Source organism: Arthrobacter sp. NPDC089319, from assembly GCF_040684925.1.
In the GTDB taxonomy this organism is placed as follows: Bacteria; Actinomycetota; Actinomycetes; order Actinomycetales; family Micrococcaceae; genus Crystallibacter.
The window spans coordinates 1-113,295 of record NZ_JBFBGZ010000011.1 but is presented as its reverse complement, the minus strand read 5'-3'; the positions used below and the strand labels follow the sequence as shown (position 1 = coordinate 113,295).

Annotated in this window: 110 protein-coding genes and 3 tRNA genes (1 of these 113 only partly in view); 65 read left to right on the top strand and 48 right to left on the bottom strand. The window is 66.2% G+C overall.

What is annotated here, in order from left to right; translation table 11 throughout:
* The 8 genes from AB0N75_RS15870 to rpmH form a co-directional block, all read right to left on the bottom strand.
* Positions 1–246, bottom strand: the beginning of a protein-coding gene (locus AB0N75_RS15870; RefSeq protein ID WP_364651839.1) for a ParB/RepB/Spo0J family partition protein. It extends 1,041 nt beyond the left edge of the window; only the first 246 of its 1,287 coding nucleotides appear in the window; it begins with the start codon at positions 244–246; its stop codon lies off the left edge, out of view.
* Between the two features lie 80 nt (positions 247–326).
* Positions 327–1,409, bottom strand: coding sequence for a ParA family protein (locus tag AB0N75_RS15865; protein ID WP_364651837.1), 1,083 nt, complete (start codon positions 1,407–1,409; stop codon positions 327–329).
* Positions 1,410–1,515: 106 nt separating this feature from the next.
* Positions 1,516–2,151, bottom strand: coding sequence for a 16S rRNA (guanine(527)-N(7))-methyltransferase RsmG (gene rsmG, locus AB0N75_RS15860; protein ID WP_364651849.1), 636 nt, complete (start codon positions 2,149–2,151; stop codon positions 1,516–1,518).
* Between the two features lie 40 nt (positions 2,152–2,191).
* Positions 2,192–2,758, bottom strand: a complete 567-nt coding sequence (locus AB0N75_RS15855; protein WP_364651835.1) for a R3H domain-containing nucleic acid-binding protein — start codon at positions 2,756–2,758, stop codon at positions 2,192–2,194.
* Positions 2,755–3,729 carry a membrane protein insertase YidC gene (gene yidC / locus AB0N75_RS15850; protein ID WP_364651833.1) on the bottom strand — a complete coding sequence of 325 codons (975 nt, stop codon included), beginning with the start codon at positions 3,727–3,729 and terminating at the stop codon, positions 2,755–2,757. Before yidC ends, AB0N75_RS15855 begins: the two co-directional genes overlap by 4 nt.
* A gap of 14 nt (positions 3,730–3,743) precedes the next feature.
* The gene (yidD, locus tag AB0N75_RS15845) at positions 3,744–4,133 is read right to left on the bottom strand and encodes a membrane protein insertion efficiency factor YidD (protein WP_364651847.1); all 390 of its coding nucleotides are present in this window, start codon (positions 4,131–4,133) and stop codon (positions 3,744–3,746) included.
* A 5-nt stretch (positions 4,134–4,138) separates the two neighbouring features.
* Positions 4,139–4,534 (bottom strand): ribonuclease P protein component, encoded by a 396-nt coding sequence (gene rnpA / locus AB0N75_RS15840; RefSeq protein WP_364651831.1) that lies wholly within the window; start codon positions 4,532–4,534, stop codon positions 4,139–4,141.
* A 72-nt stretch (positions 4,535–4,606) separates the two neighbouring features.
* A complete protein-coding gene (gene rpmH / locus AB0N75_RS15835) occupies positions 4,607–4,744 on the bottom strand; it encodes a 50S ribosomal protein L34 (RefSeq protein WP_127513203.1) in 138 nt (45 codons plus the stop codon).
* A 426-nt stretch (positions 4,745–5,170) separates the two neighbouring features.
* On the opposite strand from rpmH, the gene dnaA reads away from it, so the two are divergent.
* The 12 genes from dnaA (at position 5,171) to AB0N75_RS15775 (ending at position 18,087) form a co-directional block, all read left to right on the top strand.
* Positions 5,171–6,586 (top strand): chromosomal replication initiator protein DnaA, encoded by a 1,416-nt coding sequence (dnaA, locus tag AB0N75_RS15830; RefSeq protein ID WP_364651829.1) that lies wholly within the window; start codon positions 5,171–5,173, stop codon positions 6,584–6,586.
* 510 nt (positions 6,587–7,096) lie between these two features.
* Positions 7,097–8,221, top strand: coding sequence for a DNA polymerase III subunit beta (gene dnaN / locus AB0N75_RS15825; protein ID WP_364651827.1), 1,125 nt, complete (start codon positions 7,097–7,099; stop codon positions 8,219–8,221).
* A gap of 44 nt (positions 8,222–8,265) precedes the next feature.
* Positions 8,266–9,177: a phosphogluconate dehydrogenase (NAD(+)-dependent, decarboxylating) gene (gene gnd, locus AB0N75_RS15820; RefSeq protein ID WP_364651825.1), complete on the top strand. Its 912-nt coding sequence runs from the start codon at positions 8,266–8,268 to the stop codon at positions 9,175–9,177.
* 10 nt (positions 9,178–9,187) lie between these two features.
* Positions 9,188–10,384, top strand: a complete 1,197-nt coding sequence (recF, locus tag AB0N75_RS15815; protein WP_364651823.1) for a DNA replication/repair protein RecF — start codon at positions 9,188–9,190, stop codon at positions 10,382–10,384.
* Positions 10,385–10,511: 127 nt separating this feature from the next.
* Positions 10,512–11,000 (top strand): DciA family protein, encoded by a 489-nt coding sequence (locus AB0N75_RS15810; protein ID WP_364651845.1) that lies wholly within the window; start codon positions 10,512–10,514, stop codon positions 10,998–11,000.
* A gap of 289 nt (positions 11,001–11,289) precedes the next feature.
* A complete protein-coding gene (gyrB, locus tag AB0N75_RS15805) occupies positions 11,290–13,338 on the top strand; it encodes a DNA topoisomerase (ATP-hydrolyzing) subunit B (RefSeq protein ID WP_364651843.1) in 2,049 nt (682 codons plus the stop codon).
* Positions 13,339–13,418: 80 nt separating this feature from the next.
* Entirely contained in the window at positions 13,419–16,115 is a 2,697-nt protein-coding gene (gene gyrA, locus AB0N75_RS15800) for a DNA gyrase subunit A (RefSeq protein ID WP_364651821.1), read from the top strand.
* Complete coding sequence (locus tag AB0N75_RS15795) at positions 16,112–16,675, top strand: DUF3566 domain-containing protein (RefSeq protein ID WP_127513197.1); 564 nt, start codon at positions 16,112–16,114, stop codon at positions 16,673–16,675. The genes gyrA and AB0N75_RS15795 overlap by 4 nt, the downstream gene beginning before the upstream one ends.
* Positions 16,676–16,735: 60 nt before the next feature.
* A tRNA-Ile gene (locus AB0N75_RS15790) sits at positions 16,736–16,809 on the top strand.
* Between the two features lie 36 nt (positions 16,810–16,845).
* Positions 16,846–16,962, top strand: a complete 117-nt coding sequence (locus AB0N75_RS15785; protein ID WP_353915299.1) for a DLW-39 family protein — start codon at positions 16,846–16,848, stop codon at positions 16,960–16,962.
* A gap of 38 nt (positions 16,963–17,000) precedes the next feature.
* Positions 17,001–17,073: transfer RNA gene (locus AB0N75_RS15780), tRNA-Ala, on the top strand.
* Between the two features lie 108 nt (positions 17,074–17,181).
* Complete coding sequence (locus AB0N75_RS15775; RefSeq protein WP_364651819.1) at positions 17,182–18,087, top strand: DMT family transporter; 906 nt, start codon at positions 17,182–17,184, stop codon at positions 18,085–18,087.
* 4 nt (positions 18,088–18,091) lie between these two features.
* Here AB0N75_RS15775 and AB0N75_RS15770 read toward each other — a convergent pair whose 3' ends face one another.
* Together AB0N75_RS15770 and AB0N75_RS15765 are read right to left on the bottom strand one after the other, a co-directional pair.
* Positions 18,092–18,931 (bottom strand): glycosyltransferase family 2 protein, encoded by an 840-nt coding sequence (locus AB0N75_RS15770; protein WP_364651817.1) that lies wholly within the window; start codon positions 18,929–18,931, stop codon positions 18,092–18,094.
* 127 nt (positions 18,932–19,058) lie between these two features.
* Entirely contained in the window at positions 19,059–20,069 is a 1,011-nt protein-coding gene (locus AB0N75_RS15765; RefSeq protein ID WP_364651815.1) for a hypothetical protein, read from the bottom strand.
* Positions 20,070–20,188: 119 nt separating this feature from the next.
* Here AB0N75_RS15765 and AB0N75_RS15760 point away from each other — a divergent pair, with 119 nt between their 5' ends.
* The 3 genes from AB0N75_RS15760 (at position 20,189) to AB0N75_RS15750 (ending at position 23,431) form a co-directional block, all read left to right on the top strand.
* Positions 20,189–20,731 (top strand): peptidylprolyl isomerase, encoded by a 543-nt coding sequence (locus AB0N75_RS15760; protein WP_127513194.1) that lies wholly within the window; start codon positions 20,189–20,191, stop codon positions 20,729–20,731.
* A 63-nt stretch (positions 20,732–20,794) separates the two neighbouring features.
* Positions 20,795–21,652: a rhomboid family intramembrane serine protease gene (locus AB0N75_RS15755; RefSeq protein ID WP_364651813.1), complete on the top strand. Its 858-nt coding sequence runs from the start codon at positions 20,795–20,797 to the stop codon at positions 21,650–21,652.
* Positions 21,653–22,255: 603 nt separating this feature from the next.
* Positions 22,256–23,431 carry an NADP-dependent malic enzyme gene (locus AB0N75_RS15750; RefSeq protein ID WP_364651811.1) on the top strand — a complete coding sequence of 392 codons (1,176 nt, stop codon included), beginning with the start codon at positions 22,256–22,258 and terminating at the stop codon, positions 23,429–23,431.
* 98 nt (positions 23,432–23,529) lie between these two features.
* Here AB0N75_RS15750 and AB0N75_RS15745 read toward each other — a convergent pair whose 3' ends face one another.
* Both AB0N75_RS15745 and AB0N75_RS15740 read right to left on the bottom strand, forming a co-directional pair.
* Positions 23,530–24,525, bottom strand: a complete 996-nt coding sequence (locus AB0N75_RS15745) for a magnesium and cobalt transport protein CorA (RefSeq protein WP_364651809.1) — start codon at positions 24,523–24,525, stop codon at positions 23,530–23,532.
* A 3-nt stretch (positions 24,526–24,528) separates the two neighbouring features.
* A complete protein-coding gene (locus AB0N75_RS15740) occupies positions 24,529–24,780 on the bottom strand; it encodes a cell division protein CrgA (RefSeq protein ID WP_127513190.1) in 252 nt (83 codons plus the stop codon).
* Positions 24,781–25,046: 266 nt separating this feature from the next.
* Between AB0N75_RS15740 and AB0N75_RS15735 the strand changes: the two genes are divergently transcribed.
* Positions 25,047–25,691 carry an aminodeoxychorismate/anthranilate synthase component II gene (locus AB0N75_RS15735; protein WP_364651807.1) on the top strand — a complete coding sequence of 215 codons (645 nt, stop codon included), beginning with the start codon at positions 25,047–25,049 and terminating at the stop codon, positions 25,689–25,691.
* A gap of 47 nt (positions 25,692–25,738) precedes the next feature.
* Here the strand turns inward: AB0N75_RS15735 and pknB are convergent, their stop codons facing one another.
* The 7 genes from pknB to AB0N75_RS15700 are packed head-to-tail and all read right to left on the bottom strand — an operon-like array spanning position 25,739 to position 35,095.
* Positions 25,739–27,655 (bottom strand): Stk1 family PASTA domain-containing Ser/Thr kinase, encoded by a 1,917-nt coding sequence (gene pknB / locus AB0N75_RS15730; RefSeq protein WP_364651805.1) that lies wholly within the window; start codon positions 27,653–27,655, stop codon positions 25,739–25,741.
* A gap of 37 nt (positions 27,656–27,692) precedes the next feature.
* The gene (locus AB0N75_RS15725) at positions 27,693–29,465 is read right to left on the bottom strand and encodes a protein kinase (RefSeq protein WP_364651803.1); all 1,773 of its coding nucleotides are present in this window, start codon (positions 29,463–29,465) and stop codon (positions 27,693–27,695) included.
* Positions 29,462–30,910, bottom strand: coding sequence for a penicillin-binding protein 2 (locus tag AB0N75_RS15720; protein WP_364651802.1), 1,449 nt, complete (start codon positions 30,908–30,910; stop codon positions 29,462–29,464). The genes AB0N75_RS15725 and AB0N75_RS15720 overlap by 4 nt, the downstream gene beginning before the upstream one ends.
* Complete coding sequence (locus AB0N75_RS15715; protein WP_364651800.1) at positions 30,907–32,325, bottom strand: FtsW/RodA/SpoVE family cell cycle protein; 1,419 nt, start codon at positions 32,323–32,325, stop codon at positions 30,907–30,909. Before AB0N75_RS15715 ends, AB0N75_RS15720 begins: the two co-directional genes overlap by 4 nt.
* Positions 32,326–32,328: 3 nt before the next feature.
* A complete protein-coding gene (locus AB0N75_RS15710) occupies positions 32,329–33,876 on the bottom strand; it encodes a protein phosphatase 2C domain-containing protein (protein ID WP_364651798.1) in 1,548 nt (515 codons plus the stop codon).
* Between the two features lie 2 nt (positions 33,877–33,878).
* Positions 33,879–34,358, bottom strand: coding sequence for an FHA domain-containing protein (locus AB0N75_RS15705; RefSeq protein WP_127513184.1), 480 nt, complete (start codon positions 34,356–34,358; stop codon positions 33,879–33,881).
* On the bottom strand, positions 34,358–35,095 hold the full coding sequence (locus tag AB0N75_RS15700) for a DUF3662 and FHA domain-containing protein (protein ID WP_364651796.1): 738 nt from the start codon (positions 35,093–35,095) through the stop codon (positions 34,358–34,360). The genes AB0N75_RS15705 and AB0N75_RS15700 overlap by 1 nt, the downstream gene beginning before the upstream one ends.
* A gap of 359 nt (positions 35,096–35,454) precedes the next feature.
* Here AB0N75_RS15700 and AB0N75_RS15695 point away from each other — a divergent pair.
* Positions 35,455–35,537, top strand: a tRNA-Leu gene (locus AB0N75_RS15695).
* 153 nt (positions 35,538–35,690) lie between these two features.
* On the opposite strand, the gene AB0N75_RS15690 is transcribed toward AB0N75_RS15695, so the two are convergent.
* The 3 genes from AB0N75_RS15690 to AB0N75_RS15680 form a co-directional block, all read right to left on the bottom strand.
* A complete protein-coding gene (locus tag AB0N75_RS15690) occupies positions 35,691–36,335 on the bottom strand; it encodes a response regulator transcription factor (RefSeq protein WP_364651794.1) in 645 nt (214 codons plus the stop codon).
* On the bottom strand, positions 36,332–37,714 hold the full coding sequence (locus tag AB0N75_RS15685; protein ID WP_364651792.1) for a sensor domain-containing protein: 1,383 nt from the start codon (positions 37,712–37,714) through the stop codon (positions 36,332–36,334). Before AB0N75_RS15685 ends, AB0N75_RS15690 begins: the two co-directional genes overlap by 4 nt.
* Positions 37,715–37,827: 113 nt before the next feature.
* Entirely contained in the window at positions 37,828–38,202 is a 375-nt protein-coding gene (locus AB0N75_RS15680; protein WP_364651791.1) for a DUF5997 family protein, read from the bottom strand.
* Positions 38,203–38,238: 36 nt separating this feature from the next.
* Here AB0N75_RS15680 and AB0N75_RS15675 point away from each other — a divergent pair, with 36 nt between their 5' ends.
* From AB0N75_RS15675 to AB0N75_RS15665, 3 genes are read left to right on the top strand one after another with little or no spacing between them, the layout of a single operon-like run.
* Positions 38,239–39,042 (top strand): LysR substrate-binding domain-containing protein, encoded by an 804-nt coding sequence (locus AB0N75_RS15675; RefSeq protein ID WP_364651789.1) that lies wholly within the window; start codon positions 38,239–38,241, stop codon positions 39,040–39,042.
* A 51-nt stretch (positions 39,043–39,093) separates the two neighbouring features.
* Positions 39,094–39,873 carry an inositol monophosphatase family protein gene (locus AB0N75_RS15670; protein ID WP_364651787.1) on the top strand — a complete coding sequence of 260 codons (780 nt, stop codon included), beginning with the start codon at positions 39,094–39,096 and terminating at the stop codon, positions 39,871–39,873.
* Positions 39,874–39,916: 43 nt separating this feature from the next.
* Positions 39,917–40,714, top strand: coding sequence for an enoyl-CoA hydratase-related protein (locus AB0N75_RS15665; RefSeq protein WP_364651785.1), 798 nt, complete (start codon positions 39,917–39,919; stop codon positions 40,712–40,714).
* A gap of 48 nt (positions 40,715–40,762) precedes the next feature.
* On the opposite strand, the gene AB0N75_RS15660 is transcribed toward AB0N75_RS15665, so the two are convergent.
* Both AB0N75_RS15660 and AB0N75_RS15655 read right to left on the bottom strand, forming a co-directional pair.
* Positions 40,763–41,188 carry a hypothetical protein gene (locus AB0N75_RS15660; protein ID WP_364651783.1) on the bottom strand — a complete coding sequence of 142 codons (426 nt, stop codon included), beginning with the start codon at positions 41,186–41,188 and terminating at the stop codon, positions 40,763–40,765.
* A gap of 92 nt (positions 41,189–41,280) precedes the next feature.
* On the bottom strand, positions 41,281–42,954 hold the full coding sequence (locus AB0N75_RS15655) for an NERD domain-containing protein (protein ID WP_364651781.1): 1,674 nt from the start codon (positions 42,952–42,954) through the stop codon (positions 41,281–41,283).
* A 226-nt stretch (positions 42,955–43,180) separates the two neighbouring features.
* Here AB0N75_RS15655 and AB0N75_RS15650 point away from each other — a divergent pair, with 226 nt between their 5' ends.
* Positions 43,181–43,885, top strand: coding sequence for an SRPBCC family protein (locus AB0N75_RS15650; protein ID WP_364651779.1), 705 nt, complete (start codon positions 43,181–43,183; stop codon positions 43,883–43,885).
* A 37-nt stretch (positions 43,886–43,922) separates the two neighbouring features.
* Here the strand turns inward: AB0N75_RS15650 and pstS (AB0N75_RS15645) are convergent, their stop codons facing one another.
* Positions 43,923–45,038 carry a phosphate ABC transporter substrate-binding protein PstS gene (gene pstS / locus AB0N75_RS15645; protein ID WP_364651778.1) on the bottom strand — a complete coding sequence of 372 codons (1,116 nt, stop codon included), beginning with the start codon at positions 45,036–45,038 and terminating at the stop codon, positions 43,923–43,925.
* Between the two features lie 176 nt (positions 45,039–45,214).
* Between pstS (AB0N75_RS15645) and AB0N75_RS15640 the strand changes: the two genes are divergently transcribed.
* Positions 45,215–45,781: an isochorismatase family cysteine hydrolase gene (locus AB0N75_RS15640; protein ID WP_364651776.1), complete on the top strand. Its 567-nt coding sequence runs from the start codon at positions 45,215–45,217 to the stop codon at positions 45,779–45,781.
* Positions 45,782–45,832: 51 nt separating this feature from the next.
* On the opposite strand, the gene AB0N75_RS15635 is transcribed toward AB0N75_RS15640, so the two are convergent.
* Positions 45,833–46,423: a TetR/AcrR family transcriptional regulator gene (locus AB0N75_RS15635; protein ID WP_364651774.1), complete on the bottom strand. Its 591-nt coding sequence runs from the start codon at positions 46,421–46,423 to the stop codon at positions 45,833–45,835.
* A 291-nt stretch (positions 46,424–46,714) separates the two neighbouring features.
* Here AB0N75_RS15635 and AB0N75_RS15630 point away from each other — a divergent pair, with 291 nt between their 5' ends.
* A complete protein-coding gene (locus AB0N75_RS15630; protein ID WP_364651772.1) occupies positions 46,715–48,328 on the top strand; it encodes an MFS transporter in 1,614 nt (537 codons plus the stop codon).
* 98 nt (positions 48,329–48,426) lie between these two features.
* Here the strand turns inward: AB0N75_RS15630 and AB0N75_RS15625 are convergent, their stop codons facing one another.
* The 3 genes from AB0N75_RS15625 to AB0N75_RS15615 form a co-directional block, all read right to left on the bottom strand.
* A complete protein-coding gene (locus tag AB0N75_RS15625) occupies positions 48,427–48,726 on the bottom strand; it encodes a hypothetical protein (RefSeq protein WP_364651770.1) in 300 nt (99 codons plus the stop codon).
* A 49-nt stretch (positions 48,727–48,775) separates the two neighbouring features.
* A complete protein-coding gene (locus AB0N75_RS15620) occupies positions 48,776–49,795 on the bottom strand; it encodes an MFS transporter (RefSeq protein ID WP_364651768.1) in 1,020 nt (339 codons plus the stop codon).
* Positions 49,796–49,895: 100 nt separating this feature from the next.
* Positions 49,896–50,369 carry a MarR family winged helix-turn-helix transcriptional regulator gene (locus AB0N75_RS15615; RefSeq protein ID WP_364651766.1) on the bottom strand — a complete coding sequence of 158 codons (474 nt, stop codon included), beginning with the start codon at positions 50,367–50,369 and terminating at the stop codon, positions 49,896–49,898.
* A 138-nt stretch (positions 50,370–50,507) separates the two neighbouring features.
* Here AB0N75_RS15615 and AB0N75_RS15610 point away from each other — a divergent pair, with 138 nt between their 5' ends.
* On the top strand, positions 50,508–50,750 hold the full coding sequence (locus tag AB0N75_RS15610; protein ID WP_364651764.1) for a DUF2630 family protein: 243 nt from the start codon (positions 50,508–50,510) through the stop codon (positions 50,748–50,750).
* A 134-nt stretch (positions 50,751–50,884) separates the two neighbouring features.
* Here the strand turns inward: AB0N75_RS15610 and AB0N75_RS15605 are convergent, their stop codons facing one another.
* Complete coding sequence (locus tag AB0N75_RS15605; protein ID WP_364651762.1) at positions 50,885–51,742, bottom strand: Ku protein; 858 nt, start codon at positions 51,740–51,742, stop codon at positions 50,885–50,887.
* Positions 51,743–51,824: 82 nt separating this feature from the next.
* Here AB0N75_RS15605 and AB0N75_RS15600 point away from each other — a divergent pair, with 82 nt between their 5' ends.
* The 5 genes from AB0N75_RS15600 to AB0N75_RS15580 all read left to right on the top strand — a co-directional run bounded on the left by AB0N75_RS15600 (position 51,825) and on the right by AB0N75_RS15580 (position 58,300).
* Positions 51,825–54,386 (top strand): ATP-dependent DNA ligase, encoded by a 2,562-nt coding sequence (locus AB0N75_RS15600; protein ID WP_364651760.1) that lies wholly within the window; start codon positions 51,825–51,827, stop codon positions 54,384–54,386.
* A 135-nt stretch (positions 54,387–54,521) separates the two neighbouring features.
* Positions 54,522–55,601: a LacI family DNA-binding transcriptional regulator gene (locus tag AB0N75_RS15595; RefSeq protein WP_364651758.1), complete on the top strand. Its 1,080-nt coding sequence runs from the start codon at positions 54,522–54,524 to the stop codon at positions 55,599–55,601.
* Between the two features lie 24 nt (positions 55,602–55,625).
* The gene (locus tag AB0N75_RS15590) at positions 55,626–56,468 is read left to right on the top strand and encodes an alpha/beta hydrolase (RefSeq protein WP_364651756.1); all 843 of its coding nucleotides are present in this window, start codon (positions 55,626–55,628) and stop codon (positions 56,466–56,468) included.
* 41 nt (positions 56,469–56,509) lie between these two features.
* Complete coding sequence (locus AB0N75_RS15585; RefSeq protein WP_364651754.1) at positions 56,510–57,424, top strand: carbohydrate kinase; 915 nt, start codon at positions 56,510–56,512, stop codon at positions 57,422–57,424.
* Positions 57,425–57,463: 39 nt separating this feature from the next.
* On the top strand, positions 57,464–58,300 hold the full coding sequence (locus tag AB0N75_RS15580; RefSeq protein ID WP_364651753.1) for an HAD family hydrolase: 837 nt from the start codon (positions 57,464–57,466) through the stop codon (positions 58,298–58,300).
* 9 nt (positions 58,301–58,309) lie between these two features.
* Here AB0N75_RS15580 and AB0N75_RS15575 read toward each other — a convergent pair whose 3' ends face one another.
* Positions 58,310–58,972: a hypothetical protein gene (locus AB0N75_RS15575; RefSeq protein WP_364651751.1), complete on the bottom strand. Its 663-nt coding sequence runs from the start codon at positions 58,970–58,972 to the stop codon at positions 58,310–58,312.
* 48 nt (positions 58,973–59,020) lie between these two features.
* Between AB0N75_RS15575 and AB0N75_RS15570 the strand changes: the two genes are divergently transcribed.
* From AB0N75_RS15570 to AB0N75_RS15560, 3 genes are read left to right on the top strand one after another with little or no spacing between them, the layout of a single operon-like run.
* Positions 59,021–59,824 carry a glycerophosphodiester phosphodiesterase gene (locus AB0N75_RS15570; RefSeq protein WP_364651749.1) on the top strand — a complete coding sequence of 268 codons (804 nt, stop codon included), beginning with the start codon at positions 59,021–59,023 and terminating at the stop codon, positions 59,822–59,824.
* Positions 59,821–60,942 (top strand): glycerate kinase, encoded by a 1,122-nt coding sequence (locus AB0N75_RS15565; protein WP_364651747.1) that lies wholly within the window; start codon positions 59,821–59,823, stop codon positions 60,940–60,942. The genes AB0N75_RS15570 and AB0N75_RS15565 overlap by 4 nt, the downstream gene beginning before the upstream one ends.
* Before the next feature lie 27 nt (positions 60,943–60,969).
* Positions 60,970–61,479 (top strand): hypothetical protein, encoded by a 510-nt coding sequence (locus tag AB0N75_RS15560; RefSeq protein ID WP_364651745.1) that lies wholly within the window; start codon positions 60,970–60,972, stop codon positions 61,477–61,479.
* A gap of 29 nt (positions 61,480–61,508) precedes the next feature.
* Here the strand turns inward: AB0N75_RS15560 and AB0N75_RS15555 are convergent, their stop codons facing one another.
* From AB0N75_RS15555 to AB0N75_RS15540, 4 genes are all read right to left on the bottom strand, one after another.
* On the bottom strand, positions 61,509–63,155 hold the full coding sequence (locus AB0N75_RS15555) for a SulP family inorganic anion transporter (RefSeq protein ID WP_364651743.1): 1,647 nt from the start codon (positions 63,153–63,155) through the stop codon (positions 61,509–61,511).
* Positions 63,152–63,553: a metalloregulator ArsR/SmtB family transcription factor gene (locus AB0N75_RS15550; RefSeq protein WP_364651741.1), complete on the bottom strand. Its 402-nt coding sequence runs from the start codon at positions 63,551–63,553 to the stop codon at positions 63,152–63,154. The genes AB0N75_RS15555 and AB0N75_RS15550 overlap by 4 nt, the downstream gene beginning before the upstream one ends.
* A gap of 131 nt (positions 63,554–63,684) precedes the next feature.
* The gene (locus AB0N75_RS15545; protein ID WP_127513153.1) at positions 63,685–63,894 is read right to left on the bottom strand and encodes a dodecin; all 210 of its coding nucleotides are present in this window, start codon (positions 63,892–63,894) and stop codon (positions 63,685–63,687) included.
* A gap of 138 nt (positions 63,895–64,032) precedes the next feature.
* Entirely contained in the window at positions 64,033–65,346 is a 1,314-nt protein-coding gene (locus AB0N75_RS15540; RefSeq protein ID WP_364651739.1) for a solute carrier family 23 protein, read from the bottom strand.
* Between the two features lie 135 nt (positions 65,347–65,481).
* On the opposite strand from AB0N75_RS15540, the gene AB0N75_RS15535 reads away from it, so the two are divergent.
* Both AB0N75_RS15535 and AB0N75_RS15530 read left to right on the top strand, forming a co-directional pair.
* Positions 65,482–66,384, top strand: coding sequence for an SDR family NAD(P)-dependent oxidoreductase (locus AB0N75_RS15535; RefSeq protein ID WP_364651737.1), 903 nt, complete (start codon positions 65,482–65,484; stop codon positions 66,382–66,384).
* Positions 66,381–67,769, top strand: a complete 1,389-nt coding sequence (locus tag AB0N75_RS15530; protein WP_364651735.1) for an aldehyde dehydrogenase family protein — start codon at positions 66,381–66,383, stop codon at positions 67,767–67,769. Before AB0N75_RS15535 ends, AB0N75_RS15530 begins: the two co-directional genes overlap by 4 nt.
* A 51-nt stretch (positions 67,770–67,820) precedes the next feature.
* Here AB0N75_RS15530 and pgm read toward each other — a convergent pair whose 3' ends face one another.
* Positions 67,821–69,467, bottom strand: coding sequence for a phosphoglucomutase (alpha-D-glucose-1,6-bisphosphate-dependent) (gene pgm / locus AB0N75_RS15525; protein WP_364651733.1), 1,647 nt, complete (start codon positions 69,465–69,467; stop codon positions 67,821–67,823).
* A gap of 151 nt (positions 69,468–69,618) precedes the next feature.
* On the opposite strand from pgm, the gene AB0N75_RS15520 reads away from it, so the two are divergent.
* A complete protein-coding gene (locus AB0N75_RS15520; protein ID WP_364651731.1) occupies positions 69,619–70,062 on the top strand; it encodes a DUF4190 domain-containing protein in 444 nt (147 codons plus the stop codon).
* A 168-nt stretch (positions 70,063–70,230) separates the two neighbouring features.
* Here the strand turns inward: AB0N75_RS15520 and AB0N75_RS15515 are convergent, their stop codons facing one another.
* The 3 genes from AB0N75_RS15515 to AB0N75_RS15505 form a co-directional block, all read right to left on the bottom strand.
* Entirely contained in the window at positions 70,231–71,712 is a 1,482-nt protein-coding gene (locus tag AB0N75_RS15515; protein ID WP_364651841.1) for a peptide MFS transporter, read from the bottom strand.
* 117 nt (positions 71,713–71,829) lie between these two features.
* A complete protein-coding gene (locus AB0N75_RS15510; RefSeq protein ID WP_364651729.1) occupies positions 71,830–73,212 on the bottom strand; it encodes an amidase in 1,383 nt (460 codons plus the stop codon).
* 73 nt (positions 73,213–73,285) lie between these two features.
* Positions 73,286–74,029, bottom strand: coding sequence for a peptidase E (locus tag AB0N75_RS15505; RefSeq protein WP_364651727.1), 744 nt, complete (start codon positions 74,027–74,029; stop codon positions 73,286–73,288).
* Positions 74,030–74,159: 130 nt separating this feature from the next.
* Here AB0N75_RS15505 and AB0N75_RS15500 point away from each other — a divergent pair, with 130 nt between their 5' ends.
* The 3 genes from AB0N75_RS15500 (at position 74,160) to AB0N75_RS15490 (ending at position 75,825) form a co-directional block, all read left to right on the top strand.
* The gene (locus tag AB0N75_RS15500; protein ID WP_364651725.1) at positions 74,160–74,486 is read left to right on the top strand and encodes a rhodanese-like domain-containing protein; all 327 of its coding nucleotides are present in this window, start codon (positions 74,160–74,162) and stop codon (positions 74,484–74,486) included.
* Entirely contained in the window at positions 74,486–75,412 is a 927-nt protein-coding gene (gene pheA, locus AB0N75_RS15495; protein WP_364651723.1) for a prephenate dehydratase, read from the top strand. The genes AB0N75_RS15500 and pheA overlap by 1 nt, the downstream gene beginning before the upstream one ends.
* A gap of 83 nt (positions 75,413–75,495) precedes the next feature.
* Complete coding sequence (locus tag AB0N75_RS15490) at positions 75,496–75,825, top strand: hypothetical protein (protein ID WP_364651721.1); 330 nt, start codon at positions 75,496–75,498, stop codon at positions 75,823–75,825.
* Between the two features lie 45 nt (positions 75,826–75,870).
* On the opposite strand, the gene AB0N75_RS15485 is transcribed toward AB0N75_RS15490, so the two are convergent.
* On the bottom strand, positions 75,871–76,965 hold the full coding sequence (locus AB0N75_RS15485) for a diacylglycerol kinase family protein (protein ID WP_364651719.1): 1,095 nt from the start codon (positions 76,963–76,965) through the stop codon (positions 75,871–75,873).
* Positions 76,966–77,064: 99 nt separating this feature from the next.
* Between AB0N75_RS15485 and serS the strand changes: the two genes are divergently transcribed.
* Entirely contained in the window at positions 77,065–78,354 is a 1,290-nt protein-coding gene (gene serS / locus AB0N75_RS15480) for a serine--tRNA ligase (RefSeq protein ID WP_364651717.1), read from the top strand.
* A gap of 128 nt (positions 78,355–78,482) precedes the next feature.
* Complete coding sequence (locus AB0N75_RS15475; RefSeq protein WP_364651715.1) at positions 78,483–79,388, top strand: HAD family hydrolase; 906 nt, start codon at positions 78,483–78,485, stop codon at positions 79,386–79,388.
* Between the two features lie 123 nt (positions 79,389–79,511).
* Here the strand turns inward: AB0N75_RS15475 and AB0N75_RS15470 are convergent, their stop codons facing one another.
* From AB0N75_RS15470 to AB0N75_RS15455, 4 genes are all read right to left on the bottom strand, one after another.
* Entirely contained in the window at positions 79,512–79,985 is a 474-nt protein-coding gene (locus AB0N75_RS15470) for a hypothetical protein (protein ID WP_364651713.1), read from the bottom strand.
* A 159-nt stretch (positions 79,986–80,144) separates the two neighbouring features.
* On the bottom strand, positions 80,145–80,570 hold the full coding sequence (locus AB0N75_RS15465; RefSeq protein WP_364651711.1) for a DUF1761 domain-containing protein: 426 nt from the start codon (positions 80,568–80,570) through the stop codon (positions 80,145–80,147).
* Positions 80,571–80,665: 95 nt separating this feature from the next.
* Positions 80,666–81,292, bottom strand: a complete 627-nt coding sequence (locus AB0N75_RS15460; protein ID WP_364651709.1) for a hypothetical protein — start codon at positions 81,290–81,292, stop codon at positions 80,666–80,668.
* Positions 81,293–81,434: 142 nt separating this feature from the next.
* Entirely contained in the window at positions 81,435–81,959 is a 525-nt protein-coding gene (locus AB0N75_RS15455; protein WP_364651707.1) for an inorganic diphosphatase, read from the bottom strand.
* Between the two features lie 163 nt (positions 81,960–82,122).
* Here AB0N75_RS15455 and dacB point away from each other — a divergent pair, with 163 nt between their 5' ends.
* From dacB to AB0N75_RS15355, 20 genes are all read left to right on the top strand, one after another.
* Complete coding sequence (dacB, locus tag AB0N75_RS15450; RefSeq protein ID WP_364651705.1) at positions 82,123–83,535, top strand: D-alanyl-D-alanine carboxypeptidase/D-alanyl-D-alanine-endopeptidase; 1,413 nt, start codon at positions 82,123–82,125, stop codon at positions 83,533–83,535.
* Positions 83,536–83,601: 66 nt separating this feature from the next.
* Positions 83,602–84,765 carry a zinc-dependent metalloprotease gene (locus AB0N75_RS15445; protein ID WP_364651703.1) on the top strand — a complete coding sequence of 388 codons (1,164 nt, stop codon included), beginning with the start codon at positions 83,602–83,604 and terminating at the stop codon, positions 84,763–84,765.
* A complete protein-coding gene (tilS, locus tag AB0N75_RS15440; RefSeq protein ID WP_364651701.1) occupies positions 84,762–85,874 on the top strand; it encodes a tRNA lysidine(34) synthetase TilS in 1,113 nt (370 codons plus the stop codon). Before AB0N75_RS15445 ends, tilS begins: the two co-directional genes overlap by 4 nt.
* Positions 85,875–85,889: 15 nt before the next feature.
* Positions 85,890–86,441, top strand: coding sequence for a hypoxanthine phosphoribosyltransferase (gene hpt / locus AB0N75_RS15435; protein ID WP_353916673.1), 552 nt, complete (start codon positions 85,890–85,892; stop codon positions 86,439–86,441).
* Positions 86,442–86,599: 158 nt separating this feature from the next.
* A complete protein-coding gene (ftsH, locus tag AB0N75_RS15430; protein ID WP_364651698.1) occupies positions 86,600–88,639 on the top strand; it encodes an ATP-dependent zinc metalloprotease FtsH in 2,040 nt (679 codons plus the stop codon).
* 10 nt (positions 88,640–88,649) lie between these two features.
* Positions 88,650–89,258 (top strand): GTP cyclohydrolase I FolE, encoded by a 609-nt coding sequence (folE, locus tag AB0N75_RS15425; protein WP_364651696.1) that lies wholly within the window; start codon positions 88,650–88,652, stop codon positions 89,256–89,258.
* 26 nt (positions 89,259–89,284) lie between these two features.
* On the top strand, positions 89,285–90,190 hold the full coding sequence (gene folP / locus AB0N75_RS15420) for a dihydropteroate synthase (protein ID WP_364651694.1): 906 nt from the start codon (positions 89,285–89,287) through the stop codon (positions 90,188–90,190).
* Between the two features lie 8 nt (positions 90,191–90,198).
* Positions 90,199–90,582, top strand: a complete 384-nt coding sequence (gene folB / locus AB0N75_RS15415; protein WP_364651692.1) for a dihydroneopterin aldolase — start codon at positions 90,199–90,201, stop codon at positions 90,580–90,582.
* Positions 90,579–91,088 carry a 2-amino-4-hydroxy-6-hydroxymethyldihydropteridine diphosphokinase gene (gene folK / locus AB0N75_RS15410; RefSeq protein WP_364651690.1) on the top strand — a complete coding sequence of 170 codons (510 nt, stop codon included), beginning with the start codon at positions 90,579–90,581 and terminating at the stop codon, positions 91,086–91,088. Before folB ends, folK begins: the two co-directional genes overlap by 4 nt.
* A 22-nt stretch (positions 91,089–91,110) precedes the next feature.
* Positions 91,111–91,608, top strand: a complete 498-nt coding sequence (locus tag AB0N75_RS15405; protein WP_364651689.1) for a DUF3180 domain-containing protein — start codon at positions 91,111–91,113, stop codon at positions 91,606–91,608.
* Positions 91,601–92,113 carry a PH domain-containing protein gene (locus AB0N75_RS15400; protein ID WP_364651687.1) on the top strand — a complete coding sequence of 171 codons (513 nt, stop codon included), beginning with the start codon at positions 91,601–91,603 and terminating at the stop codon, positions 92,111–92,113. Before AB0N75_RS15405 ends, AB0N75_RS15400 begins: the two co-directional genes overlap by 8 nt.
* Positions 92,110–93,768, top strand: a complete 1,659-nt coding sequence (locus AB0N75_RS15395) for a PH domain-containing protein (protein WP_364651685.1) — start codon at positions 92,110–92,112, stop codon at positions 93,766–93,768. The genes AB0N75_RS15400 and AB0N75_RS15395 overlap by 4 nt, the downstream gene beginning before the upstream one ends.
* Positions 93,752–94,669, top strand: a complete 918-nt coding sequence (locus tag AB0N75_RS15390) for a DUF2520 domain-containing protein (RefSeq protein WP_364651683.1) — start codon at positions 93,752–93,754, stop codon at positions 94,667–94,669. Before AB0N75_RS15395 ends, AB0N75_RS15390 begins: the two co-directional genes overlap by 17 nt.
* A complete protein-coding gene (gene panC, locus AB0N75_RS15385; protein ID WP_364651681.1) occupies positions 94,666–95,562 on the top strand; it encodes a pantoate--beta-alanine ligase in 897 nt (298 codons plus the stop codon). The genes AB0N75_RS15390 and panC overlap by 4 nt, the downstream gene beginning before the upstream one ends.
* Positions 95,563–95,640: 78 nt before the next feature.
* Complete coding sequence (lysS, locus tag AB0N75_RS15380) at positions 95,641–97,158, top strand: lysine--tRNA ligase (RefSeq protein ID WP_364651679.1); 1,518 nt, start codon at positions 95,641–95,643, stop codon at positions 97,156–97,158.
* Positions 97,159–97,160: 2 nt separating this feature from the next.
* Complete coding sequence (locus AB0N75_RS15375) at positions 97,161–97,319, top strand: hypothetical protein (protein WP_364651677.1); 159 nt, start codon at positions 97,161–97,163, stop codon at positions 97,317–97,319.
* 216 nt (positions 97,320–97,535) lie between these two features.
* Positions 97,536–97,868, top strand: coding sequence for an Lsr2 family protein (locus tag AB0N75_RS15370; protein ID WP_364651675.1), 333 nt, complete (start codon positions 97,536–97,538; stop codon positions 97,866–97,868).
* Positions 97,869–98,034: 166 nt separating this feature from the next.
* On the top strand, positions 98,035–100,533 hold the full coding sequence (locus AB0N75_RS15365; protein WP_364651673.1) for an ATP-dependent Clp protease ATP-binding subunit: 2,499 nt from the start codon (positions 98,035–98,037) through the stop codon (positions 100,531–100,533).
* A 130-nt stretch (positions 100,534–100,663) separates the two neighbouring features.
* A complete protein-coding gene (locus AB0N75_RS15360) occupies positions 100,664–102,784 on the top strand; it encodes a prolyl oligopeptidase family serine peptidase (protein WP_364651671.1) in 2,121 nt (706 codons plus the stop codon).
* A 9-nt stretch (positions 102,785–102,793) separates the two neighbouring features.
* On the top strand, positions 102,794–103,303 hold the full coding sequence (locus AB0N75_RS15355; RefSeq protein ID WP_364651669.1) for an amino-acid N-acetyltransferase: 510 nt from the start codon (positions 102,794–102,796) through the stop codon (positions 103,301–103,303).
* Positions 103,304–103,340: 37 nt separating this feature from the next.
* On the opposite strand, the gene AB0N75_RS15350 is transcribed toward AB0N75_RS15355, so the two are convergent.
* The gene (locus tag AB0N75_RS15350) at positions 103,341–104,309 is read right to left on the bottom strand and encodes an A/G-specific adenine glycosylase (protein ID WP_364651667.1); all 969 of its coding nucleotides are present in this window, start codon (positions 104,307–104,309) and stop codon (positions 103,341–103,343) included.
* Positions 104,310–104,396: 87 nt separating this feature from the next.
* Here AB0N75_RS15350 and AB0N75_RS15345 point away from each other — a divergent pair, with 87 nt between their 5' ends.
* Positions 104,397–105,026, top strand: coding sequence for a hypothetical protein (locus AB0N75_RS15345; protein WP_364651665.1), 630 nt, complete (start codon positions 104,397–104,399; stop codon positions 105,024–105,026).
* 18 nt (positions 105,027–105,044) lie between these two features.
* Here the strand turns inward: AB0N75_RS15345 and disA are convergent, their stop codons facing one another.
* The 3 genes from disA to AB0N75_RS15330 all read right to left on the bottom strand — a co-directional run bounded on the left by disA (position 105,045) and on the right by AB0N75_RS15330 (position 108,748).
* On the bottom strand, positions 105,045–106,118 hold the full coding sequence (gene disA, locus AB0N75_RS15340) for a DNA integrity scanning diadenylate cyclase DisA (RefSeq protein ID WP_364651663.1): 1,074 nt from the start codon (positions 106,116–106,118) through the stop codon (positions 105,045–105,047).
* Between the two features lie 105 nt (positions 106,119–106,223).
* Positions 106,224–107,591, bottom strand: a complete 1,368-nt coding sequence (gene radA, locus AB0N75_RS15335) for a DNA repair protein RadA (RefSeq protein ID WP_364651661.1) — start codon at positions 107,589–107,591, stop codon at positions 106,224–106,226.
* A 29-nt stretch (positions 107,592–107,620) separates the two neighbouring features.
* Positions 107,621–108,748: an FUSC family protein gene (locus AB0N75_RS15330; protein WP_364651659.1), complete on the bottom strand. Its 1,128-nt coding sequence runs from the start codon at positions 108,746–108,748 to the stop codon at positions 107,621–107,623.
* A gap of 275 nt (positions 108,749–109,023) precedes the next feature.
* On the opposite strand from AB0N75_RS15330, the gene pstS (AB0N75_RS15325) reads away from it, so the two are divergent.
* The 4 genes from pstS (AB0N75_RS15325) to pstB all read left to right on the top strand — a co-directional run bounded on the left by pstS (AB0N75_RS15325) (position 109,024) and on the right by pstB (position 113,137).
* Positions 109,024–110,136, top strand: a complete 1,113-nt coding sequence (pstS, locus tag AB0N75_RS15325; RefSeq protein WP_364651657.1) for a phosphate ABC transporter substrate-binding protein PstS — start codon at positions 109,024–109,026, stop codon at positions 110,134–110,136.
* A gap of 153 nt (positions 110,137–110,289) precedes the next feature.
* Entirely contained in the window at positions 110,290–111,216 is a 927-nt protein-coding gene (gene pstC, locus AB0N75_RS15320) for a phosphate ABC transporter permease subunit PstC (RefSeq protein ID WP_364651655.1), read from the top strand.
* Positions 111,216–112,331 carry a phosphate ABC transporter permease PstA gene (gene pstA / locus AB0N75_RS15315; RefSeq protein WP_364651653.1) on the top strand — a complete coding sequence of 372 codons (1,116 nt, stop codon included), beginning with the start codon at positions 111,216–111,218 and terminating at the stop codon, positions 112,329–112,331. The genes pstC and pstA overlap by 1 nt, the downstream gene beginning before the upstream one ends.
* Positions 112,332–112,357: 26 nt before the next feature.
* Entirely contained in the window at positions 112,358–113,137 is a 780-nt protein-coding gene (gene pstB / locus AB0N75_RS15310) for a phosphate ABC transporter ATP-binding protein PstB (protein WP_127513112.1), read from the top strand.
* The last annotated feature ends 158 nt before the right edge of the window (positions 113,138–113,295 follow it).

Below are 113,295 nucleotides of genomic sequence, written 5' to 3'. Positions count from 1 at the left end.
CCGCAAGACCTCGGCCACCTGGGCAGCGCTCGAGCCGGAAACTGTCTCCGAATCAGTAGTGGTGAGGATCGCCGCGTCGGCGTCCTCCCGCCTTGAGGACGCTGGGAAGAAAACGTCTACAGGTCGCTGGGTTCGTTTCTTGGCTTGGGACCCTTGCCCCTCGGCTGATTCCGGAATTTCGCTCACGGGGGTGCTGGGAATCAGTGCGCCCAAGCCTCGCCCTAAGCCACGGCGTTTTTCACTCATTTGGACCCTCTTCCGTCATGCGCCGAGCTGTCGCGCACTACCTCGTTTAAGGCGTAATTCTACCGTTACAGATCGAATTCTCAGTTACTGCCGCGCTCAGCGATTTCAGCTGCTGCCTCTTGATACGACAGGGCTCCACTGGAGGATGGGTCATATGTGATAACCGTCTGCTGATAGCTCGGGGCTTCGGAGATGCGGACGGATCGGGGAACGACTGCGCTGAGAACCTCGTTGGGGAAATGTTCCCTGACCTCGGCTGCTACCTGGGCGGCAAGGTTCGTCCGGCCGTCGTACATGGTCAGCAGGATGGTGGATACGACCAAGCCAGCATTGAGATGTTTCTGAATCATCTCAATGTTCTTCAGAAGCTGACTCAACCCTTCCAGTGCGTAGTACTCACATTGAATGGGGATGAGGACCTCTTGGGCCGCAACAAACGCGTTGACGGTCAGGAGCCCAAGGCTGGGTGGGCAGTCGATAAAAACGTAGTCCAGCCGGGGCAATCCGGCTGACTCTCGCTCCTGTGCGTAGACTTCGATGGCACGTCGTAGGCGCTGTTCTCGCGCCACCAGCGAAACGAGTTCGATCTCCGCGCCGGCCAGGTGGATGGTCGCGGGTGCAACAATCAAGTGGTTGATATCCGGGCATTGAGCAATCACTTCGCCCAACGGCATGTCGTTGATGAGGACGTCGTAGATGCTGTCGACTTCCGCATGATGCTCGACACCGAGAGCCGTCGACGCGTTCCCTTGGGGGTCGATGTCGATGACAAGAACGTTCAGCCCAGCGATAGCCAGAGCAGCCGCGATATTGACCGTTGTAGTGGTCTTACCTACGCCGCCCTTCTGATTACTTACCGTCAAGACCCTGGTCTGAGTCGGACGAGGAAGTTCTTTGGACTTCAATCGTTCACGCCTGCGGTTTTCGCTCGCCAATTCGTGAGCGAGAGGTGTGCTTTCGTCGATCGAATCCATAACGTTTGGAACCGTAGCCTCTATCTTGACGTCGGAATTGGCCAGTTCGGCCTCATAAGCGCGGGTGGTTTCACGTGAAACAAGAGCGGTTACCGAACCCGTGACAACCAGATCAGGTTGATGGTGCACGTCAGGAGAAGCTGACCCATCGGCATTGGCCCCGGTCACTCCCGAAACCATATCGCTCATCGCCATTTTCGATTTGCCCGCTTTCACTTTCCCGGCACCGACCCCTCCTAGCCTATCGTTGCGCGGCCGGAATCAAGGGCGATCCGGGGGCGTGTGGACCAACAGGTTACGGGGCAACGAGGATTCTGACGACCGTCGTCGGCTCTTCCAAGAGTCCATCACCGACGGTCAGGATCTCTGTTTCGCGACCGCCCAACTTACGGATGACTTTCTTGGCCTTTTCTACTTCTTCGGCGGCGCTGCGCCCCTTGATGGCGAGCATCTCACCACTACCGTGGAGCAGTGGGATGGACAGCCGAGCCAGCTTGTCCAAAGCAGATACTGCCCGGGAAGTCACAACGTCCGCCGTGACTTCGTCCGCCGCGAGCTCTGCCCGTGTACGTACTACGGTGACGTTGTCGAGCCCCAGGTCGTCGACAACTTCATTGAGCCAGACTACCCGCCGCTCCAACGGCTCGATCAGCGTCAAGTGTAGGTCCGGTCGGGCCAGCGCCAAGGTCAGGCCCGGCAGGCCGGCACCGCTACCGACATCGGCGACCGCGGCGTCGGGGCCTATCAGGTTCGCTACAACGGCGCAGTTCAGCACATGCCGGTTCCACAACCGCGGGACCTCACGTGGTCCCAGCAGTCCCCGTTCGATGCCTGACGTGGCCAAATGAGCGACATACCGCTCGGCCAGATCCATTCGTTCGCCAAAAACAGCTTGAGCAGCCTTCGACTCGGCCACCGTCATCTCAACTATGGACATACCTATGCCCTACCAAACCCGCCAGTAAACAAGGTCAGGACTCCACCGAAACCACAATGTGGCGGTTGGAACCCTCGCCCTCCGATTCGCTGACCAGCCCGAGGTCGGCAATGGCGTCGTGGACGATTTTGCGCTCGTACGCGCTCATCGGCTCCAGCGCCACATCGTGCCCGGTCTCCTTGGCCTCGGCGACCGCATCCTCTGCGATCTTGAGCAGTTCCTTGCTGCGGCCTTCACGGTAGCCGGTAATGTCCAGCACCAACCGCGAGCGGCTGCCCGTTGAGGTCAGAACCGACAACCGGGCCAGTTCCTGCAAGGCTTCGAGCACTTCCCCGTCGGTCCCTACGAGCGACTTGAGGGCGTCATTGTCCTCGTCTTCGGACACGATGGAAATGTACGTGCGACCGTTGCGTACCTCAATATCGATGTCTCCATCGATATCAGCGATGTCGAGAAGTTCCTCAAGGTAGTCCGCAGCTACATCTCCCTCTTCATCCAGGCGCTTGGCAGAGTTCGAAACGGCTACTTCCTCCTGCTCGTCTGCCGCAGCTGCTTCGCCGGAAAGTTCTTCAGTCACTTCGGATACGCTTTCGCTGCTCATTTTCTCTTCCTGTTCTTACGCTGTGGCTGATTGCGCTGGCCCTTCGGTTCCCCGGGGGCCTCGACAGCAGGCTCCTCTGTCTTACGCTCGCCCAGCAGGGGAACCATCGGCAAGCCCTTCTTGGCGCGCCGATCTGCCAGTTCGCGGGCGGCCTGCGAACCAGGTGTGGGCATGCGCCGGATGACAAAGAACTGCTGAGCCATGGTCCAGATGTTGGTAGTGGTCCAGTAGATCAGCACGCCGATGGGGAAGTTGATGCCGCCGATACCGAAGACGAGCGGCAGGATGTACAGCATCATCTGCTGCTGCTTCATGAACGGGGACTGCATGGCTTCGGCAGACATGTTCTTGGCCATGATCTGCTTTTGCGTGATGAACTGCGATGCCGTCATCGCCAGGATCATGATGATCGACAGGACGACGACCGAGACCTGGCTGGTGCCCGGGGCATCAGCCCCGCCGTGCAGAAGCGACGCCGATAGCGGGGCGCCGAGAATCGAAGATGCATCGAACTGCCGGATGAGTTCGGGAGAAAGCGCACCAATACCTTCGTTGTTCGCGCTGGCGTGGGAGGCGGTGCTGAGCACCCGGAACAGTGCGAAGAAAAATGGCATTTGGACCAGCATGGGCAAGCACGCGGAGAACGGGTTGGTCCCGTGCTTTTTGTACAGAGCCATCTGCTCCTGCGTCATCGCCTGCCGCGAAAGCTGATCGGTCTTTCCCTTGTACTTCTGCTGCAGCTTGCGCAGGTCAGGCTGCAGGGCCTGCATTCCGCGCTGGGCCTTGATCTGCTTCACGAAGACCGGAATAAGGGCGGCCCGGATCACCAGTACGAGCCCAATGATCGAAAAGGTCCATGTCCAGCCGTTGGCCGGATCCAACCCCAACCAGGACAGGCCGGCGTGGAATGCCCACAGGATCCACGACACTACCCAAGTGAAAGGCAGCAGGATCGTGCTCAGGAAGTCCATTGTCTATTTACTCCTCAAGCCGCTTCGCGGCCTTCATCGTCGGCCGGAATGACTGGGTGATTGAGTTCGATTATCCGGGGGATTCTCGCAGGGTTTTCCTGCAGCCACAGGTCAAAGGCGGGAGACGCCGGAACATGGTCTACGCCACCGGGATTCCAGGGATGGCATCGGCATAACCGTCGCGCGGCCAGCCAGCTGCCCTTGGCGGCACCATGAACGGTCACAGCCTCAAGGGCATAAGCAGAACAGGACGGGAAAAAGCGGCACACTTGGCCGTACAGCGGCGAAATGGTCTTGCGGTAGACCGCCAGAGCGCCAATCAATCCGGCCTGCGGGATCGTCTGGATCCTCTTCGCGGCGATGGGGCGGGAGGGAGCCTGTAGGCGCTGGGCAGTGGAACTCATGCCGCTCATCCCTTCTCCTCGGGCGCAACGCGCGCGGGCGCGGTGTGCGTTGCAGTCAACTTGATCACGGCTGTTTTGAACGCCTTCCGGTAATCATGTTCCAACGCGTCGAAGTCCGCACTGGGCGCTGCCGGAAGAGCGCGCACGACAACTGCGAGTCCTTGGGCGTACTGGCTGTCCCTTAGACTAGCCGCTGCGAGTTCCCGCAGTCTCCTCTTAACGCGGTTGCGGATGACGGCGTTCCCCACAGCCTTCGAGACAATGAAGCCGAAAGCTGTCGGTTGGTCCGGATTAACCGCTGCCGCATATAACACCAAGTTCCGGCGCCCTGATCGGACGCCGGAACGTACAGTTGTTGAGAAGTCCGCCGATGCGCGAATCCTGTGCTGGCTGGAAAGCATGGCGCTACGCAGCCGGCCGAAACGCGTTGCTGCGGGAACGGACCCTCACAGCCGAATCGACAAACTGGCTATTTAGGCCGACAGTTCGGTACGGCCCTTGCTGCGGCGTGCAGCCAGGATGGCGCGGCCGGCGCGAGTGCGCATGCGAAGGCGGAAGCCGTGCTTCTTGGCACGACGGCGGTTATTCGGCTGAAAAGTCCGCTTGCTCACGGTGGTTACTCCAAGACGATCGACAGATGCGGTTGGACCCGTTGCAACAGGGGGAAGAACAGGTCGACGCTCTAATATAGGGGCCCACTCCGGATCCAAGACGCTGGGCGTGCAGGGATACCAAAGTAGACATGAAGGACTAGTCAACGTTAGGCGATGGCAGTAAGAACCGTCAAACCCGCGGCGCCGACGCCCGGGCGTTTCCGTGGATAACACCTGTGGACAACTCTAGCTCGAACGCGGTTCGCACCGTTCCAAGGACTGGGGGCAAGGCATCCACAGCCCCCTGCATCCCGGCTGTTATCAAGCAGAATCATGCTCTACGCTTGCAGGAGCCCCTTATCCACTGTCTGTGAATAAGTCTGTGGATTTCGGGCGCGCTGTCGGCAGAGGCCGAAGCAAGTTGAGCTTCTGAGGGGTATCTAGGTGGACACGGACCAAATTAATGACGTCGGAAGTTCTTGGCGCAAAGTGGTCCGCACGCTGGAACAGGACGATCGGGTCTCGCCGAGGCAGCGCGGTTTCATCGTTTTGGCCCAGGCGAAAGGGCTGATCGGTACAACGTTGCTGGTTGCCCTCCCTAACGAACTGACCCGCGAAGTCTTCCAGTCGCAGCAGCTCAAGGATCCGCTGCACGACGCGCTGTTCGAAGTTTTCAAGGACGACATCCTGTGCGCTTTCAGCGTCGACACTGATCTGGCCCCGCACACGGAGCCGGAACCCGAACAAGAGCCTCGGCCGGCTCCATCGGTGGTGCGGAACGAGGCACCGCCTCAGCCGCCCAAGGAGAGCGCCTCCCAGGAACTGGGGCGCCTCAACCCCAAGTACATTTTCGATACCTTCGTCATTGGCTCATCCAACCGCTTTGCACACGCGGCTGCGGTAGCGGTGGCCGAAGCGCCGGCCAAGGCATACAACCCGCTGTTCATTTACGGCGACTCCGGGCTTGGAAAAACCCACCTGCTTCACGCCATCGGCCACTACGCCCGCCATCTCTATAACGGCATCCGTGTCCGCTACGTCAATTCCGAGGAATTCACCAACGACTTCATCAACTCCATCCGCGACGATGAAGGCGCCAGCTTCAAGCAGTTGTACCGCAACGTCGATATCCTGCTGATCGATGACATCCAGTTCCTGGCCAACAAGGATGCGACGCAGGAAGAGTTCTTCCATACGTTCAATGCTCTGCACAACCACAGCAAGCAAGTAGTGATCACTTCGGACCTGCCGCCGAAACAGCTCTCCGGGTTCGAAGAACGGATGCGGTCGCGCTTCGAATGGGGGCTGCTGACGGACATTCAGCCGCCGGAGCTGGAGACCCGTATCGCGATTCTGCGTAAGAAGGCCATCAGCGAGGGGCTCTCAGTACCCGACGAGGTCCTCGAATACATCGCCTCCAAGATCTCCACCAACATCCGCGAGCTTGAAGGCGCCCTCATCCGCGTCACCGCTTTCGCCAGCCTGAACCAACAGGCAGTAGACATGGGTCTTGCCGAGATAGTCCTCAAAGACCTCATCACCGACGAGGGCGCACAGGAAATCACATCGGCCACGATCCTTGGCCAGACTGCTGCTTACTTCAAGCTCAGCATGGAGGAGCTGACCAGTAAGTCCCGTACCCGGACGCTGGTGACGGCCCGCCAGATCGCCATGTACCTGTGCCGCGAGCTGACCGATATGTCCTTGCCGAAAATCGGCCAGGAGCTTGGCGGACGCGACCACACCACGGTCATCCACGCCGACCGGAAGATCCGTGAACTGATGGCCGAACGCCGCGCCATCTACAACCAGGTAACCGAGCTGACCAACCGCATTAAGCAGCAGCAGCGCGAAAGTTAGCCTCGCCGGCGGCTTCTGGCCCTGAACTACACCGGTGAAATTAACAGGTGTGGATAAGGCTGTGGATAGTTAAGTGGACAACCCCGGTGCTTAAGAGGACAACTGCCGGGGTGCCTGTGGACACGCGAAATCACAAGGATTTTCCTCCACAGCGGCCCAACACCAACTGCGAACACCCTGCACATCTTGTGAACAGGCAACTTCCGCGCAACGGCAAGCGACGCCGAGGTTTTCCACAGTATCCACAGCCGTTATTAACACTACGAATCCCATTATTTGAAGTTCTTTCAAATAACATTTGACCCTGTCCCGGTTTCCCGACACCCTGCAGAACAGCTCATCCGAACCTCCAGCTGCTGCCGGTGCGCATTGACCGTTGCTGCGGCTAAGCTTGCACAGAGAATTGTTGCCATCTGCTTCAGCCCGGTGCCGTAATCCAAACGTTTGCACACCAGGCCAGACGCAGGCGGCCTTCCCCAGCATGTTCGTTGTGAAAGGCGGCTTACTTCAGTGAAGTTCAGAGTTGATCGGGATGTTCTGGCGGAAGCCGTGACATGGACAGCCCGTTCCCTGTCACCTCGTCCGCCGGTACCCGTTTTGTCGGGGCTGCTCATTCGTGCTGAAGGCGGCATGGTGAGCCTCGCCAGTTTCGATTACGAGATCTCGGCACGTCTTCAGATTCCGGCGGATGTCAGTGCTGAGGGAACCATCCTGGTATCCGGACGCCTCCTGGCCGATATCTGCCGCAGCCTGCCCTCCGCCCCGGTCGACATCGAAACCGATGGCTCAAAGGTCGCGTTGACGTGCCGCAACAGCCGGTTCAACCTGGCCACCATGCCCGAGGGCGATTATCCGGAACTCCCGGCCTTGCCTGATGTCAGCGGAGTCGTGGACGGGGAGGCTTTCGCCCAAGCCGTCAGCCAGGTGATCATTGCCGCGAGCCGTGACGACACCCTGCCCATCCTGACCGGTGTCCGGATGGAAATCGAAGGCGATCAGATCACCTTGCTGTCCACCGATCGCTACCGGCTGGCCCTTCGCGAACTCAACTGGCGCCCAACCACCCCGGGTATTTCCACCAGCGCGTTGGTCAAAGCCAAAACGCTGAGTGAGGTTGCCAAGACGCTCGGCGGCTCCGGCGATCTCAACATTGCCCTGTCCGACAACAGCGAACTGATCGGCTTCGAAAGCGGCGGCCGCCGGACCACGTCGCTGCTGGTGGACGGTGACTATCCCAAGATCCGTTCGTTGTTCCCGGACAACACTCCGATCCACGCAACGGTGGAGACCACCACCCTGATCGAAGCCGTCCGCCGCGTTTCGCTGGTGGCCGAGCGCAACACCCCGGTCCGTTTGGCCTTCACTGACGGTCTCTTGACGTTGGACGCGGGAACCGGCGAAGACGCCCAGGCCTCCGAGGCGATCGAGGCTGCGCTGACGGGCGACGAGATCACCGTCGCCTTCAACCCGCACTACCTGTCCGAAGGTCTCAGCGCGTTCGACAGCAAATATGTCCGGTTTTCCTTCACCACGCCGCCGAAGCCAGCAGTCATCTCCGCCCAAGACGACCTCGAGGGCGAAGACAAGGAAGATTACCGCTACCTGCTGATGCCGGTGAGGTTGCCCAACCAGTAACCGGAACCCCAACCGCCCATTGACGAGAGGAAAGAGTGAGCAGTATGCACATCGGACTAATCGGCTTGGGACGGATGGGTTTCAACATGCGGCAGCGGCTTCGGGACAGCGGCATTGAGGTCACCGGGTACGACCGCAACCCCGAGGTCAGCGACACCGCGACCGTCGACGACTTGATCCAGTCGCTGCCCAGCCCACGCACCGTGTGGGTGATGGTCCCCTCCGGTCCGGTTACTGCCGAGGTCATCACGGAACTGGCGGGCAAGCTCTCCGCCGGGGACCTGGTGATCGACGGCGGAAACTCCAAGTTCACCGCGGACCGGGACCACGAAGCACTGCTGGCCGGACGACAGATCGGCTTCCTCGATGTCGGCGTGTCGGGCGGCGTGTGGGGCCTGGCGAACGGCTACGGGCTAATGGCCGGCGGTCGTGCCGAGCTGGTCGAGGCAGCGATGCCGCTCTTCGACGCCTTGAGGCCGGAAGGTCCGCGGGAGGAAAGCTTCGTCCATGTGGGCGACGTCGGTGCCGGGCACTACGCCAAAATGGTGCACAACGGGATCGAATACGGGCTGATGCAGGCGTACGCCGAAGGGTACGAACTGCTGGAAGCCAAGGACATCATCAAAGACGTCCCGGGGACCTTCCGGGCGTGGCAAAAGGGGACGGTGGTCCGGTCCTGGCTGCTGGACCTGATGGTGAAAGCCCTCGAAGAGGACCCCGGCCTGAGCCAGATCAGCGGGTACGTCGAGGATTCCGGCGAAGGCCGGTGGACGGTGGAAGAAGCCATCGCGCATGCTGTTCCCGCACCGGCCATCACTGCCGCATTGTTTGCCCGCTTCGCGTCACGCGAAGATGATGCCCCCGCCATGAAGATGGTGGCCGCGCTGCGCAATCAGTTCGGCGGCCATCCCGTCAAAAAGCCCGGACAGCCCAACCCCGGCACCGAGCCGAAGTAGCAGTACCGCATTGTTTGTTGAATTCCTTTCGCTGACCGACTTCCGCACCTACCCGCAGCTCGATATCGCCTTGAAGCCGGGCGTTACCGTGTTGGTTGGGTCCAACGGGGTCGGCAAAACCAATATCGTCGAGGCCATCGGCTATTTGGCGTCGCTTTCATCGCATCGGGTCAGCAACGACGCACCGCTGATCAGGTTCGACAGCCAGCGTTCCCTGGTGCGCGCCCGGGTGGACCGCGGCGGCCGCAGCATCTCGCTGGAATTGGAGATCACCGCCGGCAAGGCCAACAGGGCGCGCATCAACCGGGGTGCTCCGGTGCGTGCCCGCGACATTTTGGGCCACCTGCGAACGGTGCTCTTTGCCCCCGAAGACCTGGCACTGGTCAAGGGCGATCCTTCCAACCGGCGACGCTTTCTGGACGAGCTTCTGGCCAGCCTGGTTCCGCACCACGCGGCAACGCGCAGCGATTTTGACCGTGTGCTCAAGCAGCGCAATGCGTTGCTCAAGTCGGCCCGCGCCAGCGGCCGGTTCACCGCGGCCCATGAATCGACGCTGGAGGTGTGGGACCAGCACATGGCAGAGGCCGGCGCCGCGCTGCTCAAGGCCAGGCTGGAGCTGGTGGACCTCCTGCAGCCGCATCTGAACGCGGCCTACGCAGCGCTGACGGACGGCACCAAACAGGCTGCCGCCGTGTACCGTTCCACCATCCATAGCCAGTTATCCGATGACGGCGAGGTGGAGAACGACGGCGGGACAGGGCTTCCGCCGTTGGCAAGCCTGAGCGCGGCCGAGCTGGCAGAGCTGTACCTTGCGGCCTTCAAACAGCAACGCAAGCGGGAAGTTGAACGCGGGATCTCGCTGGTTGGTCCGCACCGTGACGAGCTCGACCTGATGCTGGGTCAGGCGCCGGCCAAGGGGTACGCCTCGCACGGCGAAACCTGGTCCTTGGCGCTGGCCCTGCGGCTGGCTTCCTATTACGTGTTCTGCGAAGACGATCCTGCCCCCGGCGCGGCTCCGGTGCTGATTCTGGACGATGTTTTCGCCGAACTGGACAACCAGCGCCGGTCAAAACTGGCGGGCATCGTTGCCAGCGCGGAGCAAGTGATCGTTACTGCCGCAGTGGCCGAAGACATCCCCGAAGCCCTGAGCGGCGAACAGTTCAAGGTGGTTCCGGGGGGCGTGGCCAGTGGCCAGGAAACCGTCTGAGCCCCGGCCGAACCCGCAGGAACAGGCGGACGTGGTGGGACAAACCGGCCTGCCGGATGTTGCGGGGCCTTCACAGCCTTCCAAACCGTCGGCAGCGGAGCCCCAGGGCGCCGGCGCGGAGGAAGATTTGGATGCGGCCAAAGCGGTCCTCAACAGGGTTCGCCTGGCAGCAGCGGCCCGCGGCGACGTGCGCACCCGGGCTAACAGCCGCCGTCGTCAGTCCCGAGGCAACCGGCCGGCTGCCGCGCAGCAGGATTTCGGCCGCGACCCGCAAGGGCTGGGCCGCGTGTTCGACCGGTTCGTCGCAGAACGCGGCTGGAACTCCCCCGTGGCCGTCGGATCGGTAATTTCGCGGTGGGATGAATTGGTCGGGGCGGACATTGCCGCCCACTGCCGGCCCGAAAGCTTCGAGGACACAACGGTGCAGGTGCGCTGCGATTCCACCGCCTGGGCCACGCAGTTGAGGCTGATGAACGCTGCGTTGCTGAAGCGGTTCGGCGAAAAGCTGGGCCCCGGCGTCGTGACCAAAATCCAGGTCCTTGCGCCCGCCGCGCCCAACTGGCGCAAGGGCAAACGGACCGTCAGCGGCCGCGGGCCCCGGGATACGTACGGCTGATTCCGGTCCTCGAAGCGTGCAATCCCGCCGCATCCGGGACGCGCCTGCGTAAACGGCATGCAGAGCGCTGCGGGGGCCTCCGGACATATACGGTCCCATCAAGCACCCGGCGGGAGCGTTAAATGCCGGTTTCCGTGCCGCTTAGAGCCATGTTCGTGCAGGTTTCACCGCCCTGACACGGTAGAATTGACTGGGCGGCGCCCGTCCTCACTGTGGAAGGGCGCCGACACACGAGTCCATCCGGACGGAACACAAGGAGTCAACGGCAACTGTGGCAGAGGACAACGAGCTGGAAAACACCGGCGCAGAACCCGCAACGGCAGAGGGCAACGACGGCACGCATTACGACGCCAGCGACATCACCGTCCTCGAAGGTCTGGAAGCCGTTCGCAAGCGGCCGGGCATGTACATCGGTTCCACCGGCCCGCGTGGTCTGCACCATTTGGTCTACGAAGTCGTGGACAACTCCGTTGATGAAGCGCTTGCGGGTTACTGCGACACGATCGATGTGACGCTGCTGGCCGACGGCGGCGTCCGGGTAGTGGACAACGGCCGCGGCATCCCCGTCGACATGCATCCGACCGAAGGAAAGCCGACGGTTCAGGTGGTCATGACCATCCTGCACGCCGGCGGCAAGTTCGGCGGCGGCGGGTACGCGGTCTCCGGCGGCCTGCACGGCGTCGGCATCTCCGTGGTCAACGCCTTGTCCGCCCGGGTAGAAACCGAGATTCGCCGCCAAGGCTATGTCTGGCAGCAGTCGTTCGCCAACGGCGGCATGCCGGTGGGCGACCTGCGCCGCGGCGAGGAGACCACCGAGACCGGTACGTCGCAGACATTCTGGGCCGACCCGGAAATCTTCGAATCCACCGAGTACGACTTCGAGACGCTGCGCGCCCGGTTCCAGCAGATGGCCTTCCTGAACAAGGGCCTGAAAATCATCCTGACCGACGAGCGCCGTCCGGAAAACCACGCCCCGGACAGCGAAGACGTGGATCTGGACTCCGCCGGTTCCGAGGTCGAAACCACGGCCGAACACCGCCAGGTCGTCTATAAGTACGACAACGGTCTGCTGGACTACGTCACCCACCTGAACTCCTCCAAGAAGGTGGAAGTCATCCACCCCGAGGTCATCGCCTTCGAGACCGAGGACACAGAGCGCAAGCTCTCGGTGGAGATCGCGATGCAGTGGACCACCTCCTACTCGGAGAGCGTCCACACCTACGCGAACACCATCAATACGCATGAAGGCGGCACGCACGAAGAAGGCTTCCGCGCCGCGATGACGTCCCTGATCAACCGCTACGCGCGGGAAAAGAACCTGATCAAGGAGAAGGAAGACAACCTCACCGGCGATGACATCCGCGAGGGCCTGACCGCCGTCGTCTCGATGAAGCTGGGCGAGCCCCAGTTTGAGGGCCAGACCAAGACCAAACTGGGCAACTCCGAGGCCAAGGGCTTTGTGCAGCGTGTCGTCACGGACGGACTCGGCGACTGGCTGGAACGCAATCCGGGACCGGCCCGCGATGTGATCCGCAAGTCCATCCAGGCCTCGCAGGCCCGGCTGGCCGCGCGGAAGGCACGCGAATCCACCCGGCGCAAGGGACTGCTGGAATCCGGCGGCATGCCGGGCAAGCTTAAGGACTGCTCGTCCCGCGACCCATCCAAGTCGGAAATCTACATTGTGGAGGGTGACTCGGCCGGTGGTTCTGCCGTCCGCGGCCGGAACCCGGAAACCCAGGCCATCCTGCCCCTGCGCGGCAAGATCCTGAATGTGGAGCGGGCCAGGCTGGACCGGGCACTGGGCAACGCCGAAGTCCAGTCCATGATCACTGCCTTCGGCGCCGGCATCGGCGAGGACTTCGACGTCGAGAAGGCCCGGTACCACAAGATTGTCCTGATGGCCGATGCCGACGTGGACGGCCAGCACATCACCACCCTGCTGCTGACCTTGTTGTTCCGGTACATGCGTCCGTTGATCGAGAACGGCTACGTGTACCTGGCGCAGCCGCCGCTGTACCGAATCAAGTGGTCCAACCATGCGCACGACTATGTGTTCAGCGACCGCGAGCGGGACGAAACCGTGCGCCGCGGCCTGGCGAACAACCAGCGGCTGCCCAAGGAAAACGGGATCCAGCGGTACAAGGGCCTGGGCGAGATGGACTACACCGAACTGTGGGACACCACCATGGACCCCGAACGCCGCACACTGCTGCAGGTGACCATGGAGGACGCCGCTGCTGCCGACCAGACCTTCTCGGTGCTGATGGGCGAGGACGTCGAATCCCGGCGCTCCTTCATCCAGCAGAACGCCAAGGACGTCCGCTTCCTCGATATCTAGCGTGTCCCCCATGGGCCGGCCACCGGCCGGCCGATGGGCTGCGGACCGCGACCAGGCTTTGACGTAAAGGAACTGAAACGATGAGCGACGAAGAGACGCCGGACCTGCCGGAAGGTATTGGCGAAGAGCCGATCGAGGGCGAAATCCTCACGGACCGGGTGGAGCAGGTGGACCTGCAGACCGAAATGCAGCGGTCCTACCTGGACTATGCCATGGCGGTTATCGTGGGCCGCGCACTGCCGGACGTCCGGGACGGTCTCAAGCCGGTGCACCGGCGCGTCATCTACGCGATGTTCGACGGCGGCTACCGGCCGGAGCGCTCCTTCAACAAGTGCGCGCGCGTGGTGGGCGAGGTCATGGGGCAGTACCACCCGCACGGCGACATGGCCATCTACGATGCCCTGGTCCGCCTGATCCAGGACTGGACCATGCGGTACCCGCTGGCGCTGGGTCAGGGCAACTTTGGCTCGCCCGGCAACGACGGCGCTGCCGCCCCGCGGTACACCGAGACCAAGATGGCGCCGCTGGCGCTGGAAATGGTCCGCGACATCGACGAAGACACCGTCGATTTCCAGGACAACTACGACGGCAAGAACCAGGAGCCCACCGTCCTGCCGGCCCGCTTCCCGAACCTGCTGGTCAACGGTTCCTCGGGCATCGCCGTCGGCATGGCCACCAACATCCCGCCGCACAACCTGCGCGAAGTGGCCTCGGGCGTCCAGTGGTACCTGGAAAACCCCACCGCCAGCCGCGAGGAACTGCTCGAGGCCCTGATCCAGCGGATCAAGGGACCGGACTTCCCCACCAGTGCGCAGATCCTGGGCCACAAGGGCATCGAAGACGCCTACCGCACGGGCCGCGGCTCGATCACCATGCGTGCCGTAGTCAACGTCGAGGAAATCCAGGGCCGGACCTGCCTGGTGGTCACCGAACTTCCCTACCAGGCGAACCCGGACAACCTGGCGATGAAGATCGCCGAACTGGCCAAGGACGGCAAGGTCGCCGGCATTGCTGACCTGCGCGACGAGACGTCGGGCCGTACCGGCCAGCGCCTGGTGATCGTGCTCAAGCGCGACGCCGTGGCCAAGGTGGTGCTGAACAACCTCTACAAGCACACCTCGCTGCAGGAAAACTTCGCGGCCAACATGCTGGCAATTGTCGACGGCGTGCCGCGCACCCTGACCCTCGATGCCTTCATCCGGCATTGGGTCAGCCACCAGTTGGAAGTCATCGTCCGCCGCACCCGCTTCCGGCTGAACAAAGCCGAGGAGGAAGCACACATCCTGCGCGGCCTGCTCAAGGCCATGGACGCCCTGGACGAAGTCATCGCCCTGATCCGCGCCTCGTCCACCACCGAAGAGGCCCGCGACGGCCTGATGCGGTTGCTGGAGATCGACGAGGCGCAGGCCCGGGCCATTCTTGACATGCAGCTCCGCCGCCTGGCCGCACTGGAACGGCAGAAGATCCAGGACCGCCACGCGGAACTGGAACGCATGATCGAAGAGTTCAACCGCATCCTGGCCTCCGAAGTCCTGCAGCGCAATATTGTCAGCGAGGAACTGGCTGCGATCACGGAGAAGTACGGCGACGACCGGCGGACCCAGATCATGATGGGCTACGACGGCGACATGAGCGTGGAAGACCTCATTCCCGAAGAGGAGATGGTGGTCACCATCACCCGCGGCGGCTACGTCAAGCGCACCCGCAGCGACAACTACCGCTCGCAGCAGCGCGGCGGCAAGGGGATCCGCGGTGCCCAGCTGCGCGGTGACGACGTCGTCGAGCACTTCTTCGTCACCACGACGCACCACTGGTTGCTGTTCTTCACCAACCTGGGCCGGGTCTACCGGGCCAAGACCTACGAGCTGGCCGAGGCCGGACGCGACGCCAAGGGTCAGCACGTGGCCAACCTGCTGGCGTTCCAGCCGGATGAGCACATTGCCCAGGTGATGGACCTGAAGGACTACCAGCAGGCGCCCTACCTGGTACTGGCCACCAAACGCGGCCTGATCAAGAAGACCCGGCTGGAAGACTACGACACAAACCGTTCCGCCGGCGTCATCGCGATCAACCTGCGCGAAGGCGACGAGCTCGTCTCGGCGCGTCTCGTCGCCGAAACCGACGACATGATGCTGGTTTCCCGCCGCGGTCAGTCCCTGCGCTTCACCGCGACGGACGAAGCCCTGCGGCCGATGGGCCGCGCAACCTCGGGCGTGACCGGGATGAAGTTCCGCGAGGACGACGAGCTGTTGGTGGCAGGCGTGGTGCGCGACGACTCCTACGTCTTCATCGTCACCGACGGCGGCTACGCCAAGCGGACCTTGGCCGACGAATACCGTGTCCAGGGCCGCGGTGGCCTGGGTATCAAGGTGGGCAAGTACCAAGAGGAACGCGGGCATCTTGTCGGTGCGCTGATCGTGCAGGAAGAAGACGAGGTGCTGGTGGTGATGGAAAGCGGCAAGGTGGTCCGCTCGTCCGTCGCCGGCGTTCCGGCCCGCGGCCGCGACACCATGGGCGTCATTTTCGCCAAGCCGGACAAGAAGGACCGCATCATCGCCGTGGCCCGGAACTCCGAACGGGGCCTGGGCGGCGAGGAAGACACCGAGAATCCGGACGCTCCGGAAGCTCCCGAAACCGACACCGCAATCGACGCCGAAACTGGTGCCGGAACCGACGCCGAAACTGCGCCGCAGGCCAACGATGAAGTACCGTTGGACGCAGACATGACGCAGTCCGCAGCCGAATCACCGGCGCCGGAAAACGGAGGTAACGAGTGAGTACACCTAAAACGCCACGGCCGGGCACCCGCCCGCAGCCGGCCAACGCGCCTCGGGCTGGTACCACTCGTGGCGGCACGCCCGCCCGACCCGCGCAGCGTCCGGCCAGTAGCGGGCAGCGGCCTGCCAATGGCCAGCAGCGCCCCGCCGGGCAGTCCGGCAGCGCCGGCCTGGTCCGGCCGGCGCCGAAGGCCAAGGTCCGCCGTGCCCGCCTGCTGGTCAGCAAGGTCGACCCGTGGTCGGTCCTGAAGATGGCCTTCCTGCTCTCCGTTGCGCTGGGCATCGTCACCGTCGTGGCTTCGATCGTGCTCTGGACAACGCTGGACATCACCGGCATCTTCGACCGCGTCAACGGTCTCCTGTCGGAAATCGCCGGCACAGAGAGTGGCGGTTTTGACCTCCGTTCCTATGCCTCCTTGGGACAGGTGGCGTCATTCGCCACCATCATCGCGGTGGTCAACGTGGTCCTGCTGACCGCGCTGGCCATGTTGTCCGCGGTGCTCTACAACATCTCGGCCACTCTGGTGGGCGGCATCGGGGTCACGCTGACGGACGACTGAGCCGATTTGAAGTTCCGGCCCGGCGTACTGTAAAGTCGTATCTCGGCCCGCAAGGGCAGGGGGCGTATAGCTCAGGCGGTTAGAGCGCTTCGCTGATAACGAAGAGGTCCCAGGTTCAAGTCCTGGTACGCCCACGGATTTACCAATCCCACCGATTTCGGGAGGACACCGTGAAGAAGTTGCTGCTGTTGGCAGCCGCGGCTGCGGGCGTGTTCGCCTACAAGAAGTGGCAGGAATCCGAAGCGGAGAAATCCGCATGGAGTAAGGCGACCGACAAGGTCGACTGACTCCGTCTCGGCCGGACAGGTATCGGCCGAACCCTTCCGGGGGCATGGCGCAATTGGTAGCGCACCTGCTTTGCAAGCAGGGGGTTAGGGGTTCGAGTCCCCTTGCCTCCACCGGATAATGAGGCCCCGATCTGCGGATCGGGGCCTCATTGCATTTCGCACCGCTCTTTCGCCGGCGCATGGCGCGTGACCGCACCGCATCGCCCCTACGCTGAAGGGGTGATCATTTTCCTGGCCACGCTGGCCGTTCTCGGCATTTCAGCCTCCGGCCCCATCATGGCGGCCACTGCTGCGCCGGCCCTTGCCATCGCGTTCTGGCGGAACATGCTCGGAGCCGTGGTGATGGGCGTTCCCTCCGCCATTGGCCGCCGCCGCGAGTTCCGGCAACTAACGACGTCGGACGTTGGCTACAGCGCGCTGGCGGCGGTTGCGCTGGCGCTGCACTTTGCCTGCTTCATCACCGCGCTGCAGTTGACTTCCGTGGCGGCGGCGACCGCTCTGGTCTGCCTGCAGTCGGCATGGATCGTGCTTTTCAACAGGCTGCGCGGAATCAAGGCCTCGCGGCTGATCCTGTCCGGCGTCGGTCTCGCCTTCGTCGGGGTGCTGGTGATTTCCGGATTCGACCTGCAGCTCTCCGACGAGGCGCTCCTGGGCGACCTGCTTGCCCTGGTCGGTGGCGCTATGGCTGGAATTTACACGATGGCCGGAGGCCGGGTCCGGCGTCGGCTGTCCACCGGGCCATACACCACCATCTGCTACGGTCTGTGCGCAGTGATCCTGCTGGTGATGGCGCTGTCCTTCGGCCAGCCGCTGGTGGGGTTTCCGGCTGAGGCCTGGGTGGGGATCCTTGGCGTGACCGTTGTCGCGCAGCTGCTGGGCCACTCGGTCTTCAATCATCTGCTGGCCGTTCTGAGCCCGCTGGTGGTGTCCATGTTCATCCTGCTGGAAATTCCCGGGGCGGCGCTTCTGGCCGCCATATTTCTGGGTGAGAGCCTGCCGTGGGGCACGTACATTGGGCTGGCCCTCATCCTGGCCGGCCTGGCCGCCGTCGTCCTCTCGCAGAATCGGCCCAGATTGGTTGCACCGGCGACCGCCCCGGAAGCCACGGGCCCCGCGCCGGAATAGCCGGTTACAGCCCGCCGCGGGGGACGCGCAGCTGGGTTCGGGCTTGGTGGACCCGGCGCAGCAGTTTGGCCGGATAGTACACGGTCATGAAGATCAGCATCGGCACCCGAAGCACGCGGCGGTGGATCTTGTGGGCGCTGTACGTCCGCTCGAAGCGCGTGACGTAGTACCGGTAGTCCTTGGGCGAATCTTCCAAACGCCGGGCCGACATGCCGCTGATCATTTCCGGCACGTACTGGATCCTGAGTGCGTGATCGGCCAGGTGCACGGAAATATCGATGTCCTCGTGCAGTTGGTCCTCTTCGTCGAGGCAGACATCCTGGCTGATGATGTCCCAGGCTCCGCGCCGGATGGCCATATTGGATCCGAAGAGGAAGTGGTACTGCTTCTTGGCCAGCTTCAGGACAAAGCGGCGCATGCGGTCGTCTGCCTGCAGCCCGAAGCGGCGCATCGGCATGTCGTAGTACAGCACCGGACCGGTGCATGCCATGACTTCCGGGTCGGCGAAGGCCCGCTGCACCTGCTCGACCCAGTCGGGTTCCAGCACCGAATCCGCGTCAATCCTGCCCAAGATTTCCCCGCTGGCATGGTTGAAGCCGAAGTTGCGGGTGGGAATCAGGCCCTGCTCGGCATCTTGACGGAGCAGGATCAGCGGAACGTCTGGATACTCGTCCTGCATGTTGCGGACCAGCTCCGCCGTCCCATCGGTGGATCTGTTGTCCACCACGATGATCTCCGACGGAGCCACCGACTGGCACAGCGCGGCGTAGATGCACTGGCGGATGACGGACTCTTCATTGAAAGCCGGAATGATGATAGAAACCCCTGGCGCGGCACTCTTCACGGCATGAATCTATCAGCCCTGTTCACTGCGGGCGGGGAGGCCCGGACCGTGCCTCGTCGGGCCGGAAACGGCGAATGGGAGCCCCCAATTCGGGAGCTCCCATTCGTTTGCTTAGGTTCGCTAGGATCTACTCCTTAACGTCCTTCTCTTCCGCCTTGTCGGCTGCTTCGGCGGCCTTCTGACCGGCCGACCGCGCCGAGCGGGAGGTGCCGTTGCCGGTGCCCTTGGCGCCGCCTGCCGGCGAACCCGATTGGCCCGTCGCAGTCGTGCCCGTTGCAGCATCTGTACCCGCGGTGTCCACAGCATGCTTGGCAGGTGCCGCAGCAGGAGTGGTTCCGGTCGTAGTCGCTGCAGTTGTTGGTGCCGCCTTGGAGGCGGTCGGTCCCGGCACCGGGGCGGCAGCCGGGGTGGTGGGCTGGACCGGTGTCTTCCACGGATCCTCGACGGGCCGGGCAGCGCGCCAGGCGGCCACCGCTGCCACGGCTGCGGCGGCGAGAATGCCGACGATCAGCCAACCCTTGCCGCCTCGGCCCTTATGCTGCTGCTTCAACTCCTCGGCGGCGGCCAGTTTGGCGCTCCCGGCAGCCGCCTTCTGGGCCTTGTTCAGCTTCTTGGCGGCCTGCTTGGCGCTTTCGGCGGCCGCCTTCTGGGCTCTCTTCAGGGCTCGTTTGGATCCGCCTGCCTTCTTCACAGCGGCCTGGACGGAGACGGGTACGGCCGTCTTGTCCAAGGTCCTGGCGACCTGGTCCGCGGTTGCGCCGAGCCGGGCGGAGACGGTCGGTATGTACTCGCCGACCACCTTGTCACGGGCATGCGTGATGGCGGGGGTCGCACGGTCAAGGGTGACCTGGATCCGCGGTGCCGCCTCGTCCATGGCCTGGGCAATCTTGGGTGCCAAGCTGTCCAACCCGCCCTGGATGCGCGGCGTCACTGTGGCCACGCCGTGGGAGAGGTCCTTGGCTGCGGTTCCAATACCTTTTTCGATCCGCGGGACGGCCCAGTTCAAAGCGGCTTCCACCTTGGGAGAGGCCCAGTCCTTCGCCGTTTCTACGGCGACCAAAACGTTGCCTTCTGCTTCGCGGGCTACTCGATCGGATTTCTTCACAACTACCTCCCGGAAATGGTGACGGTCGCTCATCAGCCTACTTCGTGTGGTTGGACACGGCTATGCCGGCAAAGGAATACGCAGGATTTTCACTCACCGCGGAACCGGCCACTGGCGGGCTCCGGCGCAAAACGGCGTGGAAGAATGGTGCCATGACTGCTATTGCAACCGCTAAGGCCACTATCCACACCAACCACGGCGACATCGTGGTGAACCTGTTCGGCAACCATGCCCCGAAGACCGTGAAGAACTTCGTGGGACTGGCCACCGGAGAGATCACTTGGAAGCACCCGCAAACCGGTGAAGAGACCAACGCTCCCCTCTACGACGGCGTCATCTTCCACCGCATCATCAAGGACTTCATGCTCCAGGGCGGAGACCCGCTGGGCCAGGGCATCGGCGGCCCGGGTTACCAGTTCGACGACGAGATCAACCCGGACCTTGACTTCAACGAGCCCTACAAGCTGGCTATGGCCAACGCAGGCATCCAGGGCGGCCGCGGCACCAACGGGTCGCAGTTCTTCATCACCACCGTTCCCACCACCTGGCTCCAGGGCAAGCACACGATCTTTGGCGACGTCACCGACGAGGCCTCGCGCGCCGTCGTCGATTCCCTCAATGCCGTGGCCACGGACATGCGTGACAAGCCGCTGGAAGATGTGGTTATCAAGAACATCACCGTAGAGCAGCTCTAAGTTTGCCTACCGTCCCCGCCCGGAGCACCGGGCGGGGACCAATGTCCCAGCAGGAGCGCCTCCATGTCCTACGGAATGCCGGCCGAACCGCCGCAGACCGATGTCCCAGTCTGCCCGCGGCATCCAGACCGCGTCTCCTATGTGCGCTGCCAGCGCTGCGGACGTCCGGCGTGCCCGGAGTGCCAGCGCACGGCTTCGGTAGGCATCCAGTGCGTCGATTGCGTCAGGGAAACCTCCCGGAGCACGCCGGCGGTCCGTACCGTCTACGGCGGAGCCGCGGCGATGGGCCGGCCGGTGGTGACGCTGACCCTGATCGGCATCTGCGCCGTGGCTTATCTGCTGCAGTGGGTTATCCCGGGCTTCACCGAGCAGTTCTTGTATGCGCCGCTGTACACCCTTCCGAACCCGTACCTGCCGGCGGAACCGTGGCGAATGATCACCTCGGCTTTCCTGCATTCGCCGAACTTCCTGCTGCATATCGCCTTCAACCTCTACGCCCTGTGGATTCTGGGCCGGCACCTGGAGCCGCTGCTGGGGCGCCTGCGGTTCCTGGCCCTGTACCTGCTGTCCGGCTTCGGCGGATCGGTCGGCGTGCTCCTGCTGTCGGCGCCCAATGTTCCAGTGGTCGGCGCCTCCGGAGCGATTTTTGGACTCTTCGGGGCCTTGTTCATCGTGCAGCGGCAGCGTGGCGGCGAAGTGAGGTCACTATTGGTGCTGATCGGCATTAACGCCGTGCTGGGGTTCGTGGTGGCCGGCATAGCCTGGCAGGCCCATCTGGGCGGCCTGCTGGTCGGAGCGCTGTCAGCAGTGGTCCTGGCCTACGCCCCCAGGGGGAAGAACCGGAACGTTGTGCAGTTCGCCGGACTCACAGCCATCTTCCTGGTCCTGGTAGCAGTGACGGCGCTAAAGGCCTTCGGCTGAGCAGTCCGGGTCCGCCAGAGGCGGGCAGGCACCGCGTCCACTCAAGGATGCAGTGCCTGCCCGCCTTATTTTGTCCCCATCCTGTGGGTGTAACTGTGGAAAGTTTCGATCCTCTGATCGTGGATAAACGTTTTTATCCACAGGCGTTGTCCACAATGAGGATAAGTTACACACATGTAGTTCCACAGGTGTGGATAACGCGAATCCGGCGATGGAAGGGCAAAGCCGGGAATAATCCCCAAAGTTATACACTCCTGTGGATAACTTCGGTCTACAACTGTGAAAACGTGGACAACCTCGGCAGCATCCCCAGCAGGTTCGCATGCAATACCCTGCAGGGCGACACAATCGGCGGACAAAAGACACAAGCAGGCCGGCCAACCCGGCCGTCGGGTAATCTTAAAGATCCGGTCCCTGGCTCGACCAGCCAAGGGCTGCGCGGCCGTCCCGAACCCAGCTGACAGTCGAATCGAAGGTGCCGCGCCCCACGCGTTTTGCACGGCCTGCCGGGTCTCCTCCAGGACCTGCTCCTGTCAGCCTGTGCCCGGCCTGGCCACCCATGCGCCCTTCCGTGATGGGAAGGATCAACAGAAGGAAACACACGTGACTACCGAAACCGGCAACTCCGCACGAATCGATCTCACCAGCGAGGAAATCTTCAGCGCCCACGAGGGTGGCAAGCTGCAGATCGGCCTGACAGCCCCGCTGGAGACCAAGCGCGACCTTTCCATCGCCTACACCCCGGGAGTAGCCCAGGTCAGCCGTGCGATCAACACGGATCCTGAACTGGCACAGAAGTACACGTGGGCCTCACGTCTGGTGGCCGTCGTCTCCGACGGTACTGCGGTCCTGGGGCTGGGCAACATCGGTGCGGCCGCATCGCTGCCGGTGATGGAAGGAAAGGCCGCCCTCTTCAAGCAGTTCGCGGGGCTCGACTCGATTCCGCTGGTCCTGGAGACCACTGACGTCGACGAGATCATCGAGACCTTGGTACGGCTGCGTTCGAGCTTCGGTGCAGTGAACCTTGAGGACATCTCCGCGCCGCGCTGCTTCGAACTGGAAGCGCGGTTGATCGAAGCACTGGACATGCCGGTCATGCATGACGACCAGCACGGCACCGCCGTCGTCGCTCTGGCCGCCCTGACCAATGCCGCCAAGGTGGTCAATCGCGAGCTGTCCTCGCTCAAGGTGGTCATCTCCGGAGCGGGCGCCGCCGGCATCGCCGTCGCCGAGATCCTGCTGGCTGCCGGCATTGCGGATGTAACGCTGCTGGACTCACGCGGCATCATCCACAGCGACCGCGGCGACCTGACCGACATCAAGGCCGCCTACGCGGCCCGCACTAATCCACGCGGCACCACCGGCGGCAGCGCCCAGGCACTCGATGGAGCCGACGTTTTCATCGGCGTCTCCAGCGGCACGATCCCGGAAGAGACGCTGGAGAAGATGTCCGACGACGCCATCATCTTTGCGCTGTCCAACCCCGACCCGGAAGTACACCCGGAGACCGCGGCCAAGTTCGCCAAGGTAGTAGCCACCGGCCGCAGCGACTTCCCCAACCAGATCAACAACGTGCTGGCCTTCCCGGGCATCTTCCGAGGCGCTCTGGATGCCGGTGCCCGCCGGATCACGTCCGCCATGAAGGTAGCAGCGGCCGACGCCATTGCCGGCATCGTCGGGGATGACCTTGCCGCGGACTACATCATTCCCAGCCCGCTGGATTCGCGGGTCGCTCCGGCGGTTACAGCCGCCGTGATGTCCGCCGTCGTCGAAGGCTGACCGCCCCAGTCGGTAGTTCGCCGCAGCCCTAGCCGGCCAGGAGCCCGTTCCCGCATCCGGGAGCGGGCTCCACGCCTCTGGACCCGGTCAGCGGCCGGTCAGAGCCATTTGTTGTGTCTGAAGAACCAGTACAGTCCGAAGGCGGTCAGGACCATCAGGAACAAGGCGAAGGGGTAGCCCAGCGGCCAGTGAAGTTCGGGCATCGCCTTGAAGTTCATCCCATAGATCGCGGCCACCAGGGTCGGCGCGAAGAGAATGGCCGCCCAGGAGGAGATCCGCTTGACCTGCTCGTTTTGGGCGACGCTGGTTTCCGTGAGTTTCTGGGCCTGCAGCGTCGAGCTGAGGCTCAAGGCATTCTGCAGGACGGCCCGGAAGGCATTGACGCGCTCGTTCAGCCGGATCACGTGGTCCTGGACGTCGCGCAGTCCGCGGGCCACCTCCAGGTCCAGCGCGTGGTCCTCCGGGCCGCGGTGCAGGATTGCGATGATCCCCTCCAGCGGTTGGATGGCTCGCTGGAACTCGATGACTTCGCGCAGCAGCTCGTAAATCCGCCGCGAAACGTTGGGGTCACCGCCGAAGAGTTGGTCCTCGATTTCGTCGACGTCATTCTCCAAGCCCAGCACCACCGGTTCGTACTCATCCACGACCTGGTCCACGATTGCGTAGAGCGCAGCCTGTGGGCCGGCTGCCAACAGTTCGGGTGCGGCTTCCATCCGATGCCGTACGCGCGACAGATCCGGCGATTCGGCGTGCCGGACGGTGATCAGGAAGTTCTGCCCCATGAAGGTGTGCAGTTCTCCGAACTCCACCTTCTCCGTCTCGTCGATGTAGCGGGCGGGCCGGAGCACGGCGAACAGCGTGCTGCCGTAGCGTTCCAGTTTGGCGCGTTGATGGCCGCGCAGGGCGTCTTCCACCGCCAGATAATGCAGATCGAACTCGGCGGCAACGGTGGCCAGTTCGGGCTCGCTCGGCCGGTAGAGGCCGATCCACGCCATACCTCCGTACCGGCGCAGTTCGCTGAACGTCTGCTCCAGGCTTTCCGGGGTGGCGGCACGAACGCCGTCGACGTAGATGCCGTTATCGACCAGCACCACTGCCTACGAACGCCACCTGGTCGTCATCAGGAATCCGGCGATGGCGATGCCGAAACCAATCATGATGTTCCACGACCCTGCGGCGGGCAGCGGCCAGGCTCCCTGGGTGATGTAGAAAACGATGATCCACAGCAGGCCGATGATCATGAGGCCGAACATGACCGGCTTGAACCAGACAGCATTGGGCTGGTTGCCCTTGGCGGTCAACTCTTCGGGACGCCGTTCGGTCCTCTTGCGGCGCTTCGACTCGGGCACAGATCCTCCGGGGCATCAGGGGCGGTTAGCGTGGCCGGACCGGCTGCAGGCTCCCTTGCGAGTCCGCCGCCGCCGGGCCGTCTAGCTGTTTAGTCTAGCCAATCTGTGTGACGTTCGCCGCCGCGCATTTGCCGGGACCGCTGCCGCGGGCAGATCATAGTGGAGTGCTGCTGGTTGGCGCAGGGCTCCCGTCTCCGGATCGGGGCCGGCCGCCGGCTCCACCCGTCTCCCATCCGCAATGACTCCACGATTGGCCCGATCGTCACATGAGCAAGTCCCCTCGCATCCTCGTCATCGATAACTATGACAGTTTTGTCTACACCCTGGTCGCCTACCTGCAGCAGCTGGGTGCGGAGACCACAGTGGTGCGGAACGACGACGTCACGCTGGATGAGGCGGTGGAACTGGCCGGGGCCCGCGACGGCGTCCTGGTCTCCCCCGGCCCCGGAACGCCGGCGGAAGCCGGCATCTGCATCGAGCTGATCCGCTGGTGCGGCCGGGAGACGAAGCCGATGTTCGGTGTGTGCCTCGGTCATCAGGCGCTGGCCGAGGCCTATGGGGCCACCGTGACCCACGCTCCCGAACTGATGCACGGCAAGACGTCCGACGTCACCCACCGCAACCAGAACGCCTTCGAGGGCGTGCCGAACCCGTTCACCGCCACCCGCTATCATTCGCTGGCAGCGGTGCGCAGCACCATCCCGGCCGAGCTCGAGATCACCGCGGAGACCGACAGCGGCGTGGTCATGGGCCTGGCCCACCGCAGCGCACCGCTGTGGGGGGTGCAGTTCCATCCCGAATCGGTGTTGACCGAAGGCGGCTACTTGATGCTGGGCAACTGGCTGGAATCGCTGGGCGCCGAGGGAACCGCTGAACGAGCGGCCACGCTCAGCCCGCTGATCTCCCACTGACCAGCCCGGCGCCGAAGACAGTCTCCGGCCGTCCCGGCGCCGCGCCGCTAGTCGTTGCCGCGGCCGTTCCCGGTGTCCGAGTTGTTCCCGTCCCCGCTGTCGCCGTCCCCGTCATTGCCGCGGTCATTGCCCTGATCCGATCCCTTGTCGGTTTCCGGCTCGGGCGAGGCAGGTTCGACCGCGACCGTGAGGACAATCTCGGTGCCTTGTTCGACGTTGGCGCCGGCCTTGACGCTTTGCCCGACGACGGTGCCTGCCTTGACCACTTCGTTCTCGACCTCTTCCACCCGGTAGGGCAGGGCGACGGCGGCATCATCGAGCATGGCTCCCGCGTCCTCCACGGTTTCGTCCACCATGTTGGGAACGCTGACCAATCCGTTCGACACGATCAGGTCCACGTTGGAACCGGTCTTCACCTTCTTGCCGGGAGCGGGCTTTGTGGTGACCACGTTGCCCCGCGGAAGGGTGGCACTGTTCGCCGGTTCGCTGTCCCCCGGCTCCAGACCCAGTTGCCGAAGCTTGTCCCGGACTTCGGCTTCAGTCCGGCCGGCCAGATTGTCGGGGATGGTGGTGAATTCGTTGCCTTGTGAGATGTAAACCAACACCTGGCTGCCCGGTTCCACCTGCTCACCGACTCCGGGGTCGGTGCGGGTCACCATTCCCTTCTCGACGTCGTTGCTGTACTCCAGTTCCACACGCGGCCTGAGGTCGCCCTCCCAAATGGCATTGGTGGCCGCATTTTCATCCAAACCTGCCACCGCAGGAACGGCAACGGTTTCCGGAGCGGCGTTCTGCACCAGCACGTTGTAGAGGTAATAGCCCCCGCCCACCAGCACCAGCAGGAGAGCGATCAACAGCGTCACGGTCCAGGCTCGGCGCTTTGCCCGGCGTTCGGGTTCGATGTCGTATTCATTGCCCACGGCCAGCGCGGCGGGCATCTGCTCACGGTCATAGGAGGCAGTGTGGGGAGCGCTGTCGTCCTCGAGCGTGTAATCCGAGGGGGACAGCGCCGAAGTCTGCTCAGACACCGCGTGCGCCTGCTGCGTGATCAGTTCAGTGGCCGGGGCCTGGGCTGGGAACGCTTCGGTTGCGGCACCTGCCGCCTGGTGGAGGACACCGTTCAAGGCCGCGCGCAGCGCTTCGGCAAATGCTGCGGCGGTCTGGTACCGGTCGGCTTTGTCCTTCTGCAGCGCATGCTCCAGCACGGAATCAAGCGCCGGCGTCACCTCCGGATTGAAGCGGCTGGCCGGTTCGGGAAGCTCACGAACATGCTGGTAAGCCACCGAGACCGGGCTGTCGCCGATAAAGGGGGGCCTGCCGGCAAGCATTTCGTAGAGCAGGCAGCCTGCCGAGTACAGGTCGCTGCGGGCGTCAACTGTTTCGCCGCGGGCCTGCTCCGGAGACAAGTACTGGGCGGTTCCCAGCACAGCTTGGGTCTGCGTCATCGTTGCTGCCGAGTCGGCCAGCGCCCGGGCAATGCCGAAGTCCATGACCTTGACGCTGCCGTCCGGCGTGACCATCACATTGGCGGGCTTGATGTCCCGGTGCACAATGCCCGAGCGGTGGCTGTATTCGAGCGCAGCAAGGATGCCGAGCGTGTAGCCGACCGAGTCATCTATGCCCAGCTCGTGGCCCCTGATGAACTCACGCAGCGTCCGGCCTTGGACGTACTCCATCACAATGAACGGGACCTTGACGTCGTGCGCCGCTCCCCCGGGCAAATCCATGTCGCCGGTGTCGTAGACGGCAACGATCGCCGGGTGGTTCAGACCGGCCACTGCCTGGGCTTCCCGCCGGAAGCGGGACTGCAACATCGGGTCGCGGGCAAGGTCGGCGCGCAGTTGCTTGATCGCCACCGAGCGACCCAAGCGGATGTCGCGGCCCAACAGCACGTCGGCCATGCCGCCGCGACCGATGAGTTCACCAACCTCGTAGCGGCCAGCCAGTATGCGTGGCGAGTCCACTGGTTGTCTTCCTTCCATCAGACCGACCGGGATCCGCTCATGGCTGGCCAGCCTTATCGGGACCGGTCGTCGGCGGTGCCTTGGCCGCGGGTGTCTCGCTCTGGGTCGGTTCGGGCGTTTGCTCTGGTTGCTCGGGCCCACTGGAGAGGACGTAATTGACGACGGTTCCTGGCTGAACCTCGCCCGAATCCGGTGAGAGGCTGATGACGTTCCCGGCGGGTACGGTGTCGCTCGGCTCTTCGCCAGCCGGCTGCGGGACCAGACCGAGGCCGATCAGGGCTTCGCGCACCTGCTGCTCGGACTGACCGGCCAGGCCGCCGGGAATGGTTACCTTCCCCGGGCCTGTGGAATAGGTGACGGTGATCGCTTTGCCGACTTCCACCGTGCCGGTCGGCGAGATGTCAATGACGGTGTTTTCGGATTCGCTGCTTTCCACCGGGTCGGGGACCACTTGGTAACCCATGTTTTCGAGTTCCGAGCGGACGTCGCTGAACGGCCGGCCCAAGAACGAATTGGCCGACAGCTGGTTGGTCTCCACCGTCGGTGTTTCGCTTGGTGTCTCGCTCTGTGTCTCGGTAGGCGGGGCAGAAGTCGTCTTCGTGGACGACCGTGATGCTGAGCTGGAGGCGGACGAGGACGACTCGACACCGCCGGTGGGCGTCAGCATGGGCAGCAGAATCGCTCCGGCCACGGCGAAAAGGACAAGCAGGATCAGGCCAATCAGTGGCCAGGTCCACGGGCTGCGCTTCTTCTGCTGGCGGCGCGGCGTCTCCTCCGGTTCGTCGCTGTCAAGGTCCTCGTCGGTCCAGTTCCGTTCGGCGCCAAGGCCGGCGGCTTCGGCGCCGGCCACGGCCGGCAGTTGGGAGGTTCCGGCGCTGACCGCTTGGGTGGGAGCGGTTCCGGTGGTCGGCACCGGGGCGGTCATCAAACCGGTGCGGTCGTCCCCCTCGAACAGCAGCATGCCGGGAACGGCGGCCTCGGCGGCGCGGATGTCGCCGGTGCGGATGGCGTCGGCCGCCTCCGCAAGCTTTTCGGCGGTGGCGGGACGGTCGGCCGGGTCCTTGGCCAGCATCGACATCAGCAGTGCCCGGATCGGCCGCGGAAGCGACTCCGGCAGCGGCGGAGGAGTGTCGTTGACCTGGGCCAAGGCGATGGCGATCTGCGACTCACCGGAGAACGGCCGGGAACCGGAGAGGCACTCGTAACCGATTACACCCAGAGAATAGATATCGCTCTGCCCGGTGGCTGTTTGTCCGGTTGCCTGTTCGGGGGCGAGATACTGGGCGGTGCCCATGACCTGTCCGGTAGCGGTCAACGGAACCTGGTCCGCGAGCCGGGCGATGCCGAAATCGGTGATCTTCACCCGTCCCTCGGGCGTGATCAGCAGGTTGCCGGGCTTGACGTCGCGGTGCACCAGTCCCTGGGCGTGGGCAACGGCAAGCGCCTTGGCCGTCTGGGTGATGATTGACAGCGTCCGGTCCGGCGAGAGCACCCGTTCCCGCTCGATGATGGCTGAGAGTGGGTGGCCCGGCACCAGTTCCATCACCAGGTAGGCGGATCCGGCCTCTTCGCCGTAATCGAAGACGTTGGCGATGCCGATATGGTTCAGCAGCGCCGTGTGTCGGGCCTCGGCGCGAAAGCGGTTGAGGAAGCCCGGGTCCCCGGTGTACTCCTCCTTGAGGATCTTGATGGCGACGATGCGGCCCAGGACCTGGTCCTGTGCCTTCCAGACTTCACCCATGCCGCCGATGGCGATACGTTCAGTGAGCTGGTACCTGCCGCCTAATGTGATACCCGAGGTAGGTCTCACTTATTTAACACCGCCTCTAGGAGTTGCTTAGCACTTGTACTTGCGAGAGAAGAACCGGTAGCCACATCGACGTCTTCGAAGACCACTGATACGACAGCTTTGGGGTCGTCCGCCGGTGCGAAGCCGGTGAACCAGGAGTTGTTGCCTTCTTCGCCGGCCATAAGTTCCGCCGTGCCGGTCTTGCCGGCTACTTCCACGCCAGGGATCGCCGCACGCCCGCCGATACCGCGGTCCACTACGTTGACCATCCAGTCCTGGATCAGCTTGGCGTTGTCGGCGGAAAGGGAACGCTGAAGCTCTTCGGGCTTCGGGCTGTCCATGACCCGCAGGTCGGGTGCACGGACCGTGCGGACCAGATTCGGCTTCATCAGCACGCCGTCGTTCGCAATGGCGGCGGACGTCATGGCCACCTGCAGCGGTGTCACGCGCACGTCGTACTGCCCGATGGCCGACTGGGCGAGGAGGTCATCGCTCATGCCGGTGGGGAACCGGCTGGCAGTGACGTGGGTGGGGATCTGGTAGGACTCGCCGTAGCCGAACTTGGCCGTCTGCTCCGCGATCGCGTCTTCACCCAGATCCATGGCGATCTGAGCGAACGGAGTGTTGCAGGACTGCTCCAGGGCAAAGGAGAAATCGGCGGTGGTCCGGGCGGCGCAGCCGCCGTTGACGTAGTTCGGCAGCTCAACGTTGGTGCCCGGAAGCTTCAGCGTGGGAGGGTTGTCCAGCTTGCTGTCGGCGTCGTACTTTCCGGACTCCAGCGCGGCGGCCGCTACCACCAGCTTGAAGACGGACCCGGGTGCCAGCAGGCTCTCGTTGGCCGCGTTGATGAACGGCGACAGGCCAGGCACCTCCTCCAGCCCCGCCATGTTCTGCGTAACCTCTTCGGTGTTGTGGCCGGCAAGCTCGTTCGGGTCGAAGCTGGGCTTGGACACCATCGCGAGGATGTTGCCGGTGTCCGGCTCCATCACGACGATTGAGCCCTTCACGCCGTCGGGCATCAGGTCCCAGGCCAGCTGCTGCAATTCGGCGTCCAGGGTCAGCTCCACTGACGCGCCTTCAACCTGGCCCCCCGAGAACATCTGCATGATCTGTTCGTAGAAGAACTCGTCGCCCGAGCCGGAGAGTTGGTCGTTCATCGCCGACTCCATCTGCGTGGAGGCGTAAACCAGTGAGTAGAAGCCGGTGATCGGCGCATAGAGCTCGGGTTCGTTGTAGACCCGCTGGTAGGCAAACTCGTCGTCTGACGGAACCGACTCGGCGATGGGGTCGCCGTCCACCAGAATGGCGCCGCGGTTCTTGTCGAAGTCCTTATAGATCGTCCGGCTGTTCCAGGGGTTCGCGTTGAGGTTCTCGGCCTCGAAGAACTGCACCACCGTGAGCGATCCGAAGAGCAGCGCGAACATCGCGAGGGCGACGATCCAAGTATTGCGGATGGCCTGGTTCATGGCTGGATCACCTCCGTGGATCCGGTGTTCCGTTCGTCGGACTTGCTGCGGCGCCCCGGCCGGTCAACCGGGGGACGGCTGCCGTTTGCCGGGCCGGTCATGGTGGGGCGGCGCGCCGCGTCGGAAATGAGCAGCAGCAGGGCAACGATCAGCCAGTTGGCCAGCAGCGAGGAGCCGCCGGCCGCTAGGAACGGTGTGGTCAGGCCGGTCAGCGGGATGAGCCGGGTGACGCCGCCGATCACTACGAAGCACTGCAGCGCCAACGTAAAGGAGAGCCCGGTGGCCAGCAGCTTGCCGAAGGCGTCGCGGCTGCCCAGGGCAGCACGGATGCCGCGGCTGATCAGGAGGACATAGAGCATCACAATGGCGGAGAGACCGATCAGCCCGAGCTCTTCGCCGAGCGCGGCAATGATCATGTCGCTGTTGGCGAAGGTCACCAGGTCGGGGCGGCCCTGGCCGAGGCCGGTACCGGTGAGCGCGCCGCTTGCCAGCCCGAACAGGCCTTGGACAATCTGGTGGCTGCCGCCGATCGCGTTGTAGACCTCCGGGTCGAAGGCCTTGATCCAGCTGTTGATGCGGTTGGTGACATGCGGGAAGAGCTGGAAAGCCACGAAGCCGCCCACGGCGATCATGAGCAGGCCGATGATGACCCAGCTGACCCGGCTGGTGGCCACGTAAATCATGGCCATGAACAGGCCGAAGAACAGGATGGAGGAGCCCAGATCGCGCTGGAAGACCAGCACGCCGATGCTGACCAGCCAGGCTGCCAGCATGGGTCCCATGTCCTGCCAGCGCGGCAGCTGCAGCGGACCGATTTTGCGGCCGGCCAGCAGGATGAGGTCCCGGTTGGTGGATAGATACCCGGCAAAGAATATAGCGAGCGTGATCTTGGCTATTTCGCCCGGCTGGAAGGTGGCGAATCCCAGATTGACCCAGATCCTGGCGCCGTTGACCTCCATGCCGACGAAGGGCAACAGCGGAAAGATGAGCAGGGCGGCGCTGGCGATCAGGGAAAGGTAGGTGAAGCGGCGCAGGACGCGATGGTCGCGCAACAGCCAGATTACAGCCACGACGACGGCGATGGCCACGCCGGTCCAGAACAGTTGGCGGGTTGCCGCGGAGTCGCCGGTGGCAATGTCCAGCCTATGGATCATCGCCAAGCCGATGCCGTTCAAGGCGGTCACGATCGGAAGTATTACCGGATCGGCATATTTGGCGCGGAGGCGCAGCACCACATGCACCACGAGGACCAGCACGATCAGGGTGATGCCTTGAGTGAAGAAATCGCTGTCGAAGGCTCGGTCCTGGTCCAGTCCCACCAACATGTTGGCGCCGATGCCGACCACCAGCGCCAGCAGGAGCAGGAGGAGTTCGGTGTTGCGCCGCGAACGGGGCGCCGTCTGGATGTTACTCATGGCTTATCCACCTACACATTCCGGCGGCAGGGCGGCTCCCGGACTGGCAGCCGGACTCGGCGCGGCGCTCGGAGCGACGCTGGGCCGGTCCGTCGGTACGGCACTGGGGCTGGGACCCGGTTCGGGGCAGTTCCGCTGGCTGCTGATCCGCAGCTGCTCCACAATTTGCTCGGCATGCACCAGGTCCCGCGCGGAGATGCTCGAATTCAGCCGCTGCTGTTGATAGACGGGCAGGCTCTCCAACGGGATGTTGTAGACCGTGTCCACATGCGATAGGTCAATCGGCCCGAAGTTCTGCGAGACGCCGTTGAAAATGGCCACCCGGCCCTCGGACGAGCCAACAAAGTACTGCGTCTGGGTCCACAGGTAGCCGAACCACAGCACGGCTACCAGCAGCAGCGACATAACGGTCAGGAACGCGGGGATCAGCCACGGCCTGCGGACCGGTGCGGAGGCTTCGACCTCGGACGCCTCGGGTTCCTCCGGGGCCTTATGGGTCAACAGCGCCGCGGCGCGCCGCTTGTTGGAATGGGCCGTGACGATCGGGATCTGTCCGGTTTCCGTGGCCAGGGCCGCCGCACCCACCAGCACGTGCGGCCGAGTTCCCAGCTCGCGCCGGATGGCGTCGGCGCGGATCGCCTCGTGTGGTTCCGCGGGTTCGCCCGGTACCTCGTCGCCAGCCGGGATGGCAGGGGCATCGTCCGAAGTGGTGCCCGTACCGGCCGCCGGCGCAGCGGGGGCAGGGGAGGCACCGCCGTCGTCGGCCGCCCCTGACTCCAGCGGGCGTCCCGCGGCGAGGTTCAGGGACGCGGTGTCGGTGGCCGCGGCCGGAGCCTCGGCCACTTCGATCATCACAATGGTCACGTTGTCCGGAGAACCGCCGTCGAGCGTGAGCTCCACGAGTTGGTCCACGGCGTCCTGCAGTGTGGCGGCGTTGCGCACCACGGACTCCACCACGCGGTCCGGCACTACCGCATTAAGCCCATCGGAACAGAGCAGCCATTTCTCCCCCGGTTCGGCGTCGTGGCTGGCCAGATCGAGCTCTGGGCTGGCATCGACGTCGCCCAAGACGCGCATGAGCACATTGCGGTGCGGATGGATTTCGGCTTCTTCGGGGCGCAGCCGGCCCTCATCGATGAGCCGCTGGACGAAGGTGTGGTCAATGCTGACCTGCTCAAAGATGCCGTTCTTCAGCCGGTAAGCCCGGGAGTCGCCGATGTGCGCGAATTCGAGCTTGTCGTCGTGCAGCAGCAGAGCCGTCACGGTGGTGCCCATGCCGGCCAGCTTGGGATCGGTCTGCACCAGCTCCGAGAGGATGGAATTGGCGGTCTGGATCTCGTCGGCCAGCACGGTGGCCGGCTCCTGGTGGTCCGCGCGGTCCAGATGGACCAGATCCAGCACGGTGGAAGCAGACGCTACGTCGCCGCCGGCATGGCCGCCCATGCCGTCGGCCACGACGGCAAGAAAACGGCCGGCGTAGGCGGAATCGTCGTTCTTGGAACGCGTCATGCCCACGTCAGACCGCGCTGCATAGCGCAGAACCAGAGCCACGGTCAGGGCCTCAACTCAATGACCGTCTTGCCGATCCGGATGGGAACGCCCGGGTCAACGGGCAGGGCGCGGGTCAGCTGGTTTTCGGCCAGATAAGTGCCGTTGGTGGAACCTAGGTCCTCGATGAACCAGCGGCTGCCCTGCGGAAAGAGGCGGGCATGGCGGCCGGAGGCGTAGTCGTCCTCCAGCACGAGCGTGGCTTCCTGGGCGCGCCCCAGCAAGATGGGGCTGGCGGCCAGCTCCAGCGAGTGACCGGCCAGCGGGCCTTCGGTGACCACCAGCCGGCGCGGAGCGGCCCTGGGTGCCGGGGCGGCTTCGGCCAGATCAGGATTCTTGCGCACTTCCCGCGCGGTGGGGCTGCCGGTCCGGCTGCGCTTGCCGATCTGGAGGTCGCGGCGCAGGGCCGAGACGATGCTGATGATCATGATCCAGAGCAGGATCAGGAAACCGAACCGCAGAGCGGTGACAACAAGCTCCCCCATTAGGCCGCGCCGCCCCGTGTTGGCAGCAGGCGGAAGGTGATGCGGGTTCGGCCCATGGTGATGACGGATCCGTCCGTGAGGTCGGTCCGGCCAACGATCTTTTGGCCGTTGACGTAGCTGCCGTTGGTCGAGCCAAGGTCCACGGCCAGTGCGGAGCCGCCCTCAGTGCGGATCTCCAGATGGCGGCGGGAGACTCCGGTGTCGTCGACCATGATGTCGGCCTCGGAGGAACGGCCCAGCACAATAGAGGGCGCGTTGAGCGAGTACCGCTGGCCATTGATTTCGAGCACGGCCTGCAGCTGGGTGGGCTGCCGCGACGGTGCCGCGGGTGTGCTGCGTTGTGCCGGGCGCTGCTGGTGGCCGTCGGACTTCACCACCGTGGCCTGGACTTCGAATTCGCCGCCCTTGAGGGCGCCGTCTTTCGCGAAGGAAACGCGGACCGGGCCTTGCAGTGTGTACTTCTGGCTGTTCACGTGCCGGATCACCACGTCGCAGAGTTCTTCGGCCAGGGTTGCGCCCCATTGTTCTGCCATGGCGTAGTCGGAGTCGCCCAGCCTGACCTCGAAGACGTTCGGTGCCAGGGTGCGGCCTTGGGCCAAGGTGATGGAACCATTGTCCAGCTCACGGCGCAGGCGGCTGGCAATCTCCACCGGCTGCACCTGGCCTTTGCCGCCAACGGAGAAGGCGCCACGGACCATCTTTTCGATGCCGCGTTCCATGCTGTCCAGAATTCCCATCGGGCCGCCTCCTCCCTGTTGTCGTCCTGCATGCCTGCCTGCACGAAGCGGGCAGGGCACACCGGTCTGGCGATTCTTCCATTCGATACTACTTGTGCGTGTCCCAAAAGGCCCTATTCAGTAACGATTGCCCAAGGCGCGGCGGCGCGGCAACGTGGTGAACCTCACCAAAGGAAAGTGCGACGACGGCGGGTCCCGGCAGCGGCTCAGGCCCTCGGATCCGCGTGCCCGTGCGGCAAAGTGGGGGCTGGAACCCCCGATTGGGAATTTGGGCCTGTTTCACGCTACTATTGATCTCGCTGTTCTTGAGGAATGCGAACCGGGAAAAACGGTTCGACCCAACGGAACAGGCGAACTGCGCGCGAGTGGCGGAACGGCAGACGCGCTGGCTTCAGGTGCCAGTGTCCGAAAGGGCGTGGGGGTTCAAATCCCCCCTCGCGCACGCAGAGCAAGAGCCCCGGTCTTCGGACCGGGGCTCTTGCCGTTAACGCCCGGGTTGGACGACGCGGTTCGCTGTGCCGGACGGGGCTGATGCAGCTATCCAGTGCTGGCGCGAGCGGCCAGTGTGCCAGCTGCACCAGGATTAAACCGCGGCCTAGGCCTGCAGGTACTTAAGCACGGCTAGCACCCGGCGATGGTCCCCGGGCGCCGCCGCCAGCCCCAGCTTGCCGAAGATGGCGGTGATGTTCTTTTCCACCGCGCCGGCGGATAAGAAGAGCCGTTCGGCGATCGCCACGTTGGTCCGGCCCTCGGCCATCAGCTCCAGCACCTGGCCTTCGCGCGGTGTGAGGGTATCCAGCCCCCGATGCCGGCTGGAGGATCGCATCAGCTGGGCGACCACCTCGGGATCCAGCACGGTTTCCCCAGCTCGGATCCGTTCCAACGAGTCCAGGAACGAGGACACTTCGGCGACCCGGTCCTTGAGCAGGTAGCCCACGCCGGCCGGGTGGTCGGCGAACAACCGGGCGGCGTAGCGGGTCTCCACGTATTGGGAGAAGACCAGGACGCCCACGCCCGGATGTGTCCGCCTAAGCTCCAGTGCTGCGCGGATGCCCTCATCGGTGTGCGTCGGCGGCATCCGGATGTCCACGATGGCCACGTCAGGGACCTCGGCCGCTACCGCCTCCAGCAGCGCGGCCGCATCGCCGACCGCCGCGGTGATGTGGTGGCCGCGGCCAGCCAGCAGTTCGGCCAGGCCGGCGCGCAGGATGGCCGAGTCTTCGGCGATGGCGATCCTCACGGGCGCTCCGGATCCAACGGCAGGTCGATGGTGACGTTGGTTGGTCCGCCGGCAGGCGATTCGATTCGCAGCGTGCCGTCCACGGCGGCAACCCGCTCGGCGAGCCCGGCCAGGCCGGAGCGGTGTCCGCTGGGCGCCGGCCGGGAGAGTGCCGCGCCGCCGCGCCCGTCGTCGCCCACCTGCAGCTGAAGGCGGTTGCCCGCGGTGCGCACGCCGATCCGAATCTGCCCGGCCCGGGCATGCTTGACGGCATTGGTCACCAATTCCATGGCGCAGAAGTATGCGGTGGCTTCCACAGCGGGTGCAGGACGTTTGCCGATGTTGAGCACCAGCGATGTCCGCACGGGGGATTGGGCCGCCAGGGTTTCCAGGGCAGGGGCCAGTCCATCGTTGAGGACCGGCGGATGGATGCCGCGGGCCAGATCGCGCAGATCCACCAAGGCGTCTTTCGCGGTGCCATGCGCGCTCTCCAGCAGATGCGCCACTTCCGGCGCGGTTTCCTGGCTGGACAAGCGGTCCCGGGCGTCGCCCAGTTTCATGGCAATCGCCACCAGTTGTGCCTGCGTGCCATCGTGCAGGTCGCGCTCGATCCGCCGCAGCCGGGCATCGGCGTCTTCGACCGTGCGGTTGCGCGAGTGCTCCACGTCCCGCAGCCGCAGGCTGGCCGCGGTGGGACCCAGCAGGCCGGCAGCCAAAACTGCCTGCAGCCGGGCGAAGCCGTGGTTCAACGCGGGCCACAGCAGCCAGAGGAAGACGGCGCCGACGGCTGCCAACAACAACTGCCGCGGCGGAGTGTCGATGTAGTAGTCCATGCCCAGCTGTGCGCCCCGGTGCCAACTGCCGTCCGCGGCCTGCTGCAGCGGCAGGTAGCGGTACCAGAACCAGTGCGTCAGTGCACCGAGACCGGTGGCAAGGAAGGTAACGCTCACGCAGAAAGCCGTCACCGAAACCACGAAGGACACCGCTTGGTGGGCGATGGCCCGCCAGCCGGCGGAGTCGGCCAGGCCGCTGCGGATGAAGCCGAAGAAGCCCCGTTTCGGCCGAAACGGTACCGGCTCGGCCACGTGCTGCTGCAGCAGCGACGCCGCGAGTGACCGCTGCACGGTTCCCCAGTAGCGGGCCGCCGCAATCAGGGCCGCGGCAACCACCAGGCCGACGACCGTAGCCGCCAGCGACGCTCCCAGCGAGACCGTGGCCACCGCGTAGGCAAAGCCGAAGGGCGCCAGCAGGAGCGCGGCGAAGTGGTAGAGGAATTCCCGCCAGGTCTGGCGCTGGAAGAGGCCGGTCAGGAACCGGAACGGCGCGGCGCCTTCGGTCCGGCGGGAGCCGGCAGATTCCGGCACGTGGAGGGCGGCATTCGGCGCCGCAATGTTCGTCATGAGTACAGCTTGCTACCTCACCGCGGCCGCCAGAAGCAGGCGGGCCCCCGAACCTTGCGGGGGTTAACCCCCGCAGCGTGCGGCCGGAGTGCCTTTTCCGCGGCCCGGGTGGGTCAGGCCTGCTTGCCGGCTTCCTTCACGCGCTGCTCTTCCGCGCGCACCGCGGCCAAGGAGGCGCGTTCGGCAACCAGCCACTGGGGCGGATCCTGCAGCAGCGCGGTGATCTCGGCCGTCGTCAGCGCTTCGGTGATGCCGCCGCGTGCCAGCCCGGAGATGGAGACGTTGAGCTTGCGGGCCACCTCGGGCCGGGGATGCGGGCCGTTGCGGCGCAGGTCGGCCAGCCACTGGGGCGGATCCGTCTGCAGCTTGTTGAACTCCTCGCGCGAAATCACGCTGTCCTGGAACTCCTGCGGGGCCGCGGGCAGGTAAATGCCCAGTTTCTTGGCGGCCGTGGCCGGTTTCATGGACTGGGAGGTTTTCGCGCTCATGAGCCCAGCCTATCCGCCCTGCGCTACGGTGATGAAGTGCAGGATGCAGACCACGAGCCGAAATCGCCGGCCCCGCCCGGACTGAAGGTTGGCTACGTCCCGGGGGTGACGCCGGGGAAGTGGACGCGCCGTTGGTCGGAGCGGCTGCCGGACGTCCCGCTGACCGCCTTCCAGTGCGCGCAGGAGGAACAGACCGCCATCCTGCGCGACGGCCGGGCAGACCTAAGCTTCGTGCGGCTGCCGGTGGACCGCGAGGGCCTGAGCGTCATCCCGCTGTATGCCGAACTGCCGGTGGTGGTCGCGCCGAAGGAACACGAGATCGCCCTGTACGACGACGAGGTGCCCTACCAGGAGATCGCGGGCGAGAACTTCCTGGACCCGGTGGAAATGGGCGGCGCCAAGACCGGCATCGAGGTGGTGGCCTCAGGTGCGGGGCTGATGATCCTGCCCATGTCCGTGGCCCGGCTCTACAACCGCAAGGACGTGGTCTACCGGACGGTCACCGACCAGCCCGAAACGCAGATTGGCCTCGCCTGGCTGGCCGACCGGACGGACGACGCCATCGAGGAGTTCATCGGGATTGTCCGGGGCCGCACGGCGCGCAGTTCCCGCCAGCCATCGGTGCAGGAACAGCAGGGGAACACCAAGGGCAAAAAGGCTGCCCAGAACGACGGCGGAGCCTCCGGCGCGGCGAAGGGCGCCAACGCGGGGAAGGGTTCCGGCTCGCGGCGCGAACGCACCTCCGGACCGGCGGCGGGCAAGCAATCCGGCCAGGGCAAGGGCAGGCCCGGCGGGGGACGGACGCCCAAGGGCCGCGGGCCGCGGCGCGGACGCCGGTAGCATCCGCCCGCGGCGTGCCGGGTCCACGGTTGCGTTGGCTAGGCTTCAGCTATGAGCGTGAGCAGCCCTGACCATCTGGACGATACCGATCTTGCGGCCTGGCTGGTGCGCGCCGCGGGCACCCTGGCCAATGGCATGCGATCCGGGGTGACCGCCTTCGAGGAGAAGACCAGCATCTCCGACGTGGTCACCGCTGCCGATCACGCCGCGGAGAAGCTGGTGGTGGACACACTGCGGGAGCTCCGGCCGGACGACTCCATCCTGGGCGAGGAAGGCTCCAGCCATCAGGGGGCCTCGGGCCGGACCTGGGTGATCGACCCCGTGGACGGGACCTACAACTTCTTGACCGGCGGCCACTACTGGTGCTCGGCGCTGGCTCTGACCGACGACGCCGGATCCCGGCTGGGGGCTGTCTACCACCCGGCCGAGGACGTGCTGTGGCTGGGCGGCCGGGACCTGCCCACGGTCCGGAACGGCCTGCCGGTGGGGGAAATCGCCAGCGCCCCCTTGGCAGCCAGTTGCGCGGCGGCGTACCTGCACCACACGTACCTGCGGGACGAGGCCGCGGGTGAACCCTATTTGCGCACGCTGCTGGGTTCGGCCACCTACCGCAGCTGGGGGTCGGCCTCCTGCGAGCTTGCCGCAACCTCCGCCGGGCTGTTCGGGGTCTGGTACCAGCAGGGGCTGCCGGACTGGGACTGGTTGCCCGGCCAGGCCTTGGTGGAAGCGGCAGGCGGGACCACCGCCGTCGTGGAGGTGGGTGGCTACCGCTGGTCGGTGGCGGGCGGCCGGCAGCAGGTGGCCGAGGCGGTCAGCCTGCTGCAGGGGTGACCGCCACCGGTTTCCGTGCCACCCGGCGTGGCATAGTGGGGCTGTGGAAAAGACCTATGAAACCCTCCAGTTGGAATGCCTCGGCGAATTGGCCACGATTGTCATCAACCGCCCCGCCTCGCTCAACGCGCTGAACACCCAGGTGGTGGCCGACCTGGCGCAGTTCGTTGCCGACATCCGGTCGCCCGAAGGCCAAGAAGTCCGCAGCATCCTGATCACCGGCGCCGGCGAGAAGGCGTTCGCGGCCGGCGCCGATATCCGCGAACTGGCATCAATGGGACCCGACGAAGCAGAGGCGCACAGCGCGGCCATGCAGGATCTGACCCGCGTGCTCGAGACCCTGGACCTGCCCGTGATCGCCTGCGTCAACGGGTTCGCTTTGGGCGGGGGCCTGGAACTGGCGCTGGCCTGCGACTTTATCTACGCCACGCAGAACGCCAAGTTCGGCCTGCCGGAAGTCGGGCTGGGCCTCATTCCGGGCTTTGGCGGAACCGTGCGGCTGCCGCAGCGGGTCGGCCCCGGGAGGGCCAAGGAGCTGATCTACACCGGCCGCAGCATCGGCGCCGATGAGGCGCTGCGGATCGGTCTGGCCAACGCCGTCTTCGCCACCAAGGACGACATGCTGGACGCCGCGGCCGCTACCTGCCGGGAGATTTCCGCGAAGTCCCCGGCCGCCGTCGCCAATGCCAAGCGGACGGTCGATGCGGCCCTCGGCCTTCCCACCGCCGAGGGACTCCGGCTGGAGCGCCGGGCCTTCGGCCAGGCCTTCACCACGGAGGATTCGCGGATCGGCCGGGAGGCCTTCCTGGACAAGGCGGCGCCCGCCTTTACCGGGCGCTAAAGGCGGGCGCGGGCTGGCCGCTCGGAGGAGTCGGCTAGTCAGAAGCGGTCAGCGGGCGGTGCGGCGCCAGGCCGGATCGTACTGGGTGGCCAGGCGTGCCAGGGTCAGAGCTGCCAGCATCAGGCCGAAGTCCCGCAGGGCCACGTCGTAGAACCCCGACAGCGTCAACAGATTGATGATGATGCCGGCCAGCCAGAGCGCCACAACGTAGGCGGCGTAGCGGGGCTTGATCCAGACCAAAATGCCGGCGGCGATCTCGATGACGCCGACAATCAGCATGGCGGTGTGCGCGCTGAAGGGGAGCAGGCTGACAACCCACGGTGCCAGATACTGTTCCCAGTTGGTGAGCAGGTTGAAGAACTTGTCCAGCCCCATCAGGATCGGCAGGACGGTGAATCCCAGCCTGAGCATCCAGAACGCGCCGTACGCGGGATCGGTCCGTACCCGCTGCAGCGTTGGAGTCGTGGTAGCCATCGGAACCTCCGGTAAATTCTAAAAACCGAATAAGTATTTTTAGAATCCTCCGCACGCAGGGAAATGTCAATGGGCGCCTGCCAGTCCCGCCGCTAATGCTCCGGACGCCAGGCTTCCGTCTGCGTCAGCCGCTTGATGACGGCGGGGCCGCCGATGCCGGACAGGACGGATCGCTCGCCGACGATGACCAGCAGGCTGCGTGCGCGGGAGGCCCCCACGTAGAGCATCTCGCGGGCACGCGCCGGATCAGCGAACCCGTTGACTGCCAGCACCACCACGGACCGTTCCAGTCCTTTGAAACCCAGCACGTTTCCGTAGAACACGTCCTTGTCGTCGAAAAAGGCGTCCCAGTATCCGCGCCAGCCCAGCGCATCCACGTCCTGCTGCTGAACCGGATGCTTCCGCTTGGTGGTCAGCAGGGCCACCTGCTGCGGGGCCCAGCCCTCCCGTTCAATCAGCTGGTTAACCGCATCGTCCGCCCGCTCAATGACGGTGCCGGCCGGTGCCTCGACCAACCGGATCCGGGGGCCGGAGAGGCCCCGGGGAATTGCCAGTTCGGTGGACAGCGCGCCGGACAGTGCAGCGATTTGCCTGGTATTCCTCAGGTTCTCGTTCAGGACGAAGGGCGGCGCCTCGATCGGCGGCCGTCCCTCGCGGCCGAAGATCCGTTGGTCGTCGTCCATGAAGACATACAACCCACCGGCGGTGGGATCCTTCAGGCACACCAGCACGGACTCCCACCAGAGCGCACCGAAGTCCTGGCCTTCATCGACCACGATGGCGTCGAAGAGCTCCGCGGGCGGCTGGACCTTGGCCAGGCGTTTGAGCGTCCGGGGCAGGTAATGCTCGTAGTACTGGTTGGTCAGCAGGCGGGGATCCAGCGGATGGTGCGCTCCCCAGCGCACCGGCAGGTCGTGGAACATGCCCACGTGGGCTGGGCGGTCGGCCGGCTTCCAGCCAGCGGTTTCCGTCTCGAAGTAGCGGGCCAGGCCGCGGCTGTAGCAGAGCAGCGCCACCCGCTTTCCGGCGCGGGCCAGCCGGCGGGCCTGTTCCAACGCCAGCCACGTCTTGCCCGTCCCCGCACCGCCAATGATCCGTGCCCGCGGCTGGTTTTTAAGCACATCTAGAATCGCCGCCTGGTCGCGGGTCATCTGCTCGGCGCGCCCTTCGTGCTCCGCCGCCGCGGAGAGGGCACCGTTGCCCGGCAGTGGGCGGGTCAGCTGCGCCAGAATGCGTTCGGCGACGTCCGGCGTGGTGTCGCCGTCGCCGTCGCCACAGAAGTTGATCGCCTCCCGGACGGCATCGTCCGGATACTTCAAGTCCTGGCTGCCGATCACCATCGCGCGTCTCAGGCCGGGGATATCCCAGTGCCGGGGTACGGACGTGTAGGGAAAGGCCAGCAAATGGGCGAAACGGACCTGCCGGCCAAGCCCCAGCTGGGCGCCGAGATAGCGCTGGAGCATGTGCCGGCCGTCCTGGACCTGGACCAGCGGATCTTTGATGCGGTGCTGCTGGCCGTTGCTGGCCTGGTACCACTGCCCCGCCTCGTAGCTGACATGGCCGCCCTTGACTTCGATCGCCGCGATGCCGACGCCGGGCCAAATGACGAGCAGGTCGATCTCCCGCTCGGTGCCGTTCTCCATGATGTTGACGGAGTGCAGCAGCGCGGCGGACGGCGGCAGCGTGCGCACCAGCGACTCCCAGACCTCGCGTTCGGCATGCCGGTCCCGGCCGAACTCAGGCTGTTCCGGAAAACAGCGCGGCATACCTCCCCCTCACATCAACGCAGTGGCTTACCACAGACTACCTAATGCAAGTCGCCGGTCGTCCTGCGCCGGTCCCCCGCAGGATTTCGGCGGCAGGCCGGCGTGCAATGCTCAGCAAACGTGGCAATTCGTTGCCGTGCCAGCGGCCGTTCTGTAGCGTTAAGCCAAGTGGCAGCTGATGAAGGCGGCGCACGCGGCGCCGTTCCTCAGCGGATTGAGGATGATCATGGCAACTGTAGATGAAACCGTCGAGATCGCCCGGCCCGCCCAGACGGTCTACGCCGAGTGGCTGCGCTTCGAGTCCTTTCCCTTCTTCATGCACGGCGTCAAATCCGTGATCCGCACGTCGGACACCACCCACCATTGGGTCACCAAAGTGGGCGGCGCGCAGCGCGAATTCGACACCACCGTGACCGAGGAAGTGCCCGGGCAGCGCATTGTCTGGAGCGGCGAAGGCGGCGTCAGCCATGGCGGGACGGTGACCTTCGGAGCGGTTGACGCCGACACCACGTCAATGCACGTCCATATCGACTGGCAACCGGGTTCGCTGCTCGAGAAGGCAGGGTCCACTCTGGGCTCGGACCATAGGGAAGTGCGCAACGAGCTCTGGCGCTTCAAGGAATTTGTGGAGTCCGGCGGATCCGAAACCCATGACCTGGGCGACAAGAACTTCTACGGCGGGACCTTTGCGGGCGGATTCCCGCCAAAGCAATCCTCGCAGCCGGACATCCCCCGCAACGAGGACACCTACGCCTACAGCCGCGATCCCGACCTGAGCGAGGCGGAGCGCCGGAGACTGCGCGGCAGGAAACAGGGCCAGGTTCGGGAAGGCCACGACGAACCGAGCGAGTGGGCCGACGATCCGATGCTGGACGACCCGGCGCTGCGCGAACCGCGGACTACGGAAGAGAGCCCCGGTTCAGGCAGTTAGCTGCTTCCGTCCTCACGCCCGAGACCGGCTGCCGTGGTCAGGAACGCGCGCTGATCCGGTCGATGGAGTCCGCGGCCCGCTGCGCCAGTTCCTCGGACAGCGGCGCACTCTTGGCGGATTTCGCGGCATCCGCCTGGCCTTCGGGGCTCAGGACGTAGTGCCCGAAGGCCTTGATCAGGTCCACCTTGCTCTGGTCCTCATACGTGGTGCAGTAGATGTGGTAGGACACCAACATCAGCGGATAGGCCCCGGCCGCGGTGGTCGCCCGATCCAATTCCAGGGCCAGATCGTGCGCCGGCCTGCCCTCGACCTGCTTGGCCTGGTCCAAGGCCGTGGCGGCTGCTTCGGCGCTGACCGGCACAAAGCCATCGCCGACTTTGAGGCTGGCCTTGCCCAGCGGGGCTCCAACGGCGGAATCGTCGGCGTACGTTACGGCGCCCTTGGTTCCGGCCACCATGCTGACGACGCCGGTGGTCCCCTGGGCGTTCTCGCCGGCGAATCCTGCCGGCCACGTGTCGCTCGGCTCTGCCGTCCAGGTATCGGGCACGACGGCATGGAGATACTCGGTGAAGGTCTCCGTGGTTCCGGAGTCCTCGGAGCGGTTCACTGGAGTGACCGGCAGATCGGGCAGCTCAACGCCCGGGTTGTGCTGTGCAATGGCCGGGTCGTTCCAGGACTTGATCTCTCCCTGGAAGATTTTTGCGATGGTCTCGGCGTCCAGATTCAACTCGGTGATGCCCGGGAGGTTGAACGCCACGGCGATCGGTGAAATATACGCCGGGACGTCGAACGCGCCCTCCGGGCCGCAGATCTTCCGCGACCGTTCGACTTCCTCGTCATCGAGATAAGCGTCAGAGCCAGCGAAATCGACGGCGCCGGCCAGGAAAGCGGTGCGGCCGGCACCGGAGCCGTCGGGCGAGTACTGAACCTGCGCGTCGGCATGCAGCAGGCCGAAGCCGGCCACCCATGCGTCCATGGCGGCATTCTGCGACGATGCCCCCGCGCCCGTCAGTGTGCCGGACAGCGAGGAGCCCTGCTCCGCGGCGGATTCTTGCGCCGGACCCAGTGGGTAATCGGAACCGCAGGCGGTCAAGGACAAGGATATGAGGGCGGCGGCCCCTAGGGCGGCCGCGCGGTGTTTCAGCTCAGGCATCCGGACCAGCGTACCGCTGCGTTGGCGCGAACCCAAGGCGCTCCCGTCCAATGCATCGATAATCCTTTCGGGCTGTACTACACACCACACCCTGTGCCCGCGGGCGCGTCAAGGCCCAAAGTGCACAGGACACCTGACAGGATGGAGGCAATGACGGCCGGCGGAAGGCGGAGGGCATGAAAACTGCGGTGCTGATGATCGATTTGCAGAACGCGTACTTCGAGGACCCTGCCTTGGCCAGCCGGCAGCAAAGCGTCGTGGAGGCAGCGAATTTGCTGACCAGGACCGCGACTGCGGCGCAAGTACCGGTGCTGATGGTACGCACCGAACACCGGCGGGACCGCTCCACCTGGACGCTGAGCATGCTCGACGACGACCAGGGTTTCATCTTCGAGGGCACCGAGCAGGCCGCCTTCCTGTCCGGGCTGCAGACGGAAGGGCTGGAAAGCCTCGTCAAGACCCGTGACAGCGCATTTTTCGGCACCGATCTGGCCGAGCGGCTGCGCCGCGGCGGGGTGGAACGGCTGGTGCTAGCGGGCGTTGCCACCCACAACTGCGTGGCCCAGACGGCGGCCGATGCGTTCGCCCACAACTTCCGTGTGGTCTTTGCCAAGGACGTCATTGCGTCGACGAACGAAGAATATGCCGGCTCCATGCTGCAGATCCTCAGTGACGAGTACCGCCAGCCGGTGTTGGGACGCGGCGCCATAGCTGAGCTGTTGGCGGGGGCCCGTGAACGCTAGCCTGCCCCCTCAGTCCTGTCGGTCTAGTCCTGCCCGCTCTGTCCTGTCGGTCTAGTCCTGCGAAAGCAGGTGGCACCAGGAATCCGTCAGTGTCTCCAAGCAGGTTTCGCGGTCCACGAACCAGCCGGACCTGATCCACCGCTGTGACAGGTACTCAAGTTGACCGAAGGCGAGCACGCACCGGATGCGCCGGCTGGCCGGATCAAACCGGTCGGCGCGGTCCAGGCCGGCGGTCATGTCCGCGGCTACGTCGCGGAGCCAATCCTCCAACGTCTTGGCCACTTCCGGTTCCATCGGGGCCGCCTGGTAGACCGCGTGGAGGTACGGGCGGGTCGCCTCCCACTGTTCGAATTTGCGGTTGAGCCAAGTCCGGACCAAGTCACGCTTGCCCAGTTCCACCACGGTTGACAGGGACGGGTCATCCACGCTGGTGAGGATGGCGTCCACGGTCTTGACCACCTCGCCCATCAATTGTGCCTTCGACGCGAAGTGCAGGTAGAAGGTGGTCCTGGTGGTGCCGGCACCAGCCGCGATGTCATCGATGGTCGTGGCCGCATAGCCCTTGGACTCGAAGAGTTCCAGACCGGTATCCAAGAGGAGTTGCCTGGTCTGCTGTTTCTGGACTTCGCGGAGTGTTGCCATGGGTCACAGGATAGTCGTTGGCGGTGCCGGCTCCTGACAGCGCGGCGATTGCGGCGCGGAAAGCGGCTCCGCTGAAACGCCTGCCGCACCCGGAACGACGCGCCTCCGCAACCCTGACGCGGTAAAACGACGCTACGCACGTTCACTTGACACTATGTTGTCTGAGTCACTAGTGTTGTCGCCATCACAGCGTCTAATGCGCCAAGTCACACTGGGTGGGCCCGTCGCAAAGAAGCTTCAGACCACCGGCACGCTAGGTGATACCCGTTCCGCATCCTCAAGGAGTTCCATATGAGCCAGGGCCAGGCGACCGCTTCGTCACCGCAGTCATATCCACCGCCGCATGCGCCGACGGTGGACACCACGCCGGCCCGCACCAAGGGCACTCTGGCCGCCGCCTCGCTGGCGGTCATGGTGGCGCAGATTGCCAACGCACTGCCCGGCGCCCTGAACGGCGAGTTCCAGTTGACCTTTAACACGTTTGGCTCCCAGCTGACCTGGATCACGGCCGCCTTCATGATCCCGGTGGTGGTCTTTGAGCTGACGTTCGGCGTGCTGGGCGACAAATACGGCCACCGCAAGCTGGTCCTCGGCGGTGCGGTACTGGTCATGATCGGTTCGCTGGTCTGCGCAATTTCGCCGACCGTGCAGGCCATGTGGATCGGCTCGGCCATCAATGGTCTCGGCGCGGGCGCCATCTTCCCCGCGTCACTTGCACTGGTCGCGTCGGTTGCCCGGACTATGCAGGAGCGGGTGCGGGGCATCGCGATCTGGGCGGGCTTCCTGTCCGCCGGTTCGGCCCTTTCGCCCCTGCTCGGCGGAATGTTCGCCGGCGTCGGATGGTGGCGCGGTGCGTATGCCGTCGTGGTGCTCACCGGCCTTGCCGCCCTGCTGCTGACCGCGCTGCGTGCTGCCGAGGCCAAGGTGGCCCGGGAGCGCCGGCTGGACATTTGGGGACAGATCACCTTTGCGCTGGGCCTGATCCTGATTCTGTTCGGCCTGGTGCAGGGTCCCGAAGACGGCTGGACCGCTTCCCACGTGCTGACCGCCCTGGTCGCCGGTGCCGTCCTGCTGGCAGTCTTCGTGGTCATCGAACTACGGGTGGAATCGCCGCTGCTGGAACTGAAGCTGTTCCTGAATCGCCAGTTCACCATCGCTTCGATCGTTGCCGTGGTCGGCATGTTTGCCTTCCTGGGCGCCTGCTTCTCCACGAGCATGTGGCTGGGCCCGGTGCAGCACCAGAACCCGCTGTACCTCGGGCTGCTGTTCCTGCTGCTGCAGGGCCCGGCGTTCGTCTTGATTCCGCTGCTGTCCCGGCTCCAGGCGCGGGTCTCCTCCCGCTGGCTGATGACGTTCGGATTCCTCGCCATGAGCGCGGGCGCCTTCATCAACTCCAGCGCAGACGTGACCAACCGCGACGTGACCACCTTTATCCTGCCGTCCCTGCTGGTCGGGCTGGGCTTTGCCTTCACACTGAGCCCGATGACTGCCGTTGCCGTGAACTCGGTGCCGCGGGAACTGACCGGCATGGCCAGCGCCACCACCAACCTGCTGCGCGACCTCGGCTTCGCCCTGGGCCCCGTGCTGGTCGGTGCCATCGCCCTGTCCGCCGCGGGCGGCCAATTGATGGGCTCGCTGCAGACGTCCGGTCTGGCGCCGGACCAGCTGGGCCCGGCGATGGGCATTGCCGAAGCCGGCGGTCCCATCGCCCTCAATAGCATCCCTGAGGGTGTTCCCGGATCGGGCGCCAGCCAGTTCGCGCTTGAGGCCCTGGGCAGCGGATTCACCCACGCCTTCCTGGTGGTTTCGATCGCAGCCCTGGCCGCGGCCTTGCTTAGCTTCTTCGGCCTGCACGGTGTCCGCGGGACCGATCAGGAGGCGGAAGCAGTGGACGCCGCAGCCTAGTCCCTCCGCGGCCCCTCCCCGCAGTAATAAGGAAGCCGGCCATCCCCCTGAGGGATGACCGGCTTCCTTGTGTCGCGCCGGGGAGGACCAGCGAATGCTTAGTGCTCTGCCTCCGGCTGCAGCCGGCGGACGAAAGGGGCACAGGCGATGGCAACGAGGCCCAGGATGCCGCCGACCGTAAAGGCGACGCGAACGCCGTCGACCAGGGCGACGTTGTCCGCGATGCCGCTCGAGGCCGCCATGGTGGTGCCGATGGTCATGGCCGCGATCAGCACGGCGGTGCCGGCGGCGCCGGCCAACTGCTGCAGCGTGTTCATGATGGCGCTGCCGTGGCCGTACTGCTCTCGCGGCAGGGCTCCCAGCGCGACAGTCATCAGCGGCGTCATTAGCATGGCCATGCCGATGCAGAACACCGTGTGGAAGGCCACGATCAGGGCGACCGGGGTGTCAAGGTGGACCCTGGATCAACCCGCCCGGGAGCAGGGCCAAACCGATGGTCAGGGTGCTCAGCCCCATGCCGTTCTGCATGAAGATGGGCATGACCATGACGGTGCCCAGCATGGTCGCCATGGCGATCATGACAATGACCACGGAGATGCGGAAGTTGTGCACCTTGAACGGACGCAAATCCAGCAGATCCGACTCGGTCCTGCGCCGGGCGCGCTGGCGGTTGACGAACAGCACCAGGGAGATAACGCCGACAACGAGGGCGACGAGCGGCGCCCAGGCTCCTTCCAGTAGGTCGGCAATGGAGGAGAGCGCATACACGATGCCGCCGAAGGCGAAGGCGGACAGGACGACCGAGAGGACATCCAGCGGAGCCTTGCGGGTCTCCTTGCCGGTCTTGATCGCGAAGACGCCGAAGAGGAACACGATGAAGGCAACCGGGATCATCAGCCCGAACACCCACCGCCAGTTCAAGGAGTCGATGACGGCGCCGGACAGGGTGGGGCCGATGGCCGGAGCCACGGAAATCACCACGGAGTTGAGGCCCATCATCGTGCCTCGGTGCTGGACCGGAACAGATGTCAGCGTGGTGGTCATCAGCAGCGGCAAGATGATCGCGGTGCCGCCGGCCTGGACGATACGGGCGATCAGCAGGACCGCGAAGATTGGCGCAATGGTGGCCAGCGCCGTGCCCACGATGAACAGCAGCATCGCGGTGACGAAGAGGCTCTTGGTGGTGAAGCGCTGAAGCATAAAGCCGGTGGTCGGAATGACCACCGCCATGGTGAGCATGAAGCCTGTGGTCAGCCACTGCGCGGTGGTGGCCTGGATGCCGAGATCGGCCATCAGGTTAGGCAGGGCGACGGTCAGCACGGTCTCGTTGAGGATCATGATCAGCGCTGACAGCACCAGCGCGGCGATCACGGCGGCGACGCGCTTGGGTGAGACCCTCTCGGGCTCCAGGGCCCTTGCCGCCTCCACCTCTCCGGGTGGAACTTTCTCCTCTAGGACGTCTTTCATGGACACCTTTCTGGTTGCTTAAAGGGGCGGCGGCTTTCGCCTATCTATTACTTACAAAAGTATAAGTATATCGGAAAAGAGAGTGCGGAACCGAACGCCCTCAGCTAGGTTGCCCGATCAGGGCGGCCAAGCGCTGCAGGGCCGGAAGGCTGGCCGCGAGCTGCTCCTGCTCCTGGGGGTGGAGCTTCGCGGCCGCAGCACCGAGTGCCTCTGCCCATGCCGTTTCCAAGAGAGTCCTGATGCGCTGCGATTCCACGGTGGGGTGCAGTGTGACGTAGCGCTTGTCTGCCGCGTCGCGGATGCGGGTCACCAGGCCGCGGGCAACCAGCTCGCGGAGCTGTGTGCTGACGTTGCTGAATTGCCGGTCCAGCCGGGCGGCGACTTCTGCGACGGTGATACCGGGCTGGGATTCGATCACTCGCATGATGTCCACCATGCCGTTCGGCAGCAGCGGGATCCCCGCATTTTCATGCGATTTCCGGCGCACGTCGGACGAGATGTCGATCAATGCCACGGCAAGCCGGCGGTGGTCCATGGCCTGGCCCTGCGCGGCCCCGGGCTGGGAATTCTCCATCCCACAAGCATAAGATGCGGCGCTTGGCAGGACGCCGGGCTGCCGTTGAGAGCCCGCATCCAGTCCATCGATGAGGACCCTAGCCCGCGGGCAGCGTGCGACGTAGCCTGAGGTGACTACCGCCAGGAGGGACGTGCCATGGACCAGGACATCCACAAGTACATCAACGCGCTGGTCGAGAAGGAACAGCAACTGAGGGACTCCATGCCGGACGAGTCCGACAAGGCCTCCGCCCGCGCCGCCGAACTCCGCCGTCTGGAGGAACAGTTGGACCAGTGCTGGGACCTGCTGCGCCAGCGCCGGGCCAAGCGCAAGGCCGGCGAGGATCCCGGCGAAGCGGAAACCCGTCCGGTGGACGAGGTGGAACACTACCGGCAATGACACGATCCGCGCCCCGGTGGTCGGGATCAGCCCGGCCTGCAGACCGGAGCCCTTCACCGCCCTTGGTAGCTGGGTGAAGGGCGGGTTGAAGCGCCCGGTGCTACGCTGCGCCGTCGTGCTTGGGGGCTAAACGCTTAGGCGCCCTTTGACGCCTTGGAGGACTTGGATCCGGACTTTTTCTTGGCGGGGGAGCTGGAGGTGGACTTGGCTTCGCGGTTCTTCTCCACGCTCCGGCGCAGCGCCTCCATCAGGTCCAGGACCTTGCCGCCTTCTTCCTCTTCCTCCACGCCGAAGGTCTTCTCCGTGTCCAGGGCCTCGCCCTGCTCCAGCTTCGCCTCGATGAGGGTGCGGAGTTGTTCCTGGTACTCGTCGGTGTAGTCGGCGGGCGTGAAGTCCGAGGAAAACGAATCCACCAGCGCCGCCGACATTTCCTTTTCTTTGGCGGAGATCCGTACCGTCTCTTCCAAGGACGGGAAACTGGCCTCCCGCACTTCGTCCTCCCAGAGCAGGGTCTGGAGCATCAGGACCTTGCCGCGGACGCGCAGCGCGGCCAGCCGGGTTTTCTGCCGCAGCGCGAACTGCACGATGGCCGTGCGGTCAGTTTCCTCGAGCGTCTTGCGCAACAGCACGTAGGCCTTGGAGGACTTCGAATCCGGCTCCAGGTAGTAGCTGCGGTCGAACATGATCGGATCGATCTGCTCGCTCGGCACGAACTCGACTACTTCGATTTCGCGGCTCTTTTCTACCGGCAGCGACTTGAAATCCTCGTCGGTGATCACCACCGTGTGCTCGCCGTCGTCGTACGCTTTGTCGATGTTCTGGTAGTCGACCGTCTTGCCGCAGACCTCGCAGCGGCGCTGGTACCGGATGCGGCCGCCGTCCTTGTCATGGACCTGGTGCAGGCTCACATCGTGGTCTTCGGTGGCGCTGTACAGCTTGACCGGCACGTTGACCAGCCCGAAGGCCACGGCTCCCTTCCAGATGGCTCTCATGGCACTAGTGAACACCCGCGGGCAATACAAAGCCAGAGGCAAGCCACTAGCCAATCGGGCAGGCGGCGGACAGACTGGCGGTATGGCGACCCGGAAATCCAGCCAGCAGGAGACCGTCACCGTTGACGGACACCGGCTCAGGCTCACCAACCTGGACAAGGTGCTGTATCCGGAGACCGGCACCACCAAGGCGGAGGTCATTGCCTATTACTCCGAGATTGCCGAGTACCTGATTCCGCATGCGGCCGACCGGCCGGTCACCCGCAAGCGATGGGTCCACGGCGTGGGCACCGCGGCCGAACCGGGCCAGGTGTTTTTCCAGAAGAACCTGGACAAGTCGGCGCCCGACTGGGTCAAGCGTCACGCGATTGAACACAAGAGCAATACCAACGTCTACCCGCTGGCCAATGACCGGGCCACCCTGACCTGGCTGGCCCAGATTGCCGCCCTGGAAATCCACGTTCCGCAATGGAAGTTCGGCCCGCGCGGCAAAATCAACAACCCGGACCGGATGGTGCTGGACTTGGATCCGGGCGAGGGCGCCGGGCTGCCGGAGTGCGTCGAGGTGGCGTTCCTGATCAAGGACATTTTGGAGGGGATGGGTCTTGACCCGAGGCCTGTCACATCCGGGTCCAAAGGGATCCATCTCTACGCCGGGCTGGACGGCAAGCAGACGTCAGACGAAGTCAGCCAGGTGGCCCACGAACTGGCCCGCCTGCTGGAGGCCGACCATCCGGACCTGGTGGTCAGCGACATGAAGAAGTCGCTGCGCCAGGGCAAGGTGCTGGTGGACTGGAGCCAGAACAACTGGGCCAAGACCACCATTGCCCCGTACTCGCTGCGCGGCCGGCCGCATCCCACCGTGGCGGTGCCCAGGACCTGGCAGGAGCTGCAGGACCCGGACCTCACCCATCTGGACTTCCGGCAAGTGCTGGAGCGGGTCAAACAGATCGGCGACCCGCTCTCCGGCATGGCCGGCGGCAGCGCCGACGAGGAGTCGCTGGCCGCGGCGCCGGCGGCCGACCGGCTCAGCGTCTACCGTTCCATGCGCGATCCGGACCGGACACCCGAACCGGTGCCGGCGGCCATCGCCCCGCGGGATGCGGACCAACCGGTCTTCGTGATCCAGGAGCACCACGCGCGCCGCCTGCACTACGACGTGCGGCTGGAGCATAACGGGGTGCTGGCGTCCTGGGCCGTGCCCAAGGGACCTCCGGTTACGGCGGGCAAAAACCATCTGGCCGTCCAGACAGAGGACCACCCGATGGAATACGCCACCTTCGAAGGCACCATCCCCACAGGGGAGTACGGCGCGGGGGTGATGACCATTTGGGACAGCGGCAGCTATGAAGTGGAGAAGTGGCGGGATGGCAAGGAAGTCATTGTGGTGCTGCACGGCCGCCCGGACGGGGGCCTCGCTCACGACGGCGGTCCCGCGGGTGCGCGCCGGTACGCCTTGATCCACACCGGCGGCGAGGACGGCAAGAGCAACTGGCTGATGCACCTGATGAAGGACCAGTCTCGTCCTGACGCCGGGACGGTGCAGGACGCACCGTCGAAGGACAAGGACAAGGACAAGGACAAGGACAAGGACGACCAGAGAGTCGCCAGTGGGACGGCGACGCCGGCCGGCGCCGAACCTGCGCCGGGGAATGCTGGGATGCCGCAGCCGGTCAAACCCATGCTGGCGGTCCAGGGTACGGAGGCCTCCATCGACGAGGACGACGGCTGGGCGTATGAGATGAAGTGGGACGGGATCCGCGCCGTCGCCGTCGTGGCGGAGGGCGACGTGCGATTGATCAGCCGCAACGGCCAGGACATGACCAAGACCTATCCGGAGCTCTCGGACCTGCCGGATCACGTACTGGCCCAGACTGCGGTGCTGGATGGCGAAATCGTCGCGCTCGACGCCAAGGGGCGGCCGGACTTCGGCAGACTCCAGAACCGGATGAATCTGGTGAAGACGGCCGATATTGAGCGGGCCGCGAAAAAGTATCCGGTGGAGTATTTCCTCTTTGATTTGCTGGAATTGGACGGAACGGCAACGCTTGGGCTGGAATACTCCCAACGGCGCGAAATCCTCAAGGAAGCGGTGGAAGCGCCCGAGGACGGACACATCCAGGTTCCGCCGGAACTGGACGCCGCCGTGGAAGAAGCCGTTGCAGCCAGCCGGGAGGTCGGTCTGGAAGGGATTATTGCCAAGCGGACGGACAGCACCTACGCGCCGGGCCTACGGACAAGGAGTTGGATCAAGATCAAGCACCTGCTGACCCAGGAAGTGGTCATTGTGGGCTGGCGGCCGGGTAAGGGTTCCCGCGCGCGCAAAGTCGGCTCCTTGCTGGTGGCCGTGCCCGACGGCGTGGAATTGAGCTACCTTGGCCGCGTCGGTTCCGGCCTGACCGAGCGGGAACTGGCCGAGATTGGATCCCGGCTGAAGAAGATGTCCCGCAAGACCCCGCCCCTGGAGGGCGTGCCGGCGGCGGATGCCTCGGATGCGCATTGGGTCCGGCCCGCGCTGGTCGGCGAGGTGCAGTTCAGTGAACGTACCGAGGCCGGGAAGCTGCGGCATCCGGTCTGGCGTGGCTTTCGGCCGGATAAGAAACCGTCGGACGTCGTCGTCGAAATCCCGCAACTCCAGCCCTGACCGGACGGCCCCGGAAGCTTAAAAGTTTTTGCACCGAACCCCTATCATTCTGCGGATGAATCGTTAGTCTTTACCCAGAGGAACTTCAGGGGGAAGTTTCCGGGGGATGTTTCTTGGGGAAGAAGGCAGAACCTCATGGGGAGTTCATTTAAGCCGACTATTCGCGACGTCGCCGAGCGGGCAGGAGTCTCGCTGGCAACGGTGTCTTATGTTTTGTCAGGGCGGCATGGGGGTTCAACCCGGATCAGCGAGCCGACCAAAGCCAGGGTGGTGGAGGCCGCCAAGTCGCTGGGCTACGTGCCAAACCATGCGGCACGCGGCATGCGGCGCGGCCGGACGGACACGGTCGCCGTCGTGGTGGAAAACCTGGATTCGGCCTGGGACCGGCAGTTGGCAGAGGTGGCCAACCGAGTGCTGCCGGAACACGGCTACCGGGTGGTGGTCCTGCTGGGCCAGGAGGCCTGGCGGAACTTCATGCTCTCCGGCGGCGCGGACGGCGCCATTTTGGGCTTCAGCACCGAAACGCCGGAGGAAGACCACACCCTGCGCGACCTCGCGGACCGCGGCGTGGCGCAAGTGGTGGTGTCGCAGTTCCAGCAGCCGGACGGCTTCGATGTGGTCTCCGTTGACGCCGAAGCGGGCATCGCGCAGGCGGCCGCGTACTTGGCCGCCAGGCATAGCCGCATCGCGGTGCTGCACCGCGGCGGGCCGGCCCCGGGTCCCCGGGGTACCCGGCTGGGGCTGTTCCGGCAGGCCATGGCCGACCTCGGCGTCGAACTGGACGAGAACCTGGTCCGGGCAACGCACGGATCGTGGCGTGAGTCGTACGAGGTGACAGGCGAGCTCCTGAAGCTGGCCGATCCGCCCACGGCGTTCTTCACCACCGCGGATCTGGAGGCACTGTGCGTCTCCGGTTCCGTTACCGCGGCCGACCTCCGGATCCCGGAGGACGTGGAAATCATCGGGGTAGAGACCTCTGACCTGGGTCACCATTCCGATCCGCCGTTGAGTTCGGTTGGCCCGGATCCACTGGTGGGCACCGTGGTGGACCTGCTGATCGACCGATTGGAGGGGCGTACGCCGACCAATGGACGCCTGGTTCCGGCGCCGTGGAAGCTGCACCACCGGGGGACCACTGTGGCCGGTGCACCCGGCGAGGCTGCCGCGGACGGCTCGGACGAGGCCGCCGACAGCATTTCCAACGGGGTGCCCTAGCCGAGCTCGCACTAGAGTGCAGGGATGGACTGCACGCGGCACAGCTACGGCCCGGATCCCAGTCAGTACGCCGAGCTCTACCTGCCTGCGCGGCGCCGGTACGCGGCCGTCGTCGTGCTCATTCACGGCGGTTATTGGCGCGCCGCGTACGGGGCCGAGTTGGCACGGCCGTTGGCGGCGGACCTGGCCGGGCGCGGCTGGATCTGTTGGAACGTCGAGTATCGCCGGGCGGGCAACGGCGGCGGCTGGCCGGAAACGTTCGACGACGTTGCCTCCGGCATCGACCACCTCGCCATCATTGCGCAACGGCTGGGATTCGCCGCCGACCACGTGGTGGGGTTGGGCCATTCGGCGGGCGGGCAGCTGGCGGTGTGGGCCGCCGGGCGGGGCCGGCTGCCGGCGGGAACCCTTGGACTGCGCATGCCCGGGGTGGCTCCGCGCGTGCAGTTTGATGCCGTGCTCAGCCAGTCCGGTGTGCTGGACCTGGCGCGTGCGCATGAGTTGGGCCTGAGCGGCGGCGCGGTGGAGAACCTGCTGGGCCGCCACCGGGGAAGGGCTGCGGCGGGCCCCGCACAAGGGCTTGGCGGGGAAGACACCGGACCGGAGGGCGCCGGCCCGGATGGATCCGATCCCTACCGGCTGGCAGACCCGCTCCGGAACCTGCCGCTGCCGGTGCCGGTCTATGCCTTCCACGCGGAGCAGGATGCGGACGTGCCGCGGGAGCTGTCGGAGCGCTATGTTGTCGCCGCCCAAGCGGCCGGCGGCGAGGCCGAACTGATCATCGTTCCCGGGGACCACTTCGACCTGATCGATCCTGCCTCGACGGCCTTTGCCCGAATCCGGCAGGCGCTGGAGCTGCTGGGCTGACGCCGCTGCCGCAACCGGCGCTGCTCTGCTACCTTGGCAGTGTGCTCACGGTCATAGGCGAGGCGCTGGTGGACGTGGTCCGGTCCGACACCAGGCCGCCCCGTGCGCATGTCGGCGGAAGCCCGATGAACGTGGCGGTGGGGCTGGCGAGGCTGGGCCATTCCGTCCAGTTCGTCGGCCGGTACGGCAGGGACCAGTACGGGGACCTGGTCCACGGCCATCTGCGCCGCAACTCCGTGCTGGTGCCGCTGGACCCGGATGCCTCGCCCACCAGCACCGCCACCGCCAGCCTGGATCCCACCGGTGCCGCGCGCTACTCGTTTGACCTGCTCTGGGAACTGCCGGAGCTCGAGCAGGTCCGGCCCCGCCTCCTCGATGAGACGGTCTGGCTGCACACCGGCTCCATCGCCACCATGCTGGAGCCCGGTGCGCACAAGGTGTTCCGGACCGTGCAGCGGGCGCACCCCAGGGCCCTGGTCAGCTACGACCCGAACTGCCGGCCCACGCTGATCACCGACCGGGACTTTGCCCGCCGCCAGGCCGAAAAGTTCATGGTGCTGGCGGACGTGGTCAAGGCCTCCAACGAAGACCTGGAGTGGCTGTACCCGGACCGCACCGTAGAAGAGACGGCACGGGACTGGCTAAAGCAAGGGCCGGCCGTAGTGGTAGTCACGCATGGGGCCAAGGGCAGCTGGGGAGTGGTCCGCGCCGGATCGGCTCAGGTCGCCGCTCCGGCGGTGCCCGTGGTAGACAGCGTGGGAGCCGGCGACGCCTATATGTCCGGGCTGCTCGATGCCCTGCTGGCGGCAGGGTTTTCCGGCTCCGCGCGGCGGGAGAGGCTGCGGGACATGGCCACCTCCACGCTGGAAGACCTGATGGTCCACGCCGCCCGATCCGCAGCCATCACGGTATCCAGGGCAGGGGCCAACCCGCCGCATCGGGACGAGTTCGGCTAGCCCGGCGTCCGGCGGCCGCTTCGTCCCTAGACTGGTGCAATGCGCCTTATCGCCAGCGACCTGGACGGAACCATCATCGGCCGGGACGGGAAAATCAGCCTCCGCACCGTCCGTGCCTTCCGCGGCGCCGCGGCCGCCGGCGTCGAAATTGTCTTTGTGACCGGCCGTCCGCCGCGCTGGCTCACCCCGCTGGCCGAGCAGATCGGCCACCGCGGCCGGGTGATCTGCTCCAACGGCGCCGTGGTCTATGACCTGGAGTCCGGCCAGGTTCTCTCGGCACAGGCGCTGCCGTACCAGAACATCCTCGACGTGCGCCGCATCATCCTGCGCCTGCACCCGTCGGCGACTTTCGCGGCGGAAACCACCGAGGGCTTTCAACTGGAACCGGGCTTTCTCCAGCCAGGCACGGTGGAGCTGCTGGACGGCATCGTGCCCAAGCTGCTGCCGGAGAGCCTGCGCCGCTCCGATGCGGTGGTGAAGCTATTGGCCCGCGGCACCGACCTGGACCCGGACGATTTCCTGGCGGAAGTTGGCCCGGCGGTGGGCCATCTCGCGGCCGTTACGCATTCGGCGCCGGGCAACCCGCTGCTGGAAATGGCCCGGCCGGGAGTCAACAAGGCGGTCACCCTGGCCGAGTACGCGGGGTCGCTGGGTATCGACGCCCTGGACGTGGTGGCCTTCGGCGACATGCCGAACGACATCGAGATGCTGCAGTGGGCCGGGGCGGGGTACGCCATGGCCTCCGGACATCGGCGGGCTCTCGAAGCGGCTCCGTTCCGTGCTCCGGCTTTTCATGACGACGGCGTTGCCCAAGTGATCGAGGACCGGTTGGCGGGCCGTCCGCAGACACCGCAGGGACCGGTGGCCACCGCCTGATTCCTTGGCTCAGGAGCCGAGGCCGGCTCCAACCGCCGCCTGCAGGCCGGCGTCCGGGCCTTCGGAAAGATACCGTCGGGCAAACCAGCTGGGGCCCACGGTCCGTTGCCTCGCGGGCAGGTCCACGTCCGCGCAAATCAACTCTTCAAACGGGCCGGCCTCGGCGGAAATGCCGGTGCCCGGCGCGGCAATGAAGCTGTGGCCCGGGCCGTTCCACGCCACCGCCGGCGCCGGTCCGCCGCGCCGGGCCAGTGCACGGAACCAGCCGTCACACCCTGCGCTTCCACCGGGCACCAGCAGCAGTTGGGCGCCCTCGTCGGAAACCAGCCGGCGGCGCGAGCGGTCGGCGCCCCAGGCGGCCGCACCGGCGTCGTCCTCGGTCGCCAAGCACATCAGGCGCCCGTTCAGCGGCACCACAGCGGCGGAGGCCGTGCAGGCCTGGAGCTCGCCGGCGGCGTCCAGCAGCCAGAGTTCGGTGCCGCTGCCGGCGGCCACCGCCACACCGTGGCGCGCGGCAAGCACGCCCAACTCGCGGCGGAAGCCCGGTGCGAAACCCGAGGGGAGCACCAGCAGTTGGGCGCTCCGGCCGGCAGCCTGTTCCAGCCAACGCCGGCTGCGCAGCGCAGCACCGTCGCCGTGCAGCCCGGCGGCCTGCACAAGGGCAATGCGCATGGGTTCCTCCTGGTCGGCAACGGCGGGCGGGCCGGTAGAGTACCGGATGTGAGCAGCGCCAGCCCGTACTTCAATCCTACGTTTCCCCGGTCCGGGCAGAACCGGCCGCTGGCAATGTCCCACCGTGGCTTTTCCTTGGCGGGGCAGGAAAACTCGATGGCCGCCTTCCGCGCCGCCGTCGAATTGGGCTTCCGCTACCTGGAAACCGACGTCAGGACCACCCGCGACGGCGTCCTGATGGCGTTCCACGATCCAACGCTGGAACGCACCACCGACGGGCGTGGCGAACTCACCGCGCACACGGCCGGACAGTTGGCGCAGTTGCGGATCTCCGGGGAGCCGATTCCCACCTTCGAGGAGCTGCTGGCCGCATGGCCGGATGTATGCCTCAACGTGGATGTGAAGGACATGGCCGCGGCGGACGAGCTGGCCCGGCTGATCGAGGCCTATGGGGCGCATGACCGCGTACTGGTAGCGTCATTTTCGGACCGCCGGCGCTTCCGTGTGCTCCGAGGGCTTCGCCAGCCGGTCGCGGGCTCGGCCGGCGTGTATGCCACCGCAGGAATTTATCTGCTGGGCTTCGTGGGGCTGGCCAAACCGCTGGCCCGGCTGCTTCGGGTGCATGCCGTGCAGGTGCCGGTGAAGTACGGCCGGTTCACGGTCCTTACGGAAGGATTCGTGCGGCGGTGCCACCGCGCCGGCCTCCAGGTGCATGTGTGGACCATCAACGAGCGCGCCGAAATGCAGCGGCTGTTGGCACTCGGCGTGGACGGATTGATCTCCGACCGTGCCGACATCCTGGCCGACGTCATGGCCGAACGCGGCAACTGGCCGCAGAGGGAGACAACATGAAGGTCTTGATTGCACCGGACAAGTTCAAGGGAACGCTCTCTGCGGCCGAGGCTGCCAGCGCAATGGCCGACGGCGTGCTGCGCGTCTATCCGGATGCCCACGTGCAGTTGCTTCCCCTGGCCGACGGCGGCGAAGGCACCTTGGAGGCCGCTCTGGCCGCGGGCGCGATTGAGCACACCGACCGCGTAGTCGGGCCCTTGGACCGGGAAGTGACCGCGTCCTGGGCGATGTTTGAACGGCCGGATCATAAAATCGCGGTGATCGAGACCGCGCGGGCTTCCGGACTGCTGCTCACCGAACCGAGTGTGCAGTCGGCACTGGCGGCCCATTCTTACGGCAGCGGCCAGTTGATCGAGGCGGCCCTGAACGCCGGCGCCACCGAAATCGTGCTGGGCGTCGGCGGCTCCGCCATGACCGACGGCGGCTCCGGCGCCCTGCGCGCCCTCGGCCTGAGCATTTACAACGACGGCGGCGCCGAAGTGCTGCTCGGCGGTGCCGCCTTGGCAACGGCCGAGCTCCTGGATGCCGCCGGCTTGGACCCGCGGTTGGCGGAGACCGTCATCCGGATTGCGGCCGATGTGGTCAATCCCCTGCACGGCCCGGACGGCGCCGCGCACGTCTTCGGTGAACAGAAGGGGGCCGATGCGGTCTCGCGCCGGCTGCTGGACGAAGCGCTGCAGCGCTGGTCGCAGCTGCTGATGCAGGCTACAGGCCGCGACGTGAACGTAGAAGGTGCCGGAGCGGCGGGCGGCTTTCCGTCCGGATTCATGGCGCTGGCCGATGTCCGCATGGAGCGGGGCTTCGATGTTGTCGCAGACCTCGTGGGGCTGGACGCGGCACTGGCCGATGCCGACCTGGTGCTGACCGGCGAGGGCTCGCTGGACCGGCAATCGGAGTTCGGCAAGGTGCCGCTGGGCGTGGCCGGACGCGCCCACGCGCGGGGAATCCCCGCCGTCGTGGTTGCTGGTCAGATCAGTCTGGCGCCGGACAAGCTGGCCGAGTACGGCGTGCATGCGGCCGCCAGCCTGGTGGAGGCCGCCCGCGGCGAGGAGCAGGCGATGGCGCACGCCGCGCGCTATGTCACGTTGGCCACGCAGCAGGCCCTCGAAGGGGCCTGAGCCAGCGGCCAGACCTATCATGAGGGCATGAGCAGTACCTTGGTCCCGTCTACCGCGGCGGTGCGTCAGCGCTTCCTTCCCTCCCTCGTTCTCTGGCTGGCCCTTCCGATGGCGGTGCTGGTGCCGCTGTGGGTGGTGGCGGGACGGTGGCTGTTCGGGATCGGCGGCCAGATGGTGCTGTGGCTGGGCATCAGCCTGGGCCCCGCGCTGCTGGTGCTGCTGTTGCTGACCGGCATCAAGCTGGCCGAGGCGGCGCGCCGGGGCGTGCTGCTTCCGGTGCGGTCAGTGGTGGCACCGGCCCTCGCCTGGCTGGCGGCGATCGCCTTTGGATTCACCGTTCCGGACTTCGGCGGCGGAGCCGGAGACGGCACCTCCGTCATGTCGCTGCTGGCCGGTCCGTCCGCCCTGGGGATGTCTACCGCGCTGTGCAACCCGTGCGGCATCATCGCGGTGGCGTTGACGATCGCGTCCACCGTGTTCGCCTTCCGCGCCGCGGCCGCTGGCCGGAAGGTGGCGGATCCCGCGCCCGGCCAGTGACTGAGCACGCTGCGGCTGAGGCTGCTGGGCTAGGGCTGTTGCGCCTCGCGGTTGCGCCGGACGTGGCTGCGGGCATGCTCTACCGCGGCGTCCAATTCACCGAACAGATGCTTGTGGTGCCGCAGCGACTCCAGGACACCCACCCGGCGGGCCAACTGCAGGTGCCGGTCCTGAATACCCTTGATGAGCACGGTGATGCCCCGGCGCTCCAAGGCAGTGACCAGATCGGCAATGACTTTCGCCCCGGTGGCGTCGAGGATCTGCAGCTGGGACATCCGGATGATCACCACCTGGACGTTGCGGATGGCGCCAGCGCGCTCCAAGACGCGGTCCGCCACACCGAAGAACAGGGCGCCGTCCAGCCGGAATACCGCGATCTGCTCATCACCGTCCTGCGCCGGACCGGGGATTTCCTCCCGGTGCACCCCGCTGGAATTGACCAGCGACCGGAGGGCAAAGAACGCCGCCACGACGATGCCGATGACCACGGCCTGGATCAGGTCGAAGGACACGGTAATGATCGCGGTGACGATGAAGACCGTGCTGTCCGCCCGGGTGGAACCCAGCACGCTGCGCAGGGTGCTGGCGGAGACCATCCGGAAGGCTGTCACCATCAGGACGCCGGACAGGGCTGCCAGCGGGATCTGCGAGACCGGCCCGGTGGCAAAATAGACCACGCCCAGCAACACCAGCGAATGCACGACGGCGGAGGCCCGGGTGCGTGCTCCGGCCCGGATATTGACGGCGGTCCGTGCAATGGCGCCGGTGGCCGGCATCCCGCCAAAGAAGCCGGAGGCCAGCGAGGCCAGGCCCTGCCCCACTAGTTCGCGGTCCGCGTCGTAGGGCCCGGTGTCGGAGATGGAGGCGGCGACCCGGGCGGAGAGCAATGACTCGATGGCGGCCAGCGCCGCGATGGTCACGGCCGGTCCGGCCAGCGCGGCGACCAAGGCCGGATCGATGGACGGCACGGACGGGGCCGGCAGGGCACTGGGCAGGGCGCCGATCCGGGTGACCTCCAGCCCGGCCAGCTGGGCCACCAGGGTGGCGACGACGATGCCGATGATCGAACCGGGCAGCTGGGGATGGATTTTGGGTGCCCCCAGCATGATGGCAGCCACGATCAGCACGAGGACGATGGGCCAGAACATGCCGGCCAGGGTTGCGGTGCCCAGTGCCTGGACCGCGGAGACTGCCGCGTTCGTGCTCGGGCCGGGTTCGGTCCCGAAGGCAGCCGGGACTTGCTGCAGGAAAATGATGACGGCGATACCCAGCGTAAAGCCCTCGATCACCGGCCAGGGGATGAAGCTGACCGCGCGGCCGAGCTTCAGCACGCCGGCCACGAGCACTATGAGGCCCGCCATCAGGGTCACCACGGCCAGCGAGGAGATTCCGTAGCTGGCGATGACCGGTGCTAGCACTACGACCATGGCTCCGGTGGGACCGGACACCTGGATGTTGGAGCCGCCGAAAACAGCGGCGACGATGCCGGCGATGACGGCGGTGATCAGACCGGAGGCGGCGCCCGCGCCCGAGCTAACGCCGAAGGCCAGCGCCAGCGGCAGGGCAACAATGCCGACCGTGATGCCGGCCATGAGGTCGTTTTTCCACGTACGCGGCAGCTGGGCGTAATCGGCGGCACCGGGCAGCAGGGCAGCGGCTCCCTTGACAGCTTTCACCGTAAGGGCGCCGATTCTGTGGCGGCTCCTGCTGCTGGGGCGGACTCGCCGGCCGGCGGGCCGAAGCCGGCCAGTTGCTGCGTGGTGGTGTGCAGGAGTTGCTGCAGCAGGCTGCGTGCAACGGTCAGCAAGTCGGCTACTTGGGGATAGGCCAGGCGGTAGAAGACCTGAACGCCGCGCCGCTCGGCCAAAACCAGGTTGTGCCGCCGCAGCACGGCTAGATGCTGGGACAAATTAGACGCTTCCTGATGCGTGCCGTGCATCAGATCGGTCACGGTTACTTCAGTCGAATCTGCGAGCAGTTCCAGCACTCGGATCCTCACCGGGTGGGAAAGTCCTTTGAACAGGTTCGCTTTGACTTCGTAGAGCGGGGCATCGGCAGCGGGAAAGCGGTCCACGGAATTCCTTTAGCAGTTTATTACTTTAGGATTCCATCATATAGCGGTCCGGCGTTCCCGGGACAGCCGGCGCCGCAGCGAAGGGTGGATCCTCCACTTTGGCCGCCGGAAGTCCTCGTCGAGGCCCGGGGCTAGCTTTCGTGCCGGAAGCCGAGCTTGATGGTCACCTGCCAGTCCGAGACCTTGCCCTCGTTGAGGTGGCCGCGTACGGACTTCACCTCGAACCAGTCGAGGTTGCGCAACGTCTTGGATGCTTCGGCGATGGCGTTGGACACCGCGGCGTCGATGCCATCCGGCGACGTTCCCACAATCTCCGTGACGTTGTAAACGTGGTTGGCCATGCTTCCTCCTTGCGGACGTTCCCGGGGTGGACTCCCCGAGGATGTCAGCAACGCTAGCGGCGGGCCTTCCCTCGGTCTAGGTCCGGACGGCACGGAAGCAGGGCGGCGCAGCCAGTTGGCCGCGCCAGCGGCGGCCGGTTAGCCGAGCTTGGAGGGCTTGACGCCTTCGTCTTCGGCCGAATCCACCGGCTCGGTGCCGCGCCAGCGGGCCACCACACTCATGCCGTGGAAGATGATCAGTGCGGCTGCGGTGCCCAGTGCGATGCCTTCGAACGTGAGCTCGCCAACCGTCCAGGTGAAGTTGGCAATGCCAACCACCAGGGATACTCCGGCCACGGACAGGTTGATCGGGTTCGCAAAGTTCACCCGGTTCTGCACCCAGATCCGTACACCGAGAATGCCGATCATGCCGTAGAGCACCACGCCGGCACCGCCCAAGACCCCCACCGGAACGGTGGCGATGGCGGCTCCGAACTTCGGGAACAGGCTGAGCAGGATGGCGACGGTGCCTGCCACCCAGTAGGCGGCGGTGGAGTAGACCTTGGACGCTGCCATCACGCCGATGTTCTCGGCGTAGGTGGTGGTGCCGGACCCGCCGCCGCTGCCGGCCAACATCGTGGCCAGGCCGTCGGCCATCAGCGCGCGGCCGGTCACCGGGTCAAGGTCCTGTCCGGTCATCGCCGATACCGACTTCACGTGGCCGATGTTCTCTGCCACCAGCACCAAAACCACCGGGACGAACAGGCCGATCACGGAGATGTGGAACTCCGGGGCATGGAAGGTTGGCAGCCCGATCCAGGCAGCATCATTGATTGCGGAGAAGTCCACCTCTCCGAGCAGGACGGCCACCAGATAACCGACCAGTACGCCCACCAGGATGGAGAGCCGGCCCAGCAGTCCGCGGAACAGCACGGTCGTCAGCAGGATTGCCACGACCGTGATGAGCGCCGTCACCGGCCCCTTCTCGAAGTTGGCCTTGGCTGTCGGCGCCAGGTTGAGTCCGATCAGCGCCACGATGGCACCGGTCACCACCGGCGGCATCACGATATGGATCCAATGCGTGCCGGCCTTATGCACGATGAGGCCGATCAGGAAGAGCACCGCGCCCGCCATAATCAGGCCGCCGAGCGCTCCGCCCATGCCGTGCTGGTTCATGGCGGCGCTGATCGGAGCAATGAACGCGAAGCTGGAGCCCAGGTAGCTGGGGATACGGCCGGCCGTGATCAGCAGGAACAGGATGGTGCCGACGCCGGAGAAAAGCAACGTGGTGGCCGGCGGAAACCCGGTCAGCAGTGGAACCAGGAAAGTGGCGCCGAACATGGCGATCACATGCTGGGCACCAATGCCGATGGTGCGTGGCCACGTGAGGCGCTCATCGGGAGCGACGAAGCTGCCGGGCTTGATAGTCCTGCCATCTCCGTGGATTTTCCAGTCTGTGCCCAGCCTGCTCATGCGTGTGCCTTCTAACGACAAGGGGGAATGATTCGTGCAGAATGTTACCGGTGGGTAGCTTGTCGCGGCCGACAGCATGCCCGCACATATTTTAGCGGCAGATCGGATGGCTGCGCGGCGGCCCGGAACGAACGGATGAACGTGGGCATTTCAGTAAGCGAACGGACTGTACTCATCACCGGCGGAGCTATGGGAATGGGCCGGCTGTATGCGGAACGCGCGGTGAGTGAGGGTGCCAAGGCCGTCATCCTCTGGGACCGCGACGCCAAAGCCTTGGCGGCTAGTGCCGCAGAAATCCAGTCCCTGGGCGGCTCCAGGATCCACACCTATGCGCTCGATGTGTCCTCGCTCGAGGAGGTGACCCAGGCGGCCACGGCAACAATGTCCGACGCGGATGTGCCCGATGTTCTGATCAACAACGCCGGCATTGTGCGCAGCGCGTACTTCTGGGACCACACGGACGCGGATATCGACGCCGTGATGCAGGTCAATACGCTGGCGCCCATGCACGTGACCCGGTCCTTCCTGCCCCGGATGATCGAACGGCCCACGCCGGCCCGCATCCTCAACGTCGCCTCGGCCTCGGGGACGCTTTCGGTGCCCAAGATGAGCGTCTATACCGCGTCCAAATGGGCGGTGATCGGCTGGAGCGATTCCGTCCGGCTGGAACTGGAGGAGGCAGGCCACGGCCATGTGCGGGTGACCACGCTCATTCCCAGCTACATCAAGACCGGGATGTTCGAAGGGGCGCGCGGGCCGCTGCTCACGCCGCTGATGGAACCCGAATACGTCGTGAACAGGGCCTGGACGGCGCTGATGGAGGGCAAAGCACGTGTGCAGCTTCCCTGGACGGTGCCGCTCGGCAGCGCGCTGCGCGGGGTTCTGCCCCAGCCCGTCTGGGACGTTGTGGCCGGGCGGGTCTTCCAGGTCTACCGGTCAATGGACCATTTCACCGGACGGCCGACGCCGAGGCCAGACGCGGCGCCTGCTGCCAACGGCGGCCCCTCCCGCACCAGTGCAAGCGGAACCACCGCATGAGCGTGCGAACCGACGCCCCTGCCGTAGCAGACACGGTTGCAGCGGTCCGGAAAATCTACGATTCGGGCAGGACACGCCCGCTGGCCTGGCGCCGTGACCAGTTGCAGGCCTTAATCCGGCTGCTGACCGAAGCTGAAGCCGAGCTCAGCGCCGCACTGCGGCGTGACCTCGGCAAGAACGCGCTGGAAAGCTACCTGACCGAAATCTCGATAGTCCGGTCCGAAGCCGGACACGCGCTCAGCCGCCTTGGCGAGTGGACCCGCAGCCGCCGGGTGCCGGTCCCGCTGGGCTTGCTGCCGGCGTCGGCCCGGACCGAACCGCAGCCGCTGGGTGTGGTGCTCATCATCGCGCCGTGGAATTACCCGGTCCAGCTGCTCCTGGCGCCGTTGGTCGGGGCCCTGGCGGCGGGCAACGCGGCTGTGCTCAAGCCCAGCGAACTGGCGCCGGCCACGTCCCGGACCTTGGCGCGACTGCTGCCCGGATACTTGGATCCCGAGGCGGTCACGGTGGTGGAAGGCGGACGGGAGGAGTCCACGGCGCTGCTTGCCGAACGCTTCAACCACATCTTCTTCACCGGCGGAGAACAGGTGGGCAAGGTGGTCCTGCGCGCTGCAGCCGAGCACCTGACCCCGGTGACCCTGGAGCTGGGAGGCAAGTCCCCCGCCGTCGTGATGGGCGGCAATCTGCGCGCCGCCGCGCGCCGACTGGTCTATGCGAAGCTGCTGAACGCGGGCCAAACCTGCGTCGCACCGGACTATGTCCTGACAACCGAAGCGTTGGCGCCGTCGCTGGTGAAGCAGCTCGCTAGGGCAGTCCGCGAGATGTTCGGCGAAGACCCGGCCAAGAGCGCGGACTTCGGCCGGATAGTGAACGAAGGCCACTTCGACAGACTGGCGTCCTACCTGGCCGACGGTACGGTGGCGTCCGGCGGGCGGACCGACCGGGAGCAGCTGTACATCGAACCCACCGTGCTGACCAAGGTCTCCCCGGACGCTGCAGTGATGCAGGAGGAGATCTTCGGACCGATCCTGCCCGTCCTGACCGTTGCAGACCTTGGCGAGGCGATGAGCTTCATCAACTCCCGGCCGGCACCGCTGGCCGCCTATCTGTATTCATCCTCCGATGCCGAGCAGCGCCGCTTCGAGCACGGGATCCGGGCCGGGAGCATCAGTCACAACGCCAGCACCATCCAGCTGGCCGTGCCGGAACTGCCCTTCGGAGGCGCTGGCGCCAGCGGAATGGGCGCCTACCACGGCAAACACTCCTTCGATACGTTCAGCCAGCTCCGCCCGGTCTTTTCCAAGGGGACGCTGCTGGACACGCTGCGTGTTGCCTACCCCCGGTACAGCGCGGCCAAGACCCGGATCCTCCGCCGCCTGCTCTAGGCCGGTGCCCACGACCCCCTCCGCCGGCGCGGAGGGGGCAAGGTCATGCCGCTAGGCGATGACGGCGTCCACAATCGCCTTGGCTTCTGCCTGCACCTGCACCAGATGCTCCGACCCGCGGAACGATTCGGCATAGATCTTGTACACGTCCTCGGTGCCGGAGGGCCGCGCTGCAAACCAGGCGTTTTCGGTGGTGACCTTGAGGCCGCCGATGGCCGCGCCGTTGCCCGGCGCTTCGGTCAGCTTGGCGGTGATGGGCTCGCCGGCCAGCTCCGTGGCGGCCACGTCCGCGGCGGACAGCTTGGCCAGTGCGGCCTTCTGCTCCCGGGTCGCTGCGGCGTCGATGCGGGCGTACGACGGCGATCCGAACTTTGCGGTCAGCCCGCCGTAGAGTTCTGACGGCGATTTCCCGGTGACGGCGCTGATTTCGGAAGCCAGCAGCGCCAGCAGGATGCCGTCCTTGTCGGTGGACCACGGCTTGCCGTCGAAGCGGACAAACGAGGCCCCGGCAGACTCCTCGCCGCCAAAGACGCCCTCGCCGGAGAGCAGGCCGGGCACGAACCATTTGAAGCCCACCGGCACTTCCACCAGTCGTCGGCCCAGGCCGGCCGCCACCCGGTCGATCATCGAGGAGGAGACCAGCGTCTTGCCCACCGCAGCACCGGCCGGCCAATCCGGCCGGTGCGTGTAGAGGTAGTCGATGGCCACGGCCAGGTAGTGGTTCGGGTTCATCAGCCCGGCGTCGGGGGTGACGATCCCGTGCCGGTCAGCATCGGCGTCGTTCCCGGTGGCAATGTCATAGGCGGCACCGCCGCCGCGCACCGCGTTGATCAGCGAAGCCATGGCCGACGGCGAGGAACAGTCCATCCGGATCTTCTCGTCCCAGTCCAGCGTCATGAAGGCCCACTGCGGGTCCACCGTCGGGTTGACCACCGTCAGGTCCAGCCGGTGCCGCTCGGCGATGGCACCCCAGTAATCCACCGAGGCCCCGCCCATCGGGTCCGCGCCGATCCGCACGCCGGCGTTCCGGATGGCGTCCAGATTCAGCACCTGGGGCAGGTCGTCCACGTAGGCGCCGAGGAAATCGTAGGTTCCCACCGCACCGGAGAACTGCGCCTGCCCCAGCGTCATCCGCTTCACCCCGCGCAGGCCGCCTTCCAGCAGCTCATTGGCGCGGGCGGCGATCCAGCCGGTGGCGTCCGAGTCGGCGGGACCGCCGTGCGGCGGGTTGTACTTGAAGCCGCCGTCGGCGGGCGGATTGTGCGAGGGTGTGATTACGATCCCGTCGCCCTGGGCATCGGGATGGGCGGCGTTGTGGGTCAGGATGGCGTGGCTGATGGCTGGCGTCGGAGTCCAGCCGGTGCGGGAGTCGACCAGCACGGTGACGCCGTTCGCGGCCAGGACTTCCAGGGCGGTGTCCTGGGCCGGATCGGACAGTGAGTGCGTGTCTTTGCCGACGAACAGCGGGCCGGCAATCCCCTGGCCGGCGCGGTACTCCACGATCGCCTGGGTGATGGCGGCGATGTGGTCCTCGTTGAAGGAGGCCTTGAGGCTGGAGCCGCGGTGCCCGGAGGTGCCGAAGGCCACGCGCTGGGCGGGGTCGGCCGGATCCGGCTTGATGTCGAAGTAGGCGTCCCGCAGCGCGGTCAGGTCTACAAGGTCGCTGGGGAGGGCTACGGTGCCCGCACGGTTTGCCATGCCACAAGCATGCCAAAAAACCCGGGGATCCGTAGCCGTCCGTGACGTATCCGCCGCCACACCCGCGGATCCGGGGCCGCGCCTAGACTGGAGGGGCACCCGCATAACAGCTGCACCAAGCGGCGAAACCACCCCAGGGGGAATCCAGAGCATGTCCGGCACGGAAAACAGGCCGCCCTTCAACGACCCGAAGCATCCGGGCTGGTACACGGATCCGAACGCCGGCCAGGCCATGCCGCAGCCGCCGGCGCTGCCCGATGCCCCCCATCCGTACGCTTACCAGCCCGGCCCCGGCGCCCAGCCGTACGCCGGCCAGCAGCCGTACGGCGGCCCGGACTACAACCAGCCGATGTATTACACGCCGCAGGCCCAGCCGAAGGGCCTGAGCATTGCGGCGCTGGTGCTGGGCATCGTCTCCGTGGTGACGTTCGGATTCATGTTCGTCCCGCAGATCCTGGCCATCGTGTTCGGTCACATCGCGCTGGGCAAGGAACCGGCCGCGCGCAGCCTGGCGCTGGCCGGCCTGATCATGGGCTACGCGGTGACCGGCATCTGGTGCCTGCTGATCTTCATCGGCGTCCTCGGCAGCATGTAGTCCCGCCCCGATCCACCCGGCTCCACCCACTATTCAGCTCCGGCCCTTCTGAACGCTCAGAAGGGCCGGAGCTGAATAGTGGATGAGTAAGACGCCGCTAACGACGGCGATGCCCGGGTGAGGATCCAATCCTCACCCGGGCAGCGCCGTCCTGCTTAATACCCGTTGTTAGCGGATGCCGCCCATCAGCTTCTTCAGCGACGGCACGGCGGCGGCCAGGCCGACGCCCAGGATGATCGCCACCACGCCGATGAAGCCGAAGTACGGGGCCTCATTGGTCGGGTCGTAGTAGCTGGCCAGGATGCCGGCCAGCGTGGTGCCCAGCGAGATGGACAGCAGGAACAGCGCCACCATCTGGGTCTGGAATGCCTTCGGGGCCAGCTTGGTGGAGACCGAGGAGCCGGTGGGGGAGAGGAACAGCTCCGCCATCGTGAACAGGAACAGGATGCCGACCATCGCCAGCAGCGGGGTGGAGTTGGCGCCGCCGCCGGCCAGCGGAATGAAGGCCAGGAACGCCAGGCCCATGACCACCAGGCCCAGGGCGAACTTCATCGGCGAGCTGGGCTGCTTCGGGCCGAGCTTGGTCCATACTGCGGCAAAGATGCCGGCGAAGATGATGATGAAGACCGGGTTGATGGACTGCACCCAGCTGGCCGGCATTTCCCAGCCGCCCAGCGAGCGGTCCAGCTGCTTGTCCGCGTACAGCGCCACCACGGTGAACTGCTGCTGGAACAGCGCCCAGAATGCGGCGGAGGCGATGAAGAGCGGGATGAAGGCATACACCCGCTTGCGTTCCACGCCGTCCACCTGCTTGCTGGAAAGGATCACCACGAAGTACACGACGGCGGCGATGATCGCCAGCCAGGCCATGATCGGGGCAAGGTTTTCGGCGGTGACAAAGCCGAACGCCACCAGCAGCACAATCACGACGACGCCGGTCGCGGCCACGGCGGCGACCTTGCCGTAGTTGCCGCGCGGCAGCGGGTTGGCCACGTGGTGCGAGGCCTCGGGGAGGTTCTTGCGGGTCAGCGCATACTGGGTCAGGCCGATTGCCATGCCCAGCGCGGCCAGGCCGAAGCCGTAGTGGAAGCCAAGCTGCACCTGGGCCAGGCCGGTCAGCAGCGGGCCGAACAGGCCGCCGATGTTCACGCCCATGTAGAAAATGGAGAAGCCGGCATCGCGGCGGTCGTCCTTCAGGCTGTACAGCGAGCCGACCAGCGAGCTGGCGGTGGCCTTCAGGCCGCCGGAGCCGATGGCCACCAGGATCAGGCCGACGGCCAGTCCCACGCCGCCCGGAAGCACGGCCAGCGCGATGTGCCCCAGCATCACCATGATGCCCGTGTAGAAGAGGACCTTCTCGGAGCCCAGAATGCGGTCGGCCACCCAGGCGCCCAGGATGGAGGAGAGGTAGACGCCGCCGCCGTAGGCGCCCACCAGGCCGGTGGCGATGCCTTCGTCGATGCCCAGGCCGCCCTCGGCGACCGAGTAGTACATGTAGTAGAGCAGGATGCCCTGCATGCCGTAGAAGGAGAAGCGCTCCCAGAGTTCTACGGAGAAAAGATTGGCCAGCATCCGCGGATGCCCGAAGAATGTTTTGCCGGTCTGACTGGACTTTATAGCTTGTTCCGGCTGCGGATTCCCGGACTGCACGGTATTGCTCACGGTGTTCAATTCTGACACTCAGCGACACGCATTGTCATATCCTTGCCGCGCGCAGGCGGGGGTGCTAATGCGTTTCCGCAGGTCAGCGCGGGGTTCTCCGGCGAGTCAGCGGACGTTCTCCAGTTGGGCGGCAACGGCCAGCAGTGCGGCCTCGGAGCCCGGCTTGCCGATCAGCTGGACCCCCATGGACAAGCCCTCTTCGGTGCTGCTGACCGGCACGGCAATGGCGGGCAGGCCGCAGACGTTGACCAGTGATGTGAACGGCGAATATTGGCATTGGCGCATGTAGTCAACGTCCGCGCGGGTGGAGGTGTACCAGCCCACCGGGCGCGGCGTTTGAGCCAGCGCCGGCGTGAGCATCAGGTCGTAGCGGCCGAACTGCGCCTGGGTGTCGTCCTGGAAGCGCGCAAGCACGGACAAAGCCTCCGCCAGCGCCTGGGGTGTGCGCTTTATGGCGCGGCGCCGGAAGGCCCGGGTGAGCGGCATGAGTTGCGCTTCGCGCCCGGCCGGCAGCTCCAGCCGGGCCAGGCCGGCGGTCCATACTGTGGCGAAGGCGTCCGGGTAGCGGTTGTCGTAGCGGACCTCAGCGTCCGCCAAATCGTGGCCCAGCCCCTGCAGCAACTCCAGGGCCGTCTCCAGTGCTTGGCTCGCCTCCGGCTCCAGCGAGAGCGGGTAGGCGGACTCGAACGGGGAGTCGGTGCTCACACCGATCCGGAAGCGGCCTTCGGCGCGGCGGGCGGCGTCGAGGAAGTGCGGTGCAGCGCCGGAGGCCGCCCGGGCCGAGGGTTCGTCGGCCATGGCGTCCATGAGCAGGCCCGCGTCGGCTGCGGTGCGGGCCAAGGGACCCGCCACCACCAGCTGGCCGGCGTCGTCGCCGGTAGTGCCGGCGGGCAGCCGGCCGCGCCCGGGTTTGAGCCCCACCAGCCCGGTGGCGGCCGCCGGGATCCGCACCGAGCCGCCGCCGTCGGAGCCCGGCGCGAACGGCAGCATGCCCGCGGCGACGGCCGCGGCGCTGCCGCCGGAGGAACCGCCCGGGCTCAGGGTAGGATCCAGCGGGTTGCGGGCCGGAGGCGCCACGCGGTTCTCGCTGTAGGAGGTTAGGCCGAATTCCGGCACCTGGGTCTTGCCCAGGGTGATGCTGCCGGCGGATTCGAGCACCTCGACTAAGGGGTGGTTCGCCAGCGCCGGCCGGTGATCCAGCGCGGCGCTGCCGTGCGTTGTCGGGAGGCCGGCCACGTCGGTGAGGTCCTTGTACGCCAGCGGAAGTCCGTGCAGCGGGCCCAGCGTCCCGCCGCGGGCCTGGTGGTCGTCCGCGGCGCGCGCCTGCTTGAGCGCCTGGTCGGCGCCGACCGTGATGAAGGCGCCGAGCCGCGGATTAAGCGCCTCGATCCGGCGGAGATAGTGGTCCGTCAGTTCCCGGGCCGACAGTTCGCCGCGGGCCACGGCGTCGCGCTGGGCAACCGCCGTCAAATCATGCAATGCAGTCATCGCCCGTAACTGTAGCCCCGGGCGGCGGTGCGGGCCAATCCCGCTGTGTCCCGCTGCGGGCAGCCTGTCCCGTTCAGCCGAGGAAGCGGGCTTCGATCGGCTCCTCGACGGCGATGGCTTCGGGCCCGTCGCCGGCCTGGGCGGTCACCCGGTAGGCCAGCTTCCCTTCGGTCTCGCTCACCGCCCCCGCCAACTCGATGCCGTGGTAGACCAGCCCAACGCCGTCGTCGGTGCAATGTGTTTCGCCCAGGATGCCGTCCGCCACCAGTCGGTGTACCAGCGGCCGGCGCTGCGGTTCCGAGTCGTAGTGGACGCCGTTGTCATAGGGCAGCAGCGCCAGGCCGTTGGTGACCGGCCGCAGCTCGGGACCGAAGGAGTCGGTGGTGCCGCCGCGGAACCAGCAGATGGAGCCAGCGGAGACGCCCGCCAGCACCACGCCGGCCTGCCAGACGCGCCGGAAAATGGTATCCAGTCCGTGCACCCGCCACACGGCCAGCAGGTTCGCCACCGAACCGCCGCCCACCCACACCACATCCTGGCCGAGCAGGTGCTCTTCGATGTCGGGCACGTTCGGCATGGTGAACAGGTTCAGATGGCTCAGGTCATAGCCGGCCGCGCGGGCTGCCTCGTCCAGTTCGGCCTGGAACCAGCGCTGGTCGCCCCCAGCCGTGCCCAAGTGGGTCAGCCGCGGCGCCCGCCCGGTGGCCCCGGACAGTTCGACGGCGTGGTGCACCAGGTGGTTGAACGCGATCCGGCTGCGCACTCCGGCTTTGAAACCTCCGGACGTGGCCAGGATGGTCGGCTGGTCTGCGGCCATGGGTACCCCTGTCTCGTTAAGGTGCAGCGGACGATCCCACTATAGGCTTGTGATGCGGCCGAATTGCCGGGACGCGTGCTAAAGAAATCATCAGCGGCAGCACTGGCTGCCGCGGATTGCGGAGGTTGCCATGAGCGATGTCGAGAACGTGGACGTCAACAGCGTAGGCGGCGACGCCACCATTCTGGACGTGCGCGAGGACTATGAATGGGAAGCCGGGCACATCGCCGGCGCGGTGCATATCCCGCTTAACGAATTGCCGGTGCGCCTGGAGGAGCTGGATCCGGACGTGGACCTGCACGTGGTGTGCCGCAGCGGCGGCCGCTCCTTCCGGGCCACGGAATGGCTGAACTCGAACGGATATTCCGCCGTCAATATCCACGGCGGCATGGGGGCCTGGCTCGATGCGGGCAAGCCCATCGTGTCGGAGAACGGGCAGGAGCCTCGGGTCCAGTAATGACCAGCGTCTACACCTTCCTGGGGCCGGAGGGCACCTTTACCGAAGCTGCCCTGCTCCAGGTCGCCGGGGCCGAGGCCGTGCATCGGATCCCGGCGTCGAACGTGGAGGCCGCCCTGGACGCGGTCCGCTCGGGCGAAGCCAGCGCGGCGATGGTTCCGATCGAGAACTCGGTCGAGGGCGGCGTCAGCGCCACGTTGGACGCGATCGCGGGCGGTGAACCGCTGCAGATCATCGGCGAACAGCTGGTGCCCATCCGGTTTGTACTGGCAGTCCGGCCCGGGACGGAGCGCCAAGGGATCTCCGTGGTCTCCACCCATCCGCATGCGTGGGCCCAGTGCCGCACCTGGTGCAGCGAAAACATTCCGCAGGCGGCATATCTTCCGGCGTCGTCCACCGCCGCGGCCGGGGTAGGGCTGCTGGACCCGGCGCCCGGCCACCAGGCCGCGATCTGCTCGCCGCTGGTCGCCCAGCAACGTGGCCTGCAGGTTCTCGCGGACGACATCGGAGACATTCCCGACGCCGTCACCCGCTTCATTCTGGTCAGCCGGCCCGGAGTTCTGCCCGCGCCGACCGGAGCGGATAAAACCACGCTGGTGGTGCCGCTGCCACAGGACCACCCGGGGGCGCTGGTGGCGATCCTGGAGCAGTTGTCCAGCCGGGGCGTCAACCTGAGCAGGATCGAATCCCGGCCAACCGGGCAGTTCCTCGGCGACTATTTCTTCAGCCTGGACGCGGAGGGGCATCTGGCTGAGGAGCGCGTGGCGGACGCGGTGCGCGGGCTGCACCGGCTCAGCCCGGGGCTGAGGTTCCTGGGCTCCTATCCGCGCGCCGACCGCCGCGGCCACACAATCCCGCGCAGCAACCGGGACGAAGCGTTCCTGCGGGCCGACGGCTGGGTCAGGGAACTGCTGCAGGCCCGCTGAACACCGGCGGCCGGGGGTATCCGCTGGTTGTTATGGTCAGTATGCTGAGGAAAACTGACCTCGGGACCACAGATCGGAGCAGCATGACACAGCACAACGATAGGGACCAGTACCAGGATGGGGAGCCGACCCCGGAGGAAGCGCTGAACCAGACCGCCAGCGAGAACCGCGCCGGTGACCTCGGGGACCAGGGAAATGACCTGCGCTTTGCCGAGGAGCAGCAGTTGATTAACCAGCAGGCGGCCGGCGAATTCCCGGTTCCCGCGGAGGAAGACCTGCAGCAGCCGGACGCCGAGATCCCGGCCCTCGAAGCGGACGAGCAGCCCATCGACATTCCGGGCGAAGAGCTTCACGACACCCACGAGGCCGACGCCAGCGACGATCCGCTGAATGCCGGCGGCGACGACACCTAAGCCGCCCGGTTTGATCTCCCCCGTGCCGGCAGCGGCTGCACCCGTCTATGCGGCGGGGCGGGCGCTGTCGGCGGAGGGGATCGCCTCCGTTCGTACCGCCAGCGACCGAGGCCTGACCTCAACGGTCAGCGACGTGACCGGCCCCGAGGGGTCGCCGTCCAGCTGGGTGCCCATCGGGTCGTGCGCGGTAATCCGGACCGTCCGTCCGCGGTGGTATTCGATCACCGGAATCGGCGCAGCGTGCCGGACCAGGGTCTTGGCAGCGATCCACAGCCAGCCGACCACGCTGCGCGGGCTGAGCACCACGATGTCTATTTCGCCGTCGTCAATTTCCGCGGTGGGGATGAAATCGATTCCCGCCGGAAGCTTCCCGCAGTTGGCCAGCAGGATGCTGCGCACCTTGCGGGGCTGGGCGGGGCCGCCGTCGATACTGACCATGACCCGCTTGCGCTGACCCGCCAGGTGGCGGACACCGGCTTCCGAGTAAGCCACCCAGCCGAACCGGCGTTTGAGGTCGTCCCGGGTGTCGGCCAGCACGTCCGCATCCACCCCGATGCCTGCGATCACCAGGAAACTGTCCTCGACGCGCATCCCCGTGGCCTCGTTCTCCAAGGTGATGTCCGCGGTATCGATCTTCCGGATCACACCGTGCAGCGCCACGTTGATGTTGGCCTGCAGGGCACTGGGTTCCAGACCCAGGTTCCGCGCCAGCAGGTTTCCGGTGCCCAGCGGCAGCACTCCCATCGGCACCTGGGTGCCGGATAATTCCGAGGCAACCACCCGAATGGTGCCGTCCCCGCCGCCGGCAATAACGACGTCGGCCCGCTCCTCCAGGGCGCGTTTTGCCTGCCCATGGCCCGGGTCGTCCGGGGTGGTTTCCAAGACCAGCGGAGCACTCCAGCCGGCGGCCGCGCAGGCCGCCTCCACTTGGCGGCGGGCCTCGGCCGCCCCATTCTTCACCGGGTTCAGGATGAACACCACGCGTTGGTCGGGCAGGACCTCAGTCGGCGCGGGATCGGCCGGCCCGGCTCCCGGCCGGCGCCGGGAGGCCCGGCGGATGCCCAGCCAGATCACCACAAAGGCGGCCGCCGCTGCGGCCAGGGTGAGGGCAAGTATCCATTCGGCAGGCATCGTGCTCATAGCTTATCCAGCGCCGCACCGAGGGCGGCCCGCGGGACCGGAGGCAGAGCCGGGCGGACCGGATCGAGGGCGGAAGGCCTTTTTCGGTACCCTTAGCAAGTGATCGATGTAAACGAACTCCGCGCCAATCCAGAGATCTTCCGTGCCTCCCAGCGCGCCCGGGGCGCCGACGAGTCCGTCGTCGATGCCGTCATCGCCGCCGACGTGGCACGCCGGGAAGCGATCAACCGGTACGAGGGACTGCGTGCCGAACAGAACGTCTTCGGCAAGAAGGTGGCGCAGGCCAAGGGCGAGGAGAAGGCTGCGCTGCTGGCGCAGGTCAAGGAACTGGCGGCATCGGTCAAGGAGGCGCAGGCGGCATCGGACGCCGCGCAGAACCAGCAGGAGGCGCTGCTGCGCAGCATCCCCAACCGGATCGAGGACGGTGTTCCCGCCGGCGGCGAGGAAGACTTCAACGTGGTCAAGACGGTCGGCAAGCCCCGCGATTTTGGTCCGGACGGCTTCGAGCCGAGGGACCACCTGGCCATCGGCGAGCTGATCGGCGCCATCGACATGGAACGCGGGGCCAAGGTCTCCGGTTCCCGCTTCTACTTCCTCAAGGGAGTGGGCGCCCGGCTGGAGATCGCGCTGATGAACATGGCGCTGGACCAGGCCGTGTCCAATGGCTTCATCCCGATGATCACCCCCACGCTGGTTCGCCCGGAAACAATGCAGGGCACCGGCTTCGACGTTGAGCACGACGACGAGATCTACCGTCTGGAGCGCGACAACCTGTACCTGACGGGCACGTCGGAGGTGGCTTTGGCGGGCTACCACGCGGACGAGATCCTGGACCTCTCCGCCGGTCCGACCCGCTATGCCGGCTGGAGCTCCTGCTACCGCCGGGAGGCCGGTGCAGCCGGCAAGGACACCCGGGGCATCATTCGGGTACACCAGTTCAACAAGCTGGAAATGTTCATCTACTGCCCGGTCGAGGAAGCCGCCGACGAGCACGCACGGCTGCTGGCTTGGGAAGAGGAAATGCTGGCGAAGGTGGAACTGCCCTACCGGGTGATCGATACCGCCGCCGGAGACCTCGGCATGAGCGCGGCCCGCAAGTTCGACTGCGAAGCCTGGGTGCCCACCCAGCAGGCCTACCGGGAGCTGACCTCCACCTCCAACTGCACCACCTTCCAGGCCCGCCGGTTGAACATCCGCGAACGCCAGGTCTCGGCAGAGGGCGAACGGAAGGGCACGCGGGCGGTCGCCACGCTGAACGGAACGCTGGCCACCACGCGCTGGATCGTGGCCATCCTGGAACACCACCAGAACGCCGATGGCTCGGTGAACGTACCCGCCGCCCTGCAGCCCTACTTGGGCGGCATGGAAGTCCTGCCGGTCCTCGGCTGAGAAACGCCTCCGCGGCCAGATCTCGGGCCGGTGGCGTGTGTTGCTGTTCCCCGTTCGTTCACCGGGGTGTCATTCGCCCGTAGAAAACTCCCTACCGGTCCGTAGCTTGGTCATGCTTCACTAGGTGGATGACAACTACAGCTGACAAAGCTCACGCTGGCATCGACGACCAGCGGATAGCAGCGAAAAACAAGACAGATCAGTCCAGTGCGGCCCGGCGGAAGAACTTCGTCGAGAACGGGGCCCGCAAGCTGGTGGCCTTGGACGTGGACGGCACCCTGGTCAACCATGACGGCCACATGAGCGACGCGGTGCGCGAAGCGGCCCGCGCCGTCGTCGACGCCGGCCACGAGGTGGTCGTGTCCACCGGGCGGTCGCTGAATGCGACGCTGCCGATCATCGAGTTGATCGGCATGACCAAGGGGTACGCGGTCTGCTCTAACGGCGGTGTCACCCTGCGGATCGACACCTCGCTGGACGCTGGCTACGAGGTGGAAGACCGAGTGACCTTCAATCCCGGCCCGGCCCTGCGCGTGATGCGCTCGAAACTGCCGACCGCAAAGTTCGCGCTGGAGGACGAAGAAGGCAACTTCCTGGCCACCGAGCGCTTCCAGGACGCCAGCTTCGGCATCGAAGCCAAGGGGGTGGACTTCGAGACACTGCTGGAATCCACGGCCGTGCGCGTGGTGGTCTCCAGCGCCGAAAACACGCCCGAGGAGTTCAAGGCAGCCATCGATACCGCCGGGCTCAAGGGAGTGACCTACTCAGTGGGTTGGACCGCCTGGCTGGACATCGCCGCCAATGGCGTCACCAAGGCCAGCGCACTGGAAGCGCTGCGCCGAAAGCTGGACATTGAGCCGTCGCACACGGTGGCCATGGGCGACGGCCGCAACGACATTGAAATGCTGGACTGGGCCGCCCGCGGGGTGGCCATGGGACAGGCGCCCGAAGAGGTCATCGCCGCCGCCCACGAGGTCACCGGAACGGTGGAGGAAGACGGCGCGGCCCCCATCCTGCTCAGCCTGCTGGACTGATAACGGCTCGAACTGACCCTGCTGGACTGACGAGCCCGGTGCGGCAGCACCGGGCACGACGTTCTTGGTCGCGCCCGGCTTTGCCCGCCCTCGGAAAGCCCCGGCCTTGCCCGGCTTGGGGGTTTAGCCGACCAGCGAGACGCCCAGGCTGGCGAGGATGCCGAAGGCGGCCCCCCAGAGGGTGATCGAGACGATCTGCCAGAGGATCACCGCGTTCCTGGACGCTCCAAACGAGACCATCGCCGCGGAGGTGATCTGGCTGGGCAAGATCGTCTGGCCCAGCAGGCTCACGCCGGCCACCCCGTACTTGTCGAACTGTTTCCGCAATTTCTCGCGGCGGGGCGAAGGCTCCCGCGCCTCCTTGCTGCTGACAACCTTTGCGCGCATGTTGTGGGCGCTGAGCACGAAGACCAACATCGAGACGACGTTGCCCACAATGGCTGCGACGACCGCGATCAAGGGGTTGATGCCGGCGAGGACGCCGATCACTGATCCGAAGTAGGACTCGACGAAGGGGATCGCGGCGGCGAGGACCACACCTACCCACTGCAGGACGGTGGGTAGCGAAGCGGTGAAGTCTTGCAGTGCGTCGATCATTGGTGGGGCCTCTCAAGCTGGTTGGTGAATCGATTTATCAATTCTCCCAGCCTGAGCGGCCCGTATGCCTTCCGGCTGACGCCGGGCCTATAACGATTTCGCCCTGGATGGCGGAGGACAGAGGGCACCACCCCGCGGGGGAAGGCCCGTCGGCGGGCGTCAGGCTGCGCTGATCCCGAAGAGGCCGATGATCAGGGCCATGACCAGAAAGGTGACCAACTCGTGCACGATGTTCAGCACGGTCAGTCCGGCCGGGCGCCCCTCGAAGGCGTCATGGGTGACGAACCGGGCCGCGGTAAAGCCGGCCCACAGGATCACGGCGGTCAGCGCGGTGTTCCAGAGGAAGTTGCCGCCGTAGAAGTCCTGCGCAATCGCAGCCGAGCCCGCCAGCACCCAAGCACTGATGAAGCTGACTATGAGGGTGATGATGATGGGGCGCACGGCGTTCTTGCCTTCGCCGGGGCTGACCTTGGCGACCTTCATCCAGTAGTTGCCGAAGACCTTCGGTGTGTACCAGATGGACCCGACGACCATGGTGGAAATGGTGGCCACGATGACCGCCCAGACGTTAATTTCGGGGACCATGTGCACTCCTTTGTTCCACGCCACAGACGGGAGCCGCGGCATTCTTTTACGGAGTCTAAGCGCCGCAGGCGCTGTTGCGGTGCACGCGCGGCCGGTCAGTAGGGCAATGCGGCGGCCGGCAGGGACCGTGGCCCGTAGGCCAGGTCCAGCAGCCGGGCTGCTGCCGGCCGGCAGGCCCATTCCTCCACCCAGTGCGACCGGACCACGGCCTTGCTTACGGCCTGGCTGGTAATGCCCAACTCGTCGGCAATGAACTTTTGCTGGCCACGCGCTCCCGGCGTCATCAGGTCCAGGACCTTCCACTCCGCGTCGGTGCGGGTGGCGACAATCTGGCCGATCAGCCGCAGGACGGCCTCTGCTTCCGCGGCGACGTCCGCGTCCGGGCCGGAGACGGCCAGCGGGACGCGCTCGCCGGTTTTCTGCGCCCGGTTTACGGCGCGGCGCGCGTAGACCAGCCCGTATCCTTCGGCGTCCTTGATCTCCGACGGAAGTGGCAGCCGCAGTTCACCCACGCCGACGCCCACGTGCCAGCGCCGGCTGCGCAACGCGATCAGCGCGGCGTCGATGGCCGTGGACGCCTCCGCGACCGCGCCGATGGCCTCGTCGCCGACGGAGCGCTGGAACGGGATGGCTGCCGGCAGGTGGCGCAGCGATTTGATCAGCTCGGGCACCAGGTCGCCCACCTCGCGGGAATCGCGCTGGTTGATGGTGAGCACATACATGGCACCAGTATTGCCCCCACAACGACGGGAACAACCGATTTCGGTTGATGGCGTGTCCGGTGCGCCTTAACGGCAGGCGGTCCGGACCACCAAGGCCCGGACCGCAGTCGTTGTTCCCGCAGATACTCTGCGGCAGCGTCAATCAGACGTCGCGGCCCTGCGGCTCATCGGCGGCCGAGTCCTCGCCCTGCGCGGCAAAGCGCTGGATCGAGGCTTCCAGCTCGGCTTCGGCAGCGGCGCGGTCAGCCCAGCCCTCGGCCTTGACCCACTTGCCCGGCTCCAGGTCCTTGTAACGGGTGAAGAAGTGCTCGATCTCCTTGACCAGGAACTCCGGCACATCGGAGAGCTCCTGGATGTGGTCGAAGCGCTTGTCGGCCGGGACGCACAGCACCTTGGCGTCGCCGCCGCCGTCGTCGGTCATGTTGAAAACGGCGATCGGGCGGGACTCAACCAGCACGCCCGGCAACAGGTCGAAGTCCTGCAGCATGACCATGGCGTCCAGCGGATCGCCGTCCTCGCCCAGCGTGTCCTCGAAGTAGCCGTAGTGCGTGGGGTACTGCATGGAGGTGAACAGCACCCGGTCCAGGCGGAGGCGGTGGGTTTCGTGGTCGATTTCGTACTTGACCCGAGACCCCTTGGGGATCTCGATGGTGACGTCATGCTGCATGGCTTCGCTCCTTGGAGACGTTCAGACTTTTGGCTTCGGCGCCGCTGGTGCAACCGTTGCCCGGCGCCGACTACGCTTAACGATATCGGTCTTGCCTTCGCCCCCCGGCATCGGGGTTGCGCCGGGGCGAAAAGCAACAAACACAATCCTCGGGAGGGGCAGCATGGGGCGTGGTTTCCGTGTGCTCACCTCAGGGCTGCTGGCGGTGGTGTTCGCCGCGCTGGCAGTGCCGGCAGGATTCAACCTGGCGCAGGCCATCGAGTGGCCGGAGCCGCAGCCGGTGATCAGCACGCCGGCGGCGCAGCTGCCCCCCACCGAACTGGCTTCGCCGCCTGCGGGACCGAGCGGCACGGCGCCGCTGCCCGATCCGGCAGCGTTAAAGCCCGCACTGGACAAGGCCCTGGCATTCGACGGCGCCGGCAGCTTTTCGGGGACAGTCACCGACGCAACCAGCGGCGAGTTGCTGTACAACAAGGGCGCCGCCCACCCGGTGATTCCGGCGTCGAACCTGAAGACATTCACCGCCGTCGCCGCGCTGGAATCGCTCGGTGCGGACCGGCGGCTCAGCACCACGGTCAAGCGCGGCGGCAATCCGGGTGTCCTTTATTTGGTGGGCGGCGGCGACGTCCTGCTGGGGGCCGGGGAATCACGGCCCGGCGCGGTCTGGGGTGAGGCCGGGCTGGCAACGTTGGCCGCCGAAGCAGCCGGGAAACTGGCCGCCAGCGATTACACGGGTGAGCTGACCGTGGTGGTGGACGATTCGCTCTACTCCGGGCCGGCCATCAGCGCCGCCTGGGATCCGGGCGACGTGAAGAACGGCGAGATTGCCCCGGTTTACCCGCTGGGGATGTACGCCGGGCGGGATCAGGCCGACGGCGGGGGCGACCTGGTGGCCGACGCGGCCGGCCTGGCCGGGACGGCCTTCCGGGATGCGCTGGCCCAGGCCGTAGCCGGAAAGGATTTCACGGTGTCGGCGAAGGTGGGCCGCGATGCGGCACCGGCGGACGGGACCGTGCTGGCCGAGGTGCAGTCCGCACCCGTCGCCGGCCAGGTGGACTACATGATGCAGCACTCGGACAACTACCTGGCTGAGGTCATGGCACGGAACACGGCCGTTGCCGTGGGGAAGCCGGGCAGCTTCGGCGGCGGCACCGAGGCCGTGCGGGAAGCGGCCGAACGGCTGGGCATTCCGGCGAAGGGGATGGTGCTGGCCGATGCCAGCGGACTCTCGATGAAGAACCGGGTGAGTCCCGCCCAACTGGCCGCTGCGGTCACGCTGATCGCCACTGCCCAGGACGCGGACCTCCGGGCAGGCATCGGTTCGCTGCCGATCGCAGGCCTGACCGGAACGCTGTCCGGACGGTATCTGGACGCCAATGCCGGCGGCGCCGGTCTGGTCCGCGCCAAGACCGGCACGCTGAACTCGGTGACGTCGCTCAGCGGCTACGTGGCCAGCGCGGACGGCCGGCTCCTGGTCTTCGCCTTTGTGGCCAATGGGCTGGACGGTTCGATCGACGCAGCCCGCACCGCCGCCGACCGGGCCGCGACGGTCCTGGCCGGCTGCGGCTGCCGCTGACCGGGCACCGATTCGCGGGCCGGCCGGTAGTGACCGGCTTGCCGCTGATGTGATCTGATGGGACGCATGGACAGCAGCGCACCCACCCCCAGTGAATCCGGCGCCTCCCCCGGACCGCCCCCGCGGCTGGTCAACTGGGAACTGGCCGCCTCCACGGCAGCCAAACTGACCCCGGCCGGCCCACGGATGAAGGGCGCGGAGATCCGCGCCGCCGTGGATGAGCTGCGCCGCCTCGCCGAGCAATCGGTGGACCACGTGCACCGCATCACCGGGCTGGATGCCGCCCGCGACCTGCGTGATTCCGAGGTGCTGATCATCGACCGCGCGGCCTGGTCAAAGGCCAACGCGCGGAGCTTCGAGGTCATGCTGGCCCCGGCCATCACCGCGCTCGCCGAGAAGCGCCCGGACCAGCTCAAAAGCGCCACCACGGCCGTGGGCAGCGCCATTACCGGCACGCAGATGGGTGCCATCCTCTCCTTCCTCTCCAGCAAGGTGCTGGGCCAGTACGACCCGTTCTGCTCGCTGCTGCCCGGCGGACCCGCGGCCGGCCGGTTGATGCTGGTGGCGCCCAACATCGTGGCGGTGGAACGCGAGCTGAATGTGGTGCCGGCCGACTTCAGGCTGTGGGTCTGCCTGCACGAGCAGACGCACCGGGTGCAGTTCGCTGCGGCGCCCTGGCTGCGCGACCACATGATGGAGCAGATCGGCGAGCTCTCGTCGTCGCTGGTGGAAAAATCGGACACCCTGGGCGAGCGGCTGCAGCAGGCCGTCAAGGCCGCCTTGGCCGCGACAAAGGACAGCGGGAAGGACGACGGCGGAGCGCCGGGTTCGTCGCTGAAGGGTTCCGTCCTGGAGCTGATCCAGGGACCGGAGGAGAAGGCGGTCTTCTCGCACCTGACGGCCGTGATGAGCCTGCTGGAGGGCCACGCCAACGTGGTGATGGATGCGGTGGACTCCTCGATTGTTCCGACCGTGAAGACGATCCGCCAACGGTTCAACGCCCGCGGCCAGAGCCGCGGCGCGCTGGAGAACTGGATCCGCAAGCTCATGGGTCTGGATGCCAAAGCGCGGCAGTACTCCGACGGCGCCAAGTTTGTCCGAGCCGTAACCCGGCAAGTCGGCATGCAGGGCTTCAACGCCGTGTGGGAGCGTCCGGAAAACCTGCCCACCGAGGAAGAGATCCACCATCCCGACCTGTGGATCAGCCGCATGGACCTCAGCCGCGCATGAGCGGTCTGGCAGCGGGCCGGCGCAAGCCCCGGCTCCATCCGCAGGTGGGGGCCGTCCGGCACCAGTTGCGCCGGGCGCTGCAAGAGTTCGGGCCGGCACCGGCCACCGCTGACTCCGCCGAAGCGCCGCTGTTGCTGGTGGCCTGTAGCGGCGGGCCGGATTCGCTGGCCTTGGCCATCACGGCCGAATTCTTCAACCGGCCCGCGCGCAACGGCATCCGCCCCTACCGGGTGGGAGCCGTCGTCGTAGACCATGGATTGCAGGCGGGCAGTGCCGAGGCGGCCGAGGGGGCGCGGCTGCAGCTCGAATCGCTGGGCCTGGCGCCGCTTCAGGTCCGCCGTGTGAGCGTGGAATCGGCCGGGATGGGGCCGGAGGCCGCCGCCCGGACGGCCCGCTACGCGGCCTTGGATGCCGCGGCGGCGGAATTCGGCGCGGCCGCGGTCCTGCTGGGGCACACCCTGGACGACCAAGCAGAGCAGGTCATGCTGGGCCTCGGGCGCGGGTCCGGCACCCGCTCGCTGGCCGGCATGCCGGTGAAACGAGGACCCTATCTGCGTCCGTTTTTGGCCCTGCGCCGGCGGGATACCGAGGAAGTCTGTGCCCTGGCCGGGCTGCAGCCCTGGCACGACCCCAGCAACACGGATCCGCGCTTCATGCGCTCGCGGATCCGGACCCGGGTGATGCCGTTCCTGGAGGAGGAAATGGGCCCCGGCGTGGCGGAGGCGCTGTGGCGTTCCGCCCAGATCCTGGCCGCGGATGCGGAGTACCTGCAGGAGCAGGCTGCCGAAGCGTACCGCCGGGTGCGGCTCGTGACGCCGGACGGAGTGGAGCTGCAGCGCGACGGCATGGAACAGCTGCCGGCCGCGATGAAGCACCGGGTGATCGCCTTGGCCGCCGCGGAGCTGGGCGGCGAGAATCCCAGTTACGAACGGCTGCAGGCGGCCGAGACGCTGCTGCGCCGCCACGGATCGGCCGGCCCCGTGCAGTTGGCCGGATTCGTCAGCGTCTACCGGCGGACCAATGCCAATACGGTTCCCCAAGATGGCACCGGCTATGGCAATCTTGTGTTGAGAGCAACTGGCCGCAGCCCCGGTCAGTCAGACCGCTAGACCCGGGAGCAAGTGGTGGATTCCAACGACGTCCAGGCAGACCTCAAGCACGTCCTCTACACCAAGGAGCAGATCCAGCAGCGCGTTGCCGAGCTGGCTGCCCAGATCGATAAGGATTATGAAGGGCGCGATCTGCTGATCGTCGGCGTCCTCAAAGGCGCGGTGATGGTCATGGCGGACCTGGCGCGTGCCCTGCACAGCCACGTCAAGATGGACTGGATGGCCGTCTCCTCCTACGGCTCCGGCACCCAGTCCTCCGGCGTGGTGCGGATCTTGAAGGACCTGGAGACTGACCTGATGGGCAAGCATGTGCTCATCGTGGAGGACATCATCGACTCCGGCCTGACGCTGTCCTGGCTGAAGACCAACCTGATTTCCCGCGGCCCGGCCAGCGTGGAAATCTGCACCCTGCTGCGCAAGCCCGATGCCGCCAAGGTGGAGATCGACGTCAAGTATGTCGGCTACGAGATCCCGAACGAGTTCGTCGTGGGCTACGGGCTGGACTACGCCGAGCGTTACCGCAACCTGGACTTCATCGGGACGCTGGCGCCGCACATTTACGAATAACCGCTGCACCGTCTTTGTGCAGGCCACGCTACGCCGAGAGGGAACTAATCGGCTCCGCCGAGCGTGAATGAAGACGGACGGTGTATAGCTTTAGTAGCCCACCGGGCTGCCATCACGCGCGGACAAGCAGGAGGGACGGGCGCAAGCCCCCAAGTCGCATGAAATTGAAGAACCTTTTCAAGGGACCAATCATCTGGATTGTCCTGGTCTTGGTCATCCTCTTGATCGCCGTGCCAAACCTGGCCGGCCCGCAGTCGTCGCGGGTCGACACCAGCGTGGGACTTTCGCTGCTGCAGGACAAGAAGGCGGAACAAGCCCGGATTAACGACGGCGCGCAGAGCGTCGACCTGACCCTGCGCGACGACTTGGTCATCGACGGCGCCAACAAGGGCAAGTCCGTTACCTTCTTCTACAGCCGCGACCGCGGACCGGACATCGTGGATGCGATCAACGCCTCCGGGGTGGACAACTTCACCGACCAGCCGGTGGAGAACAACTGGTTCATGAGCTTCATCAGCCTGATCCTGCCCATCCTGATCATCGGCCTGATCTTCTGGTTCCTGCTCTCTCGGATGCAGGGCGGCGGCTCCAAGGTCATGCAGTTCGGCAAGTCCAAGGCCAAGCTGATCTCCAAGGACATGCCGCAGGTGACCTTTGCCGACGTCGCCGGCGCGGACGAGGCCGTCGAGGAACTGCACGAAATCAAGGAGTTCCTCTCCGAGCCTGCCAAATTCCAGGCCGTGGGGGCCAAGATCCCCAAGGGCGTGCTGCTCTACGGTCCGCCCGGCACCGGCAAGACCCTGCTGGCCCGCGCCGTGGCCGGCGAGGCCGGGGCGCCGTTCTTCTCCATCTCCGGTTCGGACTTCGTGGAGATGTTCGTGGGCGTCGGCGCCTCCCGTGTGCGTGATCTGTTCGAGCAGGCCAAAGCCAACGCGCCCGCCATTATCTTCGTCGACGAGATCGACGCCGTCGGCCGGCACCGCGGTGCCGGCGTGGGCGGCGGCAATGACGAACGCGAGCAGACGCTGAACCAGCTGCTGGTGGAGATGGACGGCTTTGACGTCAAGACCAACGTCATCCTGATTGCCGCCACCAACCGCCCGGATGTGCTGGACCCCGCGTTGCTGCGCCCCGGCCGCTTCGACCGGCAGATCGCCGTGGAGGCCCCGGACCTGGAAGGCCGCCATCAGATCCTGCAGGTGCACGCGGCCGGCAAGCCGATGGCCCCCGGTGTGGACCTGAAGTCGCTGGCCAAGCGTGCGCCCGGGTTCACCGGCGCAGACCTGGCCAACGTGCTGAACGAGGCCGCGCTGTTGACCGCCCGCTCCAACGCCCAACTGATCGATGACCGGGCGCTGGACGAAGCGATCGACCGTGTCATGGCCGGCCCGCAGAAGCGCTCGCGCGTGATGAAAGAGCACGAGCGAAAGATCACCGCGTACCACGAAGGCGGCCACGCGCTGGTCGCCGCGGCGCTGCGCTACTCCGCGCCGGTCACCAAGGTCACCATCCTGCCCCGCGGCCGCGCCCTCGGCTACACCATGGTGGTGCCGGAGGAGGACAAGTACTCCGTGACCCGCAACGAGCTGCTGGACCAGTTGGCCTACGCCATGGGCGGCCGGGTGGCGGAGGAAATTGTCTTCCACGATCCGTCCACCGGCGCCTCGAACGACATTGAGAAAGCCACCGGCACCGCCCGCCAGATGGTCACCCAGTACGGCATGAGCGAACGCGTCGGTGCCGTGAAGCTGGGCCAAGGCGGCGGCGAGCCGTTCCTGGGACGCGACATGTCGCACGAACGCAACTACTCGGACCACGTGGCGTTCGTGGTGGACGAGGAAGTTCGCCGGCTGATCGACGACGCCCACGACGAGGCCTATGCGATCCTGACCGAGAACCGCGACGTGCTTGACCGGCTGGCTCTGGCCCTGCTGGAGCGCGAGACGCTGAACCAGCGCGAGATCGCCGAGATCTTCCACGACCTGCGCCGCCGCGACCTCCGCGACGTGTGGCTGTCCAAGGAAACCCGGCCGGTCCACGACATCCCGCCGGTTATCTCGCGGCGCGAGCGGGAGGCCGCAGCCAACGGCCAGCAGGAAGAAGAAAGCCACGCGGCGGTGATTGTGGACCCGAATCCGGCCGGCGGGCAGCTGCCGGAGGACGACGGCCGCGGCGGCGTTCTGGGCACCAGCGGCTAGGATCGCATACGTGACCGAATACGATGACGTCGTTGCCGAACTGGATTTCGACCCGCAGATCGACCTGCCAAGGATCGAAAAGGCGGTGCGCGAGATCCTGATCGCCGTCGGCGAAGATCCCGACCGCGAGGGCCTGCTGGACACCCCGCAGCGGGTGGCCCGTTCGTACGCCGAGGTTTTTGCCGGATTGCACCAGGATCCGGCGGACATCCTCGGCACCACGTTCGACATCAACCACGAGGAAATGGTGCTGGTCAAGGACATCCCGTTCTATTCGACCTGCGAACACCATCTGGTGCCCTTCCACGGCACCGCGCACATTGGCTACATCCCGTCGCATGACGGTAAGGTGACCGGGCTGAGCAAGCTGGCCCGCCTGGTGGAGATCTACGCGCGCCGTCCGCAGGTGCAGGAACGCCTCACCACGCAGATCGTGGAGGCGCTGGTCAAGTACCTGGAACCCAAGGGCGCGATCGTCGTCGTCGAATGCGAACACATGTGCATGTCCATGCGCGGGGTACGTAAGCCGGGGGCCAAGACGGTCACCTCGGCGGTGCGCGGCCAGCTGCGCGAACAGGCCACCCGGGCCGAGGCCATGAGCCTGATCATTGGACGATAGCGAAGAGATAGAGACGGTAGAACTAGATGGATTCACTCGCCGCAGTCCCCGGAACAGGGCCCGCCACCTCGCCCCTGCCCGTGCTGCGCAAGGCACGCGCGCCGAAGAAGTTCGCGGACTTGCCCACCGACCGGGCCATCGTGATGGGCATTTTGAACGTCACCCCGGATTCGTTCAGCGACGGCGGTGAGCACGCCAACCGGGAGGCGGCGATCGCCTACGGGCTGAAGCTGCTCTACGGCGGCGCCGACATCATCGACGTGGGCGGGGAATCCACCCGCCCGAACGCCGATTCGATCACTCCCGAAGAAGAGCAGAAGCGGATTCTTCCGGTCATCGAGGCGCTGGCCAAGGCCGGCGCCCTGATCAGCGTGGACACCATGCACGTGGACACCGCCGCGAAGGCGCTGGATGCCGGCGCCGCCATCATCAACGATGTATCCGGCATGACCTTCGACCCGGAGATGCCGACGCTGGTGGCGGAGCGCAAGGTCCCCTACATCCTGATGCACCGGCGCGGCGATGCCCGCCACGCGGATCCGAAAGCGGAGTACCAGGATGTGGTGGCCGAGGTCCTCGCGGAACTGACGGAGTTGCGCGACAAGTTCGTCGCCGCCGGCGTCGCGCCGGAGCAGATCATTCTGGACCCGGGCCTTGGCTTCTCCAAGAACGCCGAGCACAACTGGGAACTGCTGCGTGCCACCGGGCAGTTCGCCCAGCTGGGACACAAACTGCTGGTCGGTGCGTCGCGCAAGCGGTTCCTCGGGTCCTTGCTGACCACCGCGGGCAAGGCCGCCGCACCCAAGGAGCGCGACCAGGCCACGCTGGCGGTCTCCGCGCTGGCCGCGGCCAACGGCGCCTGGGGTGTGCGCGTGCACGACGCCGGTGCCTCCCTTGACGCTGTCAAGGTCGCCGCCGCCTGGACCAAGTAGGGCGGGAGATGGCGGCAGGAATCCCGGCACGTCCGGACATCATCAAGCTCACCGGCATCTCCGCCGTGGGCTACCACGGCGTGCTGGAAGAAGAGCGCCGCAACGGTCAGCGGTTCACTGTGGACGTTGCGCTGCACACGGACATCCGGCCCGCGGCGGCTGGCGACGACCTGACCCAGACCGCCAACTACGCCGAGGTCGCGGACCAGGTGGAAGCGATCATCACCGGCGAGGCGCTGCAGCTGATCGAGACCCTGGCCGAGCGGATTGCCGACCACGTGCTGCGCACGTTCTCCGTGGCGGCCGTCGAGGTCACCGTGCACAAACCCCAGGCGCCCATCCGGGTGGAGTTTTCCGACGTCACGGTCAGCATTTACCGGGAGAAGCCATGAGCGTGCGCGCCGTCCTGGCGCTGGGCAGCAACCTCGGCGAACGCAGCGACACGCTCTCGCACGCCGTGGCGGACTTGGTGGACACCCCGCATGTGCGGCTCCGCGAAGTCTCGGCGGTGGTGCAGACCAAGCCGGTGGGCGGTCCCGAGGACCAGCCGGATTACCTGAACATGGTGCTGGAAGTGGAGACCGACCTGGATCCGCACCAGCTGCTGGCGCATTGCCAGGCGGTGGAGAACAAGCACCACCGCACCCGCGAAGTGCGCTGGGGTCCGCGGACGCTGGACGTGGACATCATCACCTACGGCGACCTGACCCTGGACGATGAAGACCTGGTCATCCCGCATCCGCGGGCGCATGAACGGGCCTTCGTCCTGGCGCCCTGGGCATGGATGGACTCGAACGCCACGCTTAACGGCGTCCCGGTGGGCGAGCTGGCGAAGGCGGCCGGGGACTTGGACGGCGTGGAGCCCTACGAAGCCGAACCGTTCGAAGCCGGGCAGTAGTGTCCGGCGGGGTGGGGGCTTCGTGAGGACCATCAGGTACCGCGCACTGGCGGCCATCGCCGTCGTCAGTGCGGTGCTGGGATGGCTGGGCAACCAGGTCACCGAGCGCAACGGGCTGCCGGTGCCGTTCCTGCATCTCTCCTCGCTGGTCACTATGGCGGCCATCGCCGTCTTCACGCTGGTGCTGGGCCTGAAGGTGCGCCGCTGGCGCAACGGCAAACGGGACAAGGAACTGAATCCGGTGCTGGCGGCCCGCACGCTGGTGTTGGCCCAGGCCTGCGCCTACGCCGGCTCGCTGATCTTCGGCTGGCACGCCGGCATCCTGCTGGACCAGCTGATCCTGCTGCTCTACCGGCCCGGCCTCGGTGCGCTGCCCTCCGTGCTGGCTATGATGGGCGGTGGCTTGATCATGGTGGTGATAGGGCTGGTGGTGGAGCGTTTCTGCAAGCTCCCGCCCGAAGACACCGACGCGGCCAAGGACAACGGAACCGAGGCCCAAGGCGAGGGGGAGTATGCCTAGCGAAGCGATCGACCCGGCCGGCATCAGCTGGATCCGGGTCTCGCCCAAGTACATCACTGTGGAACTGATCAGCTGGGCGATCTGGACAGTGGTTGAACTCGCCGTCCTGTCCGTTCCGCTGGTCCTGCTGCTGGCGGGCGTGTGGCCCGATTTCCCGGCCTGGCTCGCCTGGCTGCTGAGCGTGGGCACCCTGGTAGTCCGCCTCTGGATCGGATTGCTGATCCCTCGCCAGGTCAGGGCCATCGGCTACGCCGAACGGGACGAAGACCTGCTGATCCGGCGCGGCCTGTTTTTCCAGCGCGTGATGGTGGTGCCCTACGGCAGGATGCAATACGTGGATGTAGCCGTTGGCCCGCTCCAGCGCGCGTTCGGGCTGTGCTCGGTCAAGCTGCACACGGCCAGCCCGCAGACCAATGCCAGCATTCCGGGTGTGCCGGCGGCAGAAGGCGCCCGGCTGCGCGAACAACTCTCCGACCGCGGACAGGCAAGGCTGGCCGGGCTATGACCATTCCCGGCAGCACCGGGCAGGACCCGCTGCACGGGCAGGGGCCGGACACCTCCGGCGAGGTGGTGCCGGCCTCCCAGGGCGTGCCGCTCACTCCCGACAGCACCGGCAGCTGGCACCGCGTCCATCCCGTGTCCCCGCTGGTCCGGGGCTGGATCGCGCTGGCGGCCATCGCCTACTTCTTTGGCCGCGACTGGTTCGAGGCCGTGTTCCGCGGCGATGAGTTCTGGGGGCTGAGCGGCGGACGCGCGCTCTGGACCGTGCTGATCGTGGCCGGCATCGTCCTGCTGTTGGTGGCCGGGTTCTTCCTGTCCTGGTGGTACACCCGTTACCAAGTGACGGAGGAGCATGTCCGCGTGGACTCCGGCGTCCTGTTCCGCCAGCACCGCCAGGCCCGGCTTGACCGGGTGCAGGCGATCGACGTGATCCAGCCGCTGCTGGCGCGGATCTTCGGCTTGGCGGAACTCAAGTTCGAAGTGGCCGACGCCGGCGAATCCGCCGTGCGGTTGGCGTACCTGCCGCTGGCCTCGGCGCAGGAACTTCGCGCCACCATCCTGGCCCGGGCCGCCGGGCTGAGCAGCGAACCGGGCCATGCCCAGGAACCGGTCCCCGAGGCTCCCGAACAGCAGATTCTGGCCGTGCCGGGCAGCCGCATCGTCGGCGCGGCGCTGCTCTCCGGCACCACGGTGTTCCTCGCCATCATGCTGATTGCGGCGGGTGTGTCCACCTTTGTGTTCGATGCGGCGTTCGGTCCGGCCCTGCTGGTCCCCGCCGCGTTCGGTGTGGCCGCCGGCTACTGGTCAACCTTCAGCACCGGCTACAACTTCCGCGCCGCGGTATCCCCGGACGGCATCCGGCTGCGGTACGGACTGCTGGAGACCCGGGCGCAAACCGTTCCGCCGGGCCGGGTGCAGGCAGTGGAAATCATGCAGTCGCCGCTGTGGCGCTTCAAGGGTTGGTACCGGATGCGCGTGAACGTGGCCGGCTACGGTGTCAGCACGGAGAACTCCGGTGCCCGCACCACGTTGTTGCCGGTCGGTACGCGGCAGGAAGTCATGCAGATGCTGGCCCTGGTGCTGCCGGATCCGGGAACCGAGGATCCGTTCACGGTCTTCACCGCGGGGCTGGACGGGATCGCTGCCACGGACCACAACGACGGCGGTGCCTCCGACGGCGGTTTTGTCACCTCGCCGCGGCGCGTTCGCTGGCTCTCCTGGCTGACCTGGCGGCGGAACGGCTTTGCCGTCACCGGCACCGCGCTGCTGGCCCGCAGCGGTCGGCTGTGGCGCAGCCTCGCCGTGGTGCCGCACGAGCGGACCCAATCCATCGCGCTGCACCAGGGTCCGCTGGCCCGGCGACTGCACGTGGCCGACCTGCGGCTGCACACCACCACCGGGCCGGTCACGCCGGTGGTCTACCAGATCGACGCAGACACGGCCCGCAGGCTCTTCGACGAGCAGGCCTCCCGGGCCGCCGCGGCCAGGCGCCGCAGCCTTCCCGAGCGCTGGCTCGAAGCCAGACCGGAATCAACGCCCGAACCCAGCAGCGGACCCGAACCCGGAGCGGCCAGCGGGCACCCGGACGGCCAGTACGCACCGCAGCAGCAGGACGGACCCCAAACGGAGCAGGAGAGCCGCCATGGCGGGCAGCACTAGGCCCGGTCGGCTGGGCATTGGCGTGATCGGCGCCGGCAAGGTGGGAGCGGTCCTCGGCGCCGCGCTGCGCGGGGTCGGGCACGCCGTCGTCGGCGTTTCCGCGGTCTCGGAGGGCAGCAAGGAGCGGGCAGAGAACCTGCTGCCGGGCGTGCCGATACTCCAGATCCCGGAGGTTGTTGAACGGGCCGAACTGGTCCTGCTGGCGGTCCCGGATGATGCGCTGCCGGAACTGGTGGAGGGCTTGGCCGCGGCCGGGGTCTGGCAGCCGGGCCAGTTGGTGGTGCACACCTCCGGACGCTTCGGCACCGGTGTGCTCGCGCCGGCCCGGGCTAAAGGGTCCATCCCGCTGGCGATCCACCCGGCCATGACCTTTACCGGCATGAGCCTTGACCTGGCCCGGTTGACCGACTGCAGTTTCGGCGTGACCGCCGAAGCCACGGTCCTGCCGATCGCGCAGGCGCTGGTGGTGGAGATGGGCGGCGAACCGGTGGTCATCGCCGAAGATGACCGCACGCTTTACCACGCGGCTTTGGCGCACGCCTCGAACCACCTGGTGACCATCGCTGCGCAGTCCGCCCAACTGCTGGCCGAAGCCGGCGTGGAGCAGCCGGACCGGGTACTCAGCGCACTGATGCGGGCGTCCTTGGAGAACGCGCTGGCCTCCGGCGAATCGGCGCTGACCGGACCGGTGGCGCGCGGCGACGCCGGCACGGTCCGCAGCCACCACGAGGCACTGCTGAGCCGCGAAGTGGACGCGGGCAGCACCGACATCCGGCTGGCCTACGAAGCACTGGCCCGTGCCACGGCCCAGCGGGCATTGGAACGGGGCATGCTGAAGGAAGCGCAGGCCACCGAAATTCTTGACATCCTGGCCCAATCCAAACCGGAGGAGAAACAGTGACCCGTCCGCGCCTTGTGCAGACCCAAGCCGAGCTGAAGGACGCCACCACCGGGCTTCTGGCGCAGTCCGCGGCAAGCGGCCGGCCTTCGGTGGGACTGGTGCTGACCATGGGGGCGCTGCACGCCGGCCACGCCGCCCTGGTGAGCGCCGCGCGGCAGGCGAGCGACGTCGTCGTGGTTTCCATCTTTGTGAATCCGCTGCAGTTCGGTGAACCGGAGGACCTGAACCGTTACCCGCGCACGCTCGAGGCCGACCTGGACCTGCTGGCGGAGTGCGGCGCGGACGTGGTGTTTGCGCCGAGCGTGGACGAGGTCTACCCGGACGGCCTCCCGATGGTCAGGATTACTGCGGGGGAACTCGGCGGGAAGTTCGAGGGGGCCTCCCGTCCCGGCCACTTCGACGGAGCGCTCACCGTGGTGGCCAAGCTGCTGCATCTCGGCCTGCCGGCCGGTGACGCGGACTACCGGACGTTTTTCGGGCAGAAGGACGCCCAGCAATTGGTGCTGGTCAAGCGCATGGTGGCGGACCTGAACTTCCCCGTGGACGTGGTGGGGGTGCCGATTGTGCGCGACGACGACGGGCTGGCGCTCTCCAGCCGCAACCGGTTCCTCTCCGAAGCGGAGCGGGAGGCGGCGCTGGTGTTGTCCCGCAGCCTGGCGTACCTGCGCGGCCAGGCGGAGCGCCACGAACCGCTGGACATCGACGGCGCCCTGGCCATGATCGGCTCGGCGCCGCTGGTCCAGCCCGACTACCTGGAAGTGGTGGACCCGAAGACCCTGGAGCCGCTGGCCGTCAACTGCCGGGAAACACCGTTCACCGGCGAGGCCTTGGCGCTGGTCGCCGCGAAGGTGGGCCCGGTGCGTCTGATCGACAACGTGCAGCTGGGATACTGAGCCGGGAGGGTACTGGGCAGGGGCTCTGAGCTTGGGCGTTTGGCTGGCCCGGCCCGGGTACCGGTACCCTTAACTACCGTGACCCGCGAAAATACCCCCACCCCACATCCCGCAGCCGAGGCTGCCGACGCGTCCGAGCAGATGCGCATGCGCATGGCCAAGCGCGCCAAACTCCTGGAACGCGGTGTGGAGGCCTACCCGGTGGGTGTGGACCGGACCCATACGCTGGCCGAAGTACGTGAAAAGTACGGCCACCTCGAGGCGGACGAAACCACCGGCGACATCGTCGGGGTGTCCGGGCGCGTGGTCTTCATCCGCAACACCGGAAAGCTGTGCTTCGCCACCCTGCAGGAAGGCAACGGCACCCGGCTGCAGGCCATGCTGAGCCTGGCGAACATCGGTGAGGAAGCGCTTGCGGATTGGAAGGCGCTGGTGGACCTGGGCGACCATGTGTTCATCCGCGGCGAAGTCATCAGCTCCAAGCGCGGCGAGCTGTCCGTGATGGCCGAGTCCTGGCAAATGGCCTCCAAGGCGCTGCGTCCCCTGCCCGTGCTGCATGCCGGCCTCAATGAAGAGACCCGCGTACGGCAGCGCTACGTGGACCTGATGGTCCGCGACGAAGCCCGGCAGATGGTCTACACCCGGGCGGCCGTGATCCGTTCCATCCGGGACACCCTGCACTCCCATGGTTACGTGGAAGTGGAGACGCCCATGCTGCAGCTGATCCACGGCGGTGCGACGGCCCGCCCCTTCGAGACACACCTGAATGCCTTCAATCAGGACATGACGCTGCGCATCGCCACCGAGCTGTACCTCAAGCGAGCTGTGGTCGGCGGCATTGACCGGGTCTTTGAACTCGGCCGGATTTTCCGCAATGAAGGCGTTGACTCTACGCACAGCCCGGAATTCACCACGCTGGAAAGCTATGAGGCGTACGCCGACCAGTTCGTGATGGCCGACCGCATCAAGGAGATGATCCTTAATGTGGCGGACAGCCTGGGCACCAGAGTGCTTGAAACCCCGCAGGGCACCATTGACCTTAATGGGGAATGGCGCTGGCTGGGGGTCTACCCGGGATTGTCCGAAGCGGTGGGCCGGGAAATCACTCCGGAGACCGGTGGCCACATCCTGCGCGAAATTGCCGACGAGCACGGCGTGAAGATCGACCCGAAGTGGGATACCCAGAAAACCGTGGTTGAGTTGTTCGGCGAAATCGTCGAGCCCACCCTGCTGCAGCCGACCTTCGTCTACGATTACCCGCCAGCGGCGCAACCGCTGGCCCGAAACCACCGGGATAAGCCGGGGCTGATTGAGGCATGGGATCTCATTATCGGCGGAATGGAACGCGGCACCGCGTTCTCCGAACTGATTGATCCGGTGATTCAGCGCGAACGCCTGACCCAGCAGTCGCGGCTGGCGGCGGCCGGCGACGAAGAGGCCATGCAGTTGGATGAAGACTTCCTGCGCGCCCTCGAATACGGCGCTCCGCCGATGGGCGGCATCGGACTGGGCATTGACCGGCTGGTGATGCTCTTCACCCAGGTCGGAATCAGGGAAACCATTCTGTTCCCGCTGCTGAAGCCGGAGGTGGGTTAAGCATGGAATACCTGTGGGTGCTCGCGCCGTCGCTAGGCGTCGGACTCTTGTTCTATTTCGTGATGAAAGCCATATTCAATGCCGACCGCAAAGAACGCGAAGCATTGGCTGAGGCGGAGCGCGAAGCCGATAGGCGCGCCGCCGAAGGCGGCACCGAATAACGGCGAACCCCGGACGATTATTGATCGCCCGGGGTTTCTCCTTTAAGCACTACAGTGCATGTGGTTTGGCGGCATTGCGGTTATACCGATATCGCTCATGCCAGATTCTCTAGGGTTTTCTAAATCAGTTCGTATTGCCATCAAATACAGTGTGCGCAATAATCAGTTTGGTCCGGTAATCCCGGCCAAATTGTTCACTCACTAAAGGAGCCTTCCGTGGCGCAAGAAGTAAAAATCATTCTGGTTGACGATCTGGATGGTGGCTCGGCGGATGAAACGGTCCGCTTCAGCATGGATTCCAGCAGCTACGAGATTGATCTTTCTTCAAAGAATGCCGCGGCCCTTCGCGACGCTGTTAAGCCGTTCATTTCCGCCGGTCGGAAGATTCCTTCCCGCGGTGCAAGGGCCGGCAAGCCGGCCAGCAGCACCCGCAGCCAGGATGCCTCGGCCATCCGGGCGTGGGCGCGGGACAACGGCTACAACGTCAGCGACCGCGGTCGTGTGCAGTCTGAGATCATCGAGGCCTACAAGGCCGCCCACGGGGGATAACGGGCGGCCCGTTCCCTAGCGGGCAGATCGATCGGCGGGGCGGACAGGCAACTGTCCGCCCCGTTTTGCGCTCCTGCCGCAGGGCATTACCCCTAGGGCGAACAGGCCTCCCAAGAGGCAGTCGGGCACGTAGCATCAAAGTACGCAGTAGCTAGGAGTGTGCGAGATGTTTGAGAGATTTACCGACCGTGCCCGTCGCGTTGTCGTGCTGGCTCAAGAAGAAGCCCGCATGCTCAACCACAACTACATCGGCACCGAACATATCCTCCTGGGTTTGATCCACGAGGGTGAGGGCGTTGCCGCCAAAGCACTGGAGTTCCTCGGCGTCTCCCTGAATGGCGTTCGTGAGCAGGTCCAGGAAATCATCGGCCAGGGCCAGCAGGCCCCGAGCGGTCACATTCCGTTCACGCCGCGCGCCAAGAAGGTTCTGGAGCTCTCGCTGCGCGAAGCCCTCCAGCTTGGCCACAACTACATCGGTACCGAGCACATCCTGCTGGGCCTGATCCGCGAAGGCGAAGGCGTGGCCACCCAGGTGCTGGTCAAGCTGGGTGCGGACCTCAACCGCGTGCGCCAGCAGGTCATCCAGCTGCTCTCCGGCTACCAGGGTAAGGAGCCGGTCACCGCGGGCCAGCAGCAGGAGGGTACTCCTGCCGGGTCCGTCGTGCTGGACCAGTTCGGCCGCAACCTCACCCAGGCCGCGCGTGAGTCCAAGCTTGACCCGGTGATCGGGCGCGAGCATGAAATGGAACGCGTCATGCAGGTCCTCTCCCGCCGGACCAAGAACAATCCGGTGCTGATCGGCGAACCCGGCGTCGGCAAGACGGCCGTGGTCGAGGGCCTGGCCCAGGCCATTGTCCGCGGCGACGTGCCCGAGACCATCAAGGACAAGCAGCTCTATACGCTGGACCTGGGGTCACTGGTGGCCGGTTCCCGCTACCGCGGTGACTTCGAGGAGCGGCTGAAGAAGGTCCTGAAGGAAATCCGGACCCGCGGCGACATCATCCTGTTCATCGACGAGATCCATACGCTGGTCGGAGCGGGTGCGGCCGAGGGCGCCATCGACGCCGCGTCCATCCTGAAGCCCATGTTGGCCCGCGGGGAACTGCAGACCATCGGTGCCACCACGCTGGACGAGTACCGCAAGCACATCGAGAAGGACGCCGCGCTGGAGCGCCGGTTCCAACCGATCCAGGTTGAGGAACCGTCCGTGGAGCACGCCGTGCTGATCCTCAAGGGCTTGCGCGACCGCTACGAGGCGCACCACCGGGTCTCCATCACCGACGGCGCCTTGGATGCCGCCGCGCATCTGGCCCACCGCTACATCTCCGACCGTTTCCTGCCGGACAAGGCCATCGACCTGATCGACGAGGCCGGCGCCCGGCTGCGCATCCGCCGGATGACTGCACCGCCGGAGCTCAAGGACATCGACGAGCGCATTTCCCAGCTGAAGAAGCAAAAGGAATCGGCCATCGATGCCCAGGACTTCGAGGGTGCCGCCACGCTGCGGGACCAGGAAAGCAGGCTGCAGGACGAGCGGGCGGAGAAGGAACGCGCCTGGAAGTCCGGCGACCTGGATGAGATTGCCGAGGTTGACGAGGACTTGGTGGCCGAGGTGCTGGCCAACTCCACCGGCATCCCGGTGTTCAAGCTGACCGAGGAAGAGTCCAGCCGCCTCATGCACATGGAGGCCGAGCTGCACAAGCGCGTGATCGGCCAGGACGAGGCGATCAAGGCCATCTCGCAGGCTATCCGGCGCACCCGCGCCGGCCTGAAGGACCCCAACCGTCCCTCCGGCTCGTTCATCTTCGCCGGCCCCACCGGCGTCGGCAAGACCGAGCTCGCCAAGGCCCTGGCGGAATTCCTCTTCGGTGAGGAAGACGCGCTGATCACCCTGGATATGTCCGAATACTCGGAGAAGCACACGGTCTCGCGGCTTTTCGGTGCCCCTCCGGGGTATGTCGGCTACGAAGAGGGCGGGCAGCTGACCGAGAAAGTCCGCCGCCGTCCGTTCTCCGTGGTGCTCTTCGACGAGGTGGAGAAGGCCCACGCGGACCTGTTCAACTCGCTGCTGCAGATCCTCGAGGACGGCCGCCTGACAGACAGCCAGGGCCGCGTCGTGGACTTCAAGAACACGGTGATCATCATGACCACCAACTTGGGCACACGGGACATCTCCAAGGGCGTCATGACCGGCTTCCAGTCGGGCACGGACACCAAGACCGGATACGAGCGGATGCGCGCCCGGGTCCAGGATGAGCTCAAGCAGCACTTCCGGCCCGAGTTCCTCAACCGCGTTGACGACACGGTGGTCTTCCCGCAGCTGAGCGAGGAAGAGATCGTCCAGATCGTGGACCTGTTCGTCGAGCGGCTGCGGAAGCGGCTGACCGAGAAGAACCTGAAGATCGAACTGTCCGATCCGGCCAAGGTGCTGCTTGCCACCCGCGGCTACGATCCAACGATGGGTGCCCGGCCGCTGCGCCGGACCATCCAGCGGGAGATCGAGGACCAGCTCTCGGAGAAGATCCTCTTCGGCGAGTTCCACCCCGGCGAAACCATCCACGTGGACGTCGAGGGCGAGGGCGAAACGGCAACGTTCGTCTTCACCAGTACCGGCGCCCCCAAGGCGATTGAGGAAGTACCGGACACCCCGGCGCTGTCCCAGTAGCCAGCACTGCGCACGGAGAACCCCGGCCCCGGCCGGGGTTCTCCGCTTTAACCGCCCGATATCGGACGCGAACAGCGCTGATTTGCGTGCTTGTCTGTGATCCGCGGCACAAGTAGTGTTTACTGAATCCATGAGTTCTGAAGCACTTACTTCCGATGTGCGGGTGGAGGCACCCCTCCAGCAGGCTCCCGCCACCCCGTTCAGCGACCTGGACCGCTTTATCGCGCTGCCGCGGCTGGGGTCGCTGGTGCTCAGCCCGGACGGCAGCCGACTGGTCACCTGCGTCGGCGTGCTGAACTCCGGCGCCACCGAGTATGTCTCGGCCCTCTGGGAAGTTGATCCCGCCGGTGAGCGCCCGGCCCGGCGGATCACCCGCAGCTCCAAGGGCGAATCCGGTGCGGCCTTTGCCCGCAGCGGCGATCTCTATTTCACCTCCGCCCGCCCGAGTCCCGACGATCCCGCTGAAGAGCCGGTGCCGGCACTGTGGCGCCTGCCGGCGGCCGGAGGCGAAGGCCGGATGGTGCTGTCGCGTCCCGGCGGCGTCGCGGCGGTGCGCTGTGCCCGCGACGCAGACACCGTGGTGGTGGACGGCCAGGTCTTGCGCGGGTCCGACGGGGAAGAGGGCGACGCCAACCTGCGCTCCGTCCGCAAGGACAAGAAAGTCTCCGCGATCCTGCACTCGGGGTATCCGGTGCGCTTCTGGGACCATGACCTGGGGCCGGGGGAGAAGCGGCACTTCATTCTGCAGGAATCCGCGGACGACGCGGCTGCAACCCTGACGGTGGACGACGAGCCGAACGGCAGCCTGCGCAACATCACCGAGTGGGCCGGAAATGCCCTGATGGAAACCGCGGCCGAACTCAGCCCGGACGGCAGCACCTTGGTGGTCAACGTCCGCCGGCCGCTGCCGCGGGGAGACAGCCGCAGCGTGCTGGCCGCCGTGGACACGGCAACCGGCGTGCGCCGGACCCTGCTGGAAAGCCCGGACACCGACTACTCGCCGGGTCCGGTCAGCCCCGACAACCGCACCGTGGTGGTGGTCTGCGAATCCGTTTCCGGGCCGCGGACCGTTCCTTCGGTCCGGCTGGGGCTGCTTCCGCTGGCCGGCGGCGAGCTGCGTCCGCTGGCTGCGGATTGGGACCGCTGGCCCCACCCGGCGGCCTGGTTGCCCGACGGTTCGGCCCTGCTGGTGACAGCCGATGACGCCGGCCGCGCTCCGTTGTTCCGCGTCGACGCCGACACCGGCGCCGTGCGGCAGGTGACGCACGACGACGCGGCCTACACCGATGTCGTGGTCAGCCCGGACGGTCGGTTCGCCTACGCGCTGCGCAACTCCTACCTGTTTCCGCCCGAGCCGGTGCGCATCGACCTGTCCTCCGGGGACACCACCGTCCTTCCCTCGCCTGCGCCCCGTCCGGAACTGGGCGGTCGGCTGGAAGAAATCACGACGACGGTGGGCACCGACGGCGCACAGGTTCCGGTGCGCGCCTGGCTGGCGCTGCCCGAGGGCGCGTCCGCCCAGAACCCCGCGCCGCTGCTGCTGTGGGTGCACGGCGGCCCGCTCGGCTCATGGAATGCGTGGAGCTGGCGCTGGTGCCCGTGGCTGCTGGTGGCGCAGGGCTACGCCGTGCTGCTGCCGGATCCGGCGCTCTCCACCGGTTACGGGGATGACTTCATCCGCCGGGGCTGGGGGCAGTGGGGACAGGCCCCGTACACGGACCTGATGGCCATCACCGACGCCGCCGTGCAGCGGGAGGATATCGACGGCACCCGGACGGCGGCAATGGGCGGTTCCTTCGGCGGCTACATGGCCAACTGGATTGCCGGGCATACCGACCGGTTCCGGGCCGTCGTCACCCACGCCAGCCTGTGGGCACTGGACCAGTTCGGACCGACCACTGATGTCTCCCCATACTGGGAGCGGGAGATGACCCCGGAGATGGCGCTGGAGAACTCCCCGCATTTGCATGTGCAGAACATCAACACGCCGATGCTGGTGGTGCACGGGGACAAGGACTACCGGGTACCGATCGGCGAGGGACTGCGACTCTGGTACGAACTCCTATCCCGGTCGCAACTGGCCGCGGGGACGGACGGGGAGACGCCGCACCGGTTCCTGTACTTCCCCGACGAGAACCATTGGGTGCTCTCACCACAGCATGCCAAAATCTGGTACTCCGTCGTCTCCAACTTCCTCGCCCGGCACGTGCTGGACCAAGAGACGGAACTGCCGGCCGAACTGGGGCTTTAGACTGACTGGGTGACCGACGCCTTCAAGATCCGCCCCGCCCGCACCTCCGACGTCGTAGAGATCCGCCGACTGGTGAAACCGCTGGCCGACGAACGGGTGCTGCTGGAGAAGGAGGCAGTGGCGTACTTCGAAAGCATCCAAGAGTTTCGGGTCGCCGAGACGCCGGAGGGCGAAGTAGTGGGCTGTGGCGCCGTGCACGTCATGTGGGAGGACATTGCCGAGGTGCGCACGCTGGCCACCGCAGCGCACTGGCGCGGCAGGGGAGTAGGCCACGCCCTGCTGGACGAACTTATCGGCGCGGCCAGGGATTTGGGTGTCAACCGCGTCTTCTGCCTGACCTTCGAGGTGGACTTCTTCACCCGGCATGGCTTCGAGGTCATGGCCGACCAATCGGCGGTGGACCCGGAGGTCTATTCCGAACTGCTGCGATCCACCGACGAAGGCGTGGCCGAGTTCCTCGACCTGGCCCGGGTCAAACCCAATACGCTGGGCAACACCCGGATGATCCGCTCACTCTGACCGGCCGCCGCGGCCGCTGGGACCGGCTCCTTCCCGGCTAGTCGGGAAGGCTGATGCCGTCGCCTGCCGTGACGGCCAACCCGTCCGCCAGCAGCCCGCCGAGTGCCCGGCCCAACTGGTCGTCGCCGGCCGGCAGCGCGCGCAGCGCAGCCAGAGGCCCTTGGTAGGCAGCGGGCAGCACCGCCAGTTCAAAACTGCCCAGCAGGACCTCGCGCGGAACGGATGATTCCGCTTCGCGCAGGACGGCCATCATGGCACCCCGCACTTGCCGGTCGGTGCCCGCCCAGGCCTGCCCCTTGGGGACGTAATGGGGCTCCGGGCGCCCGGCTTTCACCCAGGCGCAGCGATCCAGCACCGGGCAGGCATCGCAGCGCGGCGACCTCGCCGTGCAAACGAGGGCGCCGAGCTCCATGGTGCCGGCGTTCCACTCCTTAATGCCGCCGGCCGGCATCAACTGCCGGGCCAGGCGGATTTCGGCGGCAGAGAGCGTTGGCGCGGGGAGGGCCGCGCCGGTCACCAAGCGCGCATGTACCCGGCGGATATTCGTGTCCACCACTGTTTCCGGCAGCCCGAAGGCGAAGGATGCCACCGCGGCCGCCGTATAGGTCCCGACGCCGGGGAGTTCCAGCAGGCTGGCGTGGTCCTCCGGCACCCGGCCCCCGTGCCGGTCCACAATCGCCGTGGCCGCGGCATGCAGGCGCAGCGCACGGCGCGGATAGCCCAGCCGTCCCCAGGCCCTGACCGCTTCGCCGGCCGAGTCGGCGGCCAGGTCGGCCGGGCGCGGCCAGCGCTGCATCCATTGCTCCCAGACCGGCAGCACCCTGACCACCGGGGTCTGCTGCAGCATGAATTCGCTGACCACAATGCCCCACGGGCCGCACTCCGGGCGACGCCAGGGCAGGTCCCTTGCACTGGCCGCAAACCAGTCGCGGATTCGCTGGTGCAGCAGGCCGGCTTCTGCCGGTTCGATGGAAGCAGCCGGAGCGGCGGCGTCGGGGCGGGGCATGAAACTCCTACGATGTGATCAACCAATACTGTACTGCCCGGCGTGGTGCTGACGGCGCCGGACGATGCCGTCTCCTAACCTTGAGGTATGGCAGGCAGCGGCACATCCGGCGGGCGCGGACAGGGTTCATCCGTCCGGCGGCCCAGCCCTGCGGTCTACCGCCGCCGGCGCCTGGTGGTGCTGGTGCTGGCCGTGCTGGTGGTGGCAGCCATCGTGGCCGCCGGATTCTGGCTCGCCGGCCTGGTGGGAGCGGGACGGGACGACGCCTCGGCGGAGGTGGCCGAAGCGGCAGCAGCACCCAGCGCCCCTGTGGCCAGCCCCGCAGCCACGGCGGGCTGTGAGGACTCGGACGTGGTCGTGCGTGCCGAAACCGATGCCCCGGCTTACGGGAGCGGGGAGAACCCCACGCTGATTCTGGAAGTGGCGAACAAGGGCAAGAGCCCCTGCGAAGTGAACGTCGGCACCGACGCGATGGAATTTTTGGTCACCAGCGGCGACGATCGGATTTTCTCCTCCACGGACTGCCAGGTGGACGCCGAACCGTTGATGATGACCCTTGAGCCGGGCAAGAGCGAGCAGGCGCGCTTTACCTGGGAGCGGAACCGGACCGCGCCGGGTTGCACCTCGGTGGAGGCCAACCCGCAGCCCGGCACCTATGTCCTGACCACCAAGCTGGATAAGAAATCCAGCAAGAAGACCGTGTTCGAACTGCGTTAGTAAGCGTGCAGCCGGAACCTAGAGGAACCGGTCCAGCAGGCTGGTTTCGGCGATCCGGGACAGGCCCTCGCGGATCACGCGTGCCCGCTGCTCGCCGATGCCGTCGACGGCCATCAGATCGTCGATGTTGGCCGCCATCAACGACTGCAGGCCGCCGAAGTGATCCACCAAACGGTCGGCTACCGCCCGCGGTACGGACTTGACCCCCGCCAGCAGCCGGTAGCCGCGGGGCTGGACCACAGCGTCCAGGGAGTCCTGGCCGGGCTGGATGCCAATCACGCTGGCCACCCTGCCCAAATCGATCAGATCGTTCGACGTGAAACCGCGCAGGGTCTTCAGAGCGGTGTCGACGTCGATGCCGCCCTTGATTTCCGCGTAGTCGCGCAGGATCATTTCACTGTCCGGGCCCAGCCCCGACGTCAGCTCATCCAGTTGCAGGGAGAGGAGCCGGCCGTCCACGCCGAGCTCGAGCACGTATTGGGAGATCTCGTCGGAGATGCGGCGGACCATTTCCTGCCGCTGCAGGGTTACTGCCACGTCCCGCACGGTGACCATGGCCTCGATCTCCAGCGCGGAGAGCGAGCCGGTGACCTGGTCCAGCCGGGCGCGGTAGCGCTCCAGGGTGGCCAGCGCCTGGTTGGCGCGGGCAAGCACCGGCTCGGAGCCCTCCAGGACGTGCCGGATTCCTTCCACATACAGTGCAATGATCTGCATGGACTGGCTGACCGAGATCACCGGCAGCCCGGTCTGGATGGCGACACGTTCGGCGGTCCGGTGCCGGGTGCCCGACTCCTGGGTCGCAATGGAAGGGTCCGGGACCAGCTGCACCGCGGCCTTGACGATGGTCCCCGCGTCCTTATCGCAGACGATGGCGCCGTCCATCTTCGCCAGTTCCCGCAGCCGGGTGGGCGAGAACTCGATCCCGATGTCGAACCCGCCGCTGCTGATCTCTTCCACCTGCTGGTCGTACCCGAGCACAATGAGCGCGCCGGTGCGCCCGCGGAGGATCCGTTCCAACCCGTCGCGCAGCTGGGTTCCCGGAGCTACTCGGGCCAGGGTGGCCTTGAGGGCGTCCTCGGGGCTCTTGACCATGTGGGAGTTTCCTTTGGGCAGGCGGGCATGGGTGCGGGGCCGCCGTCCGGACAGCCTCAGGCTCCATGATAGTGCCGGATCCTGGCTATCCTTTCTCCCGGATGCTCAGCGGAACAGTGTGGACAGCGCTTCGGAGACGGTGTGTACTTCCTTGACCGTGAATCCGGCCGGAACCTGGCCCGTTCCATCCGGCGAAGCCGGAACAATCGCGTGCGTGAATCCGAGCCGTTCGGCCTCCTGGATTCGCCGCCCGATACCGGGGACGGGCCGGACCTCGCCCGCCAGCCCAACCTCGCCGAAGGCGATCAGCTGCGCCGGCAGCGGCTGGTTGGTTTTGGCTGAGGCAATGGCCAGTACGGTGGCCAGGTCGGTGGCCGGTTCGCCCAGCCGGACCCCGCCCACTGTTGCCACATAGCTGTCGTCCTTGTGCAGCGACATGGATGCGCGGCGCTGCAGCACGGCCATCATCATCGCCACGCGGGAAGAATCCAACCCGCTGGTGGCACGCCGCGGCTGTGCGTTGGAGGTCTCGGCCAGCAAGGCCTGAACTTCCGCCACCAGCGGCCGGCGGCCCTCAAGCGTGACCGTGATGCAGGTGCCGGAGACCGGGTCCTTGGTGCGGGAGACGAACAGGCCGCTCGGGTCGGTCAGCCCCTCGATGCCGGCCTCCGTCAGATCGAAACAGCCCACCTCGTCGGTGGGGCCGTAGCGGTTCTTGACCGCACGCACCAGCCGCAGGCGCGAATGCCGGTCGCCGTCGAACTGGCACACCACGTCCACCAGATGTTCGAGGAGCCGCGGCCCCGCGATGGAGCCGTCCTTGGTCACGTGCCCCACCAGGATGGTGGTCATGCCCTTGGTTTTGGCGGCGTTGATCAGCGAAGCCGCGACCTCGCGCACCTGCGTCACGCCGCCGGCAGCCCCTTCCACGGCGCTGCTGCTGAGCGTCTGGACCGAATCCACGATCAACAGCGACGGCTGCAGCTGTTCCACGTGGCCCAGCGCAATGCCCAAGTCCGTCTCGGCGGTCAGGTAGAGGTTGTCCGCCACAGCGGAGATGCGTTCGGCCCGCAGCTTGACCTGGGCCGCGGATTCCTCGCCGGTCACGTACAACACGTCGCGGTCCTGCCGGGCCACCCGGGCCGCAACATCGAGCAGCAGCGTGGATTTGCCGATGCCGGGTTCGCCGGCCAGCAGGATGACCGCACCGGGCACCAGGCCGCCGCCGAGCACCCGGTCCAGTTCCTCCACCCCGGTGGCGCGGAAGGCGGCGTTCGTGGCATCGACGTCGGCGATCCGTTCGGCCGGCCGGGAGACCGCGGCGGCGGCGGTGGTGCGCGCCGCCACCGGCGTGGCCTCTTCAACCGTTCCCCACGCCTGGCACTCGCCGCAGCGCCCCACCCATTTGGCCGTGCTCCAGCCGCACTCGGCGCAGCGGTAGGCGGGGGCCTTGGAACGGGTCTTGGTGCTCATGCACCCAGCGTAGCCGGGGGCTCGGACAATCAGAGTTTGGGCAGGTAGGACGCGGCGTCGTCGTGGCTGAGCCCGGCGGCCTCGAGCAGATCCACCATCAGCGGGCGGAAGACCAAGACCAGGCTCTCCCCCTCCATGGTGGCAATGCCCAGGTGCTTGGGGTGCAGCCGGGTGGCGATCTCGGCCAGGTCGTTCCTGGCCCCGGAGAGCCGGCGTTCGCGTGCCCCGGGATCTCGGTCGGAGAGGCCCTCGGCAAGGATTTCGACGGCGTCGGCTGTTTCCTGGAGTATTTCGGAGAAGGCCTCGATCGCTTCGTCGGTCATGGCCGCGTGGTTGATCACGGATGTCAACCGGCGGGAGAACACCCGGCTGTTGCGCATGGCCAGGTCCGCCATCTCGGCAGAATCCTGCAGGTCCCCCACCTCGTCGCGATGTCGGCGGTAGGCCAGGGAGATCCGGGCAACTTCCCGGGCCGAGGAGAAACTGCCGCGCACCTCGTCGATCAGCGGCTGGCTGGCCCGCGCCCGGATCAGCGCGTGCCATGCCTTGGTGGGGTCGCTTTTGGCCAAGGCATCCGAGCACTCGCGCAGCACGGCGGAGAGTTCATCCAGGAGTTTCTGCAGGCCCGAGCGTGGTTCCGAGCGCGGGTCGCCGGGAATCAACATGGTCACAATCAGCGCGAAGGCGCCGCCAATGACGGCATCCAGGCTGCGGGTGAAGGGCCCGCCTGCGGGCGCGGGCAGCAGCACCACCAGCACCGACTGCAGCGCCATCTGGGTGGTGAAGATGCTGCCGCTGTCCAGGAATCTGGCCAGCAGGATGGAGACCAGCAGCACCAGGGCCGCCTGCCAGATGCCGGGCCCGAGGAAATGCAGCAGCAGGTCGCCGACGGTGATGCCCAGGGTGCAGCCAATGGCGACCTCGAGCACTTTGCGGACCCGGGGTCCCTTGGCGAAACCGAGCGCAATGATGGAGGAAGTGGCGGCAAACAGCGGGCCCTCGTGGCCCAGTACCTGTTCGGCGAAGACGTAGGCGGCGACGGCGCATAACGTGATCCGCAGCGCGGACATGAACGAGGACTTGCTGCGGCTGTAGCCGGCACGTCCCCGCCTGCGCAGGAACGACCGGGCCTGTACCAACCGGGTGCCTGCGCTCATGCTCCCAGTCTAGGTGGGCGGATCGGCGATTCTTTCGGACCGCGCCCGCTGGGCCGGACCGCGGCCCGGCCAAACCGGGTCCATAGTATGAGCCTGCTCACGAACGCAAGCCATGCGCGCGGTTCGTTAGCAAACGGTCCCGCCTTGTTCACTTTGCGTTCACTTTAGTCGTGCACATTCTTTACGTGGCGCCCATAGCGTCGAAGGAGCACGACAAGGGGGCGGAAAACGTCCGGTCGTCGTGATCCGTTCTCACCCTGAAAGGGACCATACTCGTGAAGGCAATTCGCATCGGCCGCGCGGCCGCCGTCCTCTCCGTTGCAGCACTGGCACTGACCGCATGTGGCTCCGATAACGCCACCGGAAACCAGGCAGCTGCCGGCAGCACCGACTCCGCGTCGACCGTTTCCGGCACCCTGTCCGGTGCCGGTGCTTCCTCGCAGGATTCGGCCATGCAGGCCTGGATGGCCGGCTTCACCGCCAAGAACCCCGAAGCCAACGTGCAGTACTCGCCCGACGGCTCCGGCGCCGGCCGCGACGCGTTCCTCGCCGGTGGCGTGCAGTTCGCCGGCTCGGACGCCTACCTGGACGACGAAGAGTGGAAGCAGGCCCAGGAAGTTTGCGGCCCGGACGGTGCGATGAACCTCCCCGGCTACGTCTCCCCGATCGCCGTTGCCTTCAACCTTGAAGGCGTCGACTCGGTGAACATGGACGCCGAGACCATCGCGAAGGTCTTCCGCGGCGAGATCACCAAGTGGAACGACGAGGCCATCGCTTCGCAGAACGAGGGCGTCGAGCTGCCCGACACCGCCATCACCGTGGTGCACCGCTCCGACGAGTCGGGCACCACCGAGAACTTCGTGGAGTACCTGTCCGCCGCCGCCGGCGATGTCTGGACCGACGAGGTCTCTGGCGACTGGCCCGCCAAGCTGCAGGCCGAGAACGCGCAGGGCACCTCCGGCGTGGTTTCCACCACTACCTCCACCGACGGCGCCATCACCTACGCCGACGCTTCCGCAGTGGGCGGCCTGGGCACCGTGAAGGTCAAGGTCGGCGAAGAATACGTCGAGCTCAGCGCCGAGGCAGCCTCCAAGGCCGTCGAGGTGGCCAGCCCGGTTGAGGGCCGCAGCGACGTGGACATGTCCCTGGACCTCAAGCGCGACACCACCGAGTCGGGTGCCTACCCGATCGTGCTGGTTTCGTACCACATCTACTGCTCCACCTATGCTGATCAGAACACCGTTGACCTGGTCAAGGCCTTCGGCAGCTACGTGATCAGCGAAGAAGGACAGCAGGCAGCCCAGGACTCGGCCGGCAACGCACCGATCTCCGAAACCCTGCGCGAGCAGGCACAGAAGGCTATCGACTCCATCTCGGTGAAGTCCTAGTCCTTATCGAAGTTTGGTTGGCCCCGCGCCGTCGCAAATTGACGCGCGGGGCGCAGCCGTGTTCCGGCCCGGCAATATTGCCGGGCCGAAACGAACCAGCAAGACTGGCAGAACAGCCAGACGAAGTGCAGAAGGAACCCGAAGGGTTGTGAAGTGTCCCAAACATTGACCGAGACAGGCAGAGGCCGGACCGGCGACAAGGTCTTTTCAGGCCTGACGCTTGCCGCAGGCTGCCTGATCCTCTTCGTGCTGTTCTGCGTGGCGGCATTCCTGCTCTGGCAGGCGCTGCCGACGTTTGGGGCGGACCCTTCCGCGATTTCAGGCGGAAACGGCTTCTGGGCCTACATCTGGCCCATCGTCATCGGCACCCTGATCGCCGCAGCCATCGCCTTGGTGCTGGCCACCCCGGTGGGCGTGGGCGTGGCCCTGTTCATCTCGCATTACGCGCCGCGCCGGCTCGCCCAGGGCCTGGGTTACGTGGTTGACCTGCTGGCAGCCATCCCGTCGGTGGTCTACGGCGCATGGGGCATTGCGGTCTTGGCGCCGGCGCTGGTAGGCCCCTACACCTGGCTGGCGGAGAACGCCGGCTGGATCCCGATCTTCGAAGGACCGGCCAGCCAGACCGGCAAGACCATGCTGACGGCCGGCATTGTGCTGTCCGTGATGATCCTGCCGATCATCACCTCGCTCAGCCGCGAGATCTTCCTGCAGGCGCCCAAACTCCACGAGGAGGCTGCGCTGGCCATGGGAGCTACCCGCTGGGAAATGATCAAGATGGCCGTCTTCCCGTTCGCGCGCCCGGGCGTCATCAGCGCCGTGATGCTGGGACTGGGCCGCGCGCTGGGCGAAACCATGGCGGTTGCCATGGTCCTGTCCGGCGGCGGGCTGATCGCCAGCCTGATCAAGTCGGGCAACCAGACCATTGCCGCGGAAGTCGCCCTGAACTTCCCGGAAGCTTACGGTCTGCGGCTGTCCGAACTCATCGCCGCCGGCCTGGTGCTCTTCCTCATCACCCTGGCCGTGAACATGATCGCCCGCTGGATCATTAGCCGGCACAAGGAATTCTCGGGAGCCAACTAATGTCCAAAATGCTCACTGAAGCCCCCGCACCGGTCAAACGCAACACCCTCACCAAGAACCAGCTGCCCGGCTGGGCCATCTGGGCGGTCGCCGCAGGCTCGCTCATCCTCGGCGCGGCGGTCTCCTCGCTGATCGGATTCAGCCTGGTCTCCTGGGCGCTCCTCTCGGCCGTGATCTTCGTGATCGCCGGCTACGTGGTCACGCTCTCGGTGGAGGGCGCCCGCAAGGCCAAGGACCGGTTCGCCACCAACCTGATCTTCGCGGCGTTCATCATTGCCGTGGTGCCGCTGATCTCGGTCATCTGGACGGTGCTGCAGAACGGCATCGCCGGACTGAGCTACAACCTCGTCTTCACGTCCATGAACGGCATGACCGGCATGGTGGACAACGAGACCGTAGCCAACGGAACCGAGGTGCTCGGCGGCGCCTATCACGGCATCATCGGCACCCTGCTGATCACCATGTGGGCCACCATCATCTCGGTCCCGATCGGCCTGCTCACCGCGGTCTACCTGGTCGAATACAGCAAGGGCGGAGCGCTCTCGCGCGGCATTACGTTCTTCGTGGACGTGATGACCGGCATCCCCTCGATCGTTGCGGGCCTGTTCGCCGCCGCGCTGTTCGGCCTGATCTTCGGGCCGAGCACCCGCACCGGCTTCGTGGCCGCCGTCGCGCTCTCCGTGCTGATGATCCCGGTGGTGGTCCGCTCCACCGAGGAGATGCTCAAGATCGTGCCGAACGAACTGCGCGAGGCCTCCTACGCGCTGGGCGTGCGCAAGTGGCGCACCGTCCTGAAGGTGGTCGTGCCGACGGCGATCTCCGGCATTGCCTCCGGCGTCACCCTGGCCATCGCCCGCATCATCGGCGAGACCGCCCCGCTGCTGGTCACCGCCGGCTTCGTGAACAGCATCAACTGGAACGTGTTCGGCGGCTGGATGACCACCCTGCCCACCTATATCTACCGGCAGCTGATGAACCCCACCTCGCCCACCAACGTGGAACCCAGCATGCAGCGTGCCTGGGCTGCGGCGCTGATCCTGATCATCTTCGTGATGCTGCTGAACCTGCTTGCCCGGCTGATCGCCCGCATCTTCGCCCCCAAGACCGGCCGCTGAGCCAGAACCAAAGAGAAGGAACCCCCATGTCCAAACGCATCGACGTCAAGGACCTGAACGTCTACTACGGCAACTTCCGCGCGGTGGAGGGTGTCAACATCAACATCGACGCCCGCTCCGTGACGGCCTTCATCGGCCCCTCCGGCTGCGGCAAGTCCACCTTCCTGCGCACGCTGAACCGGATGCACGAGGTGCTGCCCGGCGCCCGGGTGGAGGGCGAAGTCCTGCTGGACGGCGACAACCTCTACGGCTCGGGCGTGGACCCGGTGACCGTGCGCAGCCAGATCGGCATGGTCTTCCAGCGCCCCAACCCGTTCCCCACCATGTCCATCCGCGACAACGTGCTGGCCGGGGTCAAGCTGAACAACAAGCGGATGTCCAAGTCCGACGCCGACGCGCTGGTGGAGAAGTCGCTGACCGGCGCCAACCTGTGGAACGAGGTCAAGGACCGGCTGGCCAAGCCCGGATCCGGCCTCTCCGGCGGCCAGCAGCAGCGCCTGTGCATCGCCCGCGCCATCGCAGTCTCCCCGCAGGTGATCCTGATGGACGAGCCGTGTTCGGCACTCGATCCCATCTCCACGCTCGCCATTGAGGACCTGATCGAGGAACTCAAGACGCAGTACACCGTGGTGATCGTTACCCACAACATGCAGCAGGCGGCCCGCGTGTCCGACAAGACGGCGTTCTTCAACATCGCCGGCACCGGGAAGCCGGGGAAGCTGATCGAATACGGCGATACGCCGACCATCTTCAGCAACCCGACTGAGAAGGCCACCGAGGACTACGTGTCCGGCCGCTTCGGATAAACCCCCAGTAAGTACGACGGCGGTGCCTCCCCGGCGGTTTCTAGGGATCGTTGCAACACCGTGGGTGGCTAGGTAGTCAAGAGTAAGTCACGCAGACGCTCGGCTGGGGAGTCCCAGTCGAGCGTTTTGCGTGGCCGGCCGTTCAGTTCCTGGGCTAC

Excerpts from the sequence above, each read along its gene's own strand:
- AB0N75_RS15620 (WP_364651768.1), bottom strand. The coding sequence starts at position 49,795 with ATGAAAGACGTCCTAGAGGAGAAAGTTCCACCCGGAGAGGTGGAGGCG.
- AB0N75_RS15735 (WP_364651807.1), top strand. The coding sequence starts at position 25,047 with ATGAGCAAGTCCCCTCGCATCCTCGTCATCGATAACTATGACAGTTTT.
- AB0N75_RS15595 (WP_364651758.1), top strand. The coding sequence starts at position 54,522 with ATGGGGAGTTCATTTAAGCCGACTATTCGCGACGTCGCCGAGCGGGCA.
- AB0N75_RS15460 (WP_364651709.1), bottom strand. The coding sequence starts at position 81,292 with ATGTATGTGCTCACCATCAACCAGCGCGATTCCCGCGAGGTGGGCGAC.
- dacB (WP_364651705.1), top strand. The coding sequence starts at position 82,123 with ATGGGGCGTGGTTTCCGTGTGCTCACCTCAGGGCTGCTGGCGGTGGTG.
- AB0N75_RS15350 (WP_364651667.1), bottom strand. The coding sequence starts at position 104,309 with ATGCCCCGCCCCGACGCCGCCGCTCCGGCTGCTTCCATCGAACCGGCA.
- AB0N75_RS15685 (WP_364651792.1), bottom strand. The coding sequence starts at position 37,714 with ATGACGAACATTGCGGCGCCGAATGCCGCCCTCCACGTGCCGGAATCT.
- AB0N75_RS15630 (WP_364651772.1), top strand. The coding sequence starts at position 46,715 with ATGAGCCAGGGCCAGGCGACCGCTTCGTCACCGCAGTCATATCCACCG.
- pstS (WP_364651778.1), bottom strand. The coding sequence starts at position 45,038 with ATGCCTGAGCTGAAACACCGCGCGGCCGCCCTAGGGGCCGCCGCCCTC.
- AB0N75_RS15345 (WP_364651665.1), top strand. The coding sequence starts at position 104,397 with ATGGCAGGCAGCGGCACATCCGGCGGGCGCGGACAGGGTTCATCCGTC.
- AB0N75_RS15535 (WP_364651737.1), top strand. The coding sequence starts at position 65,482 with ATGAACGTGGGCATTTCAGTAAGCGAACGGACTGTACTCATCACCGGC.
- AB0N75_RS15700 (WP_364651796.1), bottom strand. The coding sequence starts at position 35,095 with ATGGGAATTCTGGACAGCATGGAACGCGGCATCGAAAAGATGGTCCGT.
- AB0N75_RS15375 (WP_364651677.1), top strand. The coding sequence starts at position 97,161 with ATGGAATACCTGTGGGTGCTCGCGCCGTCGCTAGGCGTCGGACTCTTG.
- AB0N75_RS15545 (WP_127513153.1), bottom strand. The coding sequence starts at position 63,894 with ATGGCCAACCACGTTTACAACGTCACGGAGATTGTGGGAACGTCGCCG.
- AB0N75_RS15500 (WP_364651725.1), top strand. The coding sequence starts at position 74,160 with ATGAGCGATGTCGAGAACGTGGACGTCAACAGCGTAGGCGGCGACGCC.
- disA (WP_364651663.1), bottom strand. The coding sequence starts at position 106,118 with ATGGTCAAGAGCCCCGAGGACGCCCTCAAGGCCACCCTGGCCCGAGTA.
- ftsH (WP_364651698.1), top strand. The coding sequence starts at position 86,600 with ATGAAATTGAAGAACCTTTTCAAGGGACCAATCATCTGGATTGTCCTG.
- AB0N75_RS15485 (WP_364651719.1), bottom strand. The coding sequence starts at position 76,965 with ATGAGCACGATGCCTGCCGAATGGATACTTGCCCTCACCCTGGCCGCA.
- AB0N75_RS15360 (WP_364651671.1), top strand. The coding sequence starts at position 100,664 with ATGAGTTCTGAAGCACTTACTTCCGATGTGCGGGTGGAGGCACCCCTC.
- AB0N75_RS15560 (WP_364651745.1), top strand. The coding sequence starts at position 60,970 with ATGAGCAGTACCTTGGTCCCGTCTACCGCGGCGGTGCGTCAGCGCTTC.
- AB0N75_RS15640 (WP_364651776.1), top strand. The coding sequence starts at position 45,215 with ATGAAAACTGCGGTGCTGATGATCGATTTGCAGAACGCGTACTTCGAG.
- folK (WP_364651690.1), top strand. The coding sequence starts at position 90,579 with ATGAGCGTGCGCGCCGTCCTGGCGCTGGGCAGCAACCTCGGCGAACGC.
- AB0N75_RS15865 (WP_364651837.1), bottom strand. The coding sequence starts at position 1,409 with ATGAGCGATATGGTTTCGGGAGTGACCGGGGCCAATGCCGATGGGTCA.
- pstB (WP_127513112.1), top strand. The coding sequence starts at position 112,358 with ATGTCCAAACGCATCGACGTCAAGGACCTGAACGTCTACTACGGCAAC.
- AB0N75_RS15655 (WP_364651781.1), bottom strand. The coding sequence starts at position 42,954 with ATGCCGCGCTGTTTTCCGGAACAGCCTGAGTTCGGCCGGGACCGGCAT.
- AB0N75_RS15365 (WP_364651673.1), top strand. The coding sequence starts at position 98,035 with ATGTTTGAGAGATTTACCGACCGTGCCCGTCGCGTTGTCGTGCTGGCT.
- pstA (WP_364651653.1), top strand. The coding sequence starts at position 111,216 with ATGTCCAAAATGCTCACTGAAGCCCCCGCACCGGTCAAACGCAACACC.
- yidD (WP_364651847.1), bottom strand. The coding sequence starts at position 4,133 with ATGAGTTCCACTGCCCAGCGCCTACAGGCTCCCTCCCGCCCCATCGCC.
- AB0N75_RS15505 (WP_364651727.1), bottom strand. The coding sequence starts at position 74,029 with ATGGCCGCAGACCAGCCGACCATCCTGGCCACGTCCGGAGGTTTCAAA.
- gyrA (WP_364651821.1), top strand. The coding sequence starts at position 13,419 with ATGAGCGACGAAGAGACGCCGGACCTGCCGGAAGGTATTGGCGAAGAG.
- rnpA (WP_364651831.1), bottom strand. The coding sequence starts at position 4,534 with ATGCTTTCCAGCCAGCACAGGATTCGCGCATCGGCGGACTTCTCAACA.
- gnd (WP_364651825.1), top strand. The coding sequence starts at position 8,266 with ATGCACATCGGACTAATCGGCTTGGGACGGATGGGTTTCAACATGCGG.
- AB0N75_RS15330 (WP_364651659.1), bottom strand. The coding sequence starts at position 108,748 with ATGAGCGCAGGCACCCGGTTGGTACAGGCCCGGTCGTTCCTGCGCAGG.
- AB0N75_RS15445 (WP_364651703.1), top strand. The coding sequence starts at position 83,602 with ATGGACAGCAGCGCACCCACCCCCAGTGAATCCGGCGCCTCCCCCGGA.
- AB0N75_RS15475 (WP_364651715.1), top strand. The coding sequence starts at position 78,483 with ATGACAACTACAGCTGACAAAGCTCACGCTGGCATCGACGACCAGCGG.
- AB0N75_RS15400 (WP_364651687.1), top strand. The coding sequence starts at position 91,601 with ATGCCTAGCGAAGCGATCGACCCGGCCGGCATCAGCTGGATCCGGGTC.
- AB0N75_RS15755 (WP_364651813.1), top strand. The coding sequence starts at position 20,795 with ATGTCCTACGGAATGCCGGCCGAACCGCCGCAGACCGATGTCCCAGTC.
- AB0N75_RS15490 (WP_364651721.1), top strand. The coding sequence starts at position 75,496 with ATGACACAGCACAACGATAGGGACCAGTACCAGGATGGGGAGCCGACC.
- AB0N75_RS15765 (WP_364651815.1), bottom strand. The coding sequence starts at position 20,069 with ATGAGCGACCGTCACCATTTCCGGGAGGTAGTTGTGAAGAAATCCGAT.
- tilS (WP_364651701.1), top strand. The coding sequence starts at position 84,762 with ATGAGCGGTCTGGCAGCGGGCCGGCGCAAGCCCCGGCTCCATCCGCAG.
- pheA (WP_364651723.1), top strand. The coding sequence starts at position 74,486 with ATGACCAGCGTCTACACCTTCCTGGGGCCGGAGGGCACCTTTACCGAA.
- AB0N75_RS15705 (WP_127513184.1), bottom strand. The coding sequence starts at position 34,358 with ATGGGGGAGCTTGTTGTCACCGCTCTGCGGTTCGGTTTCCTGATCCTG.
- AB0N75_RS15565 (WP_364651747.1), top strand. The coding sequence starts at position 59,821 with ATGAAGGTCTTGATTGCACCGGACAAGTTCAAGGGAACGCTCTCTGCG.
- AB0N75_RS15510 (WP_364651729.1), bottom strand. The coding sequence starts at position 73,212 with ATGACTGCATTGCATGATTTGACGGCGGTTGCCCAGCGCGACGCCGTG.
- folP (WP_364651694.1), top strand. The coding sequence starts at position 89,285 with ATGGATTCACTCGCCGCAGTCCCCGGAACAGGGCCCGCCACCTCGCCC.
- AB0N75_RS15455 (WP_364651707.1), bottom strand. The coding sequence starts at position 81,959 with ATGCAGCATGACGTCACCATCGAGATCCCCAAGGGGTCTCGGGTCAAG.
- AB0N75_RS15530 (WP_364651735.1), top strand. The coding sequence starts at position 66,381 with ATGAGCGTGCGAACCGACGCCCCTGCCGTAGCAGACACGGTTGCAGCG.
- AB0N75_RS15605 (WP_364651762.1), bottom strand. The coding sequence starts at position 51,742 with ATGAGAGCCATCTGGAAGGGAGCCGTGGCCTTCGGGCTGGTCAACGTG.
- AB0N75_RS15575 (WP_364651751.1), bottom strand. The coding sequence starts at position 58,972 with ATGCGCATTGCCCTTGTGCAGGCCGCCGGGCTGCACGGCGACGGTGCT.
- AB0N75_RS15660 (WP_364651783.1), bottom strand. The coding sequence starts at position 41,188 with ATGGCTACCACGACTCCAACGCTGCAGCGGGTACGGACCGATCCCGCG.
- AB0N75_RS15395 (WP_364651685.1), top strand. The coding sequence starts at position 92,110 with ATGACCATTCCCGGCAGCACCGGGCAGGACCCGCTGCACGGGCAGGGG.
- AB0N75_RS15715 (WP_364651800.1), bottom strand. The coding sequence starts at position 32,325 with ATGAGTAACATCCAGACGGCGCCCCGTTCGCGGCGCAACACCGAACTC.
- AB0N75_RS15390 (WP_364651683.1), top strand. The coding sequence starts at position 93,752 with ATGGCGGGCAGCACTAGGCCCGGTCGGCTGGGCATTGGCGTGATCGGC.
- AB0N75_RS15520 (WP_364651731.1), top strand. The coding sequence starts at position 69,619 with ATGTCCGGCACGGAAAACAGGCCGCCCTTCAACGACCCGAAGCATCCG.
- radA (WP_364651661.1), bottom strand. The coding sequence starts at position 107,591 with ATGAGCACCAAGACCCGTTCCAAGGCCCCCGCCTACCGCTGCGCCGAG.
- AB0N75_RS15855 (WP_364651835.1), bottom strand. The coding sequence starts at position 2,758 with ATGAGCAGCGAAAGCGTATCCGAAGTGACTGAAGAACTTTCCGGCGAA.
- pgm (WP_364651733.1), bottom strand. The coding sequence starts at position 69,467 with ATGGCAAACCGTGCGGGCACCGTAGCCCTCCCCAGCGACCTTGTAGAC.
- AB0N75_RS15760 (WP_127513194.1), top strand. The coding sequence starts at position 20,189 with ATGACTGCTATTGCAACCGCTAAGGCCACTATCCACACCAACCACGGC.
- yidC (WP_364651833.1), bottom strand. The coding sequence starts at position 3,729 with ATGGACTTCCTGAGCACGATCCTGCTGCCTTTCACTTGGGTAGTGTCG.
- folB (WP_364651692.1), top strand. The coding sequence starts at position 90,199 with ATGGCGGCAGGAATCCCGGCACGTCCGGACATCATCAAGCTCACCGGC.
- AB0N75_RS15625 (WP_364651770.1), bottom strand. The coding sequence starts at position 48,726 with ATGGCCATGCTAATGACGCCGCTGATGACTGTCGCGCTGGGAGCCCTG.
- AB0N75_RS15470 (WP_364651713.1), bottom strand. The coding sequence starts at position 79,985 with ATGATCGACGCACTGCAAGACTTCACCGCTTCGCTACCCACCGTCCTG.
- AB0N75_RS15465 (WP_364651711.1), bottom strand. The coding sequence starts at position 80,570 with ATGGTCCCCGAAATTAACGTCTGGGCGGTCATCGTGGCCACCATTTCC.
- AB0N75_RS15610 (WP_364651764.1), top strand. The coding sequence starts at position 50,508 with ATGGACCAGGACATCCACAAGTACATCAACGCGCTGGTCGAGAAGGAA.
- AB0N75_RS15590 (WP_364651756.1), top strand. The coding sequence starts at position 55,626 with ATGGACTGCACGCGGCACAGCTACGGCCCGGATCCCAGTCAGTACGCC.
- AB0N75_RS15600 (WP_364651760.1), top strand. The coding sequence starts at position 51,825 with ATGGCGACCCGGAAATCCAGCCAGCAGGAGACCGTCACCGTTGACGGA.
- AB0N75_RS15680 (WP_364651791.1), bottom strand. The coding sequence starts at position 38,202 with ATGAGCGCGAAAACCTCCCAGTCCATGAAACCGGCCACGGCCGCCAAG.
- AB0N75_RS15540 (WP_364651739.1), bottom strand. The coding sequence starts at position 65,346 with ATGAGCAGGCTGGGCACAGACTGGAAAATCCACGGAGATGGCAGGACT.
- AB0N75_RS15650 (WP_364651779.1), top strand. The coding sequence starts at position 43,181 with ATGGCAACTGTAGATGAAACCGTCGAGATCGCCCGGCCCGCCCAGACG.
- AB0N75_RS15580 (WP_364651753.1), top strand. The coding sequence starts at position 57,464 with ATGCGCCTTATCGCCAGCGACCTGGACGGAACCATCATCGGCCGGGAC.
- AB0N75_RS15635 (WP_364651774.1), bottom strand. The coding sequence starts at position 46,423 with ATGGCAACACTCCGCGAAGTCCAGAAACAGCAGACCAGGCAACTCCTC.
- AB0N75_RS15670 (WP_364651787.1), top strand. The coding sequence starts at position 39,094 with ATGAGCGTGAGCAGCCCTGACCATCTGGACGATACCGATCTTGCGGCC.
- AB0N75_RS15720 (WP_364651802.1), bottom strand. The coding sequence starts at position 30,910 with ATGAACCAGGCCATCCGCAATACTTGGATCGTCGCCCTCGCGATGTTC.
- AB0N75_RS15615 (WP_364651766.1), bottom strand. The coding sequence starts at position 50,369 with ATGGAGAATTCCCAGCCCGGGGCCGCGCAGGGCCAGGCCATGGACCAC.